This window comes from Streptomyces auratus, from assembly GCF_050433025.1.
GTDB lineage: Bacteria > Actinomycetota > Actinomycetes > Streptomycetales > Streptomycetaceae > Streptomyces > Streptomyces sioyaensis.
This window is the reverse complement of the sequence record NZ_JBNGCB010000001.1, coordinates 2,876,497-2,991,839: the sequence shown is the minus strand read 5'-3', so window position 1 is coordinate 2,991,839 and position 115,343 is coordinate 2,876,497. Positions and strand designations below refer to the sequence as shown.

The window sequence follows — 115,343 nt, the reverse complement described above, 5'->3', positions numbered from 1 at the left end:
GGGAGCCTGAGGGAGCGGAGAGCGCGGCAGGGGGCGCGGCAGGGGACACAGTGCGGGACACGGAAGGGAACGGCGGCGGATGAGACGGCGGACGGCCGTGGCGGGAACCAATCCGGGCCCCCGGTAGTCTTATCAATTGCCCGCATTGAACGCCATTGATAGCCCATGGGGTTGTCTGCGGTGCAATGCCCCAGGATTCCCGCCCCTCTCCAGAGAGCACACGAACTCCCCATGGCGTCCAGCACTTCGTCCGGTACGTACGACATAGGCATCGACCTCGGCACCGCCAACACCCTGGTGTACGCCCGCGGCAAGGGCGTGGTGCTGAACGAGCCGTCCGTCGTCGCGGTCAACGCCGCCGGCGAGGTGATCGCGGTGGGTCAGGAGGCCAAGCGGACCATCGGCCGCACGCCGTCCGGGATCACCGCGATGCGCCCCCTGAGGGAGGGCGTGATCGCCGACTTCGACGCCGCCGAGCAGATGCTGCGCGCCCTGATGAAGAAGGCCCTGCCCAGCCGCCGCTTCTCCCGGCCGCGGGTGGTCATCTGCGTCCCGTCCGGCATCACGGGCGTGGAGCGGCGCGCGGTCGTCGACTCCGCCAAGGCCGCCGGCGCCCGTGAGGTGCATCTCATCGAGGAGCCGATGGCCGCCGCGATCGGCGCCGGCCTCCCGGTGGACGAGCCGGTGGGCTGCATGGTGGTGGACATCGGCGGCGGCACCACCGAGGTCGCCGTCGTCTCCCTGGGCGGTCTGGTCACCGCCCAGTCCGTACGGGTCGCCGGGGACGCCCTGGACGCCGCCGTCACCTCCTACGTCAAGAAGAAGCACTCCCTGGCCATCGGCGAGCGCACCGCCGAGGACATCAAGATCGCGATCGGCTCGGCGGCCTGGACCCCGATCGAGACCGACGAGGACGGCACCGCGGACCGCCCCACCTCCTACACGGTCCGCGGCCGCGACCACGTCAACGGCCTGCCCCGGATCCAGGAGATCACCGAGGAGGAGATCCGCGAGGCCCTGGCCGAACCGGTCGACGCGATCGTCCAGGCCGTCCACCGCACCCTCGACGAATGCCCCCCGGAGCTCTCCGGCGACATCGTCGAGCGCGGGATCGCCCTCACCGGCGGCGGCGCCCTGCTCCGCGGCCTGGACCAGCGGCTGCGCCAGGAGATGGGCGTCCCCGTGTCGGTCGCCGACGAGCCCTTGGACTGCGTGGTCAACGGCACCGCCAAGTGCGTCGACGAATTCGCCAGCCTGCACGGCCTGCTGACCGGCGCCAAGCAACAGCCCAGGAAGACGGTGCGGTTGTAGGGGCGGGGGCCGGTCGGGCAGCGGGCGCGGGCTGTCGGTACGGGGGCTGCTCGCGGTGGCGGCCCGTCCGCCGGGGCGCGGCGCCGCGCCCCCTCCCGGTGAGGTACGCCCCCGGTCAGCCACCCTCCTCCCCGGTGCGGCGAGCATGCCGTTCCGCGGTGAGGAAGAGCAGGTTGGCGGCGCCTGGCCGCACCAGGAAGTGGGAGAACTCGTCGGCGTCCGGTCCCGCGAACGGAATCTCCGCCACGACGGAGCCGGCGGGGTCCTGCCCAGGGGACAGGTGGAAGACGATGCCGTTCGGCAGGGTGACCCGGATCTCGTCGGCATCGAGAGGGGTCGGAACACCGTCACGGACGACTTCGACGTGCAGCGGTGCCCGTTCATCCGGCGTGGGATCAGTTGTCGGCATGCCGTGATTCTCCCTCGGGGGGCGTGCACCGGACGGCATCCGGAACGGACTCGGCTACGAGCGAGGGTCTGTCGTTTGGCTCGGGCCAGCCCCCGCGAGCCCGGCCTGATCCAAACGACAGACCCTAGGGGCCTCTCTCGCCTGACGCCGACGGGGCGGGAGGGTTCAGCCGGTCCTCCACCGGGCGGTCAGGCCGCGGGTGCCGGTCGTGGTCAGGGCTGCCGCCAGGGCGGTGATGACGCCTGCCTGCACAGCGGCGGCGGTGACGAGGAAGCCGGGGGCGTGGGCGTCGGCCAGGAACGCGAGGCCGAGCGTCCGCTCCACCAGCACGGCGAGGCCGAGCGCGGCCAGTGCGAGGGGCAGCGCGGGGTCCCGCGTGTGCTGCGGCCACCGGAACCGGGCGATCAGCCACGCTGCGGCCGCGGCGATGAACGCCGCACCGCCGGCCCATTCCGGGTCCGCGCCCCCGGGCCACACCACGGTCGACGCGCCCATGAGGACGCAGGTGCCCAGGAGGACCAGCCCGGGAGACGCCAACGGGAGCCGGGCGGGCGGGGCGTCGCGGTGGAAGCCACAGCACAGGGCGAGGACGGTCAGCCAGGAGAACACCGCGGTCGTGAGCGAGAAGGAGACCACCAGGGCGTCCTGCCCGCCGCCCAGGTACTGCGTCGCCGACGCCAGGCCGGGGAGGGCCGCGAGGGCGGCGAAGGCGAAGGTGGTGCGCCGGTGGTCGCGCAGCAGCGCCAGGTACGCCACCGTCCACGCCAGCGGAAGCAGCCAGCGCACGACCTCGTACAGCCCGGCCGGAGCGCCATGGCCGGTGAAGCCCGTCAGGACCATCTCCCGGTCCCGGGCCGGGGCACCGCGCACCCAGGCCAGGAAGAGGGCCTGCCCGGTCAGCCCGGAAGCCGCCTGCAGCAACACGCTCAGCAGCGCGAACAGGCGCACCACCGCGCCGAGCGTGGCGTAGCGGGCCGGGGCGCCGGCGGCGCCCATCCGGGTGCGGAGGGCGAGGGCGGCGATGCTGGCCACCTCGCCCCACGCCGGGCGCAATTCGTCCCGGTTCCGCTCGTCGATCCCGTGCAGGTAGGCCTCGACCATCTCCTCCTCCCGCTCGGTGCGGTAGTAGGAGGGCAGCAGGCGCAGCACGGTGCGGTAGCGCTGTTCGAGCAGGGTCGTCATGCGGTGCCTCCCGCGAGGCCCGGGCGGCGCACCGAGCCGCCGGCGGGAGCCGGCCCGGCGGCCGAGGGGCGGTGGGCGGCCATCCGCTCCGTCGCTGCCCGCGCCCCGGCCGCCATCCGCTGTGCCTCGGCGGACAGCGCCGCCCCACCGGCGTCGGTGAGCCGGTAGTACCTGCGCAGCCGGCCCTGCTGCACCTCCTCGCGGTCCAGCTCGATGAGCCCGTCGGCGGCCAGCCGGTCCAGCACGCCGTACAACGTGCCGATCCGCAACTGCACATGGCCTTCGGACAGTTCGTCGACCACCTGCACGATCCCGTAGCCGTGCCGCGGCTGGTCGACCAGTGCGGTGAGGACGAAGAACGCAGCTTGCGTCATACCTCGGGGAGTCATGTCGGCACTATATCCTGGCTTCCGATATATGGGGAGAGGGTCGTGCCGTCCCGGCCCCGTCCGAACTGCGGGGCCCCGGCCGTCCGCCCGCCCGGAGAAGTGCCATGATCGTGGCCGAAGGGGTCGCCAAGGCGGGGAATCCGCACGGAAGTTGCCCTCCGACCGCGGAGGCCGCGACCCCTCCGCCGTCCGCCCTCGACCGGAAGTCACCACCGCCGTCACCAGCACCGCCGAACTCCCCTGGGAGGGATGCATGTCGCAGTCCGCCACGACACCGTCCACACCGTCCCCGTCCACCGCCGGCGCGGCACCGGGACCACACCCGTCCGCCGCCCCGCTGCCGGAGGCGACGCACCGTACGGTGGAGGTCCCCGGCGGCCGCATCCACCTGGTCGAGCAGGGCACCGGCCCGCTCGTCCTGTTGGTCCACGGATTCCCCGAGTCCTGGTATTCCTGGCGTCACCAGCTCCCCGCGCTCGCCGCGGCGGGCTACCGTGCGGTCGCCATCGACGTCCGCGGCTACGGGCGTTCCTCGAAGCCCCGCGAGGTGTCGGCCTACCGGATGCTGGCCCATGTCGCCGACAACGTCGCGGTGGTGCGCGCCCTCGGCGAGGAGACCGCGGTGATCGCGGGCCATGACTGGGGCTCGCCGATCGCCGCCAACAGCGCACTCCTGCGGCCCGACGTCTTCACCGCCGTGGCGCTGCTGAGCGTCCCCTACGCGCCCCGGGGCGAGACCCGGCCCACCGAGGCCTTCGCACGGCTCGGCGGCGACGGGGAGTTCTACATCAGCTACTTCCAGGAGCCCGGGCGGGCGGAGGCGGAGATCGAGCCCGATGTCCGCGGCTGGCTCGCGGGCTTCTACGCCGCACTCTCGGGCGACGCCGTGCCGCCGTCGGATGCCGTGCCGCCGTCCGACCCGGGGGACGTCGCCCGCTACTCCGTCCTCCCGGGAGGGAAGCTGTCCGACCGCTTCCCCGAGGACGTCCGACTGCCCCTGCCCTGGCTCACCGAAGCCGACCTGGACTTCTACGCCGGGGAGTTCGAGCGGACCGGCCTGACCGGCGGACTCAACCGCTACCGCAACGTCGACCGGGACTGGGCGGACCTCGCCGCCTGGAACGGCGCCCCGCTCACCCAGCCGGCACTCTTCATCGGCGGGGAATTCGACGCCCCCACCCGCTGGATGTCCGACGCCATCAAGGCCTTCCCCCGTACCCTCCCGGGTCTGTCCGCCTCCCACCTCCTGGACGGCTGCGGCCACTGGGTCCAGCAGGAACGCCCCACGGAGGTCAACCGGCTGCTGACCGACTGGCTGCACACGCTGCCCGCGGCCCCCGCCCGCACCGCGGACTGAGGGGTCGCGCGGCGAGCCGCGCTGGGGGACGTCGCGGACACCGCAGCTCCCGCGACCGCGCCGCGCACCCGGCTCGGCGAACCGCGCACACGGAGGACGAACGGCCAACAAGGTGAACCTGGTCGACCTGACGGCAGGAAAAGCACCGGACAACGCGGAGGGGAGGTCTCATGGTGGCGATCCGCTCTGACGGCCGGATCGGCACAGATCTGCCCTGATGCTGCCGAAGGCCGTCCCGCCTCCGCACCGGCAAACATCCGAGGAGCAGGAACGACGATGGCACCCGATCCGACAATCGCCCAGGTGACCATGACCCTGGCTGCCTTTGCAGCCACCGGGGCCACCCCGCGTCCGTCCGGGGAAACCCTGGAGCAGCAGACCAAACGAATCATCACCGGCATCGACGCGCAGCTGAGCGATCCCAGCCTTGCGACGCAGGACGAGTGGGAGCTGGTGTGGCTCGCCCTGAGCGAGGCCAACCACAACATGGCCTACCTCGCACGGAGCACCAACGGCTCGAACGAGTTCGCCGTGGTCGCTCGCGGAACGGACGCCGATTGGATCGACATCCTCGAGGACCTCGATGTCGGCACGGTCGTCCCGTTCCCCGAAAGCGGATCGCCGACGCCCATCTACGTTTCCAAGGGGGCAAAGGACGCGTTCACACGAGTGGTCACCGCCCGCTCGATCGCTTCTCCCTCCCCGAACGTCACGCTCGCTCAGGCGCTCTCCGTCGCGCTCAAGGCGGCGCCCTCCTCGCCGCAGCCGACCGTCTATCTGACCGGCCACAGCCTGGGCGGTTGCATCGCCAGCATGCTCGCGCCGTACCTGCAGGCACAGACCTGGCCGAAACAGCCGAAGTTCGCGGTGATGACCTATGCCGCTCCCACCGCCGGCGTGCAGAGCTTCGTCGACTACTTCGACTCCGTTCCGTGGGTCATCGACGAGCGCCAGAACAACGCCTACGACCTGGTACCGCACGCGTGGGCCGATCTCGACACCACCGCCGCCTGGTACCCGAGCCCGGGGCCGCAGGCGACCGACGAAGTGAAGCTGCTCATCGGGAAGATCGCCAGGCGCACCAACGGCAACGTCTACGTCCAGCCCGGCACGCTCTGCCTGATGAACACCGGATACACGAGCTTCTCCGAGAAGCTGATCCACAAAACCACCCAGGACTTCCTCGGCCAGGTCGCCTACCAGCACGCCAACTCCACCTACCTGGACCTGGTAGGGGCGCCTGACGTGCCTTCCCCGCCGGTCGTGACCGACCTGAGCCCCACCTTCGGCGCAGCAGGCGACACGGTGACCATCAACGGCACGGGTTTCAGTAAGGACAGCATGGTCGACTTCGGCCGCTTCGCCTGCACCGAGCCGCCCACCATCGACCCCTCCGGCCTCAAGATCACCGCCAAGGTCCCCAAGGGAACAGGCGTCGTCCACGTCCGCGTCACCAACACCCTCGGCACCTCCCCGGCCATCGCGATGTCGCAGTTCGCCTATGGCGGACCCGCACCTGTAGTGGTCAGTTCGGTCAGCCCGACCAGTGGAAAGGTCGGCACCCCGGTCACCATCAACGGCGAGGGCTTCGCCAACGGCGCCACCGTGCACTTCAAGGACAAGGTGGCCGAATCCAAGTTCGTCTCCACCGGCCAGATGACCGCAACCGCGCCCGGTCAGCTCGACGTCCAGCAGACGGTGAACATCACCGTGACGGTCGGCAAGGCCACCTCTCCCACCAGCCCGGACGACGAGTTCACCTACACCGGACGGTAGCGACTGCACCGGCCGGTAGCGTCCCGGTGGAATCTAAGCCCTGCCCATATAGGCCTCCAGGCCGTCCAGGATCCGCTCCAGGCCGAACTCCCCTGCCTGGTCACGTGCGGTGACGTCGGCCTCGGTGGCGGCGACGGCCGCGGCGATCGCGGGAAAGCGGTCGGCGCGGCCGGCGAGCAGTTCGTTCAGCGCGGCGCTCATGACCTGTTCGGGCTCCTTGGCCCGCGCGCTGCCCAGCCCCATCGAGGCCGACACCTGGGCGAGGGCGCGGACATGGCCGCTCACCACGACCACGGCGTCGAACTGCTCGCCGCCGCTCAGGCCGGTATCGGCGAGCGCGGCGACGGCGCGTTCGGTCCAGCCGAGTTCGTTGGGGCCCATGACGCGGGGGCCGACGGCCGCGCCCAGTAGCCAGGGGTGCCGTTCGTAGACCTCCGTCAGCGCCTGTGCCCAGGCCCGCAGCACCACGCGCCACTGCTCGGCGCCGGCCGGGCCCGGGGTGTCCGGCGGCGGTTCCCCCATCGCCATGTCGATCATCAGCGCGACCAGTTCGGTCTTTCCCGGCACATAGCGGTACAAGGACATCTTGGAGAAGTCCAGTTCGGCCGCGATCCGCTGCATGGAGACCGCCCCGAGCCCGCCGGCGTCGGCCAGGGCCAGCGCCGTCCGCGTGATCCGCTCCAGGCTCAGTGCCGGTTTGGGACCCCGGCCGGGCCGTTCGCGCCCGCCCCACAGCAACTCGACGCTGCCCGCCTGATCCCCGAACACGCTGCGCTTCTCGTCATCTCCTGCCACCCCCGCATCCTAAAACTGCGTCCGTGGTACACAAAACTGCGTCCATCGGATACAGTTTCTTCTGTCAGTCCGACCGATCGACGGGGGAGCGTGCGATGGCGTACGAAGCAGCAGGGGGACACGGCGGTCCGGAGCGGCCCGAACGGGCCAGGGAGCGCGGGGCGGTGCCCTCACGGCGGCGCAGCGTGCTGATCTCGGGGGCCAGCGTCGCCGGGCCGGCCCTGGCCTACTGGCTCGGCCGCTACGGCTTCCGCACCACGGTGGTCGAGGTGGCCCCCGCCCTGCGGGGCGGCGGCTTCGCGGTCGACTTCCGCGGCACGGCCCACCTCCAGGTCCTGGAGCGTATGGGCGTCCTGGAGGACATCAAGAGTCACAGCACCGGCGGCGGCGCCCCGCTGAGCTTCATCGACGGACAGGGCCGCCAACTAGCCTCCATGCCCGCCGAGGTCGCCGGCGGCGAGGTCGAAATACTCCGGTCGGATCTGTCCCGCATCCTCTACGAGCACAGCCTGGCTCCGTCGCCCGGTGCCGCCCCCGGCGGTGCGCCCGAGTACGTCTTCGGCGACTCCCTCTCCGGCCTGACCCAGACCGCCGACGGCGTGCATGCCACGTTCGAACGGGGCGCGCCGCGCACCTTCGACCTCGTGATCGGCGCCGACGGCCAGCACTCCACCGTGCGCCGGCTCGCCTTCGGCCCCGAGGAGGAGTTCGTCAGCCACCTCGGCTACTACGTCGCGGCTTGGGACCTGCCCGAGGACGCGGGGGACCTCGGCGCCCGCCAGGTCGGCTACGGCGAACCGGGCCGGCTGGCCACCGTCGGACGGGTGCCCCGCCGTGACCGGGAACCGGGCTACACAGGCGAATCCTTCTGCGTCTTCGCCGCGGAGGAACTCTCCTACGACCGACGCGACCTCCGGTCCCAGAAGGCGGCGGTGGCCGCGGCCTTCGAGGGAGCCGGCTGGCGGACCCCGGAGCTGATAGGGAGTCTCCGGGGCGCCGGGGACCTCTACTTCGACTCCATCAGCCGCGTCGACGTGCCGACGTGGTCCACGGGCCGCATAGCCCTCCTGGGCGACGCCGCCCACGGTGCCACGGTCGGGGGGATGGGTACCGGCTCGGCGGTCGTCGGCGCCTATGTCCTCGCCGGTGAACTGGCCCTCGCCGACGGCGACCACGCCACGGCCTTCGCCCGCTACGAACAGAAGCTGCGCCCCTATGTGACCCGCTGCCAGGAGGGCGGCCGCGGCGCAGGCGAATTCCTGGCCCCGCCCACCCAGCAGGCCATGGACGCCCGCAACGCCCTCCTGAACGACCCGTCCGCCCTCGCCGCCATGCTGGGGGAGGGGCAAAAACTCTCCGCAGCGATCGAGTTGGCGGACTACCCGTCACTGGTGGAAGCGACGGCGGCCGTTCCTGCCGGGCCCATGGGTGGGAGTGGGATACGGACGGGGTGAGGGGCGGGAGAGGCGTGAGAGGGGGAGGAGGGGGGAGGGGGAGGGAGGGGCCGCGAAGGGCAGGGCCGGCGCGGACCCGGCAGTTGGGCGGCGTGTACCCGTTGGCCGGCACGAACCCGTCAGCCGGGCGGCGCGGCCTCAGCCCGCCCCCGGGCCCCCGGCCCCCGCCGCTCCCGTAGCGGAAGTGTTGTGCGACGTCTGGTATGCACGCTGAGCCGAAAGGGTGCTCTGGGGTCAACGTGATTGCCCGGTGTGCACTCTTCTGGATTACTGGTGGTGCCTGGTCGGCGGGCCGTCCATCCCCCTCGGGCTTCGGTAGTCGGCCCACCCACCAGCCCTCTTCGCTGCAGGGCTCGAAGGGCGGCCAGTGACGCGACGGCCCTTTTCACCGGCCAGAGGTGAGCCGGCCGTGGCGCGCCGCCTGCGTCGTCCTCCTGTGCGGCCCGGCTGCTGTCAGTGCCCGGTTCCGGCGTGTGCCTCACCGCTGTCACGAGCGGGCCGGGCTACGCGCTCACACAGCAGGAGGACCCAGATGTCCACATCCACACCGCAGCCAGCACTGCCTCCCTTCGGGCCCACTCTGATCGCCGCCCTGCCGAACTCGGGGCCGCCCGGGGGCAACAACACCGTGACGCTGATCGGGCTCGGCCTGGCGGGCGCCACCAGCGTCCTGTTCGGCGGGGCGACGGCGACCATCGTCGGGCAGGACCCGCTGGGCCTGACCGTCACGGTCGTGGCCCCGGCGCACGCCGCGGGCACCGTACAGGTCACCGTCACCACCGGCAGCGGTACCAGCAACCCGGTGAGCTACACCTACGTCGCGCCGGTCCCGCCGGTCGCAGCGACCATCACGCCCAACGCGGGGCCGATCGCGGGCGGTACCTCGTTCGTCATCGCCGGGTCGCATCTGCAGAACGCCACCGTCACCATCGGTGGCAACGCGGCGACCGTGGTGGGCACGGACCCGACCGGCACGGTGCTGCTCGGTGTCACTCCCGCCGGGCCTGCCGCGGGAGGCAATGTCCCGGTCGTGGTGACGACTCCGGGGGGTACCGCGAGTGTTCCCGGCGGGTTCACCTACCTGCCGCCGGCTCCGACGATCACCGGTACGGTGACGCCGGCCACCGCCTCTGCGGGAGCGACGTTCACCATCGTCGGGACCAACCTGGCCGGTGCGACGGTGCTGTTCGGGGCCGCGCCCGCCACGAGTGTGGTGGTCAGCGGCAGCATCCTGACCGGGGTCGTCCCGCCCGGAACCGTCGGTTCGACGGTGCAGGTGACCGTGCAGACCGCGGGCGGCAGCGCCAGCGCGGGGACGTTCACCTACGTGTGAGGGCCCTCGCCAGGGGCGCCGGTCCGGGCTTCGGCCTGAGGTCCACGGGTGCGTGCGGGCCCGACCGGACCTGGCCGGAGCGGCCCGGTGCGGTCACCTCTGAGGCCGTTGCAGGAAAAGGGTTCGGCCCCCGCCCGGTGTACGGGCGGGGGCCGGACTTGCCGGTGGTTCCCCATGGCTCTGCGCGGGGAGGGGATGCCGGTCGGGAGGCAGATACCGCCGGGCGTCCTCCAGGGGGCGCCCGGAGGCGCCGCACAGCAAGGGCAGCGGCAGCCCGGCATCCGCCATCCAAGTCAGTCCGGTGTGCCGGAGGTCCTGGCGCCGGAGGTACTCGTGACCGAGCTCGGCCACCACATCGTCCCAGCGGGTGGTGTCCCGCAGGACGGCCGCGGTGAAGCGGCTCCCGTCCGGACCGGTGAACAGCCGGGCGTGCGGGAGGTGGCGCGCCGATTCCAGCCGCGCGGCGGCCAGTTCGCGGGCGGCGGGGCGCAGCGGCACCACCCGCTGGTGCCGGCCCCGGCAGGCCCGGTCGCCGAAGCCGTCCGGTTCGGACACGGTGAAGCGCTGGACGTGCCAGGTCCAGGTGCTCACATCGATGTCCTGGGCCTGCAGGGCGGACACCTCGCTGAAGCGGGTACCGGTCCAGGCGGCGAACCGGACGACGTCCCCCCATCCCTCGTGGCCGTCGGAGGACCGCTGCACGAGCGAGGCCGCCAGCCGCTCCAGCGTCTGCACGTCCGGCAGGGCCAGCGCCCTGGGCGTGCTGCGCTCGCTCTGCGCCCGCTGGTACTCCTGCTGCCAGCCGGCCACCCGGGCCGGATTGGCGTCGAGCACCCCGTCGCGTACGGCCTGCTCCAGGACGCGGACGAGCACGGCAAGGCTGTTCTTCACCGTCGACAGGCCGCATTCGTCGGCGATCCAGCAGTGCAGGGCGCGATTGACGACCCGGCGGGTGACCTCGCGGACGGGGACGTGGCCGATGCTGGGTACGACCCGCAGCCGCCACCCGGCCTGGTACGGGGACATGGTCAGCGTTTCCAGGCCGTGCATCGCGGCCGGCCACCGCCGTTCCCCGTAGGCGGCGAGTGACATCGCATGGATCTCGTCCCCGGGGGGAAACGGATACCCGGCGTCATTGTTCATTATCGAATCACCCTTGTCTGATCGGGGAGTTATTCGGCCGGCCGGCACCGATGGCGCGATTCACTCGGGAGCGCGAAATCGGAATCGAGGAATCCGGTCACCCCTTGCCCGGGGCGGTGCAGTGAACTGTGAGCTCCGGCGGAGAGCACTTTGGCGTGCTGTCCGCCACGGAGGGGGACGAGGGCCGGCCCCAAGGCCGGAAAATGTCCGAGCTCTACAGCGCGGACGGTCCGCGCCGGCGGCCTCCCGCGGATCAGTCACAGGTACGGGAGAATTGTGGACGCAGCGCCAACTAGGCTAAGTGCAAAGGGAGATGTGGCTGCGGAGCGGGAACGCGGGATGGTGTAATGACTTCCGTTGTCATGGTCGTGATGGTTCGACGTCGCCGCGTAATGCCGGACGGTCGGTCCGGATGTGTTCCGCGCACAAGAATGACAAGCGCCCGCCCTGCCTGGCCAGGCGGTTCCAGCTGGTGACCGGGCGGGCGCGGTCGGCAATCAAACGCTTCATCAGCCATGTGTGGAATAAAGGCATCTACTAAGGCCATTGCGCAAGTTGGTACGAGTTTCCACTTTTCGCGCTGCTCCGAACGGGTGGCCTTATCGATTGACTGTTGTAGCGCGACGAGCCGCATGGATAACTAGTTCCATCCAACCGGTGGGCCGCCCATCCTCTCCGGGGAGCGGCACCTGGCCTACCCGTTGGCCCGGCCCCAGCGCCTGGTTGCGGTCAGACCGAGATGCCGTATGGGCGTCCCCGGTAGAGGGTTTTGGATCCGTCAGCCGGTGCCGATTCCTCGGCACCGGCTGATCGGCCCCCCACATTCGGTCAGGGGGCTTCAATGCGAACTCTTTCCTTCATTCGCTGGATCGACGGTGTCCGCACCGGGATCCTGAGCCTCACCGCGGCGGCACCGGCACCCGGCTCCGCCGGCGACGACACGAGTGTCACGACCCCGGCCACCTACGGGAAGTCGGCGTTCGCCACCCCGGTCGACCCGGCACCCGCGGCGGACAACGGCCGCTGGACACCGGCGCCTTACGGCACCTTGCTCCTCAACGCTCCCCGCGACACCGGCAGTTCGGGTGCCGCGGGGCTCCGGCGCACCGGCGCGGCGTGCCCGGCGGTACGGCGGCGCCCCCTCGCCCGCCTGAATCCCCGCGGGCGGTTCCGCCTCCGCGCGGCGGGCGGACCGGTGCCCGTCCCCGGCGCCGGCGGACGCCTCGTACCGGCCGGGTCCCTCGTACCGAAGGCCGCCGGCGCCGCCCCTGCCGCGGCCCCCCGCCGCCCCCGCCGCCCACGCCACGCTCCGGCCGCCCTGCCGGCCCCTGAGGGCCGGGACACCGTCCCGGATACCCGCGCCCCGCAGGGCCCTGTCCCCGGCTGCACCGGCTGACGGCTGTCCCCCCGCCCGGCGTCCCCGCCGGTGCCTTCCGTCGGACCGGCTTCCGCCGCCCCCGCCACGACCGGTTCCGGCCGGCTCCCACGGCACCTCCAGGTAGGTCCCACAACCTCGACGCCAAGGAACAGCGATGCCTCTCTCCCCGCACCAGGGGGCCACCGGTGGCGGAGCCCCGGTCCCCCCTCCCCCCACCCGTAGCGGCCCCGCCGACGCCACCGCGGCGCCATGTGGGCCCCCGCCGGCCGCCGCCGGCCCCGCGTCCACCCCCTCCGACGCCTCCGCGCCCACCGCGCCGCCGTCCCCCACGGCCGGCCCGGTGGGCGCCGTGCTCCCCGCCGACGGGAGCTCCGACCGCGCCGCCGAGGGCGCCTTCACCTCCATGGCACGGCCGGTCCGCTGAGACCGGCGTGCGCCCGGCGCGGGTCCCGCGCGCAGCTCCCCGGCACCGTGTCCGGCCCGCCGCCCCGCGGCCGCCGACCTGCACCCCGCCGCCACCGGGCCGTCCGCTTGGCCGCGGATCCGGACACCCGAAACGGCGTCCCGCCCCCAGGGACGCCGCCGTGACCGGCCGGCCCGCCCCCCACCGCCCCCCCGGCGAACCGCCCCTCGCCCCGTCGCTCCACCGGACACGGCCGGTCCGGTGGCGCACCGTCCTCCTCGGCCGCAGCCCGCAGTGACTGCACCCGGGTTCCCCCCACGGCAACTCCCCGCCCGCCCCACAAACCCACTGCGACAGAACACCGGAGAAAACCATGGCGAAAAGAACAATGCTGGTCCTCGTCGACGGGCCGGAGGGAAATTCCCTGCCGCAGCACGCACGTGACGCCGTGAACGACCCGATAAGGGTCCTGCGGGGCAACGGGTACGAGCGTTTCGAATTCTACGGCGAATACGTGGACGTCGGCGGAGAGCCGGTCCCCGTCTACCGCTGGTGCTACCGCACAAGAATCGCCGAGTAGGCGCCGTGCGGTCCGCAGGAGAAAGCCGAGCAAAGAGGAGAAGGAACATGCGGAATCTCAGGAGTGAAGGAGTCCGGTCATGACGCGAGTATCAGGGCACTCCGAAAGCCGAAATGACGGCCGGAATGTGGTCGTCACCGGTGTCGGATTCTGTCTGCCCGGCCGGACGGAGCCGGTCTTCACGGCCGACGACATGTGGGCTGTCGTCTCCAACGGCCAAACCTGCCTCAAGCGTGACGAGGTCTACTACGGCTCGGTGGATCTCACCCAGGAGATGTTCGACGAACGCCTCCCGGATGTCCCGCCGTTCTTTTCCCGGCATTACACCGCGGCCCACCGTTACGGTCTGGTGTCGATGGCGGAAGCCACCGCGGATGCCGGACTGACATTTAACGGCGGGGCGCTGAGCGAAGCGGCAATACTGGTCGGGCGCGGCGGTGTGGACGCGAACATCGAAAGCTATCTCTCGGTGCTGAGAGCGGATCCCGGAAAGACCACCGCACCGGAAGCCATGGAGCTGTTCGTGGCCGCTCAACAAGCCATCACGCCGTCGGACGTCGCACTGGTCCAAGGGGCCCTGACCCGTACCAACGGCCCCTGCTACACCGTCTCGTGCGGTTGCGCCTCGTCGGCCGTGCAGATCGGCAACGCCCGGCGGATGATCGCCGAGGGCGAGGTCGAGGTCGCGGTCGTGACCGGGGTCGACGTGTTCAACGTCCACCTCATCCAGAACATCCAGCGGCTGCTGGGCGGGGCGCAGCAGACCTATGACGCGCTGCGCACCACCGACATGCCGGAACTGCTGCCGTCCTTCACGTCCCTGATGCGGCCCTACGACCGCCGGGCGGACTGCATCAACCACGGCGAGGGCTCCGCCACCGTGATCCTGGAGAGCCGGGAGCACGCCGCCCGGCGCGGTGCGCACGTCTACGGACAGGTGCTGTCCACCGCCCTGACCCGCGACGGCCTGGCCAACCCCCTGGCGTGCGAGGAGACCGGCGCGGAACTCGTCACCGCCGTCCGCCGCTGCCTCGGCGACCGGTGGCACATCGACGACGTCCCGTATGTCCACGGCGGCAGTGACGGCAATGTCGTCGTCACCACCTTCGAGGCGAACGCCGTCAAGGAGCTGTACGGGCCCGACAGCACGGTGCTGATGACGTCCCAGGAAGGCTGCTTCGGCCACAACGGCGCACCGGCCGGCTGCCTGGGCGTCGCCATGACGCTGATGATGCTCGAACGGGGACAGGTGTGCCCGACGGCCAACTGCGAACAGCCCGTCGAGGGGCTGCCCTTCGACCCCGTCCCCGGCATCCGCCCCCGCGCGCTCGATTTCGACTACGCGCTGTCCCTCAACTACCAGGTCGGCGGCGTGAAGAACGCCATCCTTCTCGGCAGCCCGGAAGCCGTGTGACGAAGGGCAGATCACCTCCCACGTACGGAGACCCCGATGAGCAACGACACGCACGGCTCGACAGCCGAGACGCAACCCAGACTCGCAACAGAGAACATCGCCGTGATCGGCATGGGATGCCGGCTCCCCGGCGACACCGATTCGCCCGCGGCCCTGTGGCGGCTGCTGGTCGAGGAGCGGGACGCGGTGGGCGACCTGCCCGAGGAAAGACGGCGCCTGGTCCCCGGGGGTCTCCCGGGGCCGGCGGAGGGGGAACAAACCCCCCGGCAGGGTGGCTTCCTGCGCGATGTGGCGGGCTTCGACGCCGCCTTCTTCGGTGTCTCAGGACGTGAGGCCGATGTCCTCGACCCCCAGCACCGCCTGCTGCTGGAGGTCACCTGGGAGGCCCTGGAACACGCCGGCCTCCCGCCGGACCGGATGAACGGCACCCCCACGGGTGTCTTCGCCGGCATCAGTTACACCGACTACATGGATCACCTCGCCGGACACCCCCAGGAACTGGAGGGGTCGATCCTGACCAACGGCCACTGTGTGGCCGCCGGGCGGATCTCCTACCTGCTCGGGCTGCAAGGGCCGTGCGTGGCGCTGGACACCGCCTGCTCCTCCTCGCTGGTGGCCGTGCACATGGCACGTCAGGCGCTGTCCGCCGGCGAGTGCGACCTGGCGCTCGCCGGCGGCGTCACGCTGACCTTCCAGCCGCGCATCACCCGGTCGTTCGCCAGGATGGGCATGCTCTCGTCCGGCGGGCGCTGCCGGACGTTCGACGCCGACGCCGACGGGTTCGTGAGGGGTGAGGGCTGTGGTGTGGTGGTGCTCAAGCGCCTCACGGACGCGGTACGGGACGGGGACCGGGTACTCGCGGTGCTGCGCGGCTCGGCCACGAACCAGGACGGTTCCTCCGAAGGGCTGGCGGCACCATCGGTGACCGCCCAACGGGCCCTGTATCGGGACGCCCTGGCCCAGTCCGGGGTCGACCCGCGGGACGTGGGAATGGTGGAGACCCACGGCACCGGCACCCCGGTGGGCGACCCCATCGAGTTCGCCAGCCTCTCCGACGTCTACGGCAACGGCCCCGGCCGCTGCGCCCTGACCTCGGTGAAGACCAATGTGGGGCATCTGGAACCGGCCGCCGGCGTCACCGGACTGATCAAGAGCGTGCTGTGTCTGCAACGCGGCACCATTCCGGCGAACCTGCACTTCCGCCGCTGGAATCCGGCCATCTCGGCCGTCGGCACCCGGCTGTTCGTCCCCACCGAGCTGAGCGCCTGGCCCCTGCGGACGCCCACCCGGCTGGCCGCGGTGTCCTCCTTCGGCTTCTCGGGCACCAACGCCCACGTCCTGCTGGAGCAGGCCCCGCAGTCCCCGGCCGTCCGGCGGCAGAGCTCCGGGCGGCCCGCGCAGCCGCCGTCCGAGGTCTTCCTGGTGTCGGCGGGCTCCCCGGACGTGCTGCCGGCCGCGGCCACCCGGCTCGCGGACTGGATGGAGGGCGACGGCGCGAACCTCCCGCTGCACGACCTCGCGCACACCCTGGCGCTGCGGCGCTGCGCGGGCCGCGGCCGGATGGGCGTGGTGACCTCCGCCCGCCGTGAACTCATCGGCTCGCTGCGGGCGTTCGCGGCGGGGCAGCGGCACCCGGCGGTGGTCACCGGCGCCGTGGGCGCCTCGGTCGAGCGGCAGCCGGTGTGGGTGTTCTCCGGCCAGGGCTCCCAGTGGCCCGGTATGGGGCGCGGACTGCTGAAGGCCGAACCGGCCTTCCTGGACGCGCTGACCGAGGTCCATGAGCTCATCGCGGCGCAGAGCGAGGTCTCCGTCCTCGACGTGATCCGGCACGGCAGACCCGTCCAGGGCTGCGGCACGGTGCAGCCGGTCCTCTTCGCCCTCCAGGTCGCCCTCGCCGCCACCTGGCGCGCGCACGGCGTCGAACCCGCCGCGGTGATCGGCCACTCCATGGGCGAGGTCGCGGCGGCGGTGGTGGCCGGTGCGCTGTCCCTGGCCGACGGCGTCCGGGTGATCTGCCGGCGCTCGGGGCTGCTGAGCGACATCGCCGGCAGCGGCAGCATGCTGAGCGTCGGACTCGATGCCGCCAGGGTGCGCGAGGAACTCGCCGACAGCGCGGCCGAGACGGTGTCGGTGGCCGTGCTGTCCGCGCCCGACTCGACCGTCGTGGCCGGGCGGACCACGGAGGTGAGCCGGCTGGCCGCCGCCTGGGAGGCCCGCAAGATCCCGGTGTTCCCGATCGCCGTGGACGTCGCCTCGCACTGCCCGCTGGTGGACCCGGTCCTGCCGGCGCTGCGTACGGCCCTGGCCGGGCTCGCACCCCGGTCGCCGAAGGTGCCGTTCTACTCGACGGTCGTCGATGCCGGGGTCACCCCCGCCTTCGACGCCGACTACTGGTGCGACAACCTGCGCCGCCCGGTGCGGTTCGCCGAGGCGGTGGCCGCCGCGGCGGCCGACCGGCACGTGGTCTACACCGAGATCTCCCCGCACCCCGTCGTCACCCACTCCGTCGAACGGAGCCTGGCCTCACTCGTCACCGACCCCGTCGTCCTGCCCACGCTGCGCCGTGAGGAGGACGAGCAGACCACGCTGCGCACCCAGCTCGCCGCCGCGCACTGCGCCGGTGTGCCGGTGAACTGGCGGTATCTGTACGACGACGGCAACCTCGTGGACGCCCCCACCGTCACCTTCGACCGCCGCCACCACTGGGCCGACGCCGCGACGGCGCCCGCGCAGGCCGCCGAGGCGCCCCGGGCCCCGCTGCCCGGCCGGCACTCCGAGTTCCCCGGCGAGCCCGTGCGGCACAGCTGGCGCGCCGACGCCGGTACCGACGCGCTGCCCTGGCTCGCCGACCACAAGGTGCACGACAACCCGGTCTTCCCCGGAGCGGCGCACTGCGGTCTGGCGCTCGCCGCCGCCTGTGAGGTCTTCGGCGCGGCACCCGACGAGGTGGAGGTCACCGACGTCCACTTCGAGCAGCTGCTGCGGCTGGGCCCGCGGACCGAGGTCTCCACCGTCGTCACCCTGACCGCACCGGACCGGGCCCGGTGCGAGATTCTCGCCCGCAACGAGACCGGCGGCTGGGAGCGGCAGGCCGAGGCGGTGCTGCACCGGCTGACCGTGCGCCCCGAGTTGCGCCCGCGGTCCGTCGAGGCGATGAGCGTGCGCCATCCGATGCCGATGGAGCCCTCGGCGCTCTACGACAGCCTGCGCCGGCGCGGACTGGACCACGGCCCGGCCTTCAACGGCGTCCTGGAACTGCACACCGGCCGCCACAACGACAGCTTCTGGGCCAGGGTCGGGGTACCGGCCCAGGCGCAGACCCCGCCGTCCGGGCTGCCGCTGCACCCCGTCCTGCTCGACCTCTGCGCCCAGCTCGCCGTGGCGCCGCTGATCAACGAGGAGGACTCCGCGCTGGTGCTGCCGGTGCGGATGCAGGCGCTGCGCATCCTCGGCGACCCCGACAGCGCCGTGTACTGCCACGCACACGTCAGCGAGATCACCCCGGAAGTCATAGTGGCCAACGTGCGCCTCCTGGACGACAGCGGCGCCGTGGTCCTCGTCGTCAACGGTATGCGGTTCGCCCGGCGAGCCGCGCCCAGTGCCGCGGCGGTCGACGACTGGCTCCTGGACATCGGCTGGCAGCAGGCCCCCCGGGTGACGCCGGACGGCGCACAGGCACCGGGCAGCTGGGTCATCGTGGGCGAGGCGGACGGCTCGGCCCAGGCACTGGCCGCCGCGCTGCGCAAGCACACCGCCCGAACGGTGGTCTGGGACCGCGCCCTTGACGGCGGCTCCCTCACCTCCTTCCGCGACACCCTCACCGGCCGCCTGGCCGCCACCCTGGAAGCCCCGCGCGGTGTGGTGCTGGTGTGCGGACCCCCGGACGACGAGGACCCGACGGTGCAGTCCCTGCGGCGCACCCGCAGGCTGCTCGGCGCGCTGCAGTCGCTCGCCGCCACCACCACCGGGGCGCCACGCCTGTACGTCGTCACCCGCGGGGCCCGTGGCGTCGTGCCGGGTGACGAGGTCGACCTCGGCCAGAGCGCGCTGCGCGGCCTGCTGCGGGTCGGCGCGCTGGAACACCCCGAGGTCCGGCCGGTATCGGTGGACACCGACGCCCAGGACCCCGGGCCGCAGGAGGTGGCCCTGGAGCTGCTCGCGGACGCGGCGGACGACGAGGTCGCCCTGCGGGCCGGCAGCCGCTATGTGGCCCGCCTGGGGCATGCCCCGACCCAGGGCGCACAGGACCGTGCCGCCACCCCGTGCACCGTGCGGTACGGGGCGGACGGGTTCCGGCTGCGCGCGTCCCGGCTCGGTGACCTGTCGAGCCTGGAGTACGCGGCCACCGGGCGGCGCGCGCCACGGCCCGGCGAGGTCGAGGTGAAGGTCACCGCCGCCGGCCTCAACTTCCGCGATGTGCTCACCGCCATGGGCCTGCTCCCCGGTGACCTCGACGTCCGCTACCGGATCGGCTTCGAGTGCTCCGGTGTGGTCAGCGCGGTCGGCGACGGGGTGGAGCGGGTGCAGGTCGGCGACGAGGTGCTCGCGGTCGATCTGCGCGGCGGGGCCTTCGGCTCGTTCGTGACCCTGCCCGCCGAGACGGTGGCCCCCGTCCCGTTCGGCATCGACCCGGTGGCCGCGGCCGGCCTGCCGATCGCCTTCCTGACCGCCTGGTACTCCCTGCGGTCGGTCGCCCGGCTGACCGCGGGGGAGCGGGTGCTGATCCACTCCGCCACCGGCGGCACCGGTCTGGCGGCGATCGCGGTGGCCCGGCTGCTGGGCGCCGAGGTGCTGGCCACGGCCGGCAGCGAGGACAAGCGCCGCTATCTGCGGGGCATGGGCATCCGCCACGTCATGGACTCCCGGACCCTGGAGTTCGGCGAACGCACCCGGGAGGCGACCAACGGGGAGGGCGTCGACGTCGTCCTCAACTCGCTGTCGGGGGCGGCCATCCGGACGGGCCTGGAGACGCTGCGCCCCTTCGGCCGCTTCGTGGAGCTGGGGGTGCGCGACATCATGGCGGACGCCCCGCTGGGCATGCTGCCGCTGCGGCACAACGTCACCCTGAGCACCGTCGACCTGATCGAGCTGCAGCGCAACCGGCCCGAGACCTTCGCGTCGGTGTGGCGCGAGGTGCTCGGCGCGTTCGAGGAGAGCCGGCTCAAGCCCCTGCACTGCACGGAGTATCCGCTGTCCGAGGCCACCACGGCCTTCCGCACCATGGCGGCCGCCGACCACGTCGGCAAGCTGGTGCTGACCGTGCCCGACACCGGGGAGGCCGCGGCGGTGCTGCCCGATCTGGACATGCCGGTGCAGGAGGGCGGGGCGTACATCGTCACCGGCGGACTGCGCGGCCTGGGCCTGGCCACGGCGAAGTGGCTCGCGGCCCACGGCGCCGGCCATGTCGTGCTCAACGGCCGCTCCGCCCCGACCCCCGACGTCGCACAGACGCTGGCCACCACGGTGGGCAGGTCCGCCAAGGTGTCGGTGGTCCTCGGCGACATCGCCGATCCGGCCACCGCCCGGCGGCTGGTGTCCACCGCGGTGAGTGACGGCTTCCGGCTGCACGGTGTGGTGCACTGCGCCATGGTGCTGGACGACGCCGTGCTCACCAACGTCTCCGACGACCAGTTGGCGCGGGTGTGGCTGCCGAAGGTGGACGGCGCCTGGCATCTGCACCACGCCACCGAGGACCACCCGCTCGACTGGTTCGCGGCGTTCTCCTCCATGGCCTCCCTGTTGGGCAACCCCGGCCAGGGCGTCTATGCCGCGGCGAACTCCTGGCTCGACGGGTTCGCCGCCTGGCGCTCCGCCCAGGGGATGCCCACGGTGGCGGTCAACTGGGGCCCGTGGGGCGAGATCGGTGTCGCCACCGACTTCAGCCGCCGCGGCTACCGCACCATCCCCACCGACCAGGGGCTGGCGGCCCTGCAGACGCTGCTGTCCCACCGGCGGGTGCAGACCGGGGTCATTCCTGGCCCGCCGGAAACCTGGGTGCCGCCCGCGGGCCGGCATCTCCCGTTCTTCAGCGCGGTGTCCGGCGATGCCCCGCCGGCGGACCGGAACACGGCTGTCGAGAACACCGACGACATTCGTGCCCAACTCGCCGCCCTGCCCACCGGCCTGGCGCGCAGATCAGCTCTGGAAGACCATCTGGCGGGTCATGTCCGTGATGTTCTCCGACTGGGCAAAAGCTCTCTCGATCCGCAGACACCGCTGAAGTCGCTGGGCTTCGACTCGCTGTTGGCCATGGAATTGCGGGTACGCCTCGACCGTTCCTTCACCCTCACCCTGCCGAGAAACTTCGTCTGGGAACACCCGACGCTGGCCGCCCTCGCGGCCGGTATCGCGGAACAACTGGGCCTGGATCTCTCGGCGGCCTAGCCGCAGCGTTTACGCAGCACGCCCGGCGGGTGGGCGAACGCCCGCCGGGCGTGCGCCGTGCCCGGTCACCGGCGCCGTGGGACGCCCCGAACTCCGCCCACCGGCCGCGGCGTTGAGCACCACCCCGGCCGCATCCCGCCCGCCGCCGAAGAACTTCGGCGCCGCCCATTCAAAACCGGCGGGATTCCTGATACATTCTCGCCGCCGCCTTGCTGCGGCCCCTTGCGTCTTTCCGTCAATTGTATTGGCCGGAAAGGCGCAACCGTTTTTTTATGGTCATAGTATTTCACCTCGCACCATCCCCGGCTGCTTCCTCTGCTGCGCTGTGCGCCTTCCGGGCGGACTGCCGCACTGCTTGAATTAACAGGGGAAAGCAAAGCCGAAAGCGGGCCGGTACGCACCGGCGGCGCGGCGCACTTCGAAGGCCGCTCGGATCGCCCGAACGATGCCGCTGGCAGTGCTTCATGAGGCGAAAGCGACATCGAAGTCCATGAGGTACACAGGAAAGGGGTAGTCATGTTACCCACCACAATGCATTCGGCCGAAGTCATGGTGACCGTCCGGCATATAGCCAGCTGGCCCCGGGAATGGAACGAGGTCGTTCCGGCCGACTGCTGGAGTTCCACGCCGCGTGTGGAGCTACGGCTGCCGGCGCTGAAGCGGGCGGTGCCGGTGTGCCGGAGCCTGGCCCGCGCCTGGCTCGACGGACAACGGATCCATGACGACGACACCCGCTTCCTCATGCTGCTCGTCCTGTCGGAACTGTGCACCAATGCGATCCAGTATTCCGCCGGCACCCGTGTCACCTGCCGGATATGGAGGTCGGAGGATCTGCTGCACATCGAGGTGCACGACCGCGGGGGTGCGGCCTCGGTGCCCCGGGTGCGTCACCCGGGCGGGGAACAGGAGCACGGCCGCGGTCTGGAGCTGGTCGCCACGTTCTCCTCGCGCTGGGGCCGCAGGATCGAAGCCGACAGCAGCTGCACCGTCTGGGCAGCGGTGCCGCTGGCGGCCGGTGTGAACCCGCGCAGGGCACCGTAACGCACGTGAGGCCGCTTTCCGCGGCCGCCACCCTGCCACGCCCGCTTCCGCAAGGGGGAAGCCGGCGAGCAGCCCACGACCGAACACCCCAAGCGGCCGGGCGGACCGCCAGCCGGCGACCGGTACACCGCCGCTGCACCCCTTCGGGGGCTCCCTCCGCCGACGGCCGGACCGGCACCGGCTCCCCACCGCCTCCCCGCGAGCCGGGAGCCGTCCGGCCGTCGGCACCCGGAGGACCGGCCCCTCCGCCGTCCCCGCCGCACCGCCCTCACCGCGACACCCGCATACCGCTCTCCAGGACGAGGGTGTCGAAGGCGCGCACCGGCTCGGTGTCGCCGAACGGCCGCAGCTCGTCCTGGAAGTTCTGCAGATACCGCTCCCCGAGCGCCGACTTCAGCCTGCCGAGCAGCGCCACCCCCTCCATCGCCGCCCGGCAGGCCTCCTCGACATCACCGGCCTGCACTAAGACCGTGGCGAGCAGCAGCAGATCGATGGCCCGGCGGCGCACCCGGGTCCGCGGGTGCCGGGCGAGTGCCTCCTCGGCGCGGCGGGCGGCCGGCCGCGGCTGCTTGAGATCCCGGTAGCAGTGCGCCAGTTCGTCGGCCAGATAGGCCCGGTCGAAATGCGCGATCCACTCGGGACCGTCACCGGGGACGACCTGCGTCATCGCTTCCATGGCCTTGTCCGCCAGTATTTTGCACATCCTGGCGTCCCCGAGCATGGCGTAGCCGCGGGCCTCGGTGGCGTAGAACATCGCCTGGGCCGACAGCGGTGCCCGGCCCCGGGTGCCTTCCTGCGCGGCCCGGGCGAGCTGCACCGCCTCCCGGGAGCAGCCCGCGCCGACGGCGAGATGGCTCAGCCCGGCGGCCAGTACATAGCCGCCGTAGCACCGGTCGTCCGCGGCCTGCGCGAGCCGCAGCGCCTGGATGTAATACCGCTGGGCCAGGCCGGGTTGCCCGATGTCCAGGGCGGTGTACCCGGCCAGCTCCGTCAGCCGGGCCGCCGCGGCGAACAACTGCCGTCCCGTCGTCTCCCCGTAGCTCCCGGCCATCAGCCCGGACAGCACGCTGCTGAGGCAGGACACCACCACGGGCCGGACATAGCCGCTGCCCACCCGGTGATCGAGTTCGGCCAGCGCCTGGGTGGTCGCCCTGACCAGCTCCACATCGGTCATCCCCACCCGCGGTCCCAGCTGCCGGTGGCGCGCCACCTGCGGGTCCGGGGAGCTGATCAGCCAGTCCCGGCTGGGTTCGACCAAGGCCGACGCCGTCATGGCCGAACGTGACAAAAGCCCCCGGGATTCGGCATCCATATGCCATAGTTCACGAACCTGCTCCAGTGCATCGTCCACCGTGGCGGCGAAGTGCAGACCGACCCCGCAGGTCACGCTGTTGCCGTTGGCCATGCCGATCTCTTCCGTCGAGACCGTACGGCCGAGCTTGCCGCTCAGCGCCTCGGCGATGATGGCCGGCACCCGGCCCCGTGGCCGCTGGCCACTGAGCCACCGGCTCACGGAGGTCTTGTCGTACCGCAGATCCAGACCCTGGGCCTCGCCCAAGACGTTCACCTGGCGCGCCAGCGCGGAGTTGGACAGTGAGGCTTCCTGGATGAGCGACCGCAGTCGTTGGTTGGTCTGACGCGCGACGAGTGGTCGGGCGGCCATGTTCGCCTCCAAGCACATGCCGCCAACGCTTCACGTTGGCATATCCAGAGAACGGGATGGGTCAGTCTTTACCCAACAACCAGGACTGAATCGCGATGACCAAAGTCAAGTCGTCACCTGGGCGTTGCCCGCAGTAGCAAAGGGGCATGAAGGGGCTTCAGTCATGTGCCCCTCACGCCGGCCCGTCCCGACGCGCTCCCGTCGAACCCTCGCCGCACACCACCCCCCACCGCGCACAACCACCCGCCCCCGAGCGCCACCCCGCACTCCCCGCCACGCGTGCAGATTTCGGCCACGGTCGGGAGGGGAGCGACCGTGGGGGCGAGCCAGTCGGCGCGGTGGCCTCAGCGCGGCCACTTCTCCGGCGTACTGCTGGTGATCACATCGCAGACCGCGGGCTTTCCGGGGCCGGGCGACGTCCCCTTGGCGACCACCCGTACGCCGTCGAGCAGGATGCGGCAGGACGCGATCCCGTCCTCGGCGGGAGTCACCTCCACGCGGGCCTCGGCGCCGGTGTTGACGACGACCTTGGTGCTCCACGGAAGCTTGGTGGCGCCGAGCTCTTCGTCGCGGTGCTGCGTCTTGGACTGATCGGGGTTGTGCCGGTAGCGCACGGCGGTGGCCCGGGCCTCGCCGCGCACGGACCTGCCCTCATAGGTGAGGTACCAGCCGTTCCCGCCCCGCTGCTCCTTGATCCACGTGATGTTGCTTCTCGCCCACAGCACTCCGCCGACCACCAGGGCCGCCACGAGGAAGCCGAGCAGGATGAGAAGGAGGGTGCCCCGGGAGGAGCGGGACGATGGGTTCCGGTCTGCCATGAGCCTCGGCTCTCCGTGCTCTGCCTGCGCTGTCCGGCCGCCCGAGCCCGGGCCCTCCGGTCGATCCCCACGACTGTAGGTACGGATTCGCCGGCCGGACGTCGCCCGGCCGACGGATCCTCGATCACCCTGCGGTCGTACGACGCGGCGGCCGACCGAGACCATGGGCGTATCGCCCGGGCGGCGGGACACAGGTCCTGATGTGCTCCCCGGTGTCAGTCCGCGGACGGGAGGGAGCCGGCCGGGGCCGGCGCCGCCTGGGCCCCGGCGGCGCGTCCGGCTTGCTGCGCCGGGATCCGGCGGACGCATTCGATGAGGTAGTCGCCGGTGTCCGGGTCGAGGGTGACGCCGTGGGTCTCGCTGCGGAAGCCGGGGAAGCGCCGGTCGAAGGATTCCAGGGCGGTCAGATAGCGCAGCAGCGGGCCGTCGGGGGTGCCGGTGTTCTCGCCGGGCATCAGGACGGGGATGCCGGGCGGGGTGACGGTGACCATGGCGGCGGCGATCCGGTCGGCCGCGTCGGCCAGCCGGACCCGTTCGGTGCCGCCGCGGATGAGCTGCTGGTAGCAGTGCTGGGGCGGGGTGACGGGCTCCGGCAGTTCCTGGAAGGCGGTGTCGAGCAGCTCGACCAGACGGGCCTCGCGCAGATGGTCGTGCATCTCCTGGCACAGTGCGCGCAGGGTCTGGCCGGTGTAGCGCCGGGGGTGGGCGGCGACCAGCTCGGGCAGCAGGCGCTCCAGCGCGGTGTCCTGGTCGTAGAGCGTCTTGAAGTCCATCAGGGCGTCCATCAGGGTGCCCCACTTGCCCTTGGTGATCCCCATGGAGAACAGGATGAGCGTGGTGTAGCTGTCGGTCTTCTCCACCACGATGTTCCTGGTGGCCAGATAGGCGGTCAGGACGCGCGCGGGGATGCCCAGGTCGGCCATCCGCCCGCCGGCGTCGATACCGGGGCAGGTGAGGGTGACCTTGACGGGGTCGAGCAGGCAGTAGCCCTCGGCCAGGCCGGCGAAGCCGTGCCACTCGGCACCGGGCTCCAGCTGCCAGCAGGACGGTTCGGTGCGCAGCAGCTCCGCCGGGGCGTCGGCGAAGGGCAGCCGCTCCCCGGAGGCGGGGTCGACCACGGACTCGGGCTGCCAGACGCCGAAGAACCAGTCCGGCCGGTCCCCGGCGGCCGCGATGCGCCGGCCGATGCGGACCATGCTCTGGCGGAAGCGGATGGCCTCGGTCACCGCCTCGTCGATCAGCCAGCGGCCCTGGGGCCCGTCCATCATCGCGGTGGCCACGTCCAGGGAGGCGATCATCGGGTACAGCGGCGAGGTCGTGCCGTGCATCATGAACGCCTCGTTGAACCGGTCGTGCTCCACCGGCGCCCGGGGCGCGGGCTTGACATGGACCATGGCGCTCTGCGACAGCGCGGCCAGCAGCTTGTGGGTCGACTGGGTGGAGAACACGGTCGGCCGGTCGGGGCCGGGGAAGGTGTCGGGGCCCACCGCCATGCCGTAGCGCCCGGCGTAGAGGGGGTGGAAACGGGCGTACGCGAACCAGGCTTCGTCGAAGTGGAGCCGCGGTGTGCTGGGTGCCAGGGCTCGGGCGACCTGGAGGGCGTCGTAACACAGGCCGTCGTAGGTGGAGTTGGTCAGGACGGCGTACGGGGCCTCGGACGACACCGCGCCCTGGGCGAGCGGGTTGCGGGCGATCCGGGCCGCGATCGACCGCGCCTCGATCTCGGCGGGCGGCAGCGGGCCCGCCAGCCCGTATCCGTTGCGGGTGGGGACCAGATAGACCGGCCGGGCTCCGGAGAGGACCAGACCGTGCAGCACCGACTTGTGGCAGTTGCGGTCCACCAGCGCGATCTCGTCGCGGGTGACGCTGAAGTGACCGACCATGCGGTCGCAGGTCGAGTCGCCGTGGAGGACGAAGTAGGTGCGGTCGGCGCCGAAGACGCGGGCGGCGTTGCGCTCCGCCGCGCCGACCGGGCCGGTGTGCTCGAACAGCGAGCCGAGCTCCTCGACCGAGATGGACAGGTCGCTGCGCAGCAGCCGCTCCCCGAAGTAGTCGTGGAAGGCCCGGCCGACCGGGGACTTGAGGAAGGCGACGCCGCCGGAGTGGGCGGGGGTGTGCCAGGAGTACTCGTGCGCGTGGTCGAAGCGGCGCAGGGCTTTGAAGAACGGCGGCAGCAGCTCTTCCTGGTAGCCGCGGGCGGCGCCGGCGACCCGTCCGGCGATGAAGCGTGCGGTGTCCTCCAGCGGCCAGATGTATCCGATCACGGTCTCCGCCACCCACAGTGGCAGGTGTTCGAGGTCCTCGCCGGCCGTGACCAGGAAGACCGGGAGATCCTGGAAGCGCTGACCGATCTGGCGCAGCACGTCGGCGCCGCCCGGCTCATCGGTGGCCTTGCCGCCCTCCGGAAGACCCCAGTCCACCACGGCGGCAGCGAGGCCCGCCTCGGTGCGCAGCACCGCCTGGGCGTCCTCGGCCGTGGACGCCCAGCGCACCTCGAATCCGCAGGCCTTCAACTCCTTGCCGATTCTGCGCAGTTGCTCGGCTGCGGTACCTCCGCTCTCCGGGAGCTCCGGTACCGCGAACAGAACTGTCCCGTCTGTCATGGTGCACCCCTGCGTGTCTCGGCGTATGCCTGCTGGCCCGCACACTGCGCGGCCTGCAGAGAGTGAACGCGACACATACCGGCGGCAGCACCCCAACCGGGGCGAAACCACACCGATGAGGGAAACGGCCCCAGGGGGCTGCTGATTCGGCCCGCGCCTACCGGTGGCTTCGGACTGGCCGGCGCTGTGCCGCGATTAGCGACTCCTCGAACTCGTCCCAGAGGCTGCCGCCTTGGACGCCGTTATCACCGCGGGCTACCGGCGCTTCTTCTTCCGGTCGAGTCGGCGCTTGGCCTGCTTTCGTTGTCCCGTCAGGAGACGCTGGGCGGCGAATCGCTTTCCCATGGCGGTCCAGGTGCGGGCCAGGCTCTCGGTGACCGCCACGGTACGGGTGTGGTCGTCGCCCACTGTGCGGCGCAGGCGGTTGCGCACGTCTTCAAGTACCTGAGCCGCCTCCGGGTATCGGCGGAGCTTGTGCAGGGTGATGGCGAGACTGTGCGCGGATTGCAGGGTGTCGGGGTGGTCGTCGCCGAGGGTGTCCTGTCGTCGTCGAAGGGTGTCCTCGTCCATGCGGCGGGCCTCGTCAAGGTGGCCGAGGTTGTGCAGGGTGACGGCGAGGCTGTGGGCGGAGTCGAGGGTGTCGGGGTGGTTGTCTCCGAGGATGTGCTGTCGTCGTCGGAGGGTGTCCTCGTGCATGCGGCGGCCCTCGTCGGTTTCGCCGAGGTTGTTCAGCGTGACGGCGAGGCTGTGGGCGGATTGCAAAGTGCTGGGGTGGTTGTCTCCGAGGATGTGCCGTCGTCGTCGGAGGGTGTCCTCGTGCATGCGGCGGCCCTCGCCGGTTTCGCCGAGGTGGCTCAGTGTGTAGGCGAGGCTGTGGGCGGAGTCGAGGGTGTCGGGGTGGTTGTCTCCGAGGATGTGCCGTCGTCGTCGGAGGGTGTCCTCGTGCATGCGGTGGGCCTCGACAGTTGCGTCGAGGTCATACAGGGTCATGGCGAGGGCATTGGCGGAGTCGAGGGTGTCGGGGTGGTTGTCTCCGAGGATGTGCTGTCGTCGTCGGAGGGTGTCCTCGTGCATACGGTGGGCCTCGACATGGTCCCCGGCGCGGTTCAGGGCGATGGCGAGGTTGTGGGCGGATTGCAGGGTGTCGGAATGGTTGTCTCCGAGGATGTGCCGTCGTCGTCGAAGGGTGTCCTCGTACATGGCGCGGGCCTCGGCATACTTCCCCAGCCTCGATTTGGTGGCGGCCAGGTCGTTCGCGGAGTGCAGGGTGTCGGGATGGTCGTCACTGAGCACGCGTCGCCGACGCGTGAGGGTGTCCTCGACGAACGTCAGAGCGCCGACGATATCTCCCACATCGGCCGTTGCGTGACCGAGGTACTGCGTGCAGCTGAGAGTGTCGGGGTGGTCCTCCCCCAATTCGCTTGCCCACACCTTGCGTAGGGACGTGGTGAGGCTCAGTGCGCTGCGTGGCTGCCCGCTTCGAATAAGGAAGAAGGCCGTCTTGAGCAGAATGGGCCGTAGCTCGGGCCGATGAGTGAGGTCGGCGTGATGGGCGATGAGGTGAGAGGCCAGAGCGGCCCAGGCGGGCCAGGTATCCGGTACTTCCGGGTTGCCCGGGTCGGTGCTGCTGAGGACGGTAGCGACATCGCGCCGGATCTTTTGCGCCTCTTCGGGACCGGTGTGGTCACGGAGAACTGCCTGGGTGAGGCGATGGATCTGAAAGGTCTCGTGGTCGAGGCGGGCCAGTCCGTAACGGCTGAGCGGCTGCAGGGCGGCGTGTGGCCACATGAGATCGCCCGGGTCACCGGGAATGGTGGAGAGCCGTGAACGCGCGCTCTCCAGCCACCTCGTGGGAATGGGGTCGGGACCGAAGAAGGCACCGAGACGGAGCAGAGCCGCGGCGTCGGGGTGGTCGCTCTCCAAGCCCGCGGTGGCGATGTCCACCGCGGCGGCCAGCGGCGCCGGATAGCCGGGGGCGTCGCCCTCTTCCAGAATCCGTGCCGTGTTTGTGGTGAGGAGCTGGAGGTAGCGGCCGATGGTCATGCCGCTGCCGATGACCCCCACGGCTTGGGCGAGGGCCAAGGGAAGGTCGCCGACATCCCTGGCGAGGAGGTCCGCCTCTTCGGAGGTGATGCTGGGGATTTGGGTTCGGAGGTAGGAGACGGAGTCGGGGCGGCTGAAGACGTCCAAGCCGGTCTGGTGGGCGATACCCCGCCAGTCCGGGTTGCGTGAGGTGATCACGACATGGCCGGAACCCTCGGGGAGCCAGGGGTCGATCTGCTCACGGTTCTCGGCGTTGTCCAGGATGATGAGCCAGCGCTGCTCCGTGCGCAGGTGCTGCAGGAGGGCACGGGCGTTGTGCTCGGACCCGGCCTCGGGCTTGGCGATGCCGAGTCGGTCGGCCAGCTCGGTGTAGTGGACGGGCAGTTGGTCGTCCTGTTCGGCGTCGACCCACCACACCACGTCGTACTGGCCGGCGAACCGGTGTGCGTACTCCAGCGCAATCTGGGTCTTGCCGACGCCGCCCATCCCGTGCAGCGCGCGCACCACCGCCTGCTGCCCGCTGAGCAGTCCGTCGCGGAGCTGCGCGATCTCGGCCTCACGACCGGAGAAGTCGGGGTTGCGGCGGCGCACGTTCCAGACATCGGGCTGACCGGTGGTACTGGGCAGCCGAGGCTTCATGCCGTTCGAGGTGGTGGCCGAGCCGTTGGCCGGAGTGGTGCCGGGAAAGGGAGGCGGGCTGGTGGGGCGGGTTCCGCCGTTGACCGCCTCACGCAGGGTGGCAAGGGCCGTGGTCTCGTCCAGGCCGTGGAGGTCTTTGCGGAGCTTCGCGGCCAGGAGAGGGTGCACCTCAGCGGTGGTGAGGGGTTCGAGCGCGAGCGGGATGACGCGGTCCCGTCGGGCCACCGCGGCGGTCCACTCCTCCTGAGTCCATCGCTCGGGGGCGAAGTAGGACTTGGAGAAGAGGGCCACGACGGCGTCGGCCGTTTCGAGGGCGTGGTCCATGTGGTGCACGAAGTTGTCCCCGGCGCGCCAGTCCCACACGTCGAGGATGACCCGGTGGCCCGCCTCTTCCAGATACCACCCCACCCATTCGGCCCATGGGCGGTCCGGCCCCGCGTAGCTGATGAAGAACTGCTGCGTGGCGTCGGTCATCGTGGCCCCCCGAGTCACCATGTGCTCGTCGTGTCGTGTTGCGCCAATCATTCCGCGTATAGCGTGGGCGACGCAGGAGAATGTGCAGGTCGCCAATGACACTGAAGAGGGGATTGTGATGGGGCGGGCTCCGAAGACGGTGGACGTACGGCTGAAGCTGCCGATGCTGGAGATCGCCGGTAGTTGGGAGCCGAACGATGCGGAACGGCGTGCGGCCTGGGAGCTGTACGTCGAACTTGTCACCCGTATCTCGGTGGTGCCGATGCGGGCGGACGAAGGCCTCCTGCGAGAGGCACTGACGAGCCTGTACTCGCTGTTCGGCAGCACCCGGGAAATCCTGCGCAGGCACGGCCCCCAGATTGCCGAGCCCAAGCGGGACGGCCAGTACAACTTCGGCTACCTGGCGGTCGCGATGCTCAACTACGGACTACGCCCGTTGCTGGCCAGCTGGCACCCCGCGCTGGAGGACTGGGAAAGCCGCCGGCCCGCCGACCGCTCCCGACGCGACCACGAACGGGCCTGGCCCGAGGCGGACCGCCTCCGGAGCGCCCTGGACGGCACCCGACAGGTACTCAGCGCCTACGCGGACCTCCTCGCCTCGGCCTGCGGCATCCCGAACCTGCTCGGCGCCATTCCTCCTGCGCCTACTGACGGCTAGGGGGTGCCTCTTCGATCCCCGTGGATCAGCCTGCGGCGTCTGGTGCCGTGCATCGCCCCGCCCGTCGCCGCCTGACCCCGCCCTCCGGCCGAACACGCCACGCGGGCATCGGCAGCGCACGCCCGCTCATGCATCCGTGCTGCCTGGCTCCCTCTCCCGTTACGACGGGATAAGTGGCCGTGTGTAACGATCGTTGCGTCACGCAGTGCGGAGAAGGGACGCGAATGGCTGGCCGGGCCACAGATCACAGCGACCGAGCGAAGGCTGACACGGACCCGGAGCAGGCAGGCCGGGAGCCCGGGTTGGGGGCCACCGTGGCCGAGCGGGTGCGGCGTGCCGAGGGGGGCCTGTCTCCTGCCGAGCGGCGGATCGCGCGGGCGCTGACGGCCAATTACCCGGCGGCCGGGCTGGAGTCCGCTTCGGGGCTCGCCTCCCAGGCCGGGGTCAGTGCGCCCACCGTGGTGCGGTTCGTCGCCCGGCTCGGGTTCGACGGCTACCGGCACTTCCAGCAGTCGCTGCGTGAGGAGGTGCAGGCGCGTCATGCCTCGCCGCTGACCCTGGCACCGGTGATCGGCAAGGACTCGCCCACCTCCGAACTGGTCGAGGCGGCGCAGCAGGTGAGCGGCGCGACGCTGGACCAGACGTTCGCGGCGCTCCCGGAGCAGGAGTTCGACCGGGCGGTCGGCCTGCTCTGTGACCCGGCCAAGCGGATCGCCTCCCTCGGCGGCCGGTTCTCCCAGCTGCTGGCCGAGTACCTCGACCTGCACCTCCGGCTGCTGCGTCCGGGGACCTTCGTGCACACCGCGGCCCCGGGGCGCGATGCGGGATTCCGCGTCGACCTGAGCCGGCGGGACGTGTGCGTGGTCTTCGACTTCCGCCGCTACCAGGACGACACCGTGCAGCTCGCCCGGTACGCGCACGAACGCGGTGCCAAGGTCGTGCTGGTCACCGACCCGTGGCTGTCGCCCGTGGCCGAGTTCGCCGACGTGGTGCTCCCCGCGCGGGTGGAGGCGCCGAGCCCGTTCGACAGCCTCGTCGCGCCCACGGCGCTCGTGGAGACCCTGGTCGCGGCCGTGCATGCCCGTCTGGGCCGGTCGGCCGAGGAGCGGCTGCGGGCCGCGGAGGAGTCGTGGGGCGGGGAGGCGCGGCACGGGGAGGCCGGCACGTCCTGAAAAATTCATTTCAACGTGGCTCTTGACGAGCTGCTTGTAATAAACGTTTCATGAGGGTGTCCCGGGCCACAACCGTGCGGCCCCCTTCTGCTCGGGAGTCGTCGTGCCCGATCATCCACACACCTCACGCAAACTGCGCCTGTGGGAAGCCCTGGCCCTCTCCGTCGGCCTCATGGGCCCGACCCTGGCCATGGGGCTCAACGGCGCCGGCGTCGCGGCCACCGTGGGCCAGGCCGTGCCGCTGGTCTTCCTGCTCGGCCTGCTCGGCGTCGGCCTCGTGGGCTACGGCTTCTGGCGGCTGACCCAGCACTTCCACCACGCCGGCTCCGTCTACGCCCTGGCCGGCGCCACCATCGGCCCCCGCGCCGGCTTCTTCGGCGGCTTCGCGCTGCTCGGCGCCTACCTCGCCTTCCTCGTGTGCACCCTGGCGGCGACCGGGGTCTTCGCCCATGCGTTTCTGCACGCGCTGGGCGTGCGGTCCACCGGCCCGTGGGTGGCTGTCGCGGTCGTCGCCGCCCTGGGCGTCACCCTGCTCAACTCGCGGGACACCCGGCTCACCGCCCGCACCCTGCTGGTCGCCGAAGGCATCGGTATCGCGGCCATGCTGGTCCTCGCCGTCGTCGTCATCGGGCGCACCGGCACCGGCTCGGCACCGCGCCACCAGACCTTCGACCTGGCGGTCTTCACTCCCGGCGCGGCCTCCTGGGGCGCGATCATGACCGCGACCGTCTTCGCCTTCCTGTCCTGGGCCGGCTTCGAGGCGTGCGCCTCACTGGGCGAGGAGACCGACGACCCCAAGCGCAACATCCCGCGCGCCCTGGCGGGCAGCGTGCTGCTCACCGGTGTTCTCTATGTCCTGATGATGTTCGTCCAGACCATCGGCTTCGGCACCGACGGCGCGGGCGTGCGGCAGTTCGCCGGGTCCGAATCGGCTCTGGTGACGCTCTCCGGCAGCTACCTCGGCACCTGGTTCTCCCTCGTCGTCGCCTTCACCGCGGTCGCCTCCGCCTTCGCCGCCGCGCTCTCCTCGTCCGCCGCCGCTGCCCGCATGGTCTCCGCCCTGGCCCGCGACGGCTTCGGACCGGCCGCGCTCGCCCGCACCGAGCCCGCCACCGGCTCGCCCACCAGAGCCCTGTGGCTGTGCGGCGCTGTGGCCGCCGTGTTCACGGCTGTCATGTACGGCGTGGGCACCAGCGCCTTCGACGCCTACTACTGGTACGCGACCATCGGCGTGCTGTGCGTCCTGGTCGTCTACGCCGTGGCCGGGGTCGGCGTGATCGTCTTCACCCTCTCCCGCCGCGGCCACATCCCCCGCCGTGAACTCGTCATCCCGCTCGCCGGTCTGGGCTACCTCTGCTTCGTCTTCTACCAGCAGTCCACCGGCCAGAGCGCGCCCTACACCTACTTCCCTTGGATCGCCGCCGCCTGGTGCGCGACCGGTCTCGCCGTCGTCCTCCTCGCCCCCTCCCTCGCCCGGCGCATCGGCGCCCGCCTCACCAGTGAACTGAACGGGGGGCAGGGCGGCCGCCAGGAGCAGACCCCCGAGCCGCCCGCCGCCGACAGCATGAAGGTGACTCCATGACTTCCCGCACCGACGACTACGCGACCGTCTTCGTCGCCACCTGCGACCTGGCCGGCCAGGTACGGGGACGGGCCGTGCCGCCGTCCGAACACGAGGGGGTCCTGCGCAGCGGCACCGGCTGGGTCCCCGCGAACCTCGCGATCTCCTCGTTCGGGCCGATCGCTCCCGACAACGTCTTCGGGTCCCGGGGCGACCTGCGGCTGCTTCCCGACCCCGGCACCGCCGTCGGCATCCCGGCCGACGGCCCCACCCCGGGGATGCTGCTCTACCTCGCCGACCAAAGGCTGCCGGACGGACAGCCCTGGTCCTGCTGCCCCCGCACCTTCCTGCGCGACGCCCTCTCCGAGCTGCGCGAACGGACCGGGCTGGAGGCGGTCGCCGCCTTCGAGCACGAGTTCGTGCTCGACAACCTCCCCGAGAGCGCCCCGTTCTCCCTGCGGCGCTTCCGGGACGCCGAGCCGTTCGGCACCGACCTGGTGCGCCTGCTGGAACACGCCGGCCTCGAACCGGAGACCTGGATCCCCGAGTACGGCGACGGCCAGTTCGAGGTCACCCTGCGCCCGGCCCCCGCCGCGGTCGCGGCCGACCGGGCCGTCCTCCTCAAGGAACTCGTCCGCGACCTGGCCCGTCGCCGTGGACTGCCCGTCACCTTCGCCCCCCTCCTGGACACCGACGGAGTGGGCAACGGCGTCCACCTCCACCTGAGTCTGCGCGACGCCGACGGCCGCCCCGTGCTCTACGACCCGCATCGCCCCGGCCGGCTCTCCGCCCTCGGTGCCCGCTTCAGCGCCGGCGTCCTGGCCCATGCCCCGGCCCTCACCGCGCTGACCGCACCGAGCCCGGTGTCCTTCCTGCGCCTGACGCCGAACCGGTGGAGCGCCGGCGGGGCGTTCCTGGCCGAGCGCAACCGCGAGGCGCTGCTGCGCATCTGCCCCACCACCGAGCTCGGCGGCTCCGGCCCCGCCGCCCAGTTCAACCTCGAATACCGCGCCGCCGACGCCACGGCCAACCCCTGGCTCGCCCTGGGCGTCCTGATCCGCGCCGGCCTGGCCGGTCTGACCGGCGACTACGACGAGCCCACCGTGTGGCCCGAGGACACCGACCAGTCCGTGCTCGCGATGGCGCCGCCCCTGCCCACCACGCTCGACGAGGCCCTGGAAGCCCTGGAGAAGGACGACGTCGTCCGGTCCTGGTTCGACCCACAGCTTCTCGCCACCCAGCTCTCGGTCAAGCGCTCCGAACTCGCCCAGCTCGACGGCCTGGACGACGCCGCACGCATTCGAAAGGTTCGAAGTGTCTACTGAACGACTCCTGGCGGAGATCGACCGGCTCCCCTTGGTGGACCACCACGTCCACGGCGCCCTCCGCCACGACGCCGACCGATCCGCCCTGGAGCAGATGCTCACCGAGTCCGACCGCCCCATCCCGCCGTGGATGACCCAGTTCGACTCGCAGATCGGCTTCGCCGTCCGCCGCTGGTGCGCCCCGGTCCTCGGCCTCGCGCCGCACGCCGACCCCGAGACGTACGTCGCCCGGCGCACCGAACTCGGCACCGACGAGGTCAACCGCAGACTGCTCGACGCCTCCGGCATCGGCCACTATCTGCTGGAGACCGGCTACAAGGGCGAGGACATCCTCGACCCCCAGGGCATGGCGGCTGCCTCGGGGCGCCCCGTCGACGAGGTGGTACGCCTGGAGACCGTGCTGGAGGACGTGGCGCGCACCGGTGTCAGCGCCGCCGAACTCCCCGACCGGTTCCGGGAAACCCTGGCCGTCCGTTCGGCAACCGCGGTCGGCCTCAAGAGCATCGTCGCCTACCGCCACGGCTTCGACTTCGAGCCCGGCCGCCCCGAGGACCACGAGGTGACCGCCGCGGCCGGCGCCTGGCTCGCCGAGTGCGAAACCACCGACACCGTCCGCGTCAGCCACCCGGTACTGCTGCGCTTCGCCCTGTGGTGCGGCGTCGACCGCGGTCTGCCGATCCAGCTGCACGCCGGCTACGGCGACCCGGACGTCGAACTCCACCGCTGCGACCCGCTGTTGCTCACCCGCTTCATCAAGAACGTGGAACCGTACAGCACCGACCTGCTGCTGTTGCACTGCTACCCCTTCCAGCGCAACGCGGGCTACCTCGCCCAGGTGTTCCCGCACGTCTACTTCGATGTCGGCCTCGGCATCAACTACACCGGCATGCGCTCCGACGCCGTCATCGCCGAATCACTGGAACTCGCCCCCTTCGCCAAGATCCTCTTCTCCTCCGACGCCTGGGGGCCGCCGGAACTGCACCACCTCGGCGCCCTGTTGTGGCGCCGCGGCATGGCCCGGGCCCTCGGGGCATGGACCGACAGCGGCGAGTGGGACCTCGATGAAGCGCTCAAGGTGGTGCGCATGATCGGCCACGACAACGCCCGCCGCGTCTACCGGCTGGAGGCTCAGGCATGACCGGCAGCCACCTGTCCACCCTGGCCGCCGCGCTCGACGAGGAGCTGCCGGCCGCCGCGGCGCTGCGCCACCGCGTCCACGCCCGCCCCTGCCTGTCCGGCGCCGAGGCCCCCACCCGCGATCTCGTGCTCGCCGCCCTGCCCGCCGGGTCCACCACCAAGGTCGCCGACACCGGCGCCGTCGTCCGGATCGGCGGACTGGGCCCCGCCATCGCCGTTCGCGCCGAACTCGACGCCCTCGCCGTGCAGGAGAAGACCGGCGCGCCATGGACGTCCGAACACCCCGGCCTGATGCACGCCTGTGGCCATGATGTGCACCTGGCCGCGCTCACCGCCCTCGCCCGTGCCATCGGCCGGAAGGGCGGCCCGGCCCCCCTGCTGGCCGTCCTGCAGCCCCGAGAGGAGACCTACCCCTCCGGCGCCCAGGACGTCGTCGAGGACGGCATCCTCGACCGCGAACAGTGCCGGGCGGTGATCGGGGCGCATGTGCAGCCCCTGCTGCCGGCCGGCACCGTCGCCTGCACCCCCGGCGGCGTCAACGCCTCCTCCGACGAGTTCAGGGTCACGGTGCACGGCCGCAGCGGCCACGCCGCCTACCCGCACCTCACCCGCGACCCCGTCGTCACCCTGGCCCATATCGTGGTCGCCCTGCAGAGCCTGGTCAGCCGTGGCACAGACCCCATGTCCCACGTCGTCCTCAGCATCAGCACCCTCGCGGCCGGCACCGCGGCCAACGTCATACCCGGCACCGCCGAGGCCCGCGGCACCCTGCGCGCGCTGGGCAACCGCGAGCGCGAGACCCTGCACGCCCGGCTGGCCGAGGTCGCCGGACTGGTGGCGCAGGCCCACGGCTGCACCGCGCAGGTGGACCTCACCCGCGGAGAGCCCGTGCTCGACAACGACCCGGCGCTGACGGCCGCCACCCGACCGCTGCTCGGCCCGCTCGGCCTGCGCGTCGGTGACGACCTGCGCTCCGCCGGCTCGGACGACTTCTCCTTCTTCTGCGCGCAACTGCCGTCACTGATGCTGTTCGTGGGCACCCACGGGGGCACCGAACAGCTCCACTCGCCCACGTTCCTGCCGCCCGACGACCGCATCCGGGACGTCGCCCACGCCCTGCTCGCCGGCTACCTCGCCGCCGCGGAACTGCACACCTGACCCCCGGCGCCCCCGCGCCCTCGCCTCCCCAGGACCGCCCCATGCCCACCACCGACACACACGACACACACGGCGCGCCCCACCCCGGCTCGGCGACCCAGCTCCACATGTCCCTGGCCGAGACGGCCACCGCCCACAACTACCAGCCGCTGCCCGTGGTGCTGGCCTCCGGCCAGGGCGCCTGGGTCACCGACGTCGACGGCCACCGCTACCTCGACTGCCTGGCCGGATACTCGGCCCTCAACTTCGGCCACGGCCATCCCCGGCTCACCGCCGCGGCCCAGGAGCAACTGGCCCGCCTCACCCTCACCAGCCGGGCGTTCCACAACGACCGCCTCGGCCCGTTCTGCCGCGACCTCGCCGAACTCGCCGGCATGGACCTCGTGCTGGCGATGAACACCGGTAACCGAGGCCGTCGAGACCGCGATCAAGGTCGCCCCCCAATGGGGCTACGACCGCAAGGGCGTCGCCCCCGACGGCGCCAACGAGCCGAAGTCCTGGCCCGCCCGGCCGACTGACCCGCGCCGGGCAGAGCCGACAACTTCGGCCCTGCCCAGCGGCGTCGTTCCCCGTCTCCTTCAGCTGCGCTCCACCACCCATCTCCTGCCGGCCTGGATTGGCGCTGGGACGCTTTTTCGGGCGATCTCGCCGGTGAAGCCCAACTCGGCGATGTACAACGGGTCTTGTCGCTGTCGTAGCCGCGGTCCAGGTCGACGTCGACTCGGTCGGGGAGCTGGCCGACCTGCCCTTTGACGGTCTCCAGGGTGGGCACGAGCAGCGGGGAGTCGTGGCGGTTGGCCCCTGCCGCCACGATGCCGAGCGGGACGCCGGTCGCCTCGGTGGCCACCGAGCGCTTCAGGCCTTGCTTGCCCCGGTCCACCGGCGAGCATCCGGCGGCCTCCCCGCCGCACGGGGCCTTGGTGATGCAGCCGTCCACGGACAGCTCGCCGAGTTCCAGGCCGATCACGCGGTCGTACGCCTCCAGTGCGAGTGCGTGGATCTGCTCGGCCATCCCCAGCTGGACCCAGTAGCTGACGCGGCGCCGAATGGTGCGGTCCGAGCAGCCGGGACTGGCGATGCGTTCGTAGCCGGAGCCGTGCACCAGCGCGGCGATGACATGCTCGAAGACCACCCGGTCGGGTATGCGCGGGTTGTGGCAACCCAGTGGGTGTGTGTCCACATGCTCAGGCAGCAGCGCCGCGAACTGATCCCACAAGGGTTCGAGCAGGCAGGACGGCAGGACGGGCACGAGATCTCCGGGAGGGGATGACGCCGCAAGTGGTGCCGCCGCCGCTCTCGTCCCCTCCAGCGCCGCCGATGCGACCGGGGCTGCCGGGCTGGGGGTCAGCGCGGGTGGAGCTGCCCGGCGGCGGTGGGGACGTCGAGGACGAAGATGTGGCCGATGTCGGCGTCTGCGTAGCCGTAGTCGACGTTTTGCACCCGGAGCTGTTGCGGGGTGGCTTCGACGATCCGGACGGCGACGGGGTCCGGGCGGCCGGGTAGGGACAGCAGCCAGTCCCGGGCCAGGTAGCTCAGCCCCATGCAGTCCAGGCACTGGCGGGCGTGATGCTCGTTGGTGGGTGCGCCGAGCGGGTGGCCGAAGACAGTGACCGGGGTGAACAGAAGCGGATTGTCGTCGACCGGGCGTAGGTAGCCGAGGAGTTCGTTGTCCTCAAGGCGGTGGTGGCGGGGCCAGTGAGCGGGGATCACGGCGGATGCTCCAACGGGTGTGCGGCGATGCCGCTTCGCGCGAACGGGGCGCTGACGGGCGGTGGATCGGATCGGGTGGAAGCCGCCCGGGGCTGGAGGTCTGCAGCCCTCCAGCGGCCGGTGGCCGGTCAGCTCAGGCGGGCGTCCGCGTAGGCGGCCATCGCGTCGCGCTGGTAGGCGGCGAGCCCGATGGCGACCTGGTCGTAGGCCGCGCGCCACTGCACATCGTCGACATAGCTCTGCCCGAGCGCCTTGAACGCGGCCGCATTCGGGGTCCACATCCGGCAGATGCCCCGGTAGTGGGCATCGACCTCGGCCTGCACCGCCGGGTCGGTCACCGGCATGCCGGCTGCCATGGCCTCGGCCATGCGGACTATCGCCGCAGTGGCCTCCTGCTGAAGCCGCGCCTGGTCCTCGTCGGTGAGCGTGCCGGCGAACTGCCCCGACTGCTCCACCTCCTCGGGCCACTGCTCGCGCGCGACCGCCTCGTGGCGGGCGGTGTCGAAGCCCTGGAACAGGTTCTCCGGCTTGCTGATCTTCGTCATGTCGTGGGTGTCCTTGTCTTCCTCCAGTTCGGCGATAGTGCGGCCGACCGTGGCCGCCAGCACGTCCAGCCGCTCACGCTCCGCCAGCAGCCTGCGGTGGTGCTCGCGCAGCGCGGCCACCTGGTCGACCTGGCGCTCCAGGACCGCCGCGATCTCGCGCAGTCCCAGACCGAGTTCCCGCATCAGCAGGATCCGCTGCAGCCGCAGCAGCCCGGCCTCCTCGTAGTAACGGTGGCCGTTGCTCCCGACGTACGCGGGAACAAGCAGCCCGATCTCGTCGTAGTGCCGCAGCGTCCGGGACGTCACCCCGGACATCCGGGCCACGTCCGCGATGGACCAGGCCATAGCCGTGCCTTTCATCGCCGGGCCGGTCTCTCCGGCCACACCCGTGACCGTAGGAGTTGACGCAGCGGAAAGCGCAAGCGGGCCCCGGCACGCACCGCTCGCACCACGCTCAGTGAGCGCGAAAGAGGCCGCAGCTCGCGAACCAATCACCAACAGCCGCCGTTCGAACCCACCTACTGCCGGGCGGTCTAAGGCCAACTGCCCACACGGGCCAGTTGGTCGGAGGATAATCACGGCGCATGGCCATCGACTATCGAAAGCGCCCCAGCACCGGTCACGACAAGCCGCAGGGCACATCCGAGGTCATCAGCCTGGAGAAGGTCGCGGCCCGGGCTCCCGAGCTGGTCAGCCTCTACAAAAGTGCCGCGGTCTCGTTGGCCAAGCACGATGTCGGTGGGCAGCGGGCCGCCGTGTACCTGGTGCTGGACCGTTCCGGGAGCATGCGCCCGTACTACCGAGACGGTTCCGTGCAGCACTTGGCGGAGCAGACTCTCGCTCTGGCCGCCCACCTCGATGACGACGGGGTGGTGCCGGTCGTCTTCTTCTCGACGGATATCGACGGGACGGCTGACATCAGCCTCGATGCCTACCGGGACCGCATCAACCCTCTCCACAAGTCCATGGGACACATGGGGCGGACCAATTACCACGTCGCCATGCAGGCCGTCATCGACCACTACGAATCCAGCGGAGCCGACGATCCGGCGCTTGTCGTCTTCCAGACCGATGGCTCTCCCACGTCCAAGGCCGCTGCGGAGCATGTGCTGTGTACGGCCGCGAAGCTGCCGATCTTCTGGCAGTTCGTCGGATTCGGCGACGACGAGTTCCGCTTCCTGCGCAAGCTGGACGACCTGCCGGTACCCGGCCGGCGTGCGGTCGACAATGCCGGGTTCTTCGCCGCCGGCCCGTCGCCGAAGACGCTCTCCGACGCGGAGCTCTACGACCAGTTGCTGCAGGAGTTTCCCTCATGGCTGTCCGCCGCTCGTACCGCCGGCATCGTCAAAGGCTGAGACCCTGGGGGGCCGCTCGCCGCGGGCGTGGGACAGGCATGTGCTGCGTGCGCCCCGGGCCACCGCACCGAGAAGGTGCGGCGTCGTCAAGGCGGGGGTCGTCGCAGGGTGGGCGCCATGCGCGGAGCCGCACCGCCGTTGTCGGTGCGGCCCCACGCATACCGGTACTAGGCGCCGTGCCGGTCGAGGAAGTCGGTGATGAGCTGCCGCCATTCGTCGGGGCGTTCCACCATGGGCAGGTGGCCGGTGGGGATTTCCACGAGCTGGGCGTGGGGGATGGTGTCGGCGAGCTGGTGATGCAGGCGGGTGGCGGTGAACCAGTCCTGGGTGGTGGAGATGACCAGGGTGGGAGCCTGGATGCCCGGCAGGTCGTTCCGGACGTCGACCCGGGGGGCCAGCTCGGCGTGCTCGGGGGTGCCGTCGGCGACGCCGGCGGCGGTGAACTCGAGGGCCTGCTGGAGCTGTTCGTCCGGCATCGCCTCCAGCGCATCGGCGCCCAGGGCCATCATCGTCAGGAACTGGGCCAGCAGTTCGCGGTTGCCGGACTCGGCCAGCTTGCGCCATATCGGTGTGGCCAGCGCGAGCCGGTTGTCCCGGTGGGGGAAGGTCGCGGTCAGGACGAGGGCGGTGACGCGCTCGGGGTGGCGGGCGGCCGCGCGGAGGGCGACCGGGCCGCCGAGGGAGTAGCCGGACACCGCGAAGGTGTCCAGGCCCTCGGCGACGGCTGCGGCGACGAGCTGGTCGGCCAGGTCGTCCAGCGACAGCGGAGTCGCGGAGCGGGGAGTGTCGCCGCTGCCGGGGTAGTCGACACCGACCACGGTGTGGTGGGCGGCCAGGCCGTCCAGTATCGGGCCGTAGGTGCCGGCGATGCTGCTGCCGGCGCCGTGGGCGAGGGCGAGGCCGGGGCCGGAGCCCAGGACGGTGCGGGCGAAGGTGGCTTCGGGCAGGGTGTGTGGGGACATGGGCGTTGCCTTTCTCGGGGAGCGCGTGCGGTGCTGTGACCAGGAGCGGAGCTGTTCCAGGGCGGGCAGCAGGGCCCGGCCGTCGGCGGTGAGTGTGTAGGTCGCGGGCCCGGGTGGGAGTTCGGCGTGGGTGACGAGCCCGGTCTGGACGAGTTCGCGTAGCCGGTCGGCGAGCATCTTGGTGCTGATGCGCTCGATGGCGGTGCTCAGTTCGCCGTAGCGGGCGGGGCGGGTGGCCAGGGTGTGGAGGATGATGCCGGTCCACTTCCGGCCGAGGACCTCGAACGCGGCGGTGAGGTCCGCGTCGGCCGTGAGCGGCACGGGGATGGGGGGCCGGGCTGCCATGGGTCTTGCGGTCCTGCGTCCTTGGTGGGGGCATTCGGTGGGCGGGTGGGCCGCAGCCGGCCGGGGGTGTCGACTGCGGCCCGGCCGCCTCGTCCGCTCCGGCGATGCGAGGCGGCGGCAGGGGGTCAGGGAAGGAGAACGACCTTGCCCCGGTTGCGGCGGGCCTCGATGTCACCGTGTGCGGTGGCGGCCTGGTCGAGCGGATAGGCGCGCCATACGGGGACCTCGAGCGCGCCGGCGGCGGCCAGTTGCACCAGCTGCGACAGCGAGTCGTCGGCCGGGTCGGCGCCGCCGGCGCTGAAACGGACGTCGTGCTGCGCGGCGGACATGTCGGCGATGGTGATGACGTGTGCGCTGTCACCGGTCAGGGCGACGGAGTCGGCGAGTACGCCGGCGCCGGAGGCGTCGAGGACGGCGTCGACTCCCTGAGGAGCCGCGGCCTTCACCCGCTCCCTCCAGCCGTCGCCGTAGCGGACCGCGGTGGCTCCGAGTGCGGTGACGCGCTCGATGTCGTGCTCGCCGACCGTTCCGACGACGGTGATGCCGCGGGCGGCGGCCAGCTGCACCGCGACGGTGCCCACGCTGCCGGCGGCGCCGTGGATGAGCAGGGTCTGCCCCGCCCGCACCTCCAGCTGCCGCAGCACGCGGAACGCGGTCCGACCGACCGTGACCAGCGAGGCGGCGACCTCCCACGACAGGGCCCGGGGTTTGGCCACCGGCCGGTCGAGCAGGGCGTATTCGCCGTAGCTGCCGCCGACGGCTGCACCGAGAACCTCATCGCCCACGGCCGCGTCGGCCCCCTCGCCGACGGCATCGACGACACCGGCCGCATCCAGGCCGGGGATCACGGGAAAGCGGGCCGGGGCGGCCTTGGCCATCAGACCGGACCGGATCTTGACGTCGAGAGGGTTCACGGAGGCGGCCCGCACGCGGATCCGGACCTGGCCCGGGCCCGGCTCCGGCGTGGTGACCTCCGACAGTCGCAGCACCTCGGGTGCGCCGTACTCGGAGAAGGTGATCGCTTGGGACATCGCAGACTCCCAGGTAGGGGTGGGTGGAGAGGAGAACCGCACGTGCGGTGACGCACTGTGCGGCCGCCTCGGCGGAGGCGCCGCTCAGGCGGGGAGGGTGGGGTAGTCGGTGTAGCCGCGGTGGTCGCCGCCGTAGAAGGTGGCCTTGTCCGGGTTGTTGAACGGACCGCCGGAGGCGAGACGCCGGGGGAGGTCGGGGTTGGCCAGGAACAGTGCGCCGTAGGCCACCATGTCCGCGCTCCCGTCCTCGATCAGGCCCAGCGCGTCGGGACCGGTGGCGTCGGGGTAGGTGAACGGGTTGAGGACGAACGTGCCGGGCCAGACCTTGCGCAGTCGCGGGGTCAGGTCGCGGTTCGGCCCCTCCATCAGGTGCAGATAGGCCAGGTCCAGGCCGGCGAGCCGGTCCAGCAGGGCGAGGTAGACCTCGTCCGGAGTGTCCTCGGAGATGTCGTTGAACTGGTTCCCGGGCGAGATCCGCAGGCCGACCCGGTCGCTGCCGATCGCCTCGGCCACGGCCGTGGTGACCTCGACGGCGAAGCGGATGCGGCCCTCGGTGTCGCCGCCCCAGGCGTCGGTGCGGTGGTTGGTGTTGGGCGCGAGGAACTGGTGGATCAGGTAGCCGTTGGCACCGTGGAGTTCCACACCGTCGAACCCGGCCGCGACCGCGTTGCGGGCCGCGTGGGCGAAGTCGTCGATGGTCTGCCGGATTTCCGCCTCGGTCAGCTCCTTCGGCGTGACGAACTCCTTCGGCCCCTCGTGGGTGAAGACCTGGCCCTTGGCGGTCACCGCCGACGGCCCGACCGGGACCAGTCCGTCCGGCAGCAGGCTGGGGTGGCCGATGCGGCCGGTGTGCATCAGCTGGGCGTAGATCGCACCGCCCTCGCGGTGCACGGCGTCGGTCACCGTCCGCCATGCCCGCACCTGCCCGGCCGTGTGCAGGCCGGGGGTGTCGGGGTAGCCCTGGCCGAGCGGCGAGGGCTGGATGCCCTCGGTGACGATCAGCCCGGCGCCGGCGCGCTGCGCGTAGTACGTCGCCATCAGCTCGGTCGGCTCGGCGCCCGGCCCGTAGGCGCGGCTGCGGGTCATCGGCGCCATCACGAGGCGGTTCGCCAGGTGCTTGCCGCCCAGGACGATCGGATCAAAAGCAGTGGTCATGGTCTCTTCCTCGGGAGGTGTGAGGTGCCGCGGCACGGGCGCTCGGGAGCCCGCCCAGCAGATGCCTGTCTGAACAAGTAAATCACCTGTCCGAACAGGTAACGACCACGAATCCATTCCTGCTTTCAGGTGTGAAGCACGTCACACGTTGCTGGCTGCCCGTATGCGCCTTGGGGCGGCATGGATGCTGTGCGGCCTGAGGCGGGGAGGTAGGATTAAGCTGCCCAAACAGGAAAGTGAGAGGTAGATGACGCAGTCCACGCCGGAAGCCGGGAAGGGCCCCGCAGGGGTGGGGCAGGAGGCCACTGTTCCGGTGCCGGCCGCGGCCGGCGGCGGGCCGGTCAGCCACGCGATCTTCCGCCTGGCCCGTCTGCACCGCATGTTCGCCGGACAGCTCTTGCGCCGGATCGGCCTGCATCCGGGTCAAGAGCTGGTCATGATGCATCTGTGGGAACTCGGCCCCCAGCGGCAGACCGACCTGGTGCGCCTGATGGACTCCGACGCCGCCACCATGACCCGCACCGTCCGGCGCCTGGAACAGGCCGGCTTCGTCCGCCGCCGCCCCTCGCCCACCGACAAACGCGCCTCACTCATCGAGCCCACGGCGGCCAGCCACGCCCTGCGCCGCGAGGTCGAGCAGGTCTGGAGCCAGCTCGAGGACCTCTCGACGGCGGGCCTCTCCGACGACGAGCGGGCCGCGGCCCTGCATACCCTGGAACGCCTGGAGCAGAACCTCGTCCGGGCCGCGGCCGGTGCGGCCGGTGCGGCCGATGCGGCCGATGCGGCCGGTGCTGAGGGTGCGAGCGGGGAGGGATAGCGCCTCGCCCCGCCGGCTCCCGGGGAGCTTCTCCGCGTACGCACCGCAGCCACCCGCAGAAGCCCGGTGAGAGCCGGGCAGAGCCGCACCCTCCCGTGATGTCCGCCTCCTGGAAGGCGTCCGTGCCGATCGCGCGGGAGGCGGCCTGGCCGGTGATCGCCACCAGCGGTACGGAGTCCATGTGCGCGTCGGCGATCGGCGTGACCAGGCTGGTGGCACCGGGGCCCGACGTGCCCGTGGGGTGTAAGAGGTGCCGGGTCGGACGACTCGGCGGAGGGCGCGCACCGCCCTGCGAGGCATCGTCGGACTGTGGCTGAGTGGTTCCTGCGCCCACCGGCGAAGGAGGAGCAGGTTTCAGATGGAGGCGTCGGGACGGGCCAGGCCGGTCTGGTAGGCGATGACTACGAGTTGGGCCCGGTCCCGGGCGCCGAGTTTTGTCATCGCGCGGTTTGCGTGTGTTTTTGCGGTGAGTGGTGTGACGTAGAGCCGGGCGGCGATCTCGTCGTTGGACAGTCCGGCTGCGACCAGGGTGACCACTTCGTGCTCGCGGGGGGTGAGCGTGGCGAGTTGCGGGTGCGTCCGCGGGCCGGGGGCGGCGGGTTGGGCCAGGAAGCGGGTGATGAGGGACTTGGTCGCGGCCGGGGACAGCAGGGAGTCGCCGGCGGCCACCACGCGGATCGCGTTGAGGAGTTCGTCGGGGTTGATTCCCTTGCCGAGGAAGCCGCTGGCGCCTGCGCGTAGTGCTTCGGCGACGTACTCGTCGTTCTCGAAAGTGGTCAGAACGAGGATCTTGACGTCCGCCAGGTCCTGGTCGTCGCTGATGAGCTTGGTCGCGGCGAGGCCGTCGAGGTCGGGCATCCGGATGTCCATCAAGATCAGGTCGATCTGCCGGGTGCGTGCGAGGTGGACGGCCTCGCGCCCCGTTGCGGCTTCGGCGACGACCTCCATGTCGGGGTCGGAGTCGACGAGCATGCGGAAGGTGCCTCGTAGGAGTGCCTGGTCGTCGGCGAGGAGGACTCGGATCGTCATGTGGTCAGGCCCTTGTGGTCAGCGCGCAGCGGCAGTTCGGCGTGGATGCGGAAGCCGCCGGTGGGGGTTGGTCCGGCGGTGAGGGTGCCGTCGGCGGCCTTGGCGCGCTCGCGCATCCCGATCATGCCGTGGCCGGTACCGGCGGGGCTTGGACGGGCGCCTTCGTCGCCGCTGGTTTCCGGTGTGCCGCGGCCGTCGTCCTCGACGGTGATCCGCAGGCCGTCGGTGCGGTGGTCCAGGTGGACTCGTGCTGATACCGCGCCGGCGTGCTTGCGGGTGTTGGTGAGTGCTTCCTGAACGATCCGGTAGGCGGTGAGATCGGTGATCGACGGCAACGTGCCCGGCCGGCCGGTCCGCTTGAGCGTGATGTCGAGGCCGCTGTGGCGGAAGGAGCTCAGCAGATCGTCGAGGTCGGCGAGGCCGGGTACGGGATCGCGGGGCGCTTCCGGGCCCTCGCCGTAGCGGAGCAGTCCTACCGTGGCGCGCAGTTCGTCCAGGGCCGTCCGGCTGGTGTCCCGGATGTGTTCGAGTGCGGGGTAGGCCTGGTCGGGGTCGGTGCGCATCAGGTGGTGGGCCACGCCCGCCTGGGCGTTGACCAAGGTGATGTGGTGGGCCACCACGTCGTGCAACTCCCGGGCGATACGCAGGCGCTCCTCGGTGACCCGGCGGCGGGCCTCCTCCTCCCGGGTGCGCTCGGCGCGTTCGGCCCGTTCCACGGCCGAGGCGAGCAGTTGGCGGCGGCTGCGGGTGGCGTCGCCGCTGGCTGCCGCCAGGCCCATGCCGGCGACGAGAGCCAGGTGCTGCCAGAGGTTGTCCAGACCTGGGTCGCGGATCAGCGTCGCGGTGACGAGTACCGCGGCCGCGCACGCGCCGACGCGCCAAGCCGCACGCCTGTCGGTGCGCAGCGCCGCAGCGTGGACCGCGACAAAGGCTGGGATGAGTGAAGCCCCGGGGAAGGAGAAGAGCAAGGTCTGGGCGACGTCGACAGCCAAGGTCACGGCGACGACCGGGATCGGCCGGCGGGTGTGTGCGACCAGCGGCGCGCAGGCGAGCGCCAGGCTGCCGAGGCACCAGGCGATCGAGATCCCGCGGTAATAGGCGGTGCCCACGGCCACCGGGGCGGAGAAGGCGAAGCAGCTCACGGCGACTGCCAGGCCAGCCGTCCACGGCCAGGCCCGCAGCCACTGTTTGGGCCTGTCGATCATCTGCACCCCCTCACTGTAGGTCCGCCTGTCCGGCGCGGTGATGACGCCGTTCGCGCTCCGCGGTGCCGTCACGCCGAGAAGCACAGGGAGCACCGTCCACGGCGTTGGGCCCCTCGACATGAGGCGATCGAGGGGCCCTGCGGCACCGCGAGGAGCTGGCTAGGCCCCGCGAGCGTCGACCTCGTTCGACCAGGTCACGGGCAGCGAGTGGACTCCGTAGACGAGCATGTCGGTGCGGAACGGCAGTTCCTCTACCGGCACCGCCAGCTGTAGGTGCGGGAAGCGGGAGAACAGGCTGACCAGCATGATCTCCAGCTCGGCGCGGGCCAGGTTCTGTCCCAGGCATGCGTGCGGGCCGTAGCCGAACGCGACATGCTGCACAGGGGCGCGGTCGAGGTCGAGTTTTTCGGCGTGCGGGCACAGGGCCGGGTCGAGGTTCGCGGCAGCCAAATCCGCCGCGACCCAGTCCCCGGCGCGGATCAGCTGTCCGCCGATCTCGATGTCTTCCACTGCTCGGCGGATGAGACCGCCACCGCTCGAGTTACCGGTGAGGCGGCGCATCAGTTCCTCAACAGCCTGCCCGGCCGCCTCGGGGCGAGTGGTGAACTTGGCGAGTTCTCCCGGATGCTGGAGCAGGGTGAGGATGGCCATCGCGGAGAAGTTCGCGGTCGTTTCGTGCCCGGCGATCAAAAGCCCGACACACAACGAGGTCAGCTCCGCGCGGCTGAGGTCGGGGTGTTCGTGCACCAGGCGGCTGATGAGATCCTCGCGGGGGTGGTTCAGCCTGGCGTCGAACACCGGCGCAAGGATGTGTACGAGTCGTCCGAAGGACTGCTGCGCTTCATCCGCTGTGGGGTTCAGCCCGAGAATCTTGGTCGCCGCTTCTTGGAATGCCTGCCGGTACTCATACGGCACGCCGAGCATTTCCGCGATCACCAGCGACGGCACCGGCAAGGTGAAGGCGCTCACCAGGTCCACCGGAGCGGGGCGCGCCGCGACGGCGTCGAGGTGTTCGTCGACGATCTGCTGGATGCGCGGCCGCAGCACGGCGATCCGTTTGACCATGAACTCCTTGGTCAGCTTGCGGCGGTAGTGCAGATGCTGATCGCCATCCGCGCGGTTGAACGCGGCGGCATTGTCCACCGGCGGCCTGGAGACCGCGCGCATCTGCGGCTCCATCTCGTCCTTGCGGCTGCTGAACCGTTGTGGATCGGCCAGCACGGCGCGGAAGTACTCGTAGCCGGAGACCAGCCAGGCGTCGATTCCGTTGGGGAAGCGGACCTTGCGTACCGGTTCCTCGCGCAGCAGGCGGATCTTGGCACCCACGGGCTCCAAGGGGTGGTCGCGTTCGCGGGGCAGAGGGACGGGTTCGTGGGCAGGGCAGGTCACGAGAGCTCCTTGTGTCAGGGGGTGGGTTTGCCGGTGCCGGGCGTGACCGGTGACCGGTGCGTCGGGGCGGTGCCGTGTGCCAGGGCCGGAGTCAGACGGCGGTGTGCTGGGCGATGTGCCCGCGGTACTGGAGCAGGGCGCGTGGGCTGTTCCATCCGAGCGCGCCGACGACCCGGCCGCCCGCGTAATACAGCGCGACGAACGTGCGTGAGGGCAGGTCGCCGTCGACCACCTCGGCGTACGCCTCGGGCGGGCACCAGCCATGTATTTGGATCTTGGTGTCGTACTGGTCGGTCCAGCCGAACGGTATCGGGGCGTAGGACAGGGAACGGTTGGGGCCGACGAGGAGGTTCTTGGCGGCGATGACGGCTTGCTGGGTGGCGTTGGCCCGTTGTTCCAGCCGGATCCGACCACCGGCGAGGGGATGCGGCCAGTTGGCGACGTCCCCGGCCGCGTACACGCCTGCCACCGCTTGGCAGGTGGGGTCGCACAGCACCCCGTCTCCCAGCGGGATCCCGGAGTCGGTCAGCCAGTCGGTGGCCGGTACCGAGCCGATGGCCACCACGACCACGTCGGCGGCAAGCCGGGTGCCGTCATCAAGCACCACCGCAGCGACCCGGCCGTTCTGCCCGATCACGTCTGTGACGCGGCGGCGCATCCGCACCTCAACCCCGTGATCACGGTGCATCTGTGCCACCAACTCACCTATTTCAGGGCCGACTTGCCTGGCCAGCGGAGTGGCCTCGACATCCACGAGCGTGACGTCCAAGCCGAGTCCGCGTGCGGTGGCGGCGATCTCACTGCCGAGGAATCCCGCACCGATCACCACTACGCGGGGCCCACCCAGCAACTGGGCGCGCAGCGTGAGGGCGTCGTCGAGGGTGCGCAGCACGTGCACCCCTGCCAGGTCGCGACCGAACGGCAGGCGCCGGGGCCTCAGTCCGGTGGCGATGATCAGCCCGTCGTAGCCGATCCGCTCGCCGCCGTCCAGGTCGACGGTGCGGGCCACCGGGTCCAGTCCGGTTGCCCGGCGCCCCAACGTCAGGTGCATTCCCAGCCGTTGGATGGCGTTCTCCTGGAGCAAAGTGGCCTTGTGGGGTTCCCAGTCACCAGCCAGGACCTGTTTGGACAACGGTGGCCTGTCGTACGGGGGCCGCAGTTCGTCGCCGACCATGGTCAGCGTGCCGGCGAAGCCCGCGCGGCGCAGGGTGTCGGCTGCGGTCAGGCCCGCGGCCGAGGCGCCCACCACGACTATGTGGTCCATGGCCTACTGCTCCACCTCGATGGCCAGCGCGGGACAGCGAGCAGCCGCGTCCTCGACACGGGCCAAAAGCCCGTGCGGCGGGGCAGGGTCGAGCAGGACGACGATGCCGTCCTCGTCACGCTGGTCGAAGACCTCATCTGCGGCCAGCACACACTGACCGGCACCCACGCACTTGTCCTCGTCAATGGTGATCCTCACGGGGTACTTCCTTTCGATTCGATGTCGTTGGACAGGTGACCGCGGTGGGGCGGCCTACCAGGTCACGGGCAGTGCGTGGACGCCGTAGATGAGCATGTCGTCGCGCATCGGCACCTGCTCGACCGGCACTGCCGGCCGCAGCGTGGGGAACCGGTCGACCAGAGCGGACAAGGCGGCCGTCAACTCCACCCGGGCCAACTGCTGGCCCAGGCACTGGTGGATGCCATGCCCGAACGCCAGGTGCGGGCTTGAGGGCCGGTGTACGTCCAGCCGGTCGGGGTCGCCGGGGAAGCGCCCCGTGTCGCGGTTCGCCGAGGGCAGGCAGGCCACCACTGTGGAGCCTGCCGGGATCCGGTGGCCGGCCAGCTCCAGGTCCTGCACGGCCGTGCGACGCACGCCGAACTGGGGCGGCGGCACCGGCGCGTCGTCTGCCGGAGCGCCGCCGGTCCGCAACCGGCGGCGTCGGGAACTGAGCCGCGGGTCGGCCAGTACCGCTCGGCCCTCCTCGTAGCCGGTGACCAACCAGCCGGGCGCACCGTCGGGCAACGTCACCTCCGCAACAGGGTCGTTCTCCCGCAGCGTGCGGTAACCCGGCGGAGGATCGAAGGGGCAGGTCCGCACCGTAGGCTGCGTCGTGGGAGCAGCGTGTGCATCGGTCACCATGAGGAAGCCCCTTCCAAACAGGGAGAGGTCTCGGCGCCCGGGCGGTCATGGGTGGTACAGCGGTGGGTACCGACGGTGCGGCGGTAGACGCGCCATCCCCACAGCGCAGCCAGCGCGAGGACGATCGGACCAAGAACGTCGACCGACCCGAGAGCGACGGCCTGACCGGAGAAGAACAGCGGGAGCTGGATCGCCAGCATCGCCAGGTGTGCGGCGAGGACCACCAGGTTCCCCTTGGTGAAGGCCCGACGGCGCACCGCACAGCGCCGCCACCTCGTCCGCTCCCCCGTCACCATGCCGACCAGCAGGCCCATCGGCGGCCAGCCAAGAGCCAGCAGCACCGGCGTCACCACAGCCATCACGCAGTGCACCACCAAGCTGGGCAGGAAGAAGTCCGTGGCCTGACCGGTGCGGGCAGCCAACGCACCCCCGACGCAGATCAACCCCAGGGCGACCAGCGGACGCCGTACGCGCTCCCCGCGCACCACCCGGTAGACGCACACCCCGGCCCCGGCCGCGATGGCCAGCGCCAACGCCACGGCAAGCCGGTGCGTGGCGGCAAAGCTCACGGTGAACCCGAAGACCGGGGCGACATCGATCGCCGTGTCACACAGCCGGCGACGGACAACGGTTGTGGTGGCGTCGTCGCGATGTGCTCCAGGATCCACGACTGCTCCAGACTCTTCGACAGGCGGCGCTCGTCCCGCCGCTCGGACACCACCCACGGTGCCGTCCGAGCGCGACGCTGTCGTTGCCCGTCCGCAGACACTTGCCCTGCTACGAACGCAGCAGGGCAGGCAGCACCCTCCTACAGACGTAGGCGCAGGCGCAGACGCACTTGGGAGGACACCAAGCACGTCGACGACGTGCTGCTCGCGCTCGGCACCAGGCTGGACGGGTCACCCGGCCTGTCCCCGCGCATCCGGCCCTCGTCGCAATCCTGCGCAATCTGATCGAGAAGGACGGCCTCAAGCCCGGCGATCTTCTCTTCCTCGGAGAGAAGGGCGAGCACCAGCCGCCGAGAGCCGTTCAAAACCGGCGTCAGCCGGACTGCCACCCTCGCCCCGGGAGTCGGTCCGGCCCTGCCAAAGCCGCCGCGCCGGACCCACTAAACCGCCTCTGACCTGCAAAAAAGCCCTCCACGAGGGAGGGCTGAGCAACGGGCTGAGAAAAGCGCCCCCGGCAGGACTCGAACCTGCGGCCAAGTGCTTAGAAGGCACCTGCTCTATCCACTGAGCTACGGGGGCCGGGTGTGGACGTGGATCACGGACCGCGGTCAAGGATAGAGGTCCGGGTGCCTCGTCCCGGTTGCTTCACCTCCGTGGCACGTTGTGGAGGTTCCGTGAAGCGGTCCCGATAATCGCAGGCAGGTACGAATCCTGCACCGCTTTTGACGTCCCGCGCGTCGGGTGTTGTGCACTCGTTATGCCTCAGTCTCGCTCGTCGCGAGCGCCTCATGCGCCACTGATCCCGTTCTGTACGCATTCTTGCGGCGCGCACGAGGGGTTATACGCTTCAAAAGCGCAACGAAATTGGGCATTCTGCACATGTGGCGACCTTGGACGTACGACCCCGGCTGCTCGATGCACTGTCCGTTCTGCGCGACCGCGTCGACGCCGCACGCTTTCCACTGCCACTTCGGGGGGCTGCCCGGGCCCGGCGGAACCGGGCCGAGCTGCTCGCCCAGCTCGACGACTACGTGATTCCCCGCTTGCGTTCCCCGCAGGCCCCCCTGCTCGCGGTGATCGGCGGATCGACCGGGGCGGGCAAGTCCACGCTGGTGAATTCGCTGGTGGGGCGGCGGGTCTCGGAGGCGGGGGTGCTGCGTCCGACGACGCGTACGCCGGTGCTGGTCTGTCATCCCGACGATCTCCGGTGGTTCGCGGGACCGCGCGTCCTGCCGCAGCTCGCCCGGATGTGGGTGCCTGAGCAGGACGACGGCGCAGAGGGGGAGTACGCGGCGGGTGCGGGCCTGGGCCGGGGGGAGTTCGGGGTCCGGGGAGTGGGCGGAGTGACGGCCGGTGGCGGGCGTGGGGCGACCGGAGTGCAGGGCGCGCAAGGGCGCCGTATGGCTGAGGAGCTCCACGGCGGGGAGGGCGGGCGGTCGGGGCGTGAGGGGCGTGGTGGCGCGCGCGGGGCGGGTGAGGAGTGGGGGGTGGGTGTGGCGGGCGGCGGGGCCGCGGGTTCGGGGATGCTCACGGTGCGGATCGAGACGGAGCCGGGGCTGCCCAGTGGCCTGGCGCTGCTGGATGCCCCGGACATCGATTCGCTGGTCGCGCGGAACCGGGAGCTGGCCGCGGAGCTGATCTGCGCGGCGGACGTATGGGTGCTGGTCACCACGGCCGCCCGGTATGCGGATGCGGTCCCCTGGCACCTCCTGCGGACGGCCAAGGAGTACGACGTCACGTTGGTGACCGTGCTGGACCGGGTGCCGCACCAGATCGCCACCGACATCTCCGGGCGGTATGCGGAACTTCTCCAGCGGGCCGGTCTCGGCCACGTCCCGCGGTTCACGATTCCCGAGCTGCCCGAGTCGGCCGGCGGCGGGCGCGGGCTGCTGCCCGCCACGGCCGTCGCGGCGCTGCGGGACTGGCTGGAGCGGCATGCCCAGGACCCCGTGGCCCGCGCGGCCGCCGCGGAGCGTACGGCCACCGGGGTGATCGCCTCGCTGCGCAGCCGGCTGCCCGCGCTGGCCGGGGCCGCCGCCGCCCAGCACGCCGCGGCGCTGCGGCTGGCCGGCCGGGTCGAGGAGGCGTACGAGCGGGCCGCGGAGCGCGTACGGCAGGAGGTCGCGGCCGGGGAGGTGCTGTCCGGGGACGCCCGCGCCCACTGGCGTGACCATGGGCTCGACGGCCGGTCGGACGAGTTGCTCGATGCCCTGACCCATGGCCTCACCTCGCTGCTGACCTGCGCCGTGGAGGAGGCCGATGAGCGGTCCGCGGATGCCTGGCGACGCGATCCCGCGGCGGCCGAGGTCGCGTTGACGACGGCTGAGGGCGCGGCGGGTGCGGGCGGACGGCTCGGTGTGATCGTCCGGCGCTGGCGGCGCTGCCTGGAGGAGCTCGCCGAGGAGGAGACGCGCGAGGCCCGGGCCGGTCAGGCAGGGGAGCGCGCGGGGTCGGTGGAGCCCGAGGAGTCGGCGGCGCTGTTGGCCACCGCCCTGCTCGGTGGCCGTCGCGCCCGTACGGCGGGCGAGAACCTCGCTGACCTGTTGGGGGCTCAGAGTGCGCTGCGGCTCTGCGACCGGGGCAGCCGGCTGTTGGCCACATATCTGGAGCGCGCGTTGCACGGTGAGCGGGAGCGGCGGCTGGCTCCGTTGGACCAGCTGACCGTGCCCCTGGACCAGCAGGCGGAGCTGATCGCCGCACTGTCCGTATTGCAGCGCGAGAAACAGCAGGAGCAGAGGAAGGAAGGGGAGACGGCGATGGCGAGGGAGATGGCGATGGGGAAGGAGGGGGTGTCGGGGTGAAGGTGTCCGAGGTGACCGGTTCCGGGGAGGGCGCGGGGGACGGACGCGAGTCGGGGGAGGGGGCGAGCGGACGGCAGGCGGCGGGTGACGTCGGTGAGGGGGCGGTGGAGGGTACGGCGCCGGTGGGCGGCGGGGGGTCGGTGGGTGGTGTGGATCCGGAGGGGGACACGGGGCCCGTGGCGCCCGTGGGAGCCGGTGGCGTCTGGGATGACGGGCTGATTGCGCGGCGGGCGCGGGATGTAGGGGAGTCCCGGCTGGGGTTGCGGGACGGAGCGAGCGGGGCGCGGGTGGAGTCGGCGGTTGCGGCGGGGGTGGCCTCGTCCGCCGGGGATCGTGCCGACGGGACAAGGGGGAGGGCGGGGGCCGCTGCCAGGGACGGGGAAGCGGGCTCCGGGGAGGTGTTCACTGCGGCGCGCGCCGAGGCGCGTGCGGAGGGCATGGTCCGTCCGCGGCGGTCGAGGGGCGGGGAGAACATGGCGGAGGGGAGCGGGTACCGGTGGGCCGAGGACGGGGAGCGGCGGGCCGTGCGGGGCGGGCTGCGGGGGCGGTTGGACGCCCTGCGGGAGCTGATCGCGCTGTCCCGAACCCGGCTGGACGGGCGGGCGCTGGAGAGTGCGGGGCGGGTGCTGGAGACGGCGGACGAGCGGTTCCGGCTGTCCGGTGAGCACACCGTCGTCGCGCTCGCGGGGGCGACCGGCAGCGGTAAGTCGTCGCTGTTCAACGCGCTGGCCGGGGCGAATCGTTCGCAGGTCGGGCCGCGGCGGCCGACGACCGCGGAGCCGGTGGCCTGCGTCTGGCCGGGCAGCCGGCCGGGCGCGGAGGGGCTGTTGCACCGGCTGGGTGTGCCCACGCATCGTCGGCACGCCCCGGCGGACGGCAACTCCGAGCTGCGCGGACTCATTCTGATCGACCTGCCCGACCACGACTCCTCGGCCACCGAGCACCGCGCCCAGGTGGACCGGATGCTGGAGCTGGTGGACGCGGTGATCTGGGTGGTGGACCCGGAGAAGTACGCCGATGCGGTGCTGCACGAGCGGTATTTGCGGCCGCTGGCGGGCTACGCGGAAGTCATGTTCGTCGTCCTCAACCAGGTGGACCGGCTGCCGGGGGACGCCGCCGACCAGGTGGTGGACGATCTGCGCCGGTTGCTGGACGAGGACGGCCTGGCGCTGGGGGAGCACGGGGAGCCCGGGGCGGCGGTGCTGGCGCTCTCCGCCGCGACCGGCAAGGGCGTGGGGGAACTGCGGGAGGCGCTGGGCCAGTTCGTCGCGGAGCGGGGGGCGGTGGACCGGCGGCTGGCGGCTGATGTGGACGCGGCCGCCGAGCGGCTGCGGTCGGTGTACGTGGCGCAGTGCCCGGTCGGGCTGACCGAACAGGCCCGCGCGGAGTTCGATGACCGGCTGGCCGAGGCGGTGGGGGCGGTGGCCACCGGGCGGGCGGCGGAACGCGATTGGCTGCGCCATGCGGAGCGCGCGTGCGGGACACCGTGGGCGCGGCTGCGTGGGCGGCGGAGAGGACGGGGGAGCCGGTGGGAGAACCCCGGCTCCGGGGTGGGGACGACGGACGTGGGGGCTTCCCGGGGAGCGACGACGGGGGTGGGAGCGTCCCGACGCGGAAGGCCCGGCGCCGAGAGGGCCGTGAAGGGGCAGAGCTGCGCGGGACGCGGCGAGGCGGGGCCGATCGGAACGGGGTCCGGGCCGACGGGAACCGGGAGGGCGGGCTCCGCACGGACCGGTAGCGGGCGGAGCGGCGTGCGGCAGGGCCTCATGGGGCAGCCGGGTGCGTCCGGTCATCCGCGGGCGGGCGCGAGTTCGGCCGGTGGCGCGGAGCCGGCGGTGGACGGCCGGGCGGCGGCGCGGCCCGTGGTGGAGCATGCCGTACGGGCGGTGGCCGCTGAGGCGGCGCACGGCTTGCCGGCGCCCTGGGCCCAGGCGGTGCGGGAGGCGGCCGAGCGGGGTGCGTACGGACTGCCCGAAGCGCTGGACAAGGCGGCGGCCGCTGCCGAGGAGTCGCTGCGGGGCGGGCCGGCCGTGAAGCCGCGGTGGTGGACGGTTGCCGCCTCGCTGCAGGGGCTGCTGCTCGTACTCCAAGTCGTCGGCGTCCTGTGGCTGCTGGGCGTGGTCACGGGCCTCGGCGACGGGACGGACTGGATCTCCGGGCTGTCGCCCGCGGTGCTGGGCTTGCTGGGCGGGCCCGCCCTGACGTGGCTGTGCCGGGCGGTGGCACGCGGGCCGGCCAGGCGCTACGGGCAGGATGCGGAGCGGCGGCTGCGGGGTGCGGCTGCGGGGTGCGGCCGGGCACGGGTGCTGGAGCCGGTCGCCGCCGAGCTGTTGCGCTATCGCGAGGTGCGGGAGCAGTACGCGGTGGCGTCGGGGGTGTGACGACGGGGGCGGGCACAGGAAGGGCTCGGGGAGCGGGAGGGAGCGGGGTGCCGGAAGGACGGGAAGCAGGCGGGCGTGAGGAGAAGGGCGGCTGCGCCCGCCGGGCTCCGGACATCCGGCTCCCCGTACCCTCGCGATAACCCTTCCGGGTGGCCGAGTTGTCCACAGGCGGCCGGCCGTCCACACGCCGCCGCGGCGCCCGCCGAACCCGTGCAGCATGAGATCCACGCAGCGCGCGGCACAAGGCGACAGCGCGCACACGACACAGGGGGGGCGTGGTCCGTGAACGACACGATGGTGACGCTGGTGGGGAACGCCGCGACGGCGGTGGAGCACCGGCAGACGACGGCGGGTGCGACGGTGGCGAGGTTCCGGCTGGCGGCCACGTCCCGGCGGTGGGACAAGGCGTTGGAGCGCTGGACGGACGGGGAGACGAGTTTCTATACGGTCCGGTCGTGGCGCGGGCTCGCCGACAATGTCGCGGCGTCGGTGGCGGTGGGGGAACCACTCATCGTCCAGGGGCGGTTGCGGCTGCGGGAAGGGGAGCAGTCTCCCGAGCGGGGCGGGCAGCGATGGTTCTCGGCGGAGGTCGACGCCGTGGCGATCGGCCATGATCTCGCGCGTGGCACCGCCGCGTTCCGGAGAGTCGCGCGGACGGCGCGTACGGGTATGGACTCCACCGCGCCCTCCTCACCGCAGCCGTCACCGCCACCTGCGCAGCCCTCGGGGTCAGTGCACGCCGCGGAGCCGCACGGGTCACCGCAAGCTGAGCAGGCACCGGGGTCACCGAACGCCATGCAGACGCCGGACTCCGCACGGCTGTGGCAGTCACCCGGGCCCGCACAACTGCCGCAACAGGAGGGCCGGGACGAGGCGTTGTCCGCTGCCGGGACCGCGCCTTCCAAGGCGCCGAGCCGCCCGGCGAGCACGGCCAGTGGGGGCCGGGAGTCTCCGGTGGCGCCGACGGCCGACGGGAGTCGGAAGGTTCCTGGGGTCCCGACGGCCGGCGGAAGTCGGAAAGTTCCTGTGGTACCGGCCGCCTCCGAGAGGCCCTCGGCCGCCGCCAAGAGGTCCTCCCCGGCCGCCGGGACACCCGCAAGGGCCGGAGCGCCTCAGACAGTTGAATCCTCGACAATTCCCCCTGTTCCGCCACCCGTTGAGCCTCCTGATCCCTCCATCGCACCGGCCGCAGTCGGAGCAGATTCGCCCGAGAAGGTGGCAGTATCCTGAAAAGTTGCGTTGATTTGTCGATAATGCCAGGTCAGGGTGCCTGTTATCGGTAACGATTGCGATTCGGATCGCTTATGGGATGCCATTACTGGGGACCCTGGTGCGCCTGCTCCATAAGATCCGACAAGTACTCACGGGGGCTGACGTGTTCGGCTGCTGAGTTCTTTGGATCTTTCCGGCGAGGCATCCTCTCCCACTTGACCGCCTCGCCCAGAGGGGAATTTCATGCTTTCCATGAAGAGGCGGGGCGCAGCCCGTCTTGCCGCCGCGGTCATGGCCTCGGGCCTGGTCGCGGCGGGTGCGATAGCCACCGCGGGGACTGCCGCGGCGGACGAGCCGACCCCCGCTCACGGGGGTGCCACCGCCACGCTGGGCGGGCTGAAGACCTTCGACCAGGCGGTCGTGCACAACGAGGGAGGGGACCAGCGCGTCGGCGCCGGCCTCTTCGAGATGGCGGTCGACAACGGCGGCACGCTCCAGACGTACTGCATCGACATCCACAACCCGACGCAGCAGCAGGCGAAGTACCAGGAAGTGCCCTGGAGCGCCTCGTCGCTGCACAACAACGGGGACGCGGGCAAGATCCGCTGGATTCTGCAGAACTCGTACCCCCAGGTGAACGACCTGGCCGCGCTCGCCTCCAAGGCCGGCGCCGGCAACCTCACCGAGAAGACCGCCGCGGCCGGCACCCAGGTCGCGATCTGGCGCTTCTCCGACCACGTCAAGGTGGACGCGGTCGACCCGGCGGCCGAGAAGCTCGCCGACTACCTCGAGAAGAGCGCGCAGAACGTCGGCGAGCCCAAGGCGTCGCTGACCCTCGACCCCCCGGCCGTCTCCGGTAAGTCCGGCGGCAAGCTCGGCCCGGTCACCGTGCACACCAACGCCGACAGCGTCACGATCTCCCCGGTGGCCGGTGCGCCCGCCGGTGTCAAGATCGTCGGCAAGGACGGCAAGCCGGCCACCAGCGCCACCGACGGCACCCAGCTGTTCTTCGACGTTCCCAAGGGCGCCGCGGACGGCAGCACCTCGCTGACCGCGCAGGCCGCCACCAAGGTCCCGGTCGGCCGTGCCTTTACCGGCATCGGTGAGCACGCCAAGAGCCAGACCCAGATCCTGGCCGGCTCCAGCGAGTCCACGGTCTCCGCGGCCGCCTCGGCCTCCTGGAAGAAGCAGGGCGCCATCCCGGCGATCACGGCCGAGAAGAACTGCGCCAAGGGCGGCGTGGATGTCACGGCCAGCAACAAGGGCGATGAGGCGTTCCGCTTCCAGCTCTCCGGCAAGGACTACGAGATCGCCCCGGGCAAGTCGCAGACCGTGACCGTCCCGGTGGCCGAGGACCAGCCGTACAACATCACGATCACGGGTGCGGGCGGCTTCAAGAAGTCCTTCTCCGGGGTCCTGGACTGCAAGACCGCCGGCAGCGGTGGCGGCAAGCCCTCCTCGCAGCCCAGCCCGGCCTCGGTCGGTGGCAGCGCCGGCGGTGACAAGGGCGGCGACCTCGCCGAGACCGGCTCCAGCAACGCCACGCCGATGATCGCGGGTATCGCGGTCGTCCTGGTCCTGGTCGGCGGCGCCGCGGTGTTCTTCCTCCGTAAGAAGAAGGTCGGCACCCCCGCCCAGTGAGCACCGGGCACCCGGTGACGCCCGGCGATGCGGAGGCCGGAAGCCCGGCCTCCGTGGAACGGGCGCCCGGTGGCAGCCGGCGACCGCACTGTGATCCACCGGTGAGCGGGCGGTAACCGGTCGAGTACATGAAGGCCCCGGAGCGCAGCGGCGCTCCGGGGCCTTCGGCGTGGGGGTGCCCCGGGTGCCACCCAGCGACGGCACCGTCCGTTCCGCGATGACGGACGACGGCCAGGCCAGGCGCGGGCCGGCCGGACGGCGTGTGGGCGAGGTGCCCGTGCACGAGGAGGGACGGCTCCGCTCCTCCCGCGGTGGTAGCACAGCCCCGTGCCCCCGTGGAGTCGCTCCCGTGCCCCCGCCGGCGCCCGTCCGTTCGGCCGGGCGGGACGATGACGGAGAGCAACCGAGCAGCCACCACGTCGTGGCAGGTCAGGGCTGAGCAGGGGCGCTCTGACCTACTCGTTTCCGCCAGAGCACAGGCGTACGGCAAGATGGGGTGTATCTGCCCTCCCCCGGTCACCGTGTACGACGGCCCGGGGCGGTGCCGCACAGACCCTGATCGATCCAATCTGCCGGACGGTTTCTCTTGGCTGAGTACATCTACACGATGCGCAAGGCGCGCAAGGCGCACGGCGACAAGGTCATCCTCGATGACGTGACGCTGAGCTTCCTGCCGGGCGCAAAGATCGGTGTCGTGGGTCCCAACGGCGCCGGTAAGTCCACGGTGCTGAAGATCATGGCCGGTCTTGAGCAGCCGTCGAACGGTGACGCGTTCCTCTCCCCGGGCTACACCGTCGGCATGCTCCTGCAGGAGCCGCCGCTGGACGAGTCCAAGACGGTGCTGCAGAACGTGCAGGACGGCGCCGCCGAGATCATGGGCAAGCTCCACCGCTTCAACGAGGTCGCCGAACTCATGGCGACCGACTACTCCGACGCGCTGATGGAGGAGATGGGCAAGCTCCAGGAGGACCTCGACCACGCCAACGCGTGGGACCTGGACACCCAGCTGGAGCAGGCCATGGACGCGCTCGGCTGCCCGCCCGGCGACTGGCCGGTCACCAACCTCTCCGGTGGTGAGCGCCGCCGCGTCGCGCTGTGCAAGCTGCTGCTGGAGGCCCCGGACCTGCTGCTCCTCGACGAGCCCACCAACCACCTGGACGCCGAGTCCGTGCAGTGGCTGGAGCAGCACCTCGCGAAGTACCCCGGCACCGTCGTCGCCGTCACCCACGACCGGTACTTCCTCGACCACGTGGCGCAGTGGATCTGCGAGGTCGACCGCGGCCGCCTGCACGGCTACGAGGGCAACTACTCCAAGTACCTCGAGACCAAGCAGACCCGTCTCAAGGTCGAGGGCCAGAAGGACGCCAAGCGCGCCAAGCGTCTGAAGGAAGAGCTGGAGTGGGTCCGCTCCAACGCCAAGGGGCGGCAGGCCAAGTCGAAGTCGCGACTGGCCCGCTACGAGGAGATGGCGGCCGAGGCCGACAAGATGCGGAAGCTGGACTTCGAGGAGATCCAGATCCCGCCGGGCCCGCGCCTGGGCAATGTCGTCGTCGAGGTCGACAAGCTCAACAAGGCCTTCGGCGAGAAGGTCCTGATCGACGACCTGAGCTTCACCCTGCCCCGTAACGGCATCGTCGGTGTCATCGGCCCGAACGGCGCCGGCAAGACGACGCTGTTCAAGATGCTGCAGGGCCTGGAGACCCCGGACTCCGGCGACATCAAGGTCGGCGAGACCGTCAAGATCTCCTACGTCGACCAGAGCCGCGAGAACATCGACCCCAAGAAGACCCTGTGGGCCGTGGTCTCCGACGAGCTGGACTACATCAACGTCGGCCAGGTCGAGATGCCTTCGCGGGCGTATGTCTCCGCGTTCGGCTTCAAGGGGCCGGACCAGCAGAAGCCGGCCGGGGTGCTCTCCGGCGGTGAGCGCAACCGCCTCAACCTCGCGCTCACCCTCAAGCAGGGCGGCAACCTCCTGCTCCTCGACGAGCCGACCAACGACCTCGACGTCGAGACCCTGTCCTCGCTGGAGAACGCGCTGCTGGAGTTCCCCGGCTGCGCCGTGGTCGTCTCCCACGACCGCTGGTTCCTCGACCGCGTCGCCACGCACATCCTGGCGTACGAGGGCGACTCCAGGTGGTTCTGGTTCGAGGGCAACTTCGAGTCCTACGAGAAGAACAAGGTCGAGCGCCTCGGTGCGGATGCGGCCCGCCCGCACCGCGCCACGTACAAGAAGCTCACCCGGGGCTGACCGTCGTGCGACACCTCTACTCCTGCCCCCTGCGCTGGTCGGACATGGACGCGTTCGGCCATGTCAACAACGCGGTGTTCGTCCGCTACCTCGAAGAGGCGCGGATCGACTTCATGCACCGGCTGGCGCCGGGGGACGGCAGCCCGTCGTTCACGGGCGGCTCGGTCGTCGCCCGGCACGAGATCGACTATGTGCGGCCGCTGGTCCACCGGCATGCCCCGGTGACCGTCGAGTTGTGGGTGACGAAGATCAGCGCCGCGTCGATGACGGTCGGCTACGAGGTCAAGGATGAGGACACCCTCTATCTGCGGGCCTCGACCGTCGTCGTCCCGTTCGACTTCACCGAGAACCGCCCCCGCCGCCTCACCGCGGAGGAGAAGACGATCCTCAAGGAGTATCTGGACGACGCCGCGCACCAGCGGGGGGCCGTCGCGGTATGACGGTGCTGCACCTCGCCGACGCCGGGGAGGCGGCGGATCTCGCTGCCTTCCTGGCCCGGCTGATCCACTACGACAAGGCCGCCGCGGTACGCCTCCAGGCCGGCGGCGGGGTGCTCGCCGTCTTCGGCCGCCCGCCGTCCTTCGAGGTGCTCGCGATCCGCACTGCCCGGCTCGCCGGGGACGCGGACCTGGACAGCACCGTCTCGGCCGGTGAACTCCTCGAAGGCGTCCAGGAGTCGTCGGACGAGGTGACCGTGCCCGCCGCGGTCACCGGCCCGCCGTGGACCGGGGTGCTGCCGCCGCGCGGCGGCTGGCAGCGGATGCCGGGGCTGCCCGCGCCCGAGGCGCTGGTACGCGCGGTGGCCGCCGCGGTCGCCGAATTCCGGTCCCGGGACGAAGCGCTGGAGCCGCAGCACCGCACCCGTGCCGCACGGGACCGTATCGGCCGGGAGATCTGGTCGCGCACCCTCGGCGACACCCACCTTCCGCTGCGCGCCGCCCATGCCGCGCAGTCGCTGGGCTTTCTGCGCCCGGCCCGGGCCGGAGCGCCGGCGGGCGGTGGCACGTCCTCCGGCACCGCCGGCTCCCGTCCGCAGCCGCTGAGTCTGCTGTCCGCGGGCGGCTGGCTGCGGCTGAGCACCCCCTATGGGTCGATCGCCGTACGGACCGGGGGCGCCGCGGGGGCGACCGGGTTGTCGGGGCTCACGGTTACGCCGGTCTGAGGGGGCCCGGCCCCGCCGGTGGCGGCCGGACAGGACGCAACAGGACGCAACCGGACACACACGAGGCGGCCGAACTAGCCCTCCTCCTCCTCCGCGCCTTCGTCCCCGTCCCTGCTTTCGTCCCGCTCCCTGCCGCCCTCCCCGCCCGTCTCGCGCCCCCGGGCCGCCCCGTCGGCCGTGCGGTCCGGCCAGACGCCGATGTGGTCGTTCTCCAGCTCCAGCAGGACGCGGTGTTCCATGCCCAGGCTGTGGGTGTACTCGGCCGGAAGCTGGAGCCGGCCCGCGCGGTCGAGCATGGCGTACTCGCGGGCCACCAGGGATTCCCGGCCGGTTGCGGCGTCCCGTTCGGTGCGCCGCAGCACCTCCGAGGACGTACGGCCGTCGCGGATTGCGACCGTGCGCCGTACCTCGCCCGCCACCGCCTGGTCATGGGTGACGATCACGATCGTGGTGCCCAGCTCCTCGTTGGCGGTGCGGAAAGCCGTGAAGACCTGTTCGGCGGTGTGCGAGTCCAGTTCGCCGGTGGGCTCGTCGGCCAGCAGTACGGACGGGGTGTTGGCCAGCGCCACCGCGATCGCGGTGCGCTGCTGCTCGCCGCCGGAGAGCTGGTGCGGACGGCGGTCCCGGCAGTGGTCGAGGGCGAGCATCGACAGCAGTTCCCCGGCCGCCTTCGTACGGGCCGCCCGCCGCCGGCCGCCGTGCAGCTGCATCGGCAGCATGACGTTCTGCTGGGCCGTCAGATACGGCAGGAGGTTGCGGGCGGTCTGCTGCCAGACGAAGCCGACGACGTCGCGGCGGTAGCCGAGCCGGGCCCGGGCGTCCATCGTCAGCAGATCGCGGCCGGCGACCGTGGCGGCGCCCGCGGTCGGCACGTCCAGGCCGGCCAGGATGTTCATCAGGGTGGACTTGCCGCTGCCGGACGCCCCGACGAGGGCCATCAACTCGCCCTCGGCGACCAGCAGATCGAGTCCTTGCAGGGCCTGCACCTCGACCCCGTCAGTGGTGAAGACCCGTACCAGGCGGTCGCAGGCGATCAGCGCGTCATGCCCGTAGGCGGGGCGCCCGTGCCGGGAAGCCGCGCGCCGCTCCAGCTCGGCCAGGGTGCTGGGCGCGGCGGGGCGGGGCCGGCCGGCCGGGGGCGTCTCGGGGTCGTGCGCCGCCGGCGGTGTGGCGTCATCGGGCCGTGTGGTCATCGGGGGTCCCCCGCTCTCAACTCGGTGCTCTCGCGGTGCCGTCCGCTCAGCCAGGCCTGGGCCAGGACCACCGCAAGGGCCAGGGCGAGCACACCCGCCGACGGCAGCAGCAGGGACGCGGGATCGGACGGTATGCGTACGGTGCCCCGGGCGCCGCCTCCCGGGGTTCCGGGGAGGGCGAGCGGGGTGAGGTCCATCCCCGGGCCCAGCAGCCGGATCGCCGCGGCGCCGACCAGTGCGCCCCCCAGGGCCGCGAGCAGCGCCTGCGGCAGCGCTTCCAGGACCAGCAGACGTCGCCCCTGGGCCGGGGTCAGGCCCATCGTGCGCAGCCTGGCCAGGAGTGGGGTGCGCTGCGGGGCGGCCTGGAGGAGGGACAGCAGCAGCGCGAGCAGGGCGAAGCCGGCACCGGCCACGACGGCGGCGGTGTAGAGGCGCTCCGCGCCCTGCTGGAGGGGCGAGTCGGCCAGCTCGGCGCGTTCGGCGGAGCGCAGGGTCAGCCGGGTGGGCAGCGACCGCGGGGTGTGGGTGCGGACGGCGGTGCGCAGTGCCCCGGCGTCGAGGGCGTGGCCGGACAGCAGCAGGAGGGAGGGGCCGTTGGCGGGGTCGGCGTAGGTGTCCGGGTGCAGCCGGGCCACGCTCCGGGCGTTGAGCACGACGAAGTCGCCGCCGGGCTGCGCGGGAGTGTCGCTGCGGACGACCTGGGGACGGATCACCAGCTGGCCGAACTCCGGCTGCAGGGCCATCGGTGCGCGCCCGAAGCGGGTCACGAAGCTGGGGGAGACCAGCGCGGGCAGCGGCCGGTCGCCGCCGGGGTCGGCCAGTTCCCGCGCGGCGAACGCGCCCAGGCCGGTGGCGCGGGCGAGCCGGGCGTAGGCCTCGGCGTCGGCGATGACCAGATAGAGCGGCGGACCGCTGTCGTCGGCGGCCTGGATGCTGATCCGTACCGGTACGGCGTCCGCGACGCCCGGCACCTTGCCGACCGCGCGGCGCAGCGCCTCGGGGAGTGCATGGTCGGCGGAGACCCGGGCCTCGGCGCCGACCGCGGTCAGCGCCGCGTGATCGCGTGCGGTGGCGACCCCGGCGAGCACCGAGCCGCCGAAGGAGGCCGTGGTCAGCGCCACCACCAGGGCCAGCAGCGGCAGTCCGGCGGTGGCCGGGGCGCGGCCCGCGCGGGCGAGCGCCAGGAACCCGGTCAGCCCGGCGGTCCGGGCGGCGGGGCGGGCGGCCAGCCGCAGCGGGAGGGGGTACAGCCGTATCAGGACCAGCGCGGCGATCCCCGCGAGCAGCACCGGGGCCGCGCTGACCAGGGCGTCCACCCCGCCGGCCGCCGTACTCCGGCGGCGCAGGGCGAGCACCGCGCCCACCGCCAGTACCAGCACGGTCAGTTCGGCGACCGTACGGCGCCGGGAGGGGCGGGCCAGGATCAGGTCGGTCCGCTCGGCGGGGCGGGGCCGGCGGTGGGCGACGGCGGCCCGCAGCGGCAGGGCGAGCGTGCCCAGCAGCCCGGTCCCGGCCGCCGCCAGCAGCGAGGGCAGCACCCGCTCACCGGGCACCAGCAGCGCCAGACCGCCGCCGGCCGCGGCCGCGGGCAGCGCCACCGCGGCGGTCTCCGCCGCCAGGTGCCCGGTCAGTCCGGCCAGCGAGGCGCCGCGGGCCCGCAGCAGGGCCAGTTCGGCGTGCCGGCGGGCGGCGGCCAGTCCGGCGGTCATCAGCAGCACCACCGACGCGACGGTGCCGATTCCGCACGCGGCCACCGCGATGACCGGCGCGATCGCCGCCCGGGTCCGGGCGTAGGAGTCCAGCAGACCGTCCACCGCGCTGTCGGCCAGCGCGCCGGCGCCCGCGACCGTGCGCAACCGGGCGAGGGCCGCGCCGTGTTCGAGGGAGACCACCCTCTCCCGCAGCAGCGGGGCGTCCCGGGCCGTCAGCGCGCCGGCGTCGAGGGGGTAGCGCCAGAACTTCTCCGGCTCGCCGGCGGCCGGCAGCGCCGGTCCGTCCTGCGGCGACAGCAGCAGACCGGCCCGCCAGTACCTCTGCGGCGGCGGGCCCGGTGACACATCCTGGCGGGCGGCGGCCATCAGCGGGTCCACCGCCCAGTACGCGCCCTGCGGCGCCCGCGGGGCGAGCAGCCCGCAGATCCGTACCGTCAGGCCGTCCAGATGCAGCCGGCTGCCGAGGTGCAGCCGGAGGGTCCGGGCGGTGGCGACGGTGACCGCCGCCTCCAGGGTGCGCGTCCCCGGCCGCGCGGCGTGCGGCAGCCGGCCCTCGGTGACGGTGGCGTGCCGGTCCAGGCCGGAGGCCGCGTACAGGGAGAGGAGAGGGGCGAGGCCTTCCGGCCGGGGCAGCCAGGCGTCTTGTGCGGCCGGGGCCTTGGTGGTGCGGACGCCGTATAGGGCGTCGCCCCCGGCGATCCGTAGCGGGGCGGCGAACTGCCCCCGGATCGCCCGGTCCTGGCGGGTGAGCTCCGCCCCGGCGTAGGCGGACGCGGTATCGCCGCCGGTCAGGTCCGCGCGCGAGACGGTGATCTCCACCGTCCGCTGGGCGCGCGGCACCGAGCCGAGCGCATGGCGCACCCCGTGGGTCTCGTACGCCTCCACCCCGCGGGGAAACGCCGCCGCCAGGAAGGCCGTGACCAGCACCAGCGCGCCCAGCGCCAGTGCCGCCGCGCGCGAGGCACGCAGCCGGGCGCGCAGCCAGTGCGTTCGGGGCAGGGCGTTCACCGGCGCTCACCTCGTCCGGCGGGGGCCATGGCGGGCCGGGTCATCCTCGTGCTCCTTGGCTGCGCAGGGCCTGCACCGGGTCGCCGGGGCGCAGTCCGAGGGCCGCGACGGCCAGCAGTGGCACCGCCGCGACCGCCGCCAGCAGCGCCACCACCGGGCCGGGCGGCAGCTCCACCAGCACCGGCGGCTCCGGGCGGCCCGCCTGTTCGGTGAGCACGACCAGCGGCACGACCGCCCGCGTCAGCGCCGTGCCCAGCGCCGCGCCGACGCCCAGGGCCAGCGCGATCAGGACGCCCTGTTCGGCGGCGATCATCCGGGCCGGCTGCCCCCGCGGCGCCCCCAGGGCACGCAACACCGCGGATTCCCTGGTCCGTTCGCGGACCGAGGCGGCGGCACCGACCCCGAAGCCGACCGCCGCCAGCGCGACGGCGGCCGCGGCGGCCGCTCCCAGCGCGGTCTGCGGGCCGAGCCCCAGCGGATCGTCGTGCAGTTGGCCGGCGATCTCGTCGCGGACCAGGACCTGGTCCGGGTCGGTGTCCGGGCGGGCCCGCAGCGCCTCGACGACCCGGCCCGTCGCGCCCGGCTCGGGGCGCAGCCACCACTCGGTGGCGGCGAGCGGCGGGGCGCCGCGGTCGGACAGCGCCTCGTTGACGGCGCCGAGGTCGACCAGCAGTCCGCCGGTGGCCGGTGCGTCGGCCGGTCCCGGCAGCGCGCGGACCGTCCGGACGATCCGGGCCTTCAGGGGCTGCCCGTTGACCGGTATCTCGACGACGGAGCCGGTCTTCGATCCGCTGGCGCGCAGAAATGCCCCGGTGGCGACGGCGGCGAGCGGCGGCCGCGCGGCATGCGCGGCGGTGATCCGCACCGTCGTCACCGACGCACCGTACGCATCCAGCCGGGCGCCGGTGTCATAGGTCTGGGACAGCAGCCCGCCGCGCGGGACCTCGGCCGGGCCCGCCCTGGGGCCGAACGCCTCGCCCACGGAGCTGCTGGTATCGGTGATCTTCGGCTGCCAGCGGAGGGCGGCGGGGGCGGCGAGGGGCCGGGGCGGGGCGTCGCCGGCGGTGGCCTCGGCGGCGGTGACGGTGAGTTGCTGCCGGTGTGCGACCGGCGGCTGGTCCAGGCCGGCGACCAGGCCGGTCAGCCGCAGGGGACCGGCCGGGCGGCCCGCCGGGGCGCCGGCCGCGGCGGCGAGGTCCGCGGTGAGGGTGTGCGGCCGGCCGTCGGCCGCGAGCGAGCCGAGCGGGAGGGCGTACGGGACGCCGTGGCCGTCGGTGAGGAGGGCGGAGAGGGCCGCGGGCACCGGGCCGGTGTCCTGCGGGTCCGGGTCCGCGCCGGCCGCCGGCGGCCGCGGGGAGGGCGGCAGCGTCCGCAGCGAGCGCAGGGTCGCGGTCAGCCGTAACCGGTCGGTGTGCGGGGGCAGTTCCACGCCCGCCGGGGGCCCGTCGTGCGGTGCCACCGCGCGCAGCAGCCGGTCCGCTGCCGCGCCTGCCGGGTCGTCCGCGGCGCCGCCCACCAGATCGCCGCGCAGCAGCAGCGCGCTCGCCGACCTTCCCCGAGCTCTCGACTTCGTTCGAGCAGGGGAGGCCCCAACGGTGTCCAGGGCGAGCAGCGAGGAGTTCTTGCCGTCCGGCAGATCGAGCCCGGTCAGCCCCGCGGGCAGCGCCGCGGCCACCCCGGGCACGTCCGCGTACGCCCCGCCCTGGCCCCACTGCGGGGTCCGGCTCGCCAGGACGCGCACCGGTGCGGCCGCGCGGAAGTCGGCCTGGTCGTCCTGCGAACGGTCCCAGGACGCGCGCTGGCCGATCGCCAGCATGCCCAGCGCGGTGGCCAGCACCAGCAGCAGCACGGGGCCGGCGGCACGCTGCGGACGGCGGCTGATCTGCCAGCCGGCCAGCGCCGCGGCGAGCCCCCGCCCGCGGGCCGCGCCCCGCTCGGCGAGCCGCGCGGCGAGCGGCAGCAGCCGCAGCGTCAGCACCGTCCCCGCGAGCAGCGCCAGCGCCGGGGCGGCCACCAGCACCGGATCGATACCGAGCCGGCCGGTGGTGTCCCCGGTCAGCACCCCGCTGCCCGCGCCGTCCCCCGCCGTCTGCCGCTGGAGCTGCCAGAAGGCGACGCCGGCGATCACCAGCAGCCCGAGGTCCGCGCCCGTCCTTCCCCACGCTCTCCACTCCGTTCGCGCAGGGGCGACCCCCGTCGCACCGGGCAGCGCCCGCGCCCGCCGGGTGTGCGGACCGGCCGGGCCGGTGCCCAGCAGCGCCGGTGCGGCGACCGCGAGGGCGCAGCCCAGCGCCACGGCGCTGCCGGTCAGCCAGGTTGCGCCGGTGAGCCCGGTGTCCAGCGGCAGCCCGATGCGGGCCGACGGGCCGTGGCCGGCCAACAGGCGCAGCAGCGGGCCGGTCAGCAGCGGCGCGCCGAGGGCGGCTGGTGCGGCCAGCAGCAGCGACTCGGCCAGGGCCAGCCCCGCGATCCGCCGCCGGGACCCGCCGCGGGCCCGCAACAGCGCCGTCTCACCGGCCCGTTCGGTGCTCAGCATCCGGGCGACCAGCAGCAGGGCGCAGCCGGCCAGCAGGATCAGCTGCAGGGCGACGATCAGGATCGTCGAGCGGTTGACCAGCAGCGCCCGCTGCAACTGCCCCAGCGCGTCGGGGAGACCGGTGGTGGCGGTGGCCTGGCCCGCGAACGCCGGATCGGCCATCAGCGCCTCGGGCGCGGCTGCGGCGGCGGCGCTCAGTGCGGGCAGCCGGTCCGCGGTCAGCGGGCGGAAGTCGGCGCTGGCGAGCCAGCCCACCGAGTCCTGGGCCACCGCGCCGCCTGGGGCCGCCCCGCCGTCCCCGGCCCCGCCGCGGAACGCCGCCGGATCGGTGTACAGCGGCCCGTAGGTGGTGAATCCGGCGGTGCGCACCCCGCGCCCGCCGAGGTCGTCGAGCTTCCAGTACGGGTCGCTGCGGTCGGTGGGCCGGTAGACGCCGGTGACCTCGACCGTCAAGTGGGCGGAGGCAGACAGCCGGTTGTCGAGGGTGAGCCGCCGGCCGGGTGCGACCCCCAGTCGGGCGGCCGCGGCGGCCGGTATCGCGACGGGCAGCGGCCCGCGCCGGACCGCTGGGGGCCAGTGGCCGGCGGTGAGGGTGAGCCGGGAGCGGTCCAGGGCGGCGAGCTGGGTGAGATCGGGTTCGTCCTTGGGCGCGGGGGGCGACCGGAGCGTACGGGGCAGGGCGTACGGCCCGGAGCGGACCAGCGTACGGACCGTGAACGGCAGCCCGTCGAAGGCCCGCCGGGCGCCCCGGGCGACCGCCCGGTCCGCCGACTGTCTTTGCGCGGCGGGAAGTTGGGCCTTCACCTGGAGCGCGGCGGCCGGGGCGGCGCGGGTCCGCAGGGCCTGCCGCAGCCCCGCGTCCCCGATCGCGCCGGAGAAGGCGGTCAGTGTCGCGAGCACCGTGGTGGTCAGCAGCACCGACAGCAGGGCAGCGGTCAGCAGGAGACGGTGCGCCCGCACCCGCAGAAAGACAACGACAAAGCCGGACACGGACCCCCCTTACCGCGCTCAGCACCACACAGATGAACGAATGGTGGCAGACGAGGGGCGGGGGCGGAGGGGGCTGTGGATGGTCTTGGCCGGAACATGACGCGGTGGGCGGGCGCCGGCCGGTGTGAGGTGCTTCTCAGTCCGCGGAGTTGATCATCGTGGCGGCCGCGTACGTGAGGTAGTTCCACAGCTGCGTCTCGTGGGCCTCGGACAGGCCGAGGGAGTCCACCGCCTCGCGCATGTGCCGCAGCCAGGCGTCATGGGCGGCCCGGTCGACGGTGAACGGGGCGTGCCGCATCCGCAGCCGGGGGTGCCCGCGGCCGTCGCTGTACGTACGGGGGCCGCCCCAGTACTGCATGAGGAACAGCGCGAGGCGCTCCTCGGCCGGGCCCAGGTCCTCCTCCGGGTACATCGGCCGCAGCAGCGGGTCCTCGGCGACTCCCTGGTAGAAGCGGTGCACCAGGCGCCGGAAGGTCTCCTCGCCACCGACCTGTTCGTAGAAGGTCTGCTCCTCAAGCGTGCCGCGTGGAATCTTGTTCACCCGTCCATGGTGGCAGACACCGCGACCGAGGACTCCGGTCCTAGGGCGAAGCGGGCACCACAGGCCCACAAACGCCGCCGGGGCGTGATCGGTTGATCACGCCCCGGGGTCGCCGGCTGCCGGCGGCGGCTCAGCCGCGGCGGACGGTCAGCGTCGTCCAGGCGCCGACATGCACCCGGTCGCCCTCATGGAGCGGAACCGGCACATAGGGCTGGATCGGGTCCTCGGCGAGGTTGATCGTCGTGCCGTTGGTGGAGTTCTGGTCCACCACCGCCCAGCTGCCGTCCTGCTGCTGCACCAGCAGCGCATGCTGGTGCGAGACGCCCGGGTCCTCCGGGGTGCTGCCCAGATCGATGTCGGGGGCCTCGCCGGTGCTGTTCCGGCGGCGGCCGACCGCGATCTGGCCGTTGGCGAGCGACAGCACCTGCTCGGGGGAGTACGCGGGCAGGTTGAGCCCCGCCGCCTCCGGGCCGCTGCGGCCCATCATCGCCATGAAGTACTCGCGGTCCGGCGCGATCGCCACCACCCAGCCGTTGCCGACGACCGGCTGCGGACCCTGCGGCGGCGCCGCGGGACCCTGGCCGGTGCCGGGGCCGCCCTGCCACTGCTGGTCCGGTCCGGGCTGCTGCGGCATCTGCTGCTGCTGCTCGTACGGCGGCGGCTGCTGCTCGTAGAAGCCCTGCTCCTGCGGCGGGAACGGGGCGGGCGGCTGCTGCTGCTCGAACGGGGCCTGCGGGCCCGGCCCGGGCGGCGCGGGCGCCATCGGCGCGGCCTGGGCACTCGGCGGGTTCAGCGTCCAGTCGTCGCCGCCCTGCTGCGGCGGGGGACCGGGCTGACCGGCCGGGCCGGGGCCGGGCATCCCGGGCGGCGGGCCGGGCTGTCCGGGGTAGCCGCCGGGGCCGGGCTGGTCGGGGTAACCGCCGAGCCCGGGCTGGTCGGGGAAGCCGCTGGGTCCGGGCTGACCGGGGAAGTCACCGGGGCCGGGCTGGCCGGGGCCGCCCTGCGGCATGCCCTGCTGCTGCGGGGGCTGGGGCTGCTGGGGCTGCGGCGGCGGGAAGCCATAGCCGTCCTGGGGGCCCGGTGCGGGCGGCGGGAAGCCGTAGCCGCCCTGACCGCCCTGGGGGCCGGGCGGCGGACCCGGCTGCTGTCCGGGCGGCGGCGCGTAGGACGTCGGGGAGTTGGTGAGGAAGTTGTAGCGGCAGCCCTCGCAGAACGGCGCCATCGCCTCGCGGGGCGTACCGCACTGCGGACAGGTCTCGGGCTGCCCGGAGCCGGCCGGGCCGGGGCCGGGTGCGGGGGGCGGGAAGCCGTAGCCGCCCTGGGGGCCGGGGCCGCCCGGGCCCGGTGCGGGGGCGGGCGGCGGGAAACCGTAACCGCCTTGGCCGCCCTGAGCGCCGGAGCCGTCGGGGCCCGGCACGGGGGGCGGGAAACCGTAACCGCCCTGGCCGCCCTGGTTGTCGGGCGCGCCGGGGCCGGGGCCACCGAAGCCGGGACCGCCGGGCGGCGGGCCGGTCTGACCCTGCGGCGGGCCGGCCTGGCCCTGCGGCGGGGCAGGCGGGCCGGGCGGCGGGGTCGGCGGTGCGTTCAGGAATCCCGCAGGCAGGGAGGGCGGCGGGGGGACCGCGCCCGCCATCCGCTGGCCGCACACCTCGCACCAGTCTTCGGCCACCGACTGGTGGCCGCTCGGGCAGGTCGGCATGTCGGTTCTTCCCCCTCCGTACCGATTTCTCGCGGTGGTACTGCTCGGTACTGATCGTGGCTATTTCTTCACGCGAACGGTCTTGGTCGAGCGCGTTTCGAGAGTCATCTCGTCCGCCTCGGCGACCGTCGCCTTCAGTCGCACAGTACCGGTCGCCGCATCGACGACGTCCACCACCTTCGCAAGCAGTTTCGCAGTCTCCTCGTTGCCCGAGCTTCCGGCCAGCTGTACTGCGCGGCCCAGTTTCGCCGTGGCACCGTCGGTATCGCCCGACTTGCGGGCATCGAGCCCCTGTTGGATCGCTTGTGCCAGTTCCGCCTGCCCGGTGTAGTGCGCCACCTGCGGATTGATGGAGGTGGAGGCGGTCACGTCGTCCGTCCACACGGCCCGTACGAGCGCCTGCGACACCGGCTGCGGCGAGGGGCCGGCCGGGTCGCCGTCCGGCCCGGAAATGATCAATGACACACGGGCGGCCAGCATTTCCTGGCCGACGCCGGCCGCCGGGACGCGGACGCAGAGGTGGTAGTCGCGGGACTCGTCGCCCCAGGAGCCGGTCGGATAGTCCCCCGACCGCGGCCCGGATTCCCGGCGCCGGCCGGTCAAGTCCGCCACCGTGGGTGCCACTTGCTTGACGAAGACGGTCTCGGCGCCCAGCGGGGTCCACAGCCGCAGCCCGACATCGGCGACTTCCTTGCCCATCGCCGTCTCCATCATCCGTGTGAAGTCGGCCGCCAGCCCGGCCGGATCGGCGACGATGTCGGCGGTGCCCAGGAGCGCGGAGGCGATGCCGGTGACCTCCTTGACCTCCCAGTCCGTGCCGACACCGCGGGCATCGCAGGTGAAGGCTCCCTGGCAGGCGTCCAGGGCGGCGCGCAGTTCCTGCGGCGACTCGTGCTCATTGCGGCCGTCGGTGAGCAGGATGGCGTGCCGGATGCCGGCCCCGGTGGACGACAGCAGCCGTTCGGTCAGCCGCAGCCAGCTCCCGATGGCCGTACCGCCGCCCGCACCGAGTGCGCGCAGTGCCTCCCCGGCCCGGGCCCGGGTCTGTGCGTCGGCCACGGCCAGCCGGCCGTCGCCGGGGTAGACCTCGACGGCCCGGTGGGTACCGGCCACCACCGCGAAGCCGACACCGTCGCGCACGGCGTCGAGGGCGGCGGCCGTCGCCTCGCGGGCGCCGCGCAGCTTCGCCGGCGGATGGGCCATCGACCCGGAGCAGTCCACCATGATCACCACGCCGGCGTCGGGCCGGCCGACGCCCGCCGGGACCGGCCGGCCGCCGGTCGTCCCGCCCCCGGTCGCGGTGACCGTGACGACGGCGTGCACCTCACGCCCGCCCTCGGGGAGGTAGGGGTTCTGGTACACCTCGGCGGAGAAACGCGGCACAGGGGACTTGGCGAAGTGGGCCATCCGTTGCGCTCCTTGAAACGCCGTGACCGGCCGGCCGGTGCCCCGTGGTGCGTGGTGCCGGGACCGTCGTGCGTCGTGCGGGGCGCGGGGTGCCGCGCCTCCCACCGGCGTCCGGCTCATTCGGGCTGAGCAGGTCAGGCCGATCCTGCCCGCCCGGCCGGTGCGGGGAACGGCACCAGCGCCACTGTTACGTTGTCGTGCCCGCCGCCGTCGAGGGCGTGGGTGACCAGGGCCCGGGCGCCGTCCAGCGGCCTGCTGGGGGCGTCGTACGGCAGCACCGCGGCCATCTGCTCCGCGGTCTCGGCGTAGTTCCACAGCCCGTCGGTGCACACCACCACGACGCCCGGGCCGTCCGGCTTGAATGTTGCGGTGTGCGGCTCGACCTCGTAGGCGTCCGCGCCGAGCCAGCCCGTGATGGCGTGGGCCCGCTCATCGGCGTTGGCCTCGGCCTCGGTCATCAGGTTGTTGGCGACCATCTGGGCGGCCCAGGAGTCGTCCTCGGTGAGCCGGGCGGGCGGCGCCGTGCGGTCGTTGGGGATCCAGTAGGCGCGGCTGTCGCCGACCCAGCCGACGGTCAACAGGCCGCCGCCGACCACCGCGCCGACGAAGGTGCAGGCCGGGGCGTTCTGTTGACGGTGTTCGTCCTGCGCCGGCGCGTCGTCGGCGGCCAGCGCGTCGACCGCCGAGGAGGCCGCCAGGATGGCCTCGTGCATGGCCTGCTGGGGGTGCGTACCGCGCGGCAGGGACGCCCGCAGCGCCTCACCGGCCGCCTCGGACGCGGCGGTGGAGGCTTCGTCCGGGCGGGTCGCCGAGGAGACGCCGTCGCAGACCACCGCGACCACGGCGGGGCTGCCGTCCGGGAGCGCGGCGGACCGCAGGGCGTAGAAGTCCTCGTTGCGGTGGTGGCGGTGGCCGCGGTCGCTGACCGCCGCGATACCGCCCACCTCGCTCTCCATGTGGTCGCGGGCAGGGGGCTGGGCCTGGCCGCACTGCAGGCAGTAGCCGTCGGCGTCCATGGCGGCGGACCGGCAGGCGGTGCACAGCGGGGTGCCGTAGGCGGGGGTACCGGTCGGCCCCGTCGCACCGGGCTCCGTAGTGGGCGCACCGGGCTCGGAAGTCGTCGCACCGGGCTCCGCGCCCGCGCCGGCGGCCGCTCCGTATCCGGCCACCCGCGGGTCGACGGGCGGCGGGGCGTCGGTCACCGGGGCGTCGGTCACCGCTGCGGGGCCGGGCACCGCCGGCGCATGGCCGGGCATCGGCGGGGCGTGCTGCGGCATCGGCGGGGTGGCGGTGTCGCCGTACGGGAGACGGGCCTGCGGGTCGGGCGGCGGCTCGGCGGGACCGGCACGCCCCGCGTCGCCGGACGGTGCGGGCGGCCCCGGAGGCATCGGTGGCGCGGGCGGTGGGGGCGGTACCGCCGGGGCGCCGGGCGCGGGCGGGGCGCCGTACGCCGACGTCGCGGCGGGCGCCAGGAGGAGTGGGGCGCCGCACCGCCCGCAGAAGTTGTCCCCCGCAGCGAGCGGTTCGTCACAGCCCGGACACCGGGACGGCCCAGTCACACCCATGTCACACCCACGTCCTGGGGCGGAAGCGGTTGGCCCGTTCCACCAGTTCGATCCTTTTCTCACCACGCTGCGCCAGCCGCGCGAGCAGTCGGTACGACCGCTCCAGGCCGAACCGCAGACCGCGTTCGTCCAGCGGACTGCCGAGCAGCGCCGGCGGGTCGTGCGCGGCCACCTCACCGGGCGGCCCGGCACCGTGGCTACCGGAGAGTACCCAGTCCAGGGCGGTGCCGAGTACCTCGGTGGCGAGTTGCTCCCGGCGCTCGGCGTCCAGACCGAACCCCGCGAGGGCCTCGGTCTGGGCGGCGGCCGCCCGCAGATCCGCCAGCAGCGGCTCGCGCGCGGGGCGTTCCCGCAGCCGGGCGCGGACCGCCGCGATCCGCGCCGCGACGTAGTGGATGGACGACTCCGGGACGGACTCCAGCGCCTCGACCGCGCCCGTACGGTCGCCCGCCGTCAGCCGCACCCGGGCCAGCCCGAACGCGGCGCCGACATAGCTGCGGTCGGTCGTCCACACCAGGCGGTAGTACTCCGCGGCATTGTCCAGCTGGCCCAGCAGCTCGGCGCAGACACCCAGCGCCAGCTTCGGTGCCGGCTCACCGGGGAAGGCGTCGTAGACCGCGTCGAAGGCCAGCGCCGCGCCCTCGCGGTCGCCCGCCGTCAGCGCCACCAGACCGCGGTGCCACACCACCCGCCAGTCCGCGCCGCCGTCGCCGGAGGGCGGACCGCCCTGCGCGGCGGGCTCGGCCGCGAGCGTCTCCAGCACCGACTGCGCCGCCGCGCCCTCCCCGGTCTCCAGGCGGGCGCGCAGCTCCCGCAGCCGCAGCTCCAGGGAGTCGGCCGGCGCGACGCGCAGCGCACCCAGCAGCTCGGCGGGCGGGGCGGCCGGCAACCCGGCCAGCAGCCCGGCGTTGGGGTCGCCCGGATCCAGCCGCGGCACCGGTAGCGCGAGGGCGGCGCCGGCGACGTCCAGGGGGCGCAGTGCGGGGCCGCGGCGCCCCCACGCTTCTTCGGCCGGTGCCGCCCCGCGGCCGCCCAGCAGGGAACTGTCGCCCTCCGCCGCCGCCAGCACCTCGGTGTCGACCACGCGGAGTTCGGGCCCGAACAGCTTCGACAGCGCGGGCCGCGGCTCACCGGACTGGAGCGCCACCACCTCCCGCAGCACGCCCGTCAGCTGCTCGGCCATCTCCTCCGCGGAGGAGAACCTGCGGGAGCGGTCCGGGTCCGTGGCGCGCACCAGCAGCCGGTAGAAGGACTCGTAGGTGCGGAACACCTCGATGTGGTCCGGATCGGGCAGCGAGTCCGCGAAGACGTTCGTATGGCCCTGGAAGTCGAAGGTGAGCACGGCGAGGGTGCGCGCGACGGTGTAGAGGTCGGAGGCGACCGACGGGCCCAGCAGGGCGATTTCGGGCGCCTGGTAGCCGATCGTGCCGTAGATCGGGCTCTCGTGGTCGTCCATCCTGCGCACCGCGCCCATGTCGATCAGCTTGAGCTGGTCGTCCTGCTGGATGGCGTTGTCGACCTTGAAATCGCAGTAGAGGTAGCCGCGGCTGTGCAGATGGCCGAGTGCCTCCAGTGCTTCGATGCCGTAGGCGCAGGCCTGCTCCACCGGCAGCGGATCGCGTCTGCCCTGGGGCGTGCGCCGGTCGTTGGCGAGGTCCTTGAGCGACTTGCCGCCGACGTACTCCATGACGATGTAGCCGTCGAGGCTGCCCGTGGCCCGGTCGAGATGCTCCACGAAGTTGTAGATCCGGACGATGTTGGCGTGCTCGATCTCGGCGAGGAAGCGCCGCTCGGACACCGCCACCGCCAGCGCCTCCTCGTCGCCGGTGTCCAGCAGCCCCTTGAGGACCACCCACCGGTCGGAGACGGCGTGGTCGGTCGCCAGATAGATCCACCCGAGTCCGCCGTGCGCCAGACAGCCCACGACCTCGTACTGGCCGTGCACCATGTCGCCGGGCCGGAGTTTGGGGACGAAGCTGTACGGATGGCCGCACTTGGTGCAGAACCCTTCCGTGCGGCCCGGCTGGTCACGGTGCCCCCGGCCCACCGGCGCGCCGCACTCCGTACGGCTGCAGAACCGCTTGCGCTCGGGGACCTCCGGGTCCTCCAGCACCGCCGTGGCCGGGTCGGGCCGCGGCACCTCCGGCACCGCGACCAGGCCCGCGCCCAGCCGCCCGCGCACGGAGCCGGAGGACGGGCCGCTGCCCTGGCGGGGCGCCGACACCGCCGGTACGCCGCGCGCCGGGCCGCCGGCGGAGCCCGAGCGTGACAGCCTTCCGGACACCGAGCGCCGGGACGGCGCCGAGCGGGCGGACGTCGGCGTACCGCCCGAACCGGGGGCGGGGGAGGGGACGGTCAGCAGGGCGCCGGCCGCCTCCCGGTCGGCCGTGGTGTCCGTGGGCACCCGGCCCGTCAGCCCCGTGGGCGGCGAGGACAGCAGGCCGCCCGGTGAGACCACCGGCGCCAGCCCGCACAGGTCGCAGTACAGCTCACCGCCGCCCACGTCCTCGTAACTGCCCGAGCAGTCCCGTCGTTGGCAGCGCTCGTCGGCCCGCCGGGTCATGACTCCCCCCGCCCCTCCGCTTGCGGCGCGGCCAGCGCCTCCGCCGTGGCCTGCTGATAGCGCCACACCGCCTGCTCGGCCACCCGCAGATCGCACGGCGCGCTCCACAGCATCCGGCGCGCCAGGTCGTACCGCTCGATCAGCAGCGGATCCGCCGCCATGCCGTGGCGTGCGACCTTGGCCCGGTACGCGTCCAGCCGGCCGCGCAGCTCGGCGCGCACCGCCAGCGGCGCGGTCACCGCGGTCAACGACTCACGGGCGCGGTGGAGTTCCTCCTCCGCTTCCTCCTCCAGGCTGTCCAGCAGCGGCGAGAGCCGGTGCCACTGCGCCCGTCTGCGGTAGTCGGCGGCCGCCGCCAGCTGTTCGTGCAGCGCCGCCGACGGGCCGCTGACCGCGGGCACCTCCGACGCGGCGATCTTCGCCAGCACCTCGCCGCGGGCCTGCCGCGCCTCGGTCAGGGTGCGGTCCGCCCGCGACAGCACGTCGCGCAGCTGCATCAGCCGCCGCTCGGCGTCCTGCCGCACGTCCAGCACCGCCGCCACCTCCCGCCGGATGTCCTCCAGCGCACGGGCCGCACGGTCGTAGCGCCCGGTGTCCGGGCGGCCCCCGCCGGGCGCCGAACTCCCCGTCGACGACGACACCCAGAAGGCCAGCGGATCCTCGATCACCCGGGCGCGCAGCCGCAACAGTTCCTCGGTGATCCGCTCCAGGTCGTCGCCGGCCGGATGCTCACCCGGGCGGACCCCCACCGAATGCGCCAGCGAACGCGTCCGCTGGAGCTCGGCCGACAGCAGGTCTATCCGGGCCGGCAGCGCCGACCAGACGGCGTCGGCGGCGACGATGACGTCCAGCGAGCTGGCGTACAGCCCGTTCATCCGCTCGACCAGCCCGACCAGGCTGAACCGCTCGCTCAGCCGGGCCGGGCCGCTCTCCGGGCCGCCGCCCGCCGCGGCCGCGCCCGGCACCGTCACCCCGTCGCCGTGCAGCAGCTCCGTCAGCTCCGCCAGATCCTCCACCGAGGGCCAGCGGCGCCGCTCCCGCAGCTCACGCGCCTGCTCCAGCGCCGCGGTGTACGCGTCGAACAGCGACCACAGGACCGTGATGGACCGCTCCGCGGCGGCCCAGCGTTCCTTGGTGGTACCGGACAGGTCGGCGCCTTCCAGCAGCCGGCGCCCCGCGTGGTCCTGCAACGCGAGCAGCGAGGTCTCGATCGCCTCGTACTCGGCACCGAGCCGGTCCAGGGCGCGATCCACCTCTTCCCGGTCCAGCACCGGGGCATCGGGCCTCCCCGGAGTGCCGGGGAAGGGTCCAGGGACCCCCATCGATCACCTCTCCAATACGCGTACGGTGCACGGCGTTTGCCACGGCGTCGGCCGCTGGGTCAGCTCCCTTCCGGTCCCCTTCCATAGTGACGGCATCGGACCGCTCCATGGGGCGATCATGCGCCGTACACCGCTCCTTGGGGCGGATCAGTCGCTGTACTCCGGCGACGGCGGCCCCGATATGCCCGGCAGATCGGCCCGCAGCCACTTGCGGTACGACCGCATCCAGGGGCTGTCGCTGCCGCCGTCCCGGTAGTCGTCCAGGACCTTGTTGACCCGCCGCACCAGGTCCGTGTCGTCCTGGTTCATCGCCACTCCGTACGGTTCATCCGTGAACGGCCTGCCCTTCAGCTCCACCGTCGGATCCTGGGCCGCCTGGGCCGCGGCCAGCGCGTTGTCCGTGAGGACCGCGTCGGCCTCGCCCAGCTGCAGGCGTACCAGGCAGTCGAGTTGATTGGGCACCGTCAGCACGGAGGCGCCGTGCCGCTGCGCCCGCAGTTCGCTCTCGCCCGTCGAACCCGCGGCCGTGCACACCCGTTTGCCCCGCAGCGAATCGTCGAACGCCTTGATCTTCGAGGCCTTCGGGGCCAGCACCTGCTGCCCTGCCTGGAAGTACGCGGTGGAGAACGCCACCTGTGCCTTGCGGGCACAGTTGATCGTCATCGTCCGCACGACCATGTCGACGGTGTGCCGCTGCAGCGCCGGCACCCGCTGGGCGGTCGGCACCGCCTTGAAGACGACGTCGGGGTCCGGCCCCAGGATGTCCCGGGCGATCGCCCACACCAGATCGATGTCGAAGCCCGCCAGCTTGCCGGTGGCCGGGTCGCGATACCCCCAGCGGTAGGTGTTCTGGTCGACCCCGACGACCAGTTGGCCCTTCTCCTTGATCCGCGATACCGCCGCACCGTCGTCCGACGACGGCCGCAGACTCTCCGCGGCGTTCTGCGCGGTGCACTTCGCGGCGGCCGGTGCCGCCGCCGGGCGCGGCGCCCGGTGCGGCGCCGCGGGTACGGGCGCACTGTGGCGGGCAGGTCCGGCAGGCCCGGTCTCGTGGACCAGCGCCGGCACCAGCACGGCCGCGGCCGCCGCCATCACACACATGCCCGAGGCGACCGGTGCCAGGACGGCACGTAGATTCCTCAGCCCTCGCGCCCGCATCCGTTTCCTCCCCTCACCATGCCCCCTCACCGGTACTCCGCCAGCCTGCGACCGATCCCCAGTACGGCGCCCAGCGCCGCCAGCGCCGCCAGTACGCCGGCCCCCACCGGCAGCCCGCCCAGCGCCCCGCGCCCCGTGTCCGCCGACGACCGGAACTGCGCCTGCTCGTGCTCCAGCGCCTGTTGCAGCCCGGCCGCCACCCGGTCGAAGGACTCCCCGGTGGACCCGTCCGGGCCGATCACCTTGGCCAGCGCCCCGTCGTAATCCCCCTTGTCGTCCGCCGCCCGCGCCTCGGCGTGCCGCGCCTGCCACTGCCGTACCTGCGTCAGCGCGGCCCGCACCGGGCGCCGCCCGGCCTCGTCGTCCGCCAGCGCCAGCGCCGCCCCCAGCCGGCTGTGCGACGTGGCCGCGCCGTGCTCACCCGGGCCCGCCAGGTCCGTCATACCCGAGCGGAAACCGGTCTCGTAGAAGTCCTGTCGGGCGCCGGTCAGCACCGCGCCGCGGGCCACCAGCGTCAGATTCTCGTCCCCGCGCGCCTGCAGCGCATCGATCCGCGCCTCGTTGAGCACCCGCAGCGACCGGGCGCCGTGCTGGTAGGAGTCGGTCAGCCCCGCCCGCGCCGTCATATGCCCCGCCACCAGCCACAGCAGCACCGCGACGGACGCCGCGGTGGCGGCCAGCAGGCCGCGGTTGAAGACCCGGTTGGTCCGCCGGTAGTGCCGCCGCTGCGCCCAGCCCAGCGCACCGATCGCCACCGCCCCGGCCGCCAGCGCGTACCACGGCCACGCCTCGGCCTTGTCGTAGTCCGCGGTCAGCCGGTCCGTCTCGGCGTCGTACAACGCCCGTGCGGCAGGCAGGAGTTCCGTTCGCATCTGCTCATTGGCGTACCGCAGATAGGCGCCGCCCAGCGGCAGCCCCTGCCGGTTGTTGGCCCGCGCGCTCTCCACCAGGCCCGCATAGCGCGGCAGCCGGCTGTTGAGCCGGGCGATCTGCGCGCCCGCCTCCTGCGAACCCCGGCTGTTCGCCGACGCCTTGACCAGCAGCGCGGACGCCGTCGCGATATCGGTGGCATAGCGCTCACGCGTCGCCCTGCTCTCCGCACCGCCGGCCAGGAAGCCCGCCGCGGCCGTCGTGTCGGCATCCGCCAGCGAACGGTAGATGCTCGCCGCGTCCGAGGTCAGCGGCTGGCTGTGGGTCACCACATCGTCGGCGGCCGCCGCCCGGTCCGAGACCTGCCAGGCCGTGACCGCGCCGAACACCACGACCAGCAGGGCCAGTACGGCTCCGATCACCCGCAGCCGGCCCGGCTCGGTCGTCGCCGCGGCACGCAGCTCGTCCAGCCCCTCGGCCCAGGCCGTCCTGCGTCCCGGGACGGGCGCGGACACGCTGCTGGTCGGCACGGAACCTCCCCCTGGGTCGCTGACTGCGGGACGGCCTCCGCGCCCGCGCCGGGGAGCGCTCACACGAAGGACTGGTACATGGGCAGCAGTATGTCCGCAGCCGCTGACACACACACCGCAATTGCCCTGATCTTGTTCGGATCGCGACCCGCGGAGAGGGGGCGTGGGGCCATCGGAAGCGGCAGGCTTCTCGCACCCCTGCGTGCGACTTCGCCGTCCCCTCGACGGCTGTTCCACGCCCCCGACGGCGCACTCCGCTCCCTCCGCGCCCCCCACTTCGCTCCCACACGCCGCTGTCCGCACGCTCGCCCTCGATTACGCTGAGTGACGAAGGTGGTTGTCGCCCCTCGCCACCGGCACGGCGTCAAGCCCGTGCCCGACGCTCGGAGGAATGCTCATGTCCCGCTGGAAAAGGCTTCTCGGCCCGCTCGCGGCCACCACGGCCGACGGCCGTCCCGCGCTCAACACCCCCTCGTCCGCCAGCGGTTTCCTGACCATCGGCGGCACGACCCATATCGATCCCGAGGGCAGCTACCCCCTCGACCACCGCGCGGACGGCTCCGCCACGCTCATCATCAACGACACCGACCGCCACATCACCATCGTCACAGAGCGCAACAGTCATCATTCCCCCGCCCCGCCGGCCGATCCGTCCGACCCGGCCCCCGCTCCGCCCCCCGACCTCGTCCTCGGCCCGGGCGAACGCACGGAGACGCGACGGGGGGACAGCGTGCGGGTGGGGTGAGGAGGGGTGGGGGAGGGGCGGTGTCGGGCGGAGGCAGCGGAGGCAACTGTCTGGCCGATGGCCTCTGGTGGCTCGGTGGCCTCCGGTGCCGCGGGTGGCCAGCGGGCTTGGCTGCCCTCCTGCCTTCCGTCCCTACCCCCAAGCCCCTCTCAACCGGTCATAGGCCTCCGCCGTCGCGCCCGCCCGGTCCAGGGTGTCGAGGGCGGCGCCCAGGACCGGTGGGGCGGTGACCACCCGTGGGACGGCCTTCGGGGCGCGCGCGGAAAGGAGTTGGGTGATGCGGTCGTCGAGGAGGGGGTGGCGGGCGGCGAGGACGCCGCCGCCGAGGATCACGGGGGCGGGCTCGTCGAGCAGGCCGAGGCGCTGCAGGGCGACGGTGGCCATCAGGGCGACCTCCTCGGCCTGGCGGGCCACGAGGGTGCGGGCCACGGCGTCCCCGGAGGCCGCGACGGCGAAGAGCACCGGGACCAGTTCGTGGCGGCGGTGGCCGGGGAGGGCGCGGAGGTGGAGTGCCTCGATCAGCTCCGGCATGGTCGCCAGCCCGAAGTGCGCGGGCAGGGCGCGGACCAGCTCGGTCGGTGCGCCGCGGCCGTCCTCGGCGCGGGCGGCGGACCACAGCGCCTCGTCCGCGAGGTGCGAACCGCCGCCCCAGTCACCGGAGATGCGGCCGACGGCGGGGAAGCGGGCTCTGGCCCCGCCGTGCCCGAGTCCGGCGCAGTTGATGCCGGCTCCGCACACCACGGCGACGCCCAGCGGCTCCGCGTCGTCCGGCAGCCCGGCCCGCAGCAGGGCGAAGGTGTCATTGCGGACGGAGACCGTGTGCGCCCAGCCGCGGCCGGCGAGCTCGGCGGTCAGGTCCGCCTCTTCGGAAGGGAGATCGGCGTTGGCGAGAAAGGCGGAGAGATGCCCGACGGGGCCGGTGAGCCCGGCCTGTTCCGTGACCGAGGCCACCAGGGGCGCCAGCACGTCGACCGCCCGCCCGGCGCCCACCCGCGGGGGCTGGAAGCCGCCGCCGCGCGCTGCCCCGAGCAGGCTGCCGTCCGTGGCCACCAGCGCCACCTCGGTCTTGGTGTTGCCCGCGTCGACGGCGAGCGCCGTGCCGGTCAGGCCCATGGGAGGTGGTCCCGGTTGTGCGCGATCAGCTCGTCGGCGAGCCGGTCCGCGTGGTCGCTCTGGCCGATGAGCGGGTGGGCGAGGAGGGCGGCGAACACGGCCTTGCGCCCGGCGGCCCGGCCGGCGTTCCGGCCGTCCCTGCCCAGCAGGGCCGCCTCCAGGGCGAGGTGTTCATAGGCGGTGACATGAGCGACCAGCCCGGCGTACTGCGGTTCCAGGGGGCGTACGGGGAGCGGCGCGGCGCCCGTCGGGTCCACGGTCGCGGGGGCCTCGATCACCGCGTCGTCGGGCAGGAACGGCAGGGTGCCGGAGTTGTGGGTGTTGACGACGTGGGTGCCGCCGGGGCCGCCCAGCAGAGAGGAGGTCAGCGCGACCGCGGCTTCGGAGTAGTAGGCGCCGCCGCGCCGGGAGAGGAGGTCCGGCTTCTCGTCGAGAGCCGGGTCGCCGTACATACCGAGCAGCTGTTGTTCGAGGGCGGCGACCTGGGCCGCGCGGGAGGGCTTGGTGCGCAGCTCCCGTACGACGGCGTCATGCCGGTAGTAGTAGCGAAGGTAGGAGGAGGGGAGGACGCCGAGATGGTCGAGGAGGGGGCGGGGCAGGTGCAGTGTCCCGGCGAGGGCGTCGCCGTGCTCCGCCAGCAGCCGGGGCAGGACGTCCTCGCCCGCGACGCGCACCGCGCGCTCCCAGGTGAGGTGGTTGAGGCCGATGTGTTCCAGCTCGACCTGCTCGGGCGACACGTCCAGCAGCCCGGCGATGGTGCGCTGGAGGCCGATGGCGACATTGCACAGCCCGACGGCCCGGTGGCCATGGGTCAGCAGCGCCCTGGTGACGATGCCGACGGGGTTGGTGAAGTCGACGATCCAGGCGCCGGGGTTGCGGCGGCGCACCCGCTCGGCGATGTCGAGCACGACGGGCACGGTGCGCAGTGCCTTGGCGAGACCGCCGGCGCCGGTTGTCTCCTGGCCGACGCAGCCGCACTCCAGCGGCCAGGTCTCGTCCTGGAGGCGGGCGGCCTGACCGCCGACCCGCAGTTGCAGCAGCACGGCGTCCGCGCCGTCGATACCGGCGTCCAGGTCACCGGTCCAGGAGATCCGGCCGGGGTGTCCCTGCCGGACGAAGATCCGCCGGGCCAGGCCGCCCACCACCTCCAGCCGGCCGGCGTCCGGGTCGACGAGGACGAGCTCCTCCAGCGGCAGGACGTCACGCAACCGCGCGAAGCCGTCGATCAGTTCGGGGGTGTAGGTCGAGCCGCCACCGACCACGGCGAGCTTGCGGCGGCGGCCTGGGGTGCGTTCCTGGGGAGACGGCATAGCGGATCAGCCCTTCACTCCGGTGAGCGTGACGCCTTCGACGAAGGCCTTCTGTGCGAGGAAGAAAGGGGGCGTGGCAAAAGGGGGCGTGACAAGCAGTGCCGGTGGTGCCGGTGGTGCCGTCGGACGCGGGCGCTGCGGGCCGGGGCGTCGCATGCCGCGCAGTGGTCAGCCGGTGCGGAACACCGCCTCCCGGGCCTGTGCCAGCGCCGTCCGCAGTGCGCCGAGGAGAATCGGATCGCCGTCGAGACGGCTGAGCCGCAGGACGGGGCGGGGCAGCGCAAGGCCGGTGAACTCCGCCTCGACCAGGGCGCGCAGCGCCTCCCCGCCGGCCTGCGGCACCGCGCCGGAGAGCACCACCAGCCCCGGATCGACGACCGCGACCACGGCCGCGAGCCCGGTCGCCAGCCGCCGCGCGACCACGGCGCGTACCGCGTCGTGTGCCAGTGCCCCGGCGACCGTACGCACCTCGGGATCCGACTCCCGGCCCAGCGCGCGCACGCTCGGCGCGCCGACCAGCCGCTGGAAGCCGCCGCCGGCGTCGGCCCGTGCGGCGCTGCGGTGGCCGCCCCGGGACAACGGGGCGCCGGGCAGCGGCAGATAGCCGATCTCGCCGGCGCCGCCGGTGGCTCCGTGCAGCAGCCGCCCGCCCAGTACGAGCGCGGCGCCGATCCCCTCGTCGACCCACACCAGGACGAAGTCGTCGACGCCTTGCGCGGCCCCGTCGTACTGCTCGGCGACCGCCGCCAGATTCACATCGTTCTCGACGGTGACCGGCATCCCCAGCGCCTCGGCCAGCTCTTCCTGCGGCGCGTGCGACGCCAGGCCCGGCAGATGCGGCGCATAGCGCAGCCGCCCGGTCCGCGGGTCCAGTGCGCCGGGTGTGCCGATCACCGCGCAGTGCAGCCGGTCCCTCCCCAGCCCCGCCTTGGCCAGCGCCCCGTCGACCGCCCGCGCGGCCAACTGCGCCGTACGGTGCGGTGCCTTCGTGCCCACGGCCTCGGCGCTCACCCATTCCTCGCCGAGCAGCCGCCCGGTGATGTCGGCGACCGCGGCGGTGACCCCCAGCCCGTCGACGGACAGCGCGGCGACCTGCGCCGCCGCCGGGTTGATCTCGTACAACTGCGCACTGGGCCCCGGCCGCCCGGTCACGCTCCCCGTCGTCCGCACCAGCCCCGCGGCCGCCAGCCGCGCCAGCAACTGCGAGGCGGTGGGCTTGGACAGCCCGGTCAGCTCCCCGATCCGGGTACGGGTCAACGGCCCCTGCGACACCAGCAGATCGAGCGCGGCCCGGTCGTTCATGGCCCGCAGCACCCGCGGCGTCCCGGGAGTTCCGCGTGCCTGCGGCCCACCGGCCATGACCGTCACCCCGCTCACCGGGTGTCCGGGAGGCCCGGCCACCGCGTCGCTGCCGAGAAAGCTGTGCCGAGAAGTCTGTTGGGAAACCTTCCCATCGCTCCCCAGGAACGTAGGCAGGGGACGGAAAGGCGTCAATGGGGCGGGCACGGTGAGCTGCCGTCCCCGGGTGCCGCCCCGCGCGAGACAGCGAACGGGAGCGCGAAAAGGGGCGTACCGGCGGTCACCGGTACGCCCCTTCGCGGTCTGCGGCCGCGGCCCCGGCCGGGCTACTTTCCCGTCTTCGGGGGCGCCGCGAGCGGTTCCGCCGCCAGCGACTGCGGGGACGACGGGTTGTTGAGCACCGAGGGGGCGGCGACGCCGGCGGTGGGGTCCGGGGTCTCCTCGGTCTCCTCCTCGGGCAGTGGGCGCGGGGCGAGGTGGACGCCCGCGGCGTCCAGGGCGCGCTTGATGCGCCAGCGCAGTTCGCGCTCCACTCCGGCGGCCTTGCCCGGCATGGTCCGGGCCGCGACGCTGATGGTGACCGTGTCCAGGTGCACCTCGCTCAGGCCGAGGACCTCCACCGGCTCCCACAACTGCTCGTTCCAGGGCTCGGCCTTGGACATCTCCTCACCGGCGGCGGTGATGGTGTCGCGGGCGCGCTCCAGGTCCTGGTCGGAGGCGATCACCACATCGACGGTGGCCGTGGACCAGCCCTGGCTGAGGTTGCCGATCCGCTTGACCTCGCCATTGCGTATGTACCAGATCGCGCCGTTGGGGCCGCGCAGCTTGGTGACGCGCAGGCCGACCTCGATGACCGTGCCGTTGGCCACCCCCGCGTCGATCTCGTCGCCGACGCCGTACTGGTCCTCCAGGATCATGAAGACCCCGGAGAGGAAGTCGGTGACGAGGTTGCGGGCGCCGAAACCGATGGCGACACCGGCCACACCGGCGCTCGCCAGCAGCGGCGCCAGGTTGATCTCCAGGACGGACAGCACCGTCAGCGCGGCCGTGCCCATGATCACAAAGGAGGCGACGCTGCGCAGCACCGAGCCGATGGCCTCGGAGCGCTGCCGGCGGCGCTCGGCGTTGACCAGCAGTCCGCCCAGCGCGGTGCCCTGGGCGGCGGCCGCAGTGCGGTTCATCCGCTCGATGAGCTTGGTGATAGTGCGCCGGATCACATGCCGCAGCACCACCGCGATCACGATGATCAGCAGGATCTTCAGGCCGGACGTGAGCCACGTCCCCCAGTTCTCCTCGACCCAGCCGGCGGCGTTGGTGGCCTTCTGCGTGGCCTCGTCCAGCGAGGTCGGGCCGTTTGAGCCCGGTGTGGCGGCGCGCAGGGACGCACCGGTGACCGGCGAAGCGGACCAGAACACAGTCGAACCTTCCGTGTGGGACAGCAGGCCCGGACCGCGGGGGTCCCCGGGGAACCGGGCAGACCAACCACACTAACGGGGCAACGAGGGCAGTCCGTGCCCTTGTTCGACAGGCCACAATTTGGCGAGGCCGGATTGCGCCTGGTCGAGCGGGCCGTGCGCGGGTGTGGTGGAAAACACCTCCGGCCCGTTACTCGGTCATGGTGGCGCTCCGACCAGGCACCGGGGGACACTGTGGGGAGATCGTCCCGGCGCGAGCCACGCGCCGCCGGCGTACAAGGAGGCACCCGTGCCGCATGTCCTGGTCCTCAATGCGTCGTACGAGCCGCTCGGCGTCGTACCGCTCCGCCGCGCGCTCATCCTCGTGCTCAATGAGAAAGCTGTCAGTCTCGAGGAGTCCGGCGCCCTGATGCACAGCGCGACCCATGTCATCCCCGCTCCGAGTGTGGTCCGCTTGAAGCGGTTTGTGCGGGTGCCCTTTCGCGGCCCCGTCCCCCTGACCCGCCGGGCGCTGTTCGCCCGTGACGGCGGGCGCTGTATGTACTGCGGTGGCGTCGCAACCAGCGTCGACCACGTCATCCCGCGCAGCCGCGGAGGTCAGCACACCTGGGAGAACGTCGTCGCCGCCTGCCGGCGCTGCAATCACGTCAAGGCCGACCGCCATGTCGCCGAGATCGGCTGGCGACTACGGCATCAGCCCGCCCCGCCGTCAGGACTGGCGTGGCGGATCATCGGTACGGGCCATCGCGACCCGCGCTGGCTGCCGTATTTGCAGCCGTACGGCGCGGATGACGCCCTGGCCCGGATCGACGCCGTATCGGCGTAGGTCCGGGTTTTTCCGTCCGGGGCAGTGCCGCCGGACGGAACGCTCCGTCCGGGGCGGGTGCCGCCGGGCCCCTGCCGCCACGGTCCACACCGCGGCGGCAGGGGCCCGGCGGCATGACCGGCCACGATCCCCGCGGCGGACGGCTCAGTGCTGCGGCTCGACCGCGTAGGCCTCCACCGACCACAGCGAGTAGCCGAAGCGGGTGGCCCGCTTGTCGCCCTGGATGCGGACGAACCGCGCGTCCTTGGCGTCCATCCGGACCGACTCCCGGCCGCCCTTGCCGTCGCGGACCGTGGCCGCCGTGCGCCAGCTGCGGCCGTCCGGCGAGACCTGGATGCGGTATTGGGCGGCGTAGGCGTCCTGCCAGGTCAGGACGAGCCGGCCCAGCCGGGTCGGATGGGCCAGCGCGAACTGCAGCCAGGCGCCGTCCTCGGCGGGCGAGGACCAGCGCGTCTTCGGGTTGCCGTCGGTGGCCGCCGAGGCCGGGAAGTCGGCCGTCTCGTCCCCGGAGGAGGTGGCGACGGTGCCGCGCGCCAGATCCTTGCCGCCGGTGCGCGGATAGACCCGCACGGTCAGCGTCTGCTCCTCGCCCCGGTAGTCCACCGGGATCTGGTACGTCCCGGAGCGGGTGCCCTCGGGCACGTCGACGGCGATACGGACCGTGGCCGTGCCGCCACGCGGTGCGGTGACCTCCTGCGGCGCATGCACGGTGAAGCCCTTGGGCGCCTTCACCGTCAGCTTCTCGCGGACGTCGCCGGGGCGCCGGGAGAAGATCCGGGCGTCCACCGTCGCACTGCCGCCGGGCGGCGCGTCCAGCTCCTTGCGGGACAGTTCGAGTCCGGCCGGCGGGGTGTCGTCGAACCACGGGGTGAGCGCGTGCACGGACGGCGCGTCCGCGCCCTTCGCCCAGGTCAGCCGGACCGCGTCGGCGCGCAGCCGGGGGGTGCGGGACTCGGTCCAGCCCGTGGGGGAGAGGGCGTCGAGGCGGCGCCAGCCCTCGCCCGGGACATGCGCCTCCAGGGAAACGGCGCCCGCGCCCGGGCCCGGTTCGGTCAGCGCGGTGACCGCGGCCAGCCGGCGGGCCCGCTCGAAGGGGACCGTGAGGGACGTCGAGCCGGCGCCGTCGTCCGGCCGGGGGGCGTCGTGCCGGGCCCCGGTCCAGGCGTCGGCCTCGGCCATCGCCCGCTGGAGGAAGGGGGCCAGCACCCCCTTGCCGACGGTCGCCGGGCTGCGCCCGAGCACCGTGCGCAGCCGCTGCACCTCGCGCTGGGCCGACCAGGCGGCGTCGCCGTCGTCGCGGGCCTGTGCCATGAGCGTGTCCACGGCGAGTTCGCCGGCGCTTCCGTAGCGGGCCAGCTGCTCGGCCCACGGCCGGATCTCGGCGGCCAGATCGGAGTGCAGGTTTCGCGGCGCGGTGCTCATGGTGTGGAACGCGGCCCGCAGCGCCTTGGCGGCGTCGGCGAGGTCCGCGTCCCGGCCGGGCCGGCCGTGGTTGGTCGCCGCCTCGCGGGCCTTCCAGAAGCGGTCGATCAGCTGCTGGACGTACCCCGACTCGTCCCCGTCCAGCAGGGAGGACGAATCGTTGCCGGCCAGCGCGTGCAGCGCCGCCCGGGCCCGCGGATCGCCGCCCGCCAGATCGTCGACGGCCGCGGCCCAGGACTCCGCCGGGCGGTAGTCGTGCGGGTTCCAGGCGTAGTCGGCGGCCGTGAACAGCGGGATGCGCGAGGCGAGCGGCTGCTGCATGGCATTGGCCAGCAGCGCCGTGGAGCCGGTGGTGACGGCCGGCTCCCGGCCGCGGTAGGGGCCGAGGAAGATCCGGTCCTGGGCGTAGTCGTTGACCGGGTAGTTGTCCATGGTGACCAGCGGGTGGCCCAACGCCTGGCGGGCGGCGGACAGTTCCCCGCCGGTGATGGTCCGCGGGACCACTCCCACGCCGGTCCAGGCCACCTCCACCCGGTCGCCGAGCGCATCGGACAGCGCACCGCGGTACGGCGTCGAGCCGTCCTGGTAGTACTCGGTCGGCATCAGCGACAGCGGCGCCGACCCGGGGTGGCGCCGCGCCAGGTGGTCGGCGAGCGCGTTGGCGACCCGGGCCTGCGCCTTCGCCGCGGCCTGCGGGCCGGTGCCGAAGGCGTCCCGGTCCGCGTCGCAGTGCCATTCGCTGTAGCTGACGTCCTGGAACTGCAGCTGGAAGGAGCGCACCCCCAGCGCCCACATCGCGTCCACCTTGCGCCGCAGCGCCCGCAGGTCCTCCTCGGAGGAGAAGCACATCGCCTGGCCGGGGGCGAGGGCCCAGCCCAGCGTGACGTGGTTGGCCCGGGCCCGCTCGGCCAGCGCCCGGAAGTCGGCGCGCTGCGCGGCCGGGTAGGGCTCGCGCCACTGGGCCTGCCGGTACGGATCGTCACCGGGCGCGTACAGATAGCGGTTCTGCTTGGTGCGTCCCATGAAGTCCAGCTGGGCCAGCCGCTGCGGCCGGCTCCAGGGCTGCCCGAAGAACCCCTCGGTGGTGCCGCGCACCACCGTGCCGGGCCAGTCCCGTACGGCGACCGAGGCCAGCTGCCGCCCGCCGCCCGCCCCATCGGTGACCAACTGCCGCAGCGTCTGCGCGGCATGGAAGAGCCCGTCCGGGCCGACGCCGTCCATGGCGACGGTGTCCCGGCCCGCGACCCGGCCCGCGGCCAGGCGGTAGCCGCCGGAGGGCAGATCCCCGCGGGCCGGCACCCGCAGCGCCCGCAGCGCGTCCGTGGCCTGCTCGCCGCCGACCCGGAACACCGGCCCGGCCGCGGGCAGCCGGTCGCCGGGCGCGAGCGTGTCGACCGTGGTGACCCCGGCGTCGCGCAGCAGCCCGCGCAGCACGTCCAGCGCATACGGGTCGGTGTCCGGCTCCGCCACCAGCGCCGCCCGGTCGCCCAGCGGTACGGCGTCGCCGAGTTCCTGCAAAGACTGCGGGCGCGGCCAGACGGCCGGCGTCGCTCCCGCTCCGGCCGGGCGGTCCGGCCGGTCGGGCGTGCCGATGGCGGGGTCCGCAGGCGCCGCCTGGGCGCTGGGTACCCCGCCGAGCAGACCCCCGATGACGGCCGCGGCCAGCGCAGTGGTCCCCGCCACCCGTGCCCGGGCGCCCGCGCCGCTCTCCCCGCCCCTACCGATTCTTCCGACGCTCCATCCGCCCCGGCCTCGCACGGCTGCTCCTCGTCCCGTCCCTCACGTACCGGCCTGCCGCCGGCGCCCCGTTCCCCGTTGTCCCCCCGCCGGCGCCTCTTCGGGCAGTCCCTCGGCGGTGAGCCCACCATTGTGGCGGTGAGGGTGTCAACCGGGCCATGGCGGGGTGCCGCAAGGCCCGGCACGGGCGGGTTTCGGCCGGTGGGGCGGGCGGCTCTGCGGGGGTCCGCAGGTCCGCAGAACTTGCGGTGCGGGGCCCGCTTCCTCCGCGTTCTCTGCGCCCCTCGGTGTTCCCCGCGGTGAAATTGCCTGCGTGAGGCATAATGTGACGTGGGTCACGTTTCGTGAGCAGATGCGTCTGCGATCGTGTCGAGTGGGTAGGGCCCACGTGTCCCACTACCGATGAACGGGAGGCCCTCAGTGGCCGCATCCGCTCAACTGCTCCTCGACGCTCTGTCCTCGAAACCGGGAGGTGCGGCGATGGAGTCCGACATGTACGACGGGGTGTCCGACCCCGATTCCGGGCTGGACGGCTCCGGATCCTTCAGCTTCGTCGAGCCGCCCCTGACCAGCGAGCCCCCGCTCGCCGACGCAGCGCCCCTGACCAGCGAGGTCCCGATCGCCGCCGAGCTGCCGCTGACCAGCGAGCCGACGGCCGCCGGTATGGGCACGGAGTCCATGGAGGTCTGAGGACCCATGGGTCGCGCGCGGCTCGCCCGGCTGCACGGCATCGCCACGTCCTACGAACCCGCACCGGGCAGAAGCGTCCAGATCACCGACGACACCGTCGTCGCCGTGCTCGCCGCTCTGGGAGTCGACGCCTCGACTCCGCACGCCGTCCGTACCGCCCTGGCCGCCCGCGCGGAGGCCGCGCACGCGGCCCTGCTGCCGCGCACCGTCGTCGCCCGGCCGGCCCGGCCGCCCGACCTCACGGGTCTCCCCGAAGGCAGCGTCCTTGGGGTGGAGACCGAGGGCGGCGCGGCACAGGAGCTGGGGGCGCCCGATCCGGCGGCCCTCGCCCGGCTGCCCCTGGGCATCCATGTGCTGCATGCGCACAGCCCGGACGGCCGGACTGCCCGTGCCTCGCTGATCGTCGCGCCCGACCGGGTGCCCGTACCACCCCGCCGCAGCCACGGCTTCCTGGTGCAGCTCTACTCCCTGCTGTCCCGGCAGTCCTGGGGCATGGGCGACCTCGGGGACCTCGCCGACCTCGCCGCCTGGTCCGGGCGCGCCCTGGGCACCGGCTTCGTCCAGCTCAACCCGCTGCACGCGGCCGTCCCCGGCCCGCCCACCGACCCGTCCCCCTACCGGCCCTCCTCGCGCCGCTTCCCCGACCCGGTCCATCTGCGGATCGAGCACATCCCGGAGTACGCCCACCTCACCGGCGCCGCGCGCTTACGGGCCGACGGGCTGGCCGCGCGGGCGGCCGCGCTGCGGGCCGGGGTGCTCGAAGGGGGCGCGCTGATCGACCGGGACGCCGTCTGGGCACTCAAGCGCGAGGCCCTGGAGCTGCTGTGGAAGGTCCCGCTCGGCCCGGGCCGGCGGGCCGAATACTGCGACTTCCTCGCCGAGCAGGGCCAGGCCCTGGAGGACCACGCCACCTGGTGCGCGATCGCCGAGCGGCACGGCCCCAACTGGCGCGGCTGGCCCGCCGGGCTGCGGGAGCCGCGGGCCGCGGGGGTCGCCCGGCTGCGGCCGCAGCTGCTGGACCGGATCGACTTCCACTGCCGGCTCGCCTGGTTCACCGATCAGCAGCTGGCCGGTGCGCAACGGGCCGCGCGGGAGGCCGGGATGGGCATCGGGCTGGTGCACGACCTCGCCGTCGGTGTCCACCCCTCCGGCGCCGACACCTGGGCCCAGCAGGACGCCTTCGCCGCCGGGATGTCCATCGGGGCGCCGCCGGACGCCTTCAACGCCCGCGGCCAGGACTGGGGGTTGCCGCCCTGGCGCCCGGACGCCCTGGCCGCCGCGGGCTACGCCCCCTATCGCGAGCTGCTGCGCCAGCTGCTGCGGCACGCCGGAGCGCTGCGGATCGACCATGTCATGGGGCTGTTCCGCCTGTGGTGGGTCCCGGAGGGCCGGCCCCCGACGGACGGCGCCTACGTCCGCTACGACGGCGAGGCGATGCTGTCGGTGCTGGCCCTGGAGGCACACCGCGCGGGCGCCGCGGTGATCGGTGAGGACCTGGGCACCGTCGAGCCGGGCGTCCGCGGTGCGCTCGCCGAACGGGGCGTCCTGGGCACCTCCGTGCTGTGGTTCGAGCGGGACTACGGGGAGCCGGCACCGGAAGCCGCTGCGGCGCCCGCTCCGACGTCCGCTTCGTCGTCCGCTTCTGCGCCCGCTCCGGAATCCGCCGCCCCCGCCCGCATCCTGGCGCCCGAGGAGTGGCGCAGCGCCTGTCTCGCCACCGTCACCACGCACGATCTGCCGCCCACCGCGGCCCGGCTGACCGGTGAGGACGTCGCGCTGCGTGAGCGGCTCGGACTGCTCGCCGGGCCACCGGAGCGGGAGCGCTCCCGCGCCAGGTACGAACTCACCGAGTGGCTGCGGGAGTTGGCCCGGCGCGGGCTGCTGCCGGAGGGGGCGGGCGACGAGGAGGGGGCGGTCCGGGCCGTCCACCGTTTTCTGCTGCGCACCCCGGCGCGGATGATCGGCGTCTGGCTGCCCGATGCGGTGGGGGACCGCCGCCCGCAGAACCTCCCCGGGACATGGGACGAATACCCGAACTGGCGCGTACCGATCTCTGGTCCCGACGGACGCCCGCACACCCTGGAGGAGCTGGCGGCCTCGCCCCGACTCCACGCGCTGATGCGGGAGTTGTCGGACGGGCAGTATTAGGGGGGTGTCTCTTCGACGGCGAACGCCCCAAGTGCGGGCGTCCGGGCCCGGGCCCTGGACCTTCGACCGGATCGGGCTCGCCGAGGACATCCGGTACGGGCAGGGGGTCGAGCGGTTCACCGTCGAGGCGCGGACCGGCGGGACGTGGACGGCGATCGCCGACGGCACCACCATCGGGCACCGCAGGATCCTCGCGCTGCCGCGGCCGGTGACCGCCGATGCCGTGCGGGTCTCCGTCCGCGCATCCCGGTCCGGCTCGCGCCGGTGACACTGCACCGGAGCCGGGCCGCGGGAGGGTGGGCGCCCGCGGAGCCGGCCGGGGCGGCCGGTTGCCCCACCCCGGGCGCGCGGGGCGGCAAGGCGTCCGATACGTTGACTTCGTGAGCAACAAGGTCAATAAGAATGTCCTGCGCGCCGGAACCATCACCGCCGGCACCGCGCTGATGCTGCTGATGTCGTCCCCCGCGTTTGCGCTCACCCGCGACGACGGTGACGACCCGGGTCCGGGCCTGAGTGTGATCCAGACGCTCGGCCTCTATGTCGCTGCACCCATCGTGCTCTTCCTGATCATCGCCGGACTGGTCGTGGCGGGCGACCGGCCCCGCAAGCAGGCCAAGTCCAAGAGCTGACGCCGGGCACCACAGCGACGCCTCCCAGGGCGCCCAACGGTCACAAAGACCGAGGGGCGCCCTTTGTCGTACCCGGATATTTGCGCAGGTGAAAAAGGGGTTGCGAGGCGGCTATCGCGCGATTTTCGCCTGATTTGCGGGGGCGCAATGTTTAACCGGCCCTAACCTACGATGACGTAACCTACGCAGCCGTAGGTCAAACCTACGGCCCCGTAGGTCGTCGTCCCCCAGGAGTTCCCCCGTGACCATCGCCCCCGCCCGCCATAACGGAGAGCGCGGCCAGACCGCATGGAGCGACGCCCAGCTGCTCTATGCACTCGAAGAGGTCGTCGAAAAGGAACTCAACCGGCATCTGAAGATCGCCAAGGACTGGATGCCGCACGAGTACGTCCCGTGGAGCGACGGGCGGAACTTCGCCGGCGTTCTGGAGGACGGTGAGCCCTGGGCCCCCGAGCAGTCCAAGGTCAGCGACATCGGCCGGATCGCGCTGGTGGTCAACCTCCTCACCGAGGACAACCTCCCCAGCTACCACCACGAGATCGCCACCCTCTTCGGCCGGGACGGCGCCTGGGGTACCTGGGTGCACCGCTGGACCGCCGAGGAGGGCCGGCACGGCATCGTGATGCGGGACTACCTGCTCACCAGCCGGGCCGTCGACCCGGACGAGCTGGAGCGGTTCCGCATGGCGCACATGTCGGAGGGCTTCGAGTCGGACAACTCGCACAGCATGCTGCACTCGGTGGCGTACGTCGCCTTCCAGGAGCTGGCCACCCGGATCTCGCACCGCAACACCGGCCACCACTCCGGTGACCCGGTCTGCGACCGGATGCTGGCCCGGATCGCCACCGACGAGAACCTCCACATGGTCTTCTACCGCAACCTCCTGGGTGCGGCCTTCGAGCTGGCGCCCGACCAGACGATGTGCGCGGTGCGCGATGTCGTCACCGGCTTCCGGATGCCCGGCCACGGCATGCCCGGCTTCGAGCGGTCGGCGGCCCGGATGGCCATCGGCGGCATCTACAACCTGCGCATCCACCACGACGATGTGCTGCAGCCGGTGCTGCGCTTTCTGAAGGTGCTGGAGATCGGCGGCCTGGGCCCGGCCGGTCTCGCGGCGCAGGAGGAGCTGGGGCTGTACATGGACGGCCTGGACGGCCAGGCGCGGAAGTTCGACGAGCGTCAGGCGGCCATCCTCGCGCGCCGCGAGGCCAACCGCCGCTGAACCTGCCGGTCCGCTCCGCGTCGCCGCCCGTGGCGGCGGTGGCCGGGGCGGCGGATGCGTACGCTGCCCGCATGGCCGACTGGGACCTCAAGAAGCTGCACATCCTGCGCACCCTCCAGGAGCGGGGCACGGTCACCGCGACCGCCGAGGCGCTGCACATGACGCCCTCGGCGGTCTCGCAGCAGCTGACCGGGCTGGCCAGGGCGCTCGGGGTGACGCTGCTGGAGGCGCACGGCCGGCGGGTGCGGCTGACCGACGCCGCACAGCTGGTGCTGCGGCACGCCGAGGCGGTCTTCGCCGAGCTGGAGCGCGCGGACGCGGAGCTGCTCGGCCATCTCAGGGGCGAGGCGGGCCAGGTGCGGGTCGGGGCGTTCGCCACCGCCATCCCCGCGCTGGTGGTGCCCGCCGTCCAGGAGCTGCGCCGCAGCCACCCCGGGCTGTCGGTCGTCGTACGGGAGGCCGAGGCGGAGGCCGCGTACGAGCTGCTGGCACACGGCAGCGTCGATCTGGCGCTGTCCCTGGCGGCGCACGCCCCCACCCCGCGCGACCTGCGGTTCAGCCGGGTCTCGCTGCTGGCCGACCCACTGGACGTGGCGCTGCCGGCCGGCCACCGGCTGGCGGCCGTGCCGGGGCTGCGGCTGGCCGACCTGGCGGACGAGCCCTGGATCTTCGGCAGCAGTGGCCCCTGGTCGCAGATCACCACCACCGTCTGTGAAAGCGCCGGCTTCGTGCCCGAGCAGGCGCACGCGGCCGCCGACTGGAGCGCGATCTGGGCGATGGTCGCGGCGGGGATGGGGGTCGCGCTGGTGCCCCGGATGGCGATGGCGGGCGGCATCGGCGGTGCGGGGGAGGGCCGCCCGGCAGGAGAGAGCGGCGCCCGGGAGGCTGCCGGCGGCGTGGCGCTGCGGGTGCTGCGGGCCGACCGGCCGCGCCGGCATGTGATCGCCGCCGTCCGGCGCGGTGCGGAAGGGGCGCCGGGTCTCGCCCGCGTGCTGGCGGCGCTGCGGCAGGCGGCCGCCGCCCAGACACCGGAGGACCCGACCGTTCAGCCAGACTGAACGTATTCCTCAAAAACTTTCGATGGACCTGAGGGGTGGCCCGCTGCGACGGTGGAGTGGTCCGCTCCTTCGGCCACGTCGAAAGGCCACGATGTCCAGCCTCCCTGCCGGCAGCCACGATCCGCACGCGAACGACGCCGCCCCGTACGGCGGGGGAGATCCCTACGCCGACTACCGCGGCGGGGACTTCCCCTTCACCTCGCTCGTCGACCTCGCCGACCGCCGGCTCGGCGCCGGGGTGATCGCCGCGAACGACGAGTTCTTCGCCGAGCGGGAGAATCTGCTGACGCCGACTCCGGCGGTCTTCGACCCCGAGCGCTTCGGCCACAAGGGCAAGATCATGGACGGCTGGGAGACCCGGCGCCGCCGCGGCGCCGACGCCGACCACCCCTTCCCGGCCGACCACGAGCACGACTGGGCGCTGATCCGCCTCGCCGCCCCCGGCGTGATCCGCGGCATCGTCGTCGACACCGCCCACTTCCGCGGCAACTACCCGCAGCAGATATCCGTCGAGGCCACCGCGCTGCCCGGCAGCCCCGGCCCCGAGGAACTGCTCGCCGACGACGTGACGTGGGAGGAGCTGGTCCCGCGCACGCCGGTCCGCGGCCACGCCGCCAACGGCTTCGCGGTCGACGCCGAGCGCCGCTTCACCCACCTCCGCCTCAAGCAGCACCCCGACGGCGGCATCGCCCGCCTGCGGGTGCACGGCGAGGTCGTACCGGACCCGGAGTGGCTCGACGTGCTCGGCACCCTCGACCTGGCCTCCGTGCTGCACGGCGGCACCGTCGAGGACGCCTCCGACCGCTTCTACTCCTCGCCGACCCAGCTCATCCGGCCCGATCTGTCCCGCAAGATGGACGACGGCTGGGAGAACCGCCGCCGCCGGGTCAAGGGCACCCACGACTGGGTGCGCTTCCGCCTCGCCGCCCGGGGCGAGATCCGCGCCGTCGAGATCGACACCGCCTACCTCAAGGGCAACTCCGCGGGCTGGGCGGCGCTGTACGGCTGCGACGCGGAATCGGCCGACCCGGCGGACGAGTCGGCCTGGTTCGAGATCCTGCCGCGCACCACGCTGCAGCCCGACACCCCGCACCGCTTCCGGCTGCCGAGGGCCGTCATCGCCACCCATGTCCGGCTGGACGTCTTCCCCGACGGCGGTCTCGCCCGGCTGCGGCTGCACGGCGAACTCACCGCAACCGGCCGCGCCGCGCTCGTCCGCCGCTTCGACGAGCTGAGCGACTGAGCCGCGGCCCCGCACACCGCAGACGACGGGCCCCCACCGCACCGGCGGTGGGGGCCCGTTAGGGGCAACCGGGCTGCTTACGCCGCCGCGTCCGCCGCCTGCGCCTTGAGCGCCCGCTCGATCCCGGCCCGCGACTCGGTGATCAGCCGGCGCAGCGCGGCGCTCGGCTCGGCCGAGGCCAGCCAGGCGTCCGTCGCGTCCAGCGTCTCCTGCGAGACCTGGAGCGCCGGGTAGAGCCCCACCACGATCTGCTGGGCCATCTCGTGGCTGCGGGAGTTCCAGATGTCCTTCACCGCGTCGAAGTACTTCGCGGTGTACGACGCCAGCAGCTCCCGCTGGTCGGACTGCACGAAGCCGCCGATGACGGCCTCCTGCACGGCGTTGGGCAGCCGGTCGGACTCCACGACCGAGGCCCAGGCCTCGGCCTTGGCCCGGTCGGTCGGCCGCGCCGCGCGCGCCGTCGCGGCATGCCGCTCGCCCGCCGAGGTCTTGTCCCGCTCCAGCTCCGCCGCGATGGCCTTCTCGTCCGCCCGGCCGGTGGCGGCCAGCCGCTGCACCAGCGACCAGCGCAGCTCGGTGTCCACGGCCAGCCCGGAGATCTCCTCCGTACCGTCCAACAAGCCCTGGAGCAGGTCCAGTTGCTCGTCGGTACGGGCCGAAGCGGCGAACGCACGGGCCCAGGCCAGCTGGTGGTCGCTGCCCGCCTCGGCCGCCCGCAGCTGCTCCAGGGTCTCCGCGGTCCAGGCCGCCAGGCCCGTCTCGCGCCACTCCGGGGCCGCGTACAGGTCCAGCGCCAGCTTCACCTGGCGGTGCAGCGACTGGACCACGCCGATGTCCGACTCCTTGCCGATGCCGGAGCGCACCAGCGCGAGGTAGTCACGGGCGGGGAGTTCGGCGTCCCGCGTCATGTCCCAGGCCGACGCCCACGACAGGGCACGCGGCAGCGACTCGGCGAAGTCCCCGAGGTGCTCGGTGACGACCTTCAGCGACTCCTCGTCCAGCCGGACCTTGGCGTACGACAGATCGTCGTCGTTGAGGAGGAAGACGGCGGGCCGCCGGGTGCCGGCCAGCTGCGGTACGGGGGTCAGCGCACCGTCCACGTCCAGCTCGATCCGCCCGGTACGCACCAGCTTGCCGTCCGTCAGCTCGTACGAGCCGATCGCGATGCGGTGCGGCCGCAGCACGCCACGCGGCGGAGCCGCATCATCGGACACCGAGCCCTTGGCGCCCGGCGGCAGCGCCGGAGCCTCCTGCTTCACCGCGAAGGAGGTGATCACGCCCTGGGCGTCCACCTCGATCTCCGGCCGCAGGATGTTGATCCCCGCGGTCTCCAGCCACTTCTTCGACCAGGTCTTCAGATCCCGCCCGCTGGTCTCCTCCAGCGCACCGAGCAGATCCGACAGCCGGGTGTTCTTGAAGGCATGCGCCTTGAAGTAGGCCTGCACGCCCTGGAAGAACTCGTCCATGCCGACGTAGGCGACCAGCTGCTTGAGGACGCTGGCGCCCTTGGCGTAGGTGATGCCGTCGAAGTTGACCAGCACGTCGTCGAGGTCGTTGATCTCGGCCATGATCGGGTGGGTCGACGGCAGCTGGTCCTGCCGGTAGGCCCAGGTCTTCATGGAGTTGGCGAACGTCGTCCAGGAGTGCGGCCACTTCGAGCCCGGGGCGTAGGCCTGGCAGGCGATCGAGGTGTAGGTGGCGAACGACTCGTTCAGCCACAGGTCGTTCCACCACTCCATGGTGACCAGGTCGCCGAACCACATGTGCGCCAGCTCGTGCAGGATCGTCTCCGCGCGCACCTCGTACGCCGCGTCCGTCACCTTCGACCGGAAGACGTACTGGTCGCGGATGGTCACCGCGCCCGCGTTCTCCATCGCGCCGGCGTTGAACTCCGGCACGAAGAGCTGGTCGTACTTCGCGAACGGGTAGGCGTAGTCGAACTTCTCCTGGAACCACTCGAAGCCCTGCCGGGTGACCTCGAAGATCTGCTCCGCGTCGAGGTGCTCGGCCAGCGACGGGCGGCAGTAGATACCCAGCGGCACCGACCGCCCGTCCTTCTCGTAGGTGCTGTGCACGCTGTGGTACGGACCGGCGATCAGCGCCGTGATGTAGGTCGAGATACGCGGCGTCGGCGCGAAGCGCCAGACGTTGTCGCGGGGCTCCGGCGTCGGAGAGTTGGAGATCACCGTCCAGCCCTCCGGGGCCTTCACGGTGAACTGGAACGTCGCCTTCAGATCGGGCTGCTCGAACGATGCATAGACCCGCCGCGCGTCCGGCACCTCGAACTGGGTGTAGAGATAGGCCTGCTGGTCCACCGGGTCGACAAAACGGTGCAGCCCCTCACCGGTGTTGGTGTAGGCGCAGTCCGCCACGACCCGCAACTCGTTCCGGCCGGCCCGCAGCCCGGTCAGCGCGATCCGCGAGTCCTTGAACACCTCGCCCGCATCGAGCGCCTCGCCGTTGAGCCGCACCTCGTGCACGGCCGGCGCGACCAGGTCGATGAAGGAGTCCGCGCCCGCCTCGGCCGAGTCGAACCGCACCGTGGTCACGGACCGGAACGTGCCGTGGCCGCCGCCGTCCGCGTCTCCCCCCTCCTGCGCGCCGGAGAGGTCGAGATCGATCTCATACGCGTCCACGGTCAGCAGGCGTGCCCGCTGCTGCGCCTCGTCGCGGGTCAGATTCGTGCCAGGCACCCGTACGTCTCCTTCGCATTGGTCATTGCATCGGAAGTTTCGGCCATCCTTCCATGTGGGCGGGGGGTGCCGAGGGGGGATATCCGAGGTGGCACAGTGGTAGCTACGTGGGTAGCATCGAGGTATGAAGATTAGTGTGAGCCTGCCTCAGGAGGACCTCGCCTTCGTCGACGAGTACGCAACGAGAACGGAGGCGGAGTCCCGGTCCGCCGTGATACACGCCGCCATCGAACTGCTGCGTGCCGCGGAACTCGAATCGGAGTACACCGAGGCGTTCGAGGAGTGGGACGCCAGCGAGGATGCGGCGCTCTGGGACCGGACGAGCGGGGATGGGCTTGCCGATGAGGCGCGGTGACGTCCACATGATCGATCTGGAGCCGGCGCGCGGCAGTGAGGCCAACAAGACCCGCCCGGCCGTGATCGTGTCCAACAACGGCGCCAATCAGTCGGTCGAGAGCAACCGTCGGGGGGTGGTCACGGTCGTTCCCCTGTCGTCGAACACCTCGCGTGTCCTGACGTTCCAGGTGTTCCTCGGCGCCGAGGAGTGCCGTCTGCCCAAGGACTCCAAGGCCCAGTGCGAACAGGTCCGCGCCGTCACTGTGGAGCGCGTGCGCCAAAGGGTCGGCTCGGTGCCCAGACAGCGCATGGTGGAGATCGACGTCGCGCTCCGGCGGCATCTGGCGCTCTGAACGGACCGCCGGGCACGCCGCCCGAAAAGCGCGGGTGCCCGTACGGAGGCTGACTCCGTACGGGCACCCGGCAATGTGGTGCGAGCCGTGCGGTCAGCCGCGCAGCTCGGCCGCGACCAGCTCCGCGATCTGGACGGCGTTCAGCGCCGCGCCCTTGCGGAGGTTGTCGTTGGAGACGAACAGCGACAGGCCGTTCTCGGCGGTCTCGTCGGTGCGGATCCGGCCCACGAAGGACGCGTCCTGGCCGGCGGCCTGGAGCGGGGTGGGCACGTCGGAGAGGGTGACGCCGGGGGCGCCGGCCAGCAGCTCCTGGGCGCGGGCGGGGCTGATCGGACGCGCGAAGCGGGCGTTGACCTGCAGCGAGTGGCCGGTGAAGACCGGGACGCGGACGCAGGTGCCGGCCACCTTCAGGTCCGGGATCTCCAGGATCTTGCGGCTCTCGTGGCGGAGCTTCTGCTCCTCGTCGGTCTCGTTCAGCCCGTCGTCGACGATCGAGCCGGCCATCGGCAGCACATTGAAGGCGATGGGGCGGACGTACGTGTCCGGCGCGGGGAACTCCACGGCCGAGCCGTCGTGGGTCAGCTTGGTGGCGTCCTGCTCGACGGCCTTGCGGACCTGGCCGTCCAGCTCCTCCACACCGGCCAGACCGCTGCCGGAGACCGCCTGGTAGGTGGCGACGACCAGCGAGACCAGACCGGCCTCGTCGTGCAGCGGGCGCAGCACCGGCATGGCGGCCATGGTGGTGCAGTTCGGGTTGGCGATGATCCCCTTGGGGCGCTCGGTGATCGCCGACGGGTTGACCTCGGAGACGACCAGCGGGACCTCGGGGTCACGACGCCAGGCCGAGGAGTTGTCGATCACGACCGGGCCGGCGTCGGCGACCTTCTCCGCCAGTGCCTTGGAGGTGGCACCGCCGGCCGAGAAGATCACGATGTCCAGCGCCGAGTAGTCGGCGGTGGCCGCGTCCTCGACGGTGATCTCGGTGTCCTGCCAGGGCAGCGTACGTCCGGCGGACCGGGCCGAAGCGAACAGCCGCAGCTGCTCGACCGGGAAATTCCGCTCGGCGAGGATGCCCCGCACCACACCGCCGACCTGTCCGGTGGCTCCGACGATTCCGATCCTCATGGGACTCCTTCTTTCTGGCCTGGCTCGGGTGTCTGCTCGGAACACCTGCTCAGTAGTGCCTCCATCATGTGTGTGACACCCGTCGCCTTGTCCAATCCGTTCCATTCCGTGGCGGGTCGGAAGGGGGGAGCGGAACGGAGCGCGCCGGTTCGTTCACGGTGTGTGGCGCCCGGCCGGCCGTGTGCGCTGCGGATACCCCGCGGGGTGAACATCCGGTGACCGCCGGCCACACCCCCGGGCAGGGCTCCGTGACCGGCCGATGGCGGGCAGATCCCTGTGCGGTGATGGGTTCCCCGCGTTGCGGTGGCGTTCACGCGCAGGTCATTCCCGATGCCAACCATCCCAGGTGACAGGGCAGTTGTGCTGCCCGGCCGCCTTCGCGTTCGCACTCGGGGAGCCTGCGTATGTCCCGTATACGGTCCGCCGCCACCTTCGACCGCCGTACGTTCCTCACCGCCACCGGAGCCGTCGGCGCCGCGACCGGGCTGGGGCTCGCCTTCGGCGTCGGCCCGGACCGCCCGGCCCAGGCCGCCGCCGTCACCACCGGACCGGCCCCGGCCGCGCCGGTGCCGGTCGACGCCCCCGCCGTCCCCCATGTGCCGTACACCAAGGGCACCACCCTCGGCAGCGTGTCCGCCCCGCGCGGCAGCGCAGGCTACCGCCGGCTCGCCGACGGCCCCGCATGGAACCGGGTGGTCCGCGCCGACCTGGCCACCGCACACGGCGGGCGCGACCGGCGGCGGACCGCCCTGGCGTCGTTCGTGCAGTTCACCGATCTGCATCTGGTCGATGTGCAGAGCCCGCTGCGCTACGAGTACCTGCGCGCCGAGACCGCCAGCGCCTGGCGGCCGCAGGAGGCGCTGTCCGTGGCCGGCGTCGTCTCGCTGATCGAGCGGGTCAATGCGCTGCCCGGCGGGCCCGCCACCGGCGCCCCGCTGTCCTTCGTGATGACCACCGGCGACAACACCGACAACAACTCCAAGCTGGAGCTGGAGTGGTTCCTGACCGCGATGAGCGGCGGCCGGATCACCCCCAACTCCGGCGACCCGCGCCGCTACGAGGGCGTCCAGGACAGCGGACTGGCGCTGTACTGGCAGCCGGACAGCGCGCTGCGCGACGCCGACAAGAAGCGGGGCTTCCCGCATCTGCACGGCTTCCTCCAGGCGGCGATCCGCACCGTGCACAGCCCCGGCCTGCGGCTGCCCTGGTACTCGACGGTCGGCAACCACGACTCGCTGCCCGGCGGCTGCTACGCCCCCGGCGACCCCTTCTGGACCGAGATCGCCACCGGCGGCCGCAAGCTGGAGACGCTGCCCGCCGCCGAGGCCGCGAAGGTGTGGACGGCGGTCAAGAACGGCCTCGACCCCAAGGGCGCGGACTTCAAGCGCCTGCTGGCCTCGCACAGCAAGCAGGCCAGGAGGGTCACCCCCGACGAGCGGCGCGCCCCCTTCACCCGGGCCGAGTATCTGCGCGCCCATCTCGACCCGGCGCACACCGGCCCCGGCCCGCACGGCCACGGCTACACCTCGGCGGCTTTGTCCGAGGACCGGCTCTACTACACCTTCAAGATCTCCGATGACGTCCTCGGGATCAGCCTGGACACCACCGACCCCGGCGGCCACTACACCGGCTCGGTCGGGGATGGCCAACTGCGCTGGCTGGAAGGGGTGCTGAAGAAGAACGAGAAGGGGGACAAGCGGCACGTCCTGGTCTTCAGCCACCACACCGGCAAGACGATGAACAACACCCAGCCCGACCCGGCCCGCCCGCACGAGAAGCGGCACGGCGGTCCGGAGCTGATCGAGGTGCTGTCCGCGCACCCCCGGGTCGTCGGCTGGATCAACGGCCACAGCCACAAGAACGAGATCATCGCGCACGGCAGCTTCTGGGAGATCTCCACCGCCTCGCACATCGACTTCCCGCAACTGGCCCGGGTCATCGAGCTGGTGGACAACCACGACGGCACGCTGTCGCTGTTCGCCACCCTGGTCGAGTCGGCCGCCCCGCACCGTACGGACTTCACCGACCTCTCGCAGACCGGGCTGGCCGCCCTCTACCGCGAGCTGTCCTTCAACGCGCCCGAAGCCCGTACCGATCTCGCGGGCACGTCCCGGGACCGCAACGTCGAGCTGCTGCTCAAGCGGCGCTGACGGGGCCCGCGCGGCGCGCGGAGCCCCGGGGCGCGTCCCGGCGCCCCGAAGCGCCTCGCTACCGCGGCAGGACCACCACATACGCACCCGGCTCCCGGTCCCCGGCCGCCATCAGGGCCGTACGGACCACCGCGGCCTGCTGGTCCGGCGACTCGCGCAGGGTGCGGGGCAGGCAGCGCACGACGGTGATGCCCAGCCGCTCCAGGTGCTCGCGCTTGTGGAAGAAGGGGGACGCCAGCGGGTCCTCCTCGGGGCGGGGCGCCCGGGTGTCGATCTCCAGGGCCACCCCGTGCTCGGGCCAGAAGGCGTCCACGCCGCCCAGGTGCGGCCCGCCCGGCAGCCGCAGATCGACGTTCCACAGCGGGTCGGGCAGCCCGTGCTCCCGCACCATGGCGTAGAGCCGCTGCTCGGCCAGCGCCCGGCCCTCGGCCAGCAGGGTGTCCACCGCGTCCACCACGTGCGGCCGGGTCAGCAGCCGGGCCCGGCTCAGCTCCCGCACCACCGCGGTCGCCTCGCAGTGGCCGCCGCGGACCGCCTCGGTCAGCAGCCGGCGCACGGTGGGGGCGTCGGTGAGCCCGCCGACCGCGTCCGCCAGTGCGCGCGGCACCGGCGCGGCCGGTACCCCGGTGATCTCCTGCGCGACGGGCAGCTCCACGGCCCGCAGGATCCGCGCGAAACCGGTCGAGCGCAGCCGCCGGGTGCGCGACACCAGCACGTCGATGCGGTCCAGGCCGAGCAGCGCGGGCGCCTCGGCGAAGCCGTGCAGGGCGAGCGCCGCCAGACCCGTGATCATCGCCTCGGGGGCGTCCTCGGACGCGGCGCCCTGCCGGGGCACGGTCGGCCCCCGATGACTGGCGTAGAGCAGCACCGCCTGTAGCCGTTCCTCGCTGGTGGGCGGCCCGGGGTGCAGCAGATAGACGCCCGGCAGCAGTTGCTGCCAGGGGCCGCCGGCGCGGCAGCGTTCGGTGGTCTCCGCCGCCGGGATGCCGTGCTCCCGCAGCTGACGGGTGGTCATCACCCGGCTGTGGACGTCGGAGAGGTGGCGGAGGGGGAGGGGCGAGAGCGGGGTGTCGTGGTTCATGCGGGCCAGATTCCCGCGCCCGCTCCGCCGCCTAACCGCTGTTACACGCTCGTACCACAAACCGGACAACCCTGTACTAAAGTACGGGCGTTCGACTGCCGAAAAGGGCTGGTCGCCACGGGGGTTACGGCCTGGCCCCGGCCGCCGCGTCACAAGCCTGTGCCCGCAGTGCCCGGGCCAGATCGTCCCGCTCCTCCAGGACCATCCGGCGCAGCGCGGGCGCCGCCCGGTCGTGCTCCGCCAGCCAGCGGTCCGCGGCGTCCAGCGTGGAGCGCTCCGCCAGCCAGTCCGGGAACAGCCCGCGCACCACATCCATCCCGATCTCGATGGACCGCTCCCGCCACACCCGCTCGATGGCCTCGAAGTAGCGCGGCGCGTAGGGCACCAGCAGCTCCTGCTGCCCCGGCTGCGCGAAGCCCGCGATGGTCGCCTCCACCAGCGCGTTCGACAGCGCGTCGGACTCCACGACCTGCTGCCACGCCTGCTCCTTGACCTCGGCCGAGGGCCGGGCCGCAAGGCAGCGCACCTGGTGGCGCCGGCCCGACGCGGTGTCGTCACGGGCCAGCTCCGCGGCGATCACGGACGCGTCCGCGAGACCGTGCGCGGCCAGCGGCTCCAGCAGGGTCCAGCGCAGCTCCTGGTCCACGTCCAGGCCGTCGATCTTCGCCGTGCCGTCCAGCAGGCCCTGGACCAACTGGAGATCGGCGGGGACCGCGGCGACGGCGGCGAAGTGCCGGGCCCAGGTGAGCTGATGGCCGCTGCCGGGCTCGGCCAGCCGCAGCTGCCGCAGCGCGCCCTCGGCCAGCTCCCGGGCGGCGCGCTCGCGGTGCTCGGGCGCCGCGTAGTGCTCCAGCGCGGCCTGCGCCTGGTCGTGCAGCGACTGCAGCACCCCGATGTCGGTCTCCCGGCCGGCGAACCGCCGCACCAGGTCGAGGTAGTCGCGGGCCGGCATCAGCCCGTCCCGGGTCAGTCCCCACAGCGCCGCCCAGCACAGCGCCCGCGCCATCGGGTCGGCCAGATCGCCGAGCCGGGCCCGCAGGGTGGCCAGCGACCCCTCGTCGAAACGGACCTTGCCGTACGTCAGGTCCTCGTCGTTGACCAGGATCAGCTCCGGCCGCTCCAGACCGGCCAGCTCCGGCACCGCCGTGCGCGGACCGGAGACGTCCACCTCGGCGCGGGCGTAACGCACCAGTGCCGAGTCCGCCTCCTGCCGGCGGTAGAGGCCCACCGCGACCCGGTGCGGCCGCAGTGCGGGGTGCGAGGGCGCCGCCTCCTGGAGGATGCCCAGCTCGGTGATCCGGTCCTGGGCGTCATAGGTGACCTGCGGGGTGAGGGAGTTGACGCCCGCGGTCTCCAGCCAGGCCCGCGACCATTCCGCCAGGTCCCGCCCGGAGGTCTCCTCCAGCACCGTCAGCAGGTCCGTGAGCCGGGTGTTGCCGTAGGCGTGCCGCTTGAAGTAGCGCCGGGCGCCCTCCAGGAACGCCTCCTGCCCCACGTACGCCACCAGCTGCTTGAGCACCGCGGCGCCCTTGGCGTAGGTGATGCCGTCGAAGTTGAGCTTGGCGTCCTCCAGGTCACGGATGTCGGCGGTGACCGGGTGGGTGGAGGGCAGCTGGTCGGCGCGGTAGGCCCAGGACTTGCGCCGGTTGGCGAAGGTGATCCAGCCGTCAGTGAAGCGCGTCGCCTCCACCTGCGCGAAGGCCCCCATGAAGTCCGCGTAGGACTCCTTCAGCCACAGGTCGTCCCACCACTGCATGGTGACCAGGTCGCCGAACCACATGTGCGCCATCTCGTGCAGGATGACGTTGGCCCGCCGCTCGTAGGACGCCTCGGTCACCTTCCCGCGGAAGATGAACTCCTCGCGGAAGGTGACACAGCCCGGGTTCTCCATCGCACCGAGGTTGTACTCCGGGACGAACGCCTGGTCGTACTTCCCGAAGGGGTACGGGAAGTCGAAGTGGTCGTGGAAGAAGTCCAGGCCCTGCTTGGTGACGGTGAAGACGTCGTCCGCGTCGAAGTGCTTCGCCAGCCCCTTGCGGCACAGCGCGCCCAGCGGGATCTCCAGCGTGGTGCCGTCCTTGAAGGTGCGGCGGTAGCTGTCGGAGACGTAGTGGTACGGGCCGGCGACCACGGCCGTGATGTACGTGGAGATCGGCCGGGTCGTCGCGAAGCGGTGCCGGCCGCCCTCGGCCGCGCCGTCCTGTGCGCCGTTGCTGAGCACCACCCAGCCCTCGGGCGCGGTCACCTCGAAGGTGAACGGCGCCTTCAGATCGGGCTGTTCGAAATTGGCGAAGACCCGGCGGGAATCGGCGGGTTCGTACTGGGTGTAGAGGTAGACCTCGCCGTCCTCGGGGTCCACGAAGCGGTGCAGCCCCTCACCGGTCCGGCTGTAGGCGCACTGCGCGTCGACGACGAGGACGTTCTCGGCGGCCAGCGCGTCCAGCGTGATCCGGGTGCCGTCGAAGACCGCTGCGGGGTCCAGCTCCCGGCCGTTGAGGGTGACGGCGGTGACCGACGGTGCCAGCAGGTCCGCAAAGGTGGCGGCGCCGGGCTCGGCGCAGCGGAAGCGGATGGTCGTCCGGGAGCGGAAGGTGTCCGCGTCCGCACCCTGGGCGAGCGCCGAGCGGACGTCCAGCGCCACGTCGTAGGCGTCGACGCTCAGCAGCCGGCCGCGCTCCCGCGCCTCGTCCCGGGACAGATTCTCACCTGGCACGACGTGACTCCCTCATGCTCGTCTCGGATATCGAACACGGGGAATCATGGCACGCCCCCCGGCGGTTGAACCGTGCACATATAAGCTCCGTTGCCGCACCGCTCTCAAGAGGAGACCCCGTGTCCGAGACCGCGAAGACCCCCGCAGACTTCTGGTTCGACCCGCTGTGCCCCTGGGCGTGGATGACCTCCCGCTGGATGCTGGAGGTGGAGAAGGTCCGCCCGGTCGATGTGCGCTGGCACGTGATGAGTCTGGCGGTGCTCAACGAGGACAAGCTGGACGAGCTCCCGGAGAACTACCGCGAGCTGCTGGCGACCGCCTGGGGCCCGGTGCGGGTGTGCATCGCCGCCGAGCAGCAGCACGGCAGCGAGGTGCTCGGCCCGCTCTACACCGCGCTCGGCACCCGCCTGCACAACCGCGGCCTGGACCGCACCCGCGAGACGCTCGTCGACGCCCTGAAGGAAGCCGGTCTGCCCGCCGAACTGGCCGACGCCGCGGACTCCGACGCCTACGACGCGCAGCTGCGCGCCTCCCACAAGGAGGGCATCGACCTGGTCGGCCAGGAGGTCGGCACCCCCGTCATCGCCGTCCCCGGCCACGACGGCGAGCAGATCGCCTTCTTCGGCCCGGTCGTCACCCCCGCCCCCAAGGGCGAGGAGGCCGCCAAGCTGTGGGACGGGACGCTGATGGTCGCCTCGATCCCCGGCTTCTACGAGATCAAGCGGACGCGGACCCAGGGGCCGATTTTCGACTGATGTCCATGTTTCGGCTGACGTCCATGTACTGATGCCCATGGGAGCGCCCCCGCACGTATCGGACGTGCGGGGGCGCTCCGTCATTCCGCCTGCCAGGTGAAGGGTGAGAAGACGATCACGAGGCAGGACGACCGGTGACGCCGGCAGGGGCGTTACGGGGCCAGCAGCAGGTTGTGCGCGCGCTGCTTGGCGGACGCGTAGCGCCTGGCGACGTCCTGCCAGTTCACGACCTGCCACATGGCCTCGATGAAGTCCACCTTCTGGTTCTTGTACTGCAGGTAGAAGGCGTGCTCCCAGGCGTCGAAGACCAGGATCGGGACCGAGCCCTGCCCGACGTTGCCCTGGTGGTCGTAGATCTGCTCCACGATCAGCCGGCCGGTGACCGGTTCGTAGGCCAGGACGCCCCAGCCGGAGCCCTGGGTGGTGGCCGCCGCCTTGGTCAGCTGGGCCTTGAAGCCGGCGTACGAGCCGAAGCTCTCGGCAAGGGCGTCGGCCAGCTCGCCCACGCCGTCCTTCTCGTGCGGCTCGCCGCCGCCGTCGCCGGTCATGTTGTGCCAGTAGATGCTGTGCAGGATGTGGCCGGAGAGGTGGAACGCGAGGTTCTTCTCCAGGCCGTTGATGCTGCCCCACGCTTCCTTGTCGCGGGCCTCGGCGAGCTGCTCCAGGGTGTCGTTCGCGCCCTTCACATACGCCGCGTGGTGCTTGTCGTGGTGCAGCTCGATGATCTCGGGGCTGATGACCGGAGCCAGCGCCGCGTAGTCGTACGGAAGTTCAGGAAGTGTGTAGGTGGCCATGCCGATCCCGCCTCCAAGCTGCGTAGATGCAGTAGTTGCAAACAATGTGCAAGAGCACGCTATCAGCAGGAGTGATCACCGGCCGGTGACGGGACCGGGCTGGTCCCAAAGACGGAGGCGGGGCGGGACCTCGGAAGGAGGTCCCGCCCCGCCTGTGGGGAATCCGGCGAGAGTCAGTGCTTGGTGAGGTCCCCGCCGCTGCTCAGCGACCGCTGCCGAACCAGGCCGATGACCGTCAGCACGAGCCCGAAGCCACCGGTGAACAGCAGCTGGATCCGCTGGTTCTCATCGCGCAGCATCAGCAGCAGCACCGCGGCGACACCCGCCAGCGCCACCCAGGTCAGCACCGGGAAGGCCCACATCTTCACCACGAGCTTCTCCGGCGCCTCACGCTCCAGCGTCCGCCGCATCCGCAGTTGGGCGGCGGCGATGAAGCCCCACACCACCAGCACGGCCGCGCCGACCATGTTCAGCAGCCACTGGAAGACCGTGTCGGGCCACAGGAAGCTCAGCAGCACCGCGACGAAACCGAACGCGGAGCACATCAGCACCGCCCGGCGCGGCACCCCGCCGCTGACCTTCGCCAGGAACGCCGGGCCCTGGCCGCGGGCGGTCAGCGAGAAGGCCATCCGGGACGAGCCGTAGAGGTTGGCGTTCATCGCGGACAGCAGGGCCACCAGGATGACCACGTTCATGATCTGGCCGGCCGCCGGGATGTCGAGGTAGTCCAGCACCGCGACGTAGGGGCCGCTCTTGGCGATCGAGGAGTCGTTCCAGGGGATGACGGTGACGATGATGGCCATCGAGCCCACGTAGAAGAGGGCGATCCGCCACATCGCGGTCCGCACCGCACGCGCGACCCCGCGCACCGGGTCCTTGGACTCGGCGGCCGCGATGGTCACCGTCTCCAGGCCGCCGTAGGCGAACACCGAGGCCAGCAGGCCGACCATCAGGCCGTTCAGGCCCTTGGGGAGGAAGCCGCCGTCGCCGGTGAGGTGCGCGGTGCCCGGCGCATGGGTGCCGGGGAGCACGCCGAAGATGGCCAGCAGACCCAGGATCAGGAAGATGCCGATCGCCGCGACCTTCAGGGCGGCGAACCAGAACTCGAACTCACCGAAGTTGCTGACCGCGGCCAGGTTCGTACCGGTGAAGATCACCATGAACAGCAGCACCCACATCCACGGCTGGGTGCCCGGGAACCACTGGACCATGACGTCCGCGGCGCCCAGCGCCTCGGCGGCCACCGCCACGCACAGCAGCGCGGTGAACATCCAGCCCACCGTGAATCCGGCCCAGGAGCCGATGGAGCGCTCGGCGTGCACGGAGAAGGAGCCGGAGGCCGGATTGGCCGCGGCCATCTCCCCGAGCATCCGCATGACCAGCATGACCAGGGCGCCGGAGACGGCATAGGCCAGCACGATCGAGGGGCCGGCCGCCGCGATGCCCTCGCGCGAGCCGACGAACAGGCCCGCGCCGATCACCCCGCCCAGGGCGATCATCGAGAGGTGGCGCTGCTTGAGGCCGTTGGACAGCGTGGAGCCGCTGTCGGGGCCGGCGCCCTGAACCGCGTCGGCCTGCTCGCGCGCGGCGGCGGCGGACGAGGGTGTCCGATTCATGTGGTTCCTGTCCCAGTTGGTGAGAGCGGAGCAAGGCGTTACTGCGTTCTCCCGGGGCCGCGAGCGGTGCGACGGTGCTGCCGGGCCCCCTGGACCCCGGTGGGGCGGCAGGTCACATGGGCCTGCCGACAGCACTCCGGGGTCCTCGGCAAAGCGGGCCCAGTTTGGGTGCCGGTGTCCGCTCAGGGCAACAGTCGTGCAGCGAATGTTCGGTATTCAGACGTGATCGTCACCGTGGGTATCCGAATGGTCGTCGGTTGCCACGCGGCGTGATCCCCGTCTCGGGCGTCAGCGGCTCGCGCGCCGCTCCCGGAGCGCCCGCAGCCCCGCGACGAGCAGCACCGCGCCGGTCGCCCCGGCCGACCACAGCAGCTGCGGACGGGCCGCGTCATCGGTCAGCATCAGCACCAGCACGGCACCCATGGCCACCAGCGCCGCCCAGGTCAGATACGGGAAGGCCCACATCCGCAGGGCCAGTTGCCCCGGCGCCTCGCGCTCGATGCGCCCCCGCAGCCGCAGTTGGGAGACGGCGATCAGCGCCCAGACGAACAACAGCACCGCGCCGACCGCGTTGAGCATGTAGAGGAACACCGAATCCGGCCATTCGAGATTCAGCAGCACCGAGACGAAGCCGAAGGCCACCGAGGCCAGCACCGCCCGGCGCGGCACCCCTCCGCCCGACACCGTCAGCAGTGCGCGCGGCGCCTCACCCCGTTCGGCCAGTGAGAACACCATCCGCGAGGAGCCGTAGAGGTTGGCGTTCAGCGCGGAGAGCAGCGCCACGAACACCACGATGTTCATGATCTGGCCGGCCCCCGGCACACCGATGCTGTCCAGCACCGCCACATACGGGCTCTTGCCCGGCTGCATCGACGACCACGGCAGCAGCGTCACGATGACCACCATCGAGCCGACGTAGAAGAACAGGATGCGCCACACCGCACTGCGCACCGCCCGGCCCACCGCGCGCGCCGGGTCGTCCGACTCGGCCGCGGCGATGGTGACGACCTCCAGGCCGCCGAAGGCGAACACCACCGCCAGGACCCCGGAGACCACCCCGCCCCAGCCGTGCGGCAGCAGACCGCCGTGCCCGGTGAGGTTGCTCAGCCCGACCGGTTCGGCATCCGGCAGCACCCCGAAGACCGCCAGCAGGCTCAGCGCCAGGAACAGCACGATCGCGGTGACCTTCAGGGCGGCGAACCAGAACTCGAACTCCCCGAAGTTCTTCACCGCGGAGAGGTTGGCGGCGGTGAAGACGGTCATGAAGAGCAGCACCCAGGCCCACTGCGGCACCGCCGGCACCCAGCCGTTCGCGATCTGCGCCGCACCGGTGGCCTCCACCGCCAGCACCACGACCAGCAGGAACCAGTACAGCCAGCCGACGCTGAAACCGGCCCAGCGGCCCAGCGCCCGCTCCGCATGCACGGAGAACGCCCCGGAGGCCGGCATCGCCGCCGACATCTCGCCGAGCATCCGCATGACCAGCATCGCCAGCGCGCCCGCGATCAGATACGACAGCACGATCCCCGGCCCGGCCACCGCGATGCCGGCTCCGGACCCCACGAACAGGCCCGCCCCGATCACCCCGCCCAGGCCCAGCATCGTCAGATGGCGCTGCTTGAGGCCCGCGGACAGCGGCTCCTTCTCACCGGCGACCGCGCCAGGGGAGGTGACACCGGGGGAGGCGGCACCGGTCGAGGCGGCACCGGGAGAAGACTCGCCGGCGCGGGTCGGTACGTCGTGCATGGCTCGTACTCTCGCAAGGGCCGGGCGGCGAGGCCGCCGGCAGGTTTTGGGGGAACTCCACAGCTCACCGCGGAGCGGACCCAGTGTCGCCGCAGGTCGCGCGCTACCACAAAACCGGCCCCGGAGCGCGGCCGGGGCCGTGATGAGCATCAGGTGACCTGCAAAGACGTCACACGACTCAACAGGGCCGGGCAGGCTGGCCGTTGTACGGAACTCTCCAAGCGGGCCGGTACGGCTTTGTCATCGCCTCACGATGATCGCCGGCGGTCGGCTGAACTAACGTCGTCGCGTCCCGTCCGATCCTTCTCACCCCCGCGAGGTCCCGATGAGCACTGCTGCCCTCACCTCTCCCGGAGCTGTCCTCGCCGACCTGCTGCCGGCCACCACCGCCTCCCGCGCCCGCGTCCGGGACGCCACGCTGGTGCTCGGTGGCGCCGCGCTCACCGGCATCGCGGCCCAGATCGCCGTCCCCGTCCCCGGCTCCCCGGTCCCGGTCACCGGCCAGACCTTCGCCGCCCTCCTGGTCGGTGCCTCGCTCGGCACCCGCCGCGGTCTGCTGTCGCTGGCGCTGTACGCCGTGGCCGGGATGGCGGGGATGCCGTGGTTCGCCGGCGGTGCCTCCGGCGCCGGCGGGGCCACCTTCGGC

General features: G+C 72.5%; 83 protein-coding genes, 1 tRNA gene and 6 pseudogenes (2 of these 90 only partly in view). 42 read left to right on the top strand and 48 right to left on the bottom strand.

Annotated elements, in window-relative coordinates; genetic code table 11:
- On the top strand, nucleotides 1–83 hold the 3' end of the coding sequence (locus tag BKA18_RS12880) for an FUSC family protein (RefSeq protein WP_366043272.1). It extends 2,056 nt beyond the left edge of the window; the window shows 83 of its 2,139 coding nt (coding positions 2,057–2,139); its start codon lies off the left edge, out of view; the stop codon is at nucleotides 81–83.
- 148 nt (nucleotides 84–231) lie between these two features.
- The gene (gene mreB, locus BKA18_RS12875) at nucleotides 232–1,311 is read left to right on the top strand and encodes a rod shape-determining protein (RefSeq protein WP_366043271.1); all 1,080 of its coding nucleotides are present in this window, start codon (nucleotides 232–234) and stop codon (nucleotides 1,309–1,311) included.
- Nucleotides 1,312–1,426: 115 nt separating this feature from the next.
- On the opposite strand, the gene BKA18_RS12870 is transcribed toward mreB, so the two are convergent.
- The 3 genes from BKA18_RS12870 to BKA18_RS12860 all read right to left on the bottom strand — a co-directional run bounded on the left by BKA18_RS12870 (nucleotide 1,427) and on the right by BKA18_RS12860 (nucleotide 3,276).
- Complete coding sequence (locus BKA18_RS12870; RefSeq protein ID WP_366043270.1) at nucleotides 1,427–1,720, bottom strand: hypothetical protein; 294 nt, start codon at nucleotides 1,718–1,720, stop codon at nucleotides 1,427–1,429.
- 165 nt (nucleotides 1,721–1,885) lie between these two features.
- Nucleotides 1,886–2,902 (bottom strand): hypothetical protein, encoded by a 1,017-nt coding sequence (locus BKA18_RS12865; RefSeq protein ID WP_366043269.1) that lies wholly within the window; start codon nucleotides 2,900–2,902, stop codon nucleotides 1,886–1,888.
- Nucleotides 2,899–3,276 carry a PadR family transcriptional regulator gene (locus BKA18_RS12860; RefSeq protein WP_366043479.1) on the bottom strand — a complete coding sequence of 126 codons (378 nt, stop codon included), beginning with the start codon at nucleotides 3,274–3,276 and terminating at the stop codon, nucleotides 2,899–2,901. The genes BKA18_RS12865 and BKA18_RS12860 overlap by 4 nt, the downstream gene beginning before the upstream one ends.
- A gap of 268 nt (nucleotides 3,277–3,544) precedes the next feature.
- On the opposite strand from BKA18_RS12860, the gene BKA18_RS12855 reads away from it, so the two are divergent.
- Complete coding sequence (locus tag BKA18_RS12855) at nucleotides 3,545–4,648, top strand: alpha/beta fold hydrolase (protein ID WP_366043267.1); 1,104 nt, start codon at nucleotides 3,545–3,547, stop codon at nucleotides 4,646–4,648.
- Between the two features lie 309 nt (nucleotides 4,649–4,957).
- Entirely contained in the window at nucleotides 4,958–6,424 is a 1,467-nt protein-coding gene (locus BKA18_RS12850) for an IPT/TIG domain-containing protein (protein WP_366043478.1), read from the top strand.
- A gap of 33 nt (nucleotides 6,425–6,457) precedes the next feature.
- Here the strand turns inward: BKA18_RS12850 and BKA18_RS12845 are convergent, their stop codons facing one another.
- Nucleotides 6,458–7,219, bottom strand: coding sequence for a TetR/AcrR family transcriptional regulator (locus tag BKA18_RS12845; protein ID WP_366043265.1), 762 nt, complete (start codon nucleotides 7,217–7,219; stop codon nucleotides 6,458–6,460).
- A 185-nt stretch (nucleotides 7,220–7,404) separates the two neighbouring features.
- On the opposite strand from BKA18_RS12845, the gene BKA18_RS12840 reads away from it, so the two are divergent.
- Nucleotides 7,405–8,673, top strand: a complete 1,269-nt coding sequence (locus BKA18_RS12840; RefSeq protein ID WP_366043477.1) for an FAD-dependent monooxygenase — start codon at nucleotides 7,405–7,407, stop codon at nucleotides 8,671–8,673.
- A gap of 532 nt (nucleotides 8,674–9,205) precedes the next feature.
- On the top strand, nucleotides 9,206–10,006 hold the full coding sequence (locus tag BKA18_RS12835) for an IPT/TIG domain-containing protein (RefSeq protein WP_366043264.1): 801 nt from the start codon (nucleotides 9,206–9,208) through the stop codon (nucleotides 10,004–10,006).
- A gap of 93 nt (nucleotides 10,007–10,099) precedes the next feature.
- Here BKA18_RS12835 and BKA18_RS12830 read toward each other — a convergent pair whose 3' ends face one another.
- Nucleotides 10,100–11,149 carry a tyrosine-type recombinase/integrase gene (locus tag BKA18_RS12830; RefSeq protein WP_366043263.1) on the bottom strand — a complete coding sequence of 350 codons (1,050 nt, stop codon included), beginning with the start codon at nucleotides 11,147–11,149 and terminating at the stop codon, nucleotides 10,100–10,102.
- A gap of 841 nt (nucleotides 11,150–11,990) precedes the next feature.
- On the opposite strand from BKA18_RS12830, the gene BKA18_RS12825 reads away from it, so the two are divergent.
- The 6 genes from BKA18_RS12825 to BKA18_RS12800 all read left to right on the top strand — a co-directional run bounded on the left by BKA18_RS12825 (nucleotide 11,991) and on the right by BKA18_RS12800 (nucleotide 22,349).
- Complete coding sequence (locus BKA18_RS12825; RefSeq protein ID WP_366043262.1) at nucleotides 11,991–12,545, top strand: hypothetical protein; 555 nt, start codon at nucleotides 11,991–11,993, stop codon at nucleotides 12,543–12,545.
- Nucleotides 12,546–12,681: 136 nt separating this feature from the next.
- Entirely contained in the window at nucleotides 12,682–12,951 is a 270-nt protein-coding gene (locus BKA18_RS12820) for a hypothetical protein (protein ID WP_006605516.1), read from the top strand.
- A 352-nt stretch (nucleotides 12,952–13,303) separates the two neighbouring features.
- Entirely contained in the window at nucleotides 13,304–13,510 is a 207-nt protein-coding gene (locus tag BKA18_RS12815) for a DUF5988 family protein (protein ID WP_231976925.1), read from the top strand.
- Between the two features lie 79 nt (nucleotides 13,511–13,589).
- Nucleotides 13,590–14,924 (top strand): beta-ketoacyl synthase N-terminal-like domain-containing protein, encoded by a 1,335-nt coding sequence (locus BKA18_RS12810; RefSeq protein ID WP_366043261.1) that lies wholly within the window; start codon nucleotides 13,590–13,592, stop codon nucleotides 14,922–14,924.
- A 36-nt stretch (nucleotides 14,925–14,960) separates the two neighbouring features.
- Nucleotides 14,961–21,308 (top strand): SDR family NAD(P)-dependent oxidoreductase, encoded by a 6,348-nt coding sequence (locus BKA18_RS12805; RefSeq protein WP_366043260.1) that lies wholly within the window; start codon nucleotides 14,961–14,963, stop codon nucleotides 21,306–21,308.
- A gap of 516 nt (nucleotides 21,309–21,824) precedes the next feature.
- A complete protein-coding gene (locus BKA18_RS12800) occupies nucleotides 21,825–22,349 on the top strand; it encodes an ATP-binding protein (protein ID WP_366043259.1) in 525 nt (174 codons plus the stop codon).
- Nucleotides 22,350–22,617: 268 nt separating this feature from the next.
- Here the strand turns inward: BKA18_RS12800 and BKA18_RS12795 are convergent, their stop codons facing one another.
- The 4 genes from BKA18_RS12795 to fxsT form a co-directional block, all read right to left on the bottom strand.
- Complete coding sequence (locus BKA18_RS12795; RefSeq protein ID WP_093483296.1) at nucleotides 22,618–24,012, bottom strand: NsdA family TPR-like regulatory protein; 1,395 nt, start codon at nucleotides 24,010–24,012, stop codon at nucleotides 22,618–22,620.
- 344 nt (nucleotides 24,013–24,356) lie between these two features.
- Entirely contained in the window at nucleotides 24,357–24,830 is a 474-nt protein-coding gene (locus BKA18_RS12790) for a hypothetical protein (RefSeq protein ID WP_366043258.1), read from the bottom strand.
- Between the two features lie 215 nt (nucleotides 24,831–25,045).
- Nucleotides 25,046–27,433: an Orn/Lys/Arg family decarboxylase gene (locus tag BKA18_RS12785; protein ID WP_366043257.1), complete on the bottom strand. Its 2,388-nt coding sequence runs from the start codon at nucleotides 27,431–27,433 to the stop codon at nucleotides 25,046–25,048.
- Nucleotides 27,434–27,688: 255 nt separating this feature from the next.
- The gene (gene fxsT / locus BKA18_RS12780) at nucleotides 27,689–30,589 is read right to left on the bottom strand and encodes an FxSxx-COOH system tetratricopeptide repeat protein (RefSeq protein ID WP_366043256.1); all 2,901 of its coding nucleotides are present in this window, start codon (nucleotides 30,587–30,589) and stop codon (nucleotides 27,689–27,691) included.
- 118 nt (nucleotides 30,590–30,707) lie between these two features.
- On the opposite strand from fxsT, the gene BKA18_RS12775 reads away from it, so the two are divergent.
- The 7 genes and pseudogenes from BKA18_RS12775 to BKA18_RS12745 all read left to right on the top strand — a co-directional run.
- Nucleotides 30,708–31,247, top strand: a complete 540-nt coding sequence (locus BKA18_RS12775; protein WP_366043255.1) for a hypothetical protein — start codon at nucleotides 30,708–30,710, stop codon at nucleotides 31,245–31,247.
- A gap of 302 nt (nucleotides 31,248–31,549) precedes the next feature.
- The gene (locus BKA18_RS12770; RefSeq protein ID WP_366043254.1) at nucleotides 31,550–32,419 is read left to right on the top strand and encodes a MurR/RpiR family transcriptional regulator; all 870 of its coding nucleotides are present in this window, start codon (nucleotides 31,550–31,552) and stop codon (nucleotides 32,417–32,419) included.
- A gap of 103 nt (nucleotides 32,420–32,522) precedes the next feature.
- The gene (locus tag BKA18_RS12765; protein ID WP_366043253.1) at nucleotides 32,523–34,001 is read left to right on the top strand and encodes an APC family permease; all 1,479 of its coding nucleotides are present in this window, start codon (nucleotides 32,523–32,525) and stop codon (nucleotides 33,999–34,001) included.
- Nucleotides 33,998–35,305: a type I glutamate--ammonia ligase gene (locus BKA18_RS12760; RefSeq protein WP_366043252.1), complete on the top strand. Its 1,308-nt coding sequence runs from the start codon at nucleotides 33,998–34,000 to the stop codon at nucleotides 35,303–35,305. Before BKA18_RS12765 ends, BKA18_RS12760 begins: the two co-directional genes overlap by 4 nt.
- Nucleotides 35,295–36,443: an amidohydrolase family protein gene (locus BKA18_RS12755; RefSeq protein ID WP_366043251.1), complete on the top strand. Its 1,149-nt coding sequence runs from the start codon at nucleotides 35,295–35,297 to the stop codon at nucleotides 36,441–36,443. The genes BKA18_RS12760 and BKA18_RS12755 overlap by 11 nt, the downstream gene beginning before the upstream one ends.
- Nucleotides 36,440–37,600, top strand: a complete 1,161-nt coding sequence (locus BKA18_RS12750; protein WP_366043250.1) for a M20 metallopeptidase family protein — start codon at nucleotides 36,440–36,442, stop codon at nucleotides 37,598–37,600. The genes BKA18_RS12755 and BKA18_RS12750 overlap by 4 nt, the downstream gene beginning before the upstream one ends.
- Nucleotides 37,601–37,707: 107 nt before the next feature.
- A pseudogene (locus BKA18_RS12745) lies at nucleotides 37,708–38,083 on the top strand (aminotransferase class III-fold pyridoxal phosphate-dependent enzyme); the annotation flags it as partial.
- Here BKA18_RS12745 and BKA18_RS12740 read toward each other — a convergent pair.
- The 3 genes and pseudogenes from BKA18_RS12740 to BKA18_RS12730 form a co-directional block, all read right to left on the bottom strand.
- Nucleotides 38,028–38,849 (bottom strand): annotated as a pseudogene (locus tag BKA18_RS12740) (IS5 family transposase). The pseudogenes BKA18_RS12745 and BKA18_RS12740 sit on opposite strands and share 56 nt — an antisense overlap.
- Nucleotides 38,850–38,944: 95 nt before the next feature.
- Nucleotides 38,945–39,310: a hypothetical protein gene (locus BKA18_RS12735; protein WP_366043249.1), complete on the bottom strand. Its 366-nt coding sequence runs from the start codon at nucleotides 39,308–39,310 to the stop codon at nucleotides 38,945–38,947.
- 128 nt (nucleotides 39,311–39,438) lie between these two features.
- On the bottom strand, nucleotides 39,439–40,200 hold the full coding sequence (locus tag BKA18_RS12730) for a MerR family transcriptional regulator (protein ID WP_366043476.1): 762 nt from the start codon (nucleotides 40,198–40,200) through the stop codon (nucleotides 39,439–39,441).
- A 239-nt stretch (nucleotides 40,201–40,439) separates the two neighbouring features.
- Between BKA18_RS12730 and BKA18_RS12725 the strand changes: the two genes are divergently transcribed.
- Nucleotides 40,440–41,210, top strand: a complete 771-nt coding sequence (locus BKA18_RS12725; protein ID WP_366043248.1) for a vWA domain-containing protein — start codon at nucleotides 40,440–40,442, stop codon at nucleotides 41,208–41,210.
- Nucleotides 41,211–41,377: 167 nt separating this feature from the next.
- Here BKA18_RS12725 and BKA18_RS12720 read toward each other — a convergent pair whose 3' ends face one another.
- From BKA18_RS12720 to BKA18_RS12710, 3 genes are all read right to left on the bottom strand, one after another.
- Complete coding sequence (locus BKA18_RS12720) at nucleotides 41,378–42,517, bottom strand: alpha/beta fold hydrolase (protein WP_366043247.1); 1,140 nt, start codon at nucleotides 42,515–42,517, stop codon at nucleotides 41,378–41,380.
- 125 nt (nucleotides 42,518–42,642) lie between these two features.
- Nucleotides 42,643–43,548 (bottom strand): NADP-dependent oxidoreductase, encoded by a 906-nt coding sequence (locus BKA18_RS12715; protein WP_366043246.1) that lies wholly within the window; start codon nucleotides 43,546–43,548, stop codon nucleotides 42,643–42,645.
- Nucleotides 43,549–43,632: 84 nt separating this feature from the next.
- On the bottom strand, nucleotides 43,633–44,703 hold the full coding sequence (locus tag BKA18_RS12710; protein WP_366043245.1) for an alkene reductase: 1,071 nt from the start codon (nucleotides 44,701–44,703) through the stop codon (nucleotides 43,633–43,635).
- A 247-nt stretch (nucleotides 44,704–44,950) separates the two neighbouring features.
- Here BKA18_RS12710 and BKA18_RS12705 point away from each other — a divergent pair, with 247 nt between their 5' ends.
- The gene (locus BKA18_RS12705; RefSeq protein WP_366043244.1) at nucleotides 44,951–45,520 is read left to right on the top strand and encodes a MarR family winged helix-turn-helix transcriptional regulator; all 570 of its coding nucleotides are present in this window, start codon (nucleotides 44,951–44,953) and stop codon (nucleotides 45,518–45,520) included.
- Between the two features lie 91 nt (nucleotides 45,521–45,611).
- Here the strand turns inward: BKA18_RS12705 and BKA18_RS12700 are convergent.
- From BKA18_RS12700 to BKA18_RS12660, 9 genes and pseudogenes are all read right to left on the bottom strand, one after another.
- Nucleotides 45,612–45,752, bottom strand: a pseudogene (locus BKA18_RS12700) (thiamine pyrophosphate-binding protein); the annotation flags it as partial.
- Nucleotides 45,753–45,874: 122 nt separating this feature from the next.
- Entirely contained in the window at nucleotides 45,875–46,549 is a 675-nt protein-coding gene (locus BKA18_RS12695) for a response regulator (RefSeq protein WP_366043243.1), read from the bottom strand.
- Complete coding sequence (locus BKA18_RS12690) at nucleotides 46,546–47,754, bottom strand: sensor histidine kinase (protein WP_366043242.1); 1,209 nt, start codon at nucleotides 47,752–47,754, stop codon at nucleotides 46,546–46,548. The genes BKA18_RS12695 and BKA18_RS12690 overlap by 4 nt, the downstream gene beginning before the upstream one ends.
- Before the next feature lie 159 nt (nucleotides 47,755–47,913).
- Nucleotides 47,914–49,143, bottom strand: coding sequence for a cytochrome P450 (locus BKA18_RS12685; RefSeq protein ID WP_366043241.1), 1,230 nt, complete (start codon nucleotides 49,141–49,143; stop codon nucleotides 47,914–47,916).
- Between the two features lie 91 nt (nucleotides 49,144–49,234).
- A complete protein-coding gene (locus BKA18_RS12680; RefSeq protein ID WP_366043240.1) occupies nucleotides 49,235–50,407 on the bottom strand; it encodes an NAD(P)/FAD-dependent oxidoreductase in 1,173 nt (390 codons plus the stop codon).
- A 3-nt stretch (nucleotides 50,408–50,410) separates the two neighbouring features.
- Complete coding sequence (locus tag BKA18_RS12675; protein ID WP_366043239.1) at nucleotides 50,411–50,605, bottom strand: ferredoxin; 195 nt, start codon at nucleotides 50,603–50,605, stop codon at nucleotides 50,411–50,413.
- Nucleotides 50,606–50,659: 54 nt separating this feature from the next.
- Nucleotides 50,660–51,010: pseudogene (locus BKA18_RS12670) on the bottom strand (cytochrome P450); the annotation flags it as partial.
- Nucleotides 51,011–51,261: 251 nt separating this feature from the next.
- A complete protein-coding gene (locus BKA18_RS12665; RefSeq protein WP_366043237.1) occupies nucleotides 51,262–51,936 on the bottom strand; it encodes a DUF3159 domain-containing protein in 675 nt (224 codons plus the stop codon).
- Nucleotides 51,937–52,442: 506 nt separating this feature from the next.
- Nucleotides 52,443–52,515 (bottom strand) — tRNA-Arg (locus BKA18_RS12660).
- 302 nt (nucleotides 52,516–52,817) lie between these two features.
- Here BKA18_RS12660 and BKA18_RS12655 point away from each other — a divergent pair.
- From BKA18_RS12655 to BKA18_RS12625, 7 genes and pseudogenes are all read left to right on the top strand, one after another.
- Nucleotides 52,818–54,737: a GTPase domain-containing protein gene (locus BKA18_RS12655; protein WP_366043236.1), complete on the top strand. Its 1,920-nt coding sequence runs from the start codon at nucleotides 52,818–52,820 to the stop codon at nucleotides 54,735–54,737.
- Between the two features lie 473 nt (nucleotides 54,738–55,210).
- Nucleotides 55,211–57,118 (top strand): YfjP family GTPase, encoded by a 1,908-nt coding sequence (locus tag BKA18_RS12650; RefSeq protein ID WP_366043235.1) that lies wholly within the window; start codon nucleotides 55,211–55,213, stop codon nucleotides 57,116–57,118.
- Nucleotides 57,119–57,412: 294 nt separating this feature from the next.
- A pseudogene (locus tag BKA18_RS12645) lies at nucleotides 57,413–57,770 on the top strand (single-stranded DNA-binding protein); the annotation flags it as partial.
- Between the two features lie 803 nt (nucleotides 57,771–58,573).
- A complete protein-coding gene (locus tag BKA18_RS12640; protein ID WP_366043234.1) occupies nucleotides 58,574–59,971 on the top strand; it encodes a Cys-Gln thioester bond-forming surface protein in 1,398 nt (465 codons plus the stop codon).
- Nucleotides 59,972–60,557: 586 nt separating this feature from the next.
- The gene (gene ettA, locus BKA18_RS12635; RefSeq protein ID WP_006605576.1) at nucleotides 60,558–62,222 is read left to right on the top strand and encodes an energy-dependent translational throttle protein EttA; all 1,665 of its coding nucleotides are present in this window, start codon (nucleotides 60,558–60,560) and stop codon (nucleotides 62,220–62,222) included.
- A 5-nt stretch (nucleotides 62,223–62,227) separates the two neighbouring features.
- Complete coding sequence (locus tag BKA18_RS12630; RefSeq protein ID WP_006605577.1) at nucleotides 62,228–62,662, top strand: acyl-CoA thioesterase; 435 nt, start codon at nucleotides 62,228–62,230, stop codon at nucleotides 62,660–62,662.
- On the top strand, nucleotides 62,659–63,384 hold the full coding sequence (locus BKA18_RS12625) for a DUF8010 domain-containing protein (RefSeq protein WP_366043233.1): 726 nt from the start codon (nucleotides 62,659–62,661) through the stop codon (nucleotides 63,382–63,384). Before BKA18_RS12630 ends, BKA18_RS12625 begins: the two co-directional genes overlap by 4 nt.
- 74 nt (nucleotides 63,385–63,458) lie before the next feature.
- Here BKA18_RS12625 and BKA18_RS12620 read toward each other — a convergent pair whose 3' ends face one another.
- The 11 genes from BKA18_RS12620 to BKA18_RS12570 all read right to left on the bottom strand — a co-directional run bounded on the left by BKA18_RS12620 (nucleotide 63,459) and on the right by BKA18_RS12570 (nucleotide 82,478).
- Entirely contained in the window at nucleotides 63,459–64,577 is a 1,119-nt protein-coding gene (locus tag BKA18_RS12620) for an ABC transporter ATP-binding protein (protein ID WP_366043232.1), read from the bottom strand.
- Nucleotides 64,574–67,297 (bottom strand): FtsX-like permease family protein, encoded by a 2,724-nt coding sequence (locus BKA18_RS12615; protein ID WP_366043230.1) that lies wholly within the window; start codon nucleotides 67,295–67,297, stop codon nucleotides 64,574–64,576. The genes BKA18_RS12620 and BKA18_RS12615 overlap by 4 nt, the downstream gene beginning before the upstream one ends.
- A gap of 40 nt (nucleotides 67,298–67,337) precedes the next feature.
- Nucleotides 67,338–70,823, bottom strand: coding sequence for an FtsX-like permease family protein (locus tag BKA18_RS12610; RefSeq protein ID WP_366043229.1), 3,486 nt, complete (start codon nucleotides 70,821–70,823; stop codon nucleotides 67,338–67,340).
- 136 nt (nucleotides 70,824–70,959) lie between these two features.
- A complete protein-coding gene (locus BKA18_RS12605) occupies nucleotides 70,960–71,364 on the bottom strand; it encodes a globin (RefSeq protein WP_006605582.1) in 405 nt (134 codons plus the stop codon).
- A gap of 130 nt (nucleotides 71,365–71,494) precedes the next feature.
- Nucleotides 71,495–73,063: an FHA domain-containing protein gene (locus BKA18_RS12600; RefSeq protein ID WP_366043227.1), complete on the bottom strand. Its 1,569-nt coding sequence runs from the start codon at nucleotides 73,061–73,063 to the stop codon at nucleotides 71,495–71,497.
- 60 nt (nucleotides 73,064–73,123) lie between these two features.
- A complete protein-coding gene (locus BKA18_RS12595; protein ID WP_366043226.1) occupies nucleotides 73,124–74,470 on the bottom strand; it encodes a vWA domain-containing protein in 1,347 nt (448 codons plus the stop codon).
- A gap of 134 nt (nucleotides 74,471–74,604) precedes the next feature.
- The gene (locus BKA18_RS12590; RefSeq protein ID WP_366043225.1) at nucleotides 74,605–76,035 is read right to left on the bottom strand and encodes a PP2C family protein-serine/threonine phosphatase; all 1,431 of its coding nucleotides are present in this window, start codon (nucleotides 76,033–76,035) and stop codon (nucleotides 74,605–74,607) included.
- 1 nt (nucleotide 76,036) lies between these two features.
- On the bottom strand, nucleotides 76,037–78,598 hold the full coding sequence (locus BKA18_RS12585; protein ID WP_366043224.1) for a serine/threonine-protein kinase: 2,562 nt from the start codon (nucleotides 78,596–78,598) through the stop codon (nucleotides 76,037–76,039).
- The gene (locus BKA18_RS12580) at nucleotides 78,595–79,920 is read right to left on the bottom strand and encodes a hypothetical protein (protein WP_366043223.1); all 1,326 of its coding nucleotides are present in this window, start codon (nucleotides 79,918–79,920) and stop codon (nucleotides 78,595–78,597) included. The genes BKA18_RS12585 and BKA18_RS12580 overlap by 4 nt, the downstream gene beginning before the upstream one ends.
- Nucleotides 79,921–80,067: 147 nt before the next feature.
- Nucleotides 80,068–81,078, bottom strand: a complete 1,011-nt coding sequence (locus BKA18_RS12575) for a glutamate ABC transporter substrate-binding protein (protein WP_366043222.1) — start codon at nucleotides 81,076–81,078, stop codon at nucleotides 80,068–80,070.
- A gap of 26 nt (nucleotides 81,079–81,104) precedes the next feature.
- Nucleotides 81,105–82,478: a hypothetical protein gene (locus BKA18_RS12570; RefSeq protein ID WP_366043221.1), complete on the bottom strand. Its 1,374-nt coding sequence runs from the start codon at nucleotides 82,476–82,478 to the stop codon at nucleotides 81,105–81,107.
- A gap of 397 nt (nucleotides 82,479–82,875) precedes the next feature.
- On the opposite strand from BKA18_RS12570, the gene BKA18_RS12565 reads away from it, so the two are divergent.
- Complete coding sequence (locus tag BKA18_RS12565; protein ID WP_366043220.1) at nucleotides 82,876–83,223, top strand: hypothetical protein; 348 nt, start codon at nucleotides 82,876–82,878, stop codon at nucleotides 83,221–83,223.
- A gap of 132 nt (nucleotides 83,224–83,355) precedes the next feature.
- Here BKA18_RS12565 and BKA18_RS12560 read toward each other — a convergent pair whose 3' ends face one another.
- The 5 genes and pseudogenes from BKA18_RS12560 to BKA18_RS12540 all read right to left on the bottom strand — a co-directional run bounded on the left by BKA18_RS12560 (nucleotide 83,356) and on the right by BKA18_RS12540 (nucleotide 88,360).
- Entirely contained in the window at nucleotides 83,356–84,336 is a 981-nt protein-coding gene (locus tag BKA18_RS12560; RefSeq protein ID WP_366043219.1) for an N-acetylglucosamine kinase, read from the bottom strand.
- On the bottom strand, nucleotides 84,327–85,646 hold the full coding sequence (locus BKA18_RS12555; RefSeq protein WP_366043218.1) for a 6-phospho-beta-glucosidase: 1,320 nt from the start codon (nucleotides 85,644–85,646) through the stop codon (nucleotides 84,327–84,329). The genes BKA18_RS12560 and BKA18_RS12555 overlap by 10 nt, the downstream gene beginning before the upstream one ends.
- A 6-nt stretch (nucleotides 85,647–85,652) precedes the next feature.
- Nucleotides 85,653–85,757 (bottom strand): annotated as a pseudogene (locus BKA18_RS12550) (carbohydrate ABC transporter permease); the annotation flags it as partial.
- 57 nt (nucleotides 85,758–85,814) lie between these two features.
- Complete coding sequence (locus tag BKA18_RS12545) at nucleotides 85,815–87,005, bottom strand: ROK family protein (protein ID WP_429638321.1); 1,191 nt, start codon at nucleotides 87,003–87,005, stop codon at nucleotides 85,815–85,817.
- A gap of 266 nt (nucleotides 87,006–87,271) precedes the next feature.
- Entirely contained in the window at nucleotides 87,272–88,360 is a 1,089-nt protein-coding gene (locus tag BKA18_RS12540) for a mechanosensitive ion channel family protein (protein WP_366043217.1), read from the bottom strand.
- A gap of 289 nt (nucleotides 88,361–88,649) precedes the next feature.
- Here BKA18_RS12540 and BKA18_RS12535 point away from each other — a divergent pair, with 289 nt between their 5' ends.
- Nucleotides 88,650–89,186: an HNH endonuclease gene (locus BKA18_RS12535; RefSeq protein ID WP_006605595.1), complete on the top strand. Its 537-nt coding sequence runs from the start codon at nucleotides 88,650–88,652 to the stop codon at nucleotides 89,184–89,186.
- Between the two features lie 144 nt (nucleotides 89,187–89,330).
- Here BKA18_RS12535 and BKA18_RS12530 read toward each other — a convergent pair whose 3' ends face one another.
- A complete protein-coding gene (locus tag BKA18_RS12530; RefSeq protein ID WP_366043215.1) occupies nucleotides 89,331–92,291 on the bottom strand; it encodes a beta-N-acetylglucosaminidase domain-containing protein in 2,961 nt (986 codons plus the stop codon).
- A gap of 474 nt (nucleotides 92,292–92,765) precedes the next feature.
- On the opposite strand from BKA18_RS12530, the gene BKA18_RS12525 reads away from it, so the two are divergent.
- The 7 genes from BKA18_RS12525 (at nucleotide 92,766) to alc (ending at nucleotide 99,335) form a co-directional block, all read left to right on the top strand.
- Nucleotides 92,766–93,035 (top strand): hypothetical protein, encoded by a 270-nt coding sequence (locus tag BKA18_RS12525; protein WP_040899264.1) that lies wholly within the window; start codon nucleotides 92,766–92,768, stop codon nucleotides 93,033–93,035.
- Between the two features lie 6 nt (nucleotides 93,036–93,041).
- Entirely contained in the window at nucleotides 93,042–95,183 is a 2,142-nt protein-coding gene (malQ, locus tag BKA18_RS12520; protein WP_366043214.1) for a 4-alpha-glucanotransferase, read from the top strand.
- Nucleotides 95,184–95,187: 4 nt separating this feature from the next.
- A complete protein-coding gene (locus BKA18_RS12515) occupies nucleotides 95,188–95,451 on the top strand; it encodes a hypothetical protein (protein ID WP_429638320.1) in 264 nt (87 codons plus the stop codon).
- Nucleotides 95,452–95,563: 112 nt separating this feature from the next.
- The gene (locus BKA18_RS12510; protein WP_366043213.1) at nucleotides 95,564–95,812 is read left to right on the top strand and encodes a hypothetical protein; all 249 of its coding nucleotides are present in this window, start codon (nucleotides 95,564–95,566) and stop codon (nucleotides 95,810–95,812) included.
- A gap of 241 nt (nucleotides 95,813–96,053) precedes the next feature.
- Nucleotides 96,054–97,034 carry an acyl-ACP desaturase gene (locus BKA18_RS12505; protein ID WP_366043212.1) on the top strand — a complete coding sequence of 327 codons (981 nt, stop codon included), beginning with the start codon at nucleotides 96,054–96,056 and terminating at the stop codon, nucleotides 97,032–97,034.
- Nucleotides 97,035–97,105: 71 nt separating this feature from the next.
- Complete coding sequence (locus BKA18_RS12500; RefSeq protein WP_366043211.1) at nucleotides 97,106–98,092, top strand: LysR family transcriptional regulator; 987 nt, start codon at nucleotides 97,106–97,108, stop codon at nucleotides 98,090–98,092.
- A 91-nt stretch (nucleotides 98,093–98,183) separates the two neighbouring features.
- A complete protein-coding gene (gene alc / locus BKA18_RS12495) occupies nucleotides 98,184–99,335 on the top strand; it encodes an allantoicase (protein ID WP_366043210.1) in 1,152 nt (383 codons plus the stop codon).
- A gap of 77 nt (nucleotides 99,336–99,412) precedes the next feature.
- On the opposite strand, the gene pepN (BKA18_RS12490) is transcribed toward alc, so the two are convergent.
- Nucleotides 99,413–102,028 carry an aminopeptidase N gene (pepN, locus tag BKA18_RS12490; protein WP_366043209.1) on the bottom strand — a complete coding sequence of 872 codons (2,616 nt, stop codon included), beginning with the start codon at nucleotides 102,026–102,028 and terminating at the stop codon, nucleotides 99,413–99,415.
- 124 nt (nucleotides 102,029–102,152) lie between these two features.
- Between pepN (BKA18_RS12490) and BKA18_RS12485 the strand changes: the two genes are divergently transcribed.
- Nucleotides 102,153–102,383 (top strand): ribbon-helix-helix domain-containing protein, encoded by a 231-nt coding sequence (locus BKA18_RS12485; RefSeq protein ID WP_006605605.1) that lies wholly within the window; start codon nucleotides 102,153–102,155, stop codon nucleotides 102,381–102,383.
- 7 nt (nucleotides 102,384–102,390) lie between these two features.
- Nucleotides 102,391–102,717: a type II toxin-antitoxin system PemK/MazF family toxin gene (locus tag BKA18_RS12480; RefSeq protein WP_429638319.1), complete on the top strand. Its 327-nt coding sequence runs from the start codon at nucleotides 102,391–102,393 to the stop codon at nucleotides 102,715–102,717.
- A gap of 93 nt (nucleotides 102,718–102,810) precedes the next feature.
- Here BKA18_RS12480 and BKA18_RS12475 read toward each other — a convergent pair whose 3' ends face one another.
- Nucleotides 102,811–103,842 (bottom strand): aspartate-semialdehyde dehydrogenase, encoded by a 1,032-nt coding sequence (locus tag BKA18_RS12475; protein WP_366043207.1) that lies wholly within the window; start codon nucleotides 103,840–103,842, stop codon nucleotides 102,811–102,813.
- A 404-nt stretch (nucleotides 103,843–104,246) separates the two neighbouring features.
- Here BKA18_RS12475 and BKA18_RS12470 point away from each other — a divergent pair, with 404 nt between their 5' ends.
- Nucleotides 104,247–105,992: a TIGR03767 family metallophosphoesterase gene (locus BKA18_RS12470; protein WP_366043206.1), complete on the top strand. Its 1,746-nt coding sequence runs from the start codon at nucleotides 104,247–104,249 to the stop codon at nucleotides 105,990–105,992.
- A gap of 58 nt (nucleotides 105,993–106,050) precedes the next feature.
- On the opposite strand, the gene BKA18_RS12465 is transcribed toward BKA18_RS12470, so the two are convergent.
- Both BKA18_RS12465 and pepN (BKA18_RS12460) read right to left on the bottom strand, forming a co-directional pair.
- A complete protein-coding gene (locus BKA18_RS12465) occupies nucleotides 106,051–107,073 on the bottom strand; it encodes a hypothetical protein (protein ID WP_366043205.1) in 1,023 nt (340 codons plus the stop codon).
- 124 nt (nucleotides 107,074–107,197) lie between these two features.
- On the bottom strand, nucleotides 107,198–109,786 hold the full coding sequence (gene pepN, locus BKA18_RS12460) for an aminopeptidase N (protein ID WP_366043204.1): 2,589 nt from the start codon (nucleotides 109,784–109,786) through the stop codon (nucleotides 107,198–107,200).
- Nucleotides 109,787–109,905: 119 nt separating this feature from the next.
- Between pepN (BKA18_RS12460) and BKA18_RS12455 the strand changes: the two genes are divergently transcribed.
- Entirely contained in the window at nucleotides 109,906–110,541 is a 636-nt protein-coding gene (locus BKA18_RS12455; protein ID WP_366043203.1) for a mycothiol-dependent nitroreductase Rv2466c family protein, read from the top strand.
- A gap of 152 nt (nucleotides 110,542–110,693) precedes the next feature.
- Here the strand turns inward: BKA18_RS12455 and BKA18_RS12450 are convergent, their stop codons facing one another.
- The 3 genes from BKA18_RS12450 to BKA18_RS12440 all read right to left on the bottom strand — a co-directional run bounded on the left by BKA18_RS12450 (nucleotide 110,694) and on the right by BKA18_RS12440 (nucleotide 114,697).
- Complete coding sequence (locus BKA18_RS12450; RefSeq protein WP_006605612.1) at nucleotides 110,694–111,335, bottom strand: superoxide dismutase; 642 nt, start codon at nucleotides 111,333–111,335, stop codon at nucleotides 110,694–110,696.
- A gap of 173 nt (nucleotides 111,336–111,508) precedes the next feature.
- Entirely contained in the window at nucleotides 111,509–112,951 is a 1,443-nt protein-coding gene (locus BKA18_RS12445; protein WP_366043201.1) for an amino acid permease, read from the bottom strand.
- Nucleotides 112,952–113,239: 288 nt separating this feature from the next.
- On the bottom strand, nucleotides 113,240–114,697 hold the full coding sequence (locus BKA18_RS12440; protein WP_366043200.1) for an amino acid permease: 1,458 nt from the start codon (nucleotides 114,695–114,697) through the stop codon (nucleotides 113,240–113,242).
- A gap of 325 nt (nucleotides 114,698–115,022) precedes the next feature.
- Between BKA18_RS12440 and BKA18_RS12435 the strand changes: the two genes are divergently transcribed.
- Nucleotides 115,023–115,343: the 5' portion of a biotin transporter BioY gene (locus BKA18_RS12435; RefSeq protein WP_366043199.1), read on the top strand. Its footprint extends 279 nt past the window's final position; only the first 321 of its 600 coding nucleotides appear in the window; its start codon is at nucleotides 115,023–115,025; its stop codon lies beyond the right edge, outside the window.

Excerpts from the sequence above, each read along its gene's own strand:
- mreB (WP_366043271.1), top strand. The coding sequence starts at position 232 with ATGGCGTCCAGCACTTCGTCCGGTACGTACGACATAGGCATCGACCTC.
- BKA18_RS12870 (WP_366043270.1), bottom strand. The coding sequence starts at position 1,720 with ATGCCGACAACTGATCCCACGCCGGATGAACGGGCACCGCTGCACGTC.
- BKA18_RS12865 (WP_366043269.1), bottom strand. The coding sequence starts at position 2,902 with ATGACGACCCTGCTCGAACAGCGCTACCGCACCGTGCTGCGCCTGCTG.
- BKA18_RS12860 (WP_366043479.1), bottom strand. The coding sequence starts at position 3,276 with ATGACGCAAGCTGCGTTCTTCGTCCTCACCGCACTGGTCGACCAGCCG.
- BKA18_RS12855 (WP_366043267.1), top strand. The coding sequence starts at position 3,545 with ATGTCGCAGTCCGCCACGACACCGTCCACACCGTCCCCGTCCACCGCC.
- BKA18_RS12850 (WP_366043478.1), top strand. The coding sequence starts at position 4,958 with ATGACCCTGGCTGCCTTTGCAGCCACCGGGGCCACCCCGCGTCCGTCC.
- BKA18_RS12835 (WP_366043264.1), top strand. The coding sequence starts at position 9,206 with ATGTCCACATCCACACCGCAGCCAGCACTGCCTCCCTTCGGGCCCACT.
- BKA18_RS12830 (WP_366043263.1), bottom strand. The coding sequence starts at position 11,149 with ATGAACAATGACGCCGGGTATCCGTTTCCCCCCGGGGACGAGATCCAT.
- BKA18_RS12825 (WP_366043262.1), top strand. The coding sequence starts at position 11,991 with ATGCGAACTCTTTCCTTCATTCGCTGGATCGACGGTGTCCGCACCGGG.
- BKA18_RS12820 (WP_006605516.1), top strand. The coding sequence starts at position 12,682 with ATGCCTCTCTCCCCGCACCAGGGGGCCACCGGTGGCGGAGCCCCGGTC.
- BKA18_RS12815 (WP_231976925.1), top strand. The coding sequence starts at position 13,304 with ATGGCGAAAAGAACAATGCTGGTCCTCGTCGACGGGCCGGAGGGAAAT.
- BKA18_RS12810 (WP_366043261.1), top strand. The coding sequence starts at position 13,590 with ATGACGCGAGTATCAGGGCACTCCGAAAGCCGAAATGACGGCCGGAAT.
- BKA18_RS12805 (WP_366043260.1), top strand. The coding sequence starts at position 14,961 with ATGAGCAACGACACGCACGGCTCGACAGCCGAGACGCAACCCAGACTC.
- BKA18_RS12800 (WP_366043259.1), top strand. The coding sequence starts at position 21,825 with ATGTTACCCACCACAATGCATTCGGCCGAAGTCATGGTGACCGTCCGG.
- BKA18_RS12795 (WP_093483296.1), bottom strand. The coding sequence starts at position 24,012 with ATGGCCGCCCGACCACTCGTCGCGCGTCAGACCAACCAACGACTGCGG.
- BKA18_RS12790 (WP_366043258.1), bottom strand. The coding sequence starts at position 24,830 with ATGGCAGACCGGAACCCATCGTCCCGCTCCTCCCGGGGCACCCTCCTT.
- BKA18_RS12785 (WP_366043257.1), bottom strand. The coding sequence starts at position 27,433 with ATGACAGACGGGACAGTTCTGTTCGCGGTACCGGAGCTCCCGGAGAGC.
- fxsT (WP_366043256.1), bottom strand. The coding sequence starts at position 30,589 with ATGACCGACGCCACGCAGCAGTTCTTCATCAGCTACGCGGGGCCGGAC.
- BKA18_RS12775 (WP_366043255.1), top strand. The coding sequence starts at position 30,708 with ATGGGGCGGGCTCCGAAGACGGTGGACGTACGGCTGAAGCTGCCGATG.
- BKA18_RS12760 (WP_366043252.1), top strand. The coding sequence starts at position 33,998 with ATGACTTCCCGCACCGACGACTACGCGACCGTCTTCGTCGCCACCTGC.
- BKA18_RS12750 (WP_366043250.1), top strand. The coding sequence starts at position 36,440 with ATGACCGGCAGCCACCTGTCCACCCTGGCCGCCGCGCTCGACGAGGAG.
- BKA18_RS12730 (WP_366043476.1), bottom strand. The coding sequence starts at position 40,200 with ATGGCCTGGTCCATCGCGGACGTGGCCCGGATGTCCGGGGTGACGTCC.
- BKA18_RS12725 (WP_366043248.1), top strand. The coding sequence starts at position 40,440 with ATGGCCATCGACTATCGAAAGCGCCCCAGCACCGGTCACGACAAGCCG.
- BKA18_RS12720 (WP_366043247.1), bottom strand. The coding sequence starts at position 42,517 with ATGGCAGCCCGGCCCCCCATCCCCGTGCCGCTCACGGCCGACGCGGAC.
- BKA18_RS12715 (WP_366043246.1), bottom strand. The coding sequence starts at position 43,548 with ATGTCCCAAGCGATCACCTTCTCCGAGTACGGCGCACCCGAGGTGCTG.
- BKA18_RS12710 (WP_366043245.1), bottom strand. The coding sequence starts at position 44,703 with ATGACCACTGCTTTTGATCCGATCGTCCTGGGCGGCAAGCACCTGGCG.
- BKA18_RS12705 (WP_366043244.1), top strand. The coding sequence starts at position 44,951 with ATGACGCAGTCCACGCCGGAAGCCGGGAAGGGCCCCGCAGGGGTGGGG.
- BKA18_RS12695 (WP_366043243.1), bottom strand. The coding sequence starts at position 46,549 with ATGACGATCCGAGTCCTCCTCGCCGACGACCAGGCACTCCTACGAGGC.
- BKA18_RS12690 (WP_366043242.1), bottom strand. The coding sequence starts at position 47,754 with ATGATCGACAGGCCCAAACAGTGGCTGCGGGCCTGGCCGTGGACGGCT.
- BKA18_RS12680 (WP_366043240.1), bottom strand. The coding sequence starts at position 50,407 with ATGGACCACATAGTCGTGGTGGGCGCCTCGGCCGCGGGCCTGACCGCA.
- BKA18_RS12650 (WP_366043235.1), top strand. The coding sequence starts at position 55,211 with ATGGCGGAGGGGAGCGGGTACCGGTGGGCCGAGGACGGGGAGCGGCGG.
- BKA18_RS12640 (WP_366043234.1), top strand. The coding sequence starts at position 58,574 with ATGCTTTCCATGAAGAGGCGGGGCGCAGCCCGTCTTGCCGCCGCGGTC.
- BKA18_RS12625 (WP_366043233.1), top strand. The coding sequence starts at position 62,659 with ATGACGGTGCTGCACCTCGCCGACGCCGGGGAGGCGGCGGATCTCGCT.
- BKA18_RS12620 (WP_366043232.1), bottom strand. The coding sequence starts at position 64,577 with ATGACCACACGGCCCGATGACGCCACACCGCCGGCGGCGCACGACCCC.
- BKA18_RS12600 (WP_366043227.1), bottom strand. The coding sequence starts at position 73,063 with ATGCCGACCTGCCCGAGCGGCCACCAGTCGGTGGCCGAAGACTGGTGC.
- BKA18_RS12595 (WP_366043226.1), bottom strand. The coding sequence starts at position 74,470 with ATGGCCCACTTCGCCAAGTCCCCTGTGCCGCGTTTCTCCGCCGAGGTG.
- BKA18_RS12590 (WP_366043225.1), bottom strand. The coding sequence starts at position 76,035 with ATGGGTGTGACTGGGCCGTCCCGGTGTCCGGGCTGTGACGAACCGCTC.
- BKA18_RS12585 (WP_366043224.1), bottom strand. The coding sequence starts at position 78,598 with ATGACCCGGCGGGCCGACGAGCGCTGCCAACGACGGGACTGCTCGGGC.
- BKA18_RS12580 (WP_366043223.1), bottom strand. The coding sequence starts at position 79,920 with ATGGGGGTCCCTGGACCCTTCCCCGGCACTCCGGGGAGGCCCGATGCC.
- BKA18_RS12575 (WP_366043222.1), bottom strand. The coding sequence starts at position 81,078 with ATGCGGGCGCGAGGGCTGAGGAATCTACGTGCCGTCCTGGCACCGGTC.
- BKA18_RS12565 (WP_366043220.1), top strand. The coding sequence starts at position 82,876 with ATGTCCCGCTGGAAAAGGCTTCTCGGCCCGCTCGCGGCCACCACGGCC.
- BKA18_RS12560 (WP_366043219.1), bottom strand. The coding sequence starts at position 84,336 with ATGGGCCTGACCGGCACGGCGCTCGCCGTCGACGCGGGCAACACCAAG.
- BKA18_RS12555 (WP_366043218.1), bottom strand. The coding sequence starts at position 85,646 with ATGCCGTCTCCCCAGGAACGCACCCCAGGCCGCCGCCGCAAGCTCGCC.
- BKA18_RS12545 (WP_429638321.1), bottom strand. The coding sequence starts at position 87,005 with ATGGCCGGTGGGCCGCAGGCACGCGGAACTCCCGGGACGCCGCGGGTG.
- malQ (WP_366043214.1), top strand. The coding sequence starts at position 93,042 with ATGGGTCGCGCGCGGCTCGCCCGGCTGCACGGCATCGCCACGTCCTAC.
- BKA18_RS12500 (WP_366043211.1), top strand. The coding sequence starts at position 97,106 with ATGGCCGACTGGGACCTCAAGAAGCTGCACATCCTGCGCACCCTCCAG.
- alc (WP_366043210.1), top strand. The coding sequence starts at position 98,184 with ATGTCCAGCCTCCCTGCCGGCAGCCACGATCCGCACGCGAACGACGCC.
- BKA18_RS12485 (WP_006605605.1), top strand. The coding sequence starts at position 102,153 with ATGAAGATTAGTGTGAGCCTGCCTCAGGAGGACCTCGCCTTCGTCGAC.
- BKA18_RS12480 (WP_429638319.1), top strand. The coding sequence starts at position 102,391 with ATGATCGATCTGGAGCCGGCGCGCGGCAGTGAGGCCAACAAGACCCGC.
- BKA18_RS12475 (WP_366043207.1), bottom strand. The coding sequence starts at position 103,842 with ATGAGGATCGGAATCGTCGGAGCCACCGGACAGGTCGGCGGTGTGGTG.
- BKA18_RS12470 (WP_366043206.1), top strand. The coding sequence starts at position 104,247 with ATGTCCCGTATACGGTCCGCCGCCACCTTCGACCGCCGTACGTTCCTC.
- BKA18_RS12465 (WP_366043205.1), bottom strand. The coding sequence starts at position 107,073 with ATGAACCACGACACCCCGCTCTCGCCCCTCCCCCTCCGCCACCTCTCC.
- BKA18_RS12450 (WP_006605612.1), bottom strand. The coding sequence starts at position 111,335 with ATGGCCACCTACACACTTCCTGAACTTCCGTACGACTACGCGGCGCTG.
- BKA18_RS12445 (WP_366043201.1), bottom strand. The coding sequence starts at position 112,951 with ATGAATCGGACACCCTCGTCCGCCGCCGCCGCGCGCGAGCAGGCCGAC.
- BKA18_RS12440 (WP_366043200.1), bottom strand. The coding sequence starts at position 114,697 with ATGCACGACGTACCGACCCGCGCCGGCGAGTCTTCTCCCGGTGCCGCC.